The following is a 105,532-nucleotide window of genomic DNA, read 5'->3' on the forward strand; positions in this document are numbered from 1 at the left end:
AGGGCCTGATCAGTCCTGACGGATGCAGGTGGACGAACCGCATGGCAGACTGGCCTAAAATGCCGCTCACTCAGAATGGTCTCGTCGCCTGAGCCCAGCCGCCGGAAGCGGGATATTGGTGCAGCCGTGAAAGAGCGGCGACCGAATGTGAGGTTGATCTGCTCGGCTAACGAGCAGAGTCATGCAGTCGGGCTCAACCTGGATCCCACAATTTGAAAGGGCATCGATATGACAAGCTAGTCCCACTTGACCGGCGCTTCCCCATGTGAGTCTGCCATGGCCGCCCTCATTAAGGAATTTGCAGAACCTTCAGCACTCTACCAGCCAAACCTTTAGGGGACGATTGACTTTGCACCCTCCTCGCATGCGATCGGTGATCGACAGCCTCAGGCAGCGGCCTGGAGACCACAGGGGCAAACCTTCGTTTGATAGCCTCCCCAGCAGGCCGTGCGTATGGTGAAAATTTCCTCGCGAGATTTGATATGGGTCACGAAGTTCCATTGTTGCCGCTGGCTATCAGTGTCCTGGGGGTCGCCGGGATTGTAGTATGGCATGTGCAAGGCCCGTCCCGCCCAACTGCCCGGCTCATCGTGCAGATCGCGTTCTTTGCGGTGATGACAACGGTTCTAGCCTACGCTCATGCCTTTCCGTTCCATTACGACCCTGGCAGCCTCGACGGGGCGAACGCGCTGCTTGTTTCGGCGAAGATCCTCTGGTGGGTCCATTTGTCCTGGGCCGTAATCGGTTTCGTGCGGATCTACATCGTCCTCGATCATCGTCCGCGAGAGGCGAGGCTGATCCAGGACCTGATCGTGGCCGTCGTGTACCTCGGCGTGTTGCTTTCGATCCTGGCCTTCGTCTTTGGCGTCCCGATCGGAACGTTAATGGCGACGTCCGGGGTCATCGCCATCATCCTCGGACTGGCGTTGCAAAACACCCTCGGTGACGTGTTCTCGGGCATCGCACTAACGCTCGGTCGTCCGTACGTGATCGGTGACTGGATCGAGTTGAGCGACGGTACCGAGGGAAGGGTGGTGGCCAGCAACTGGCGCTCGACCTACCTGCTTACCGGCGCTCACAATGTCGTCGTCCTGCCAAACAGCGTTCTCGCCAAATTGGGCCTTACCAATGTCAGCCAGCCGGACGAGAACCATCAAATCACGCTGCGGGTGAGGGTGGCTCCGACGCGGATGCCTCGAACAATCATGGAGGTGATGCGCACAGTGCTCGACAGCAGCAACGTGATCGTGAAGCAACCCCGTTCGAACGTCGTGCTCGTCGGTATCGACGCCAGCGCAGTCACCACCGAATTGCAGTTCCGCGTCACGAGCCCGGCGCAGCGCGGCGAGGCCCGTAGCGAAGTCATCGATCTCGTTTATCGTCACTGCAGGGCCAACGGCTTGCAGCTGGCGATGCCGCTGGAAAGCTCGGTGTTTGCGGGGACCAACGCTCGACTTGAGGAGCAGCCTACGACCCCAACAGCGCTCGGCCTTATCGAGGCCATCCCCGTCTTCTCTTTCTTGAGCAGTGACGAGCGCGTCGCTCTCGCAACCTCCGCAACCCGACGAATATTTGCCCCCGGCACCGAAATCGTCCGGGAGGGCGAGGCACTCGCGACACTCATGATTGTGCAGGCAGGCATCGTGGCAATGAAGAAGGACAACGACGAAATCGCCAGGTTGGCACCCGGAGATTTTTTCGGCGAACAGGGATCGCTTGCCGGTATGGAGGAAAACCACACGCTGCAAGCTGTCACGCGCGTCATCGTGTACGAGATCGACAAGGACGCCTTTGCTCCGCTGCTGCGGGACCGGCCGGAGCTTGCCGAAGACCTGGCCGCGAACCTGGCTCACAGGGAGCGGATAGGAGAGAGATCGACGACGCTGTCGATCCAGCATGAGCGTCGGCGTCTGGACCTGCTCAACAGAATAAGATCGATGTTCCAGATACATCGGAACCATGTGAGCACCTGACTTAATCGGTTCGCTCACCATCTTGGGAAGCTGAATCCATTGACAGGACGGCGTCATTGGATGCGAATGCTGCATGACCTGACATAGTCTTTCGGTGCGATTGTTGCTCTCGGCGCAACGATCGGGAGGCCCTTATGCCTGAAACTGCCAGTTCCAAGCACCCGCTCGCCACGGTTCACATCATCGACGATGACGCTCACTTGCGGGCGTCGCTTCTCAATTTCTTCGACTCGATAGGACAGCGGGCGGCTGCGTTCGAGAGTGCCATCGATTTCCTCGAGCACGCCGATCTGACGTTGCCCGGCTGCATCCTCCTCGACATTAGAATGCCTGGGATGACAGGCTTAGAGCTTCAGGAAAAACTGACAGGTCTCGGTCACCCGCTTCCCATCATTTTCATGACGGGAAACGCCAGCGTTGCGACAAGCGTATCCGCCATGAAGGCCGGCGCTTTCGACTACCTATTGAAACCGTTCAGCTCGGAAAGTCTGATCAAGGCAACGAAACTCGCTTTGGATCGGAACGCCGAACTGCGCGGCAAATATGCGTCGTTGCTTCATGCCCGAGACAGCATTGCCAGCCTGACGCCGCGGGAAGCGGAAGTGTTCGGATTCGTGTCCAAGGGTCTGATGAACAAGCAGATCGCCTACGAGATGGGAATAAGCGAGATCATGGTCAAACTGCACCGCGGTCGGATGATGAAGAAGCTTGACGCCCGGTCTGTCGCAGATCTCGTACGCATCTTCGATGAGGTCCATCCGCAAGGTTCGGAGTGACGTTCAGGTGACACGGCTAACCTTCGTATAGCTATCCATCCGATGCGGCCATCGCCTACGATCTGCGCGTAATCAATCATCTCGAGAAGGAGATAACCATGCGAACGCTGGCAATCGGTTTGCTATGCGCGGCTATGATCGCGGTTCCCGCCGCGGCTGCGGATCAATCGCACAATGCCAATGTCACCGTGGTGTTCGACCACAAGCTTCCGAACGTCCCCGGCAAGAGCATGCGCGGCGTTCTGGTCGAGTATGGCCCCGGTGGCTACAACCCCTCGCACATGCACCCCAGGAGCGCCTTCATCTATGCAACCGTTATCGAGGGCGCAATCAAAAGCCAGGTCAACGGTGGCGAGGTGAAGGTCTACAAGACTGGTGAAAACTGGATGGAAGTCCCCGGCGACCATCACCAGGTGAGCGCCAATGCCAGCGAAACCGAGCCTGCGAAGCTTCTCGCAGTCTTTGTAGTCGACACCGATGAAACCAAGCTGGTGTATCCCGACAACTGAGGTTGTCGCTGCCATGCGGGGGGCCACGGCAGGCCTCCGCCGCTACCCGATTACGAAAACCGGATGATCCGCGAAGGATCACGAAGCGAAAGGTCGAAAACATGAAAATCGTCATCATCGGAGGCTCGGGCCTCATCGGAACGAAAGTTGCCGCTCTCCTGAGAAACCAGGGACATGACGTCGTGCAGGCCTCTCCGTCCACCGGAGTAAACACTTTGACGGGCGAGGGGCTTTCCGGCGCACTTGCCGGTGCAGCGGTGGTGATCGATCTGGCCAACTCGCCTTCATTCGCGCCCGCTGACGTGCTTTCGTTCTTCAAACAATCGACCTCAAATCTCATCAACGCAGAAAAGGCGACGGGTGTTCTCCATCACGTCGCGCTTTCCATCGTCGGCATCGAGAGATCACCCGACAACGGCTACTTCCCCGGGAAGGTCGCTCAGGAAGACATTGTCAAGAAGGGCGGCGTTCCCTACACGATCGTCAGGTCGACGCAGTTCATGGAATTCCTGGGCGGCATCGCCGACAGCGCAACGGTCGACAAGACCGTCCACGCTTCACCTGGAGCGTTCCAGCCTATCGCGGCAGATGATGTCGCCGGCTTCGTCGCGGAGGCTGCGACCGGTACTGCGGCAAACCAGACGATCGAGATCGCAGGTCCGGACAAGAAGCCGATGAGCGACTTCCTGACCGGCTATCTTGCCGCCACTCATGACGCTCGGACCGTCGTGGTCGACAAGGAAGCCAGGTATTTCGGCTCACTCGTCGACGACCAATCCCTGGTCCCGCTGGGCACCGCCAAGCTCGGACGGCTGGACGTCAAGACCTGGTTCGCGCAGCGCGCGAAAGCTGCTGCTGAGTTTGAATAGCTAGGGACGGGGCGCGGAAGACCGCGCCTCGGCCTTAGGCGGACATGCGACCTTAATACGATTTACCTGCCGAACGCGAACGCGTACATTTGCCGCTCTCACTCGTAGACCGGCGGCATGGCAATCGTTTCATGATCAATATCTCAAACCCGTCTGCGGCGCGCGACCCAGCGGCCCTCGTTGTCGGCGTCATTGCCGCCCAGGTGATCGGCGGACTGTTCGCTCAAATGTCGCCGTTTGTTATTGCCGGGTTGATGGACGGTTTGTCGCTGTCAGAGCGCGACGCGGGCATTGTCACCTCCGTGGAACTTCTTGCGCTCGCTTTCACCGCGATCTCGATCGCCCCCGTTTTGCCCCGGTTCTCCTACCGGCGTGTCTGCATTGCGGCTGTAGGGTTGACGTTGCTGGCTCAAGGAGCTTCGATCATTGCTGGCGGATGGACCGCCTTGATTTTGTTGCGGAGCATGGCAGGCGTCGGAGAAGGAGCGCTTTATGCGATGTCACTAAGCATCGTCGCCTCCCACTGCCGCAATCCCGAAAAGGTTTTCGGTTTCTTCCAACTGGTCTGGGCCCTTGGAAGTGTCCCACTCTTCAGCATCGGTGGCGAACTGACAGCCGCATTTGCGCATCGGGGTGTCTTTGCGTTGTTGGGCGCAGTTACCCTCGCACTTGCTCCGCTGCTTCTCCTTGTTCCGGATACCCGGCCGTTCAAGGAAGAGGAAGCTGCCTCGGATGCTGAGACCATTTCACCCCTGGTCGGCACATTGCTCTTAGCCGCTATCCTCCTCTTCGTTGCAATGTCCGCCGCTCTTTACGCTTTCAGCGCTCCCTTGGGCGAGCGTGCAGGAATGGAGACCACCGCAGTCGGATACACGTTGACCATCGCCTCGTTCGTCGGTCTCATCGGCGCGGTAGCGGCCACGGCGCTGAACGTTCGCTTGGGAAGGGCGATGCCCATTTCCGCGTTCTGTCTCGGCTATGCGCTTATCGCTTTGGTGCTGTGCCTTTTGCAAAATTCCACAGCTTATGTGATCGCCCTTGTGGGATCGGTTATCCTTTACTACTTCTCGATGCCCTACCTCTTCGGCCTTGCCGCGGCTATCGACCGTAGCGGGCGTTGGGCAGCAGCGGCGGGATCAGCCTACTTGTTGGGTTTTGCAGCCGGTCCTGTCTTGGGCGGCTTTGTGATCGCGGCGAGCGGCTATACAAGCCTTGGTGCGGTTTGCGTCGCGATGACGGCTGTCGCCTGGATTCTTGCGATGATCGTCATCAGCCGAGCCGCCTTGAGGCCCGGACGACAGATCTTCTTCCATCGAAAGGGTGAAGGCAACGGTCGCGCCCCTGGCGTCGTTGTTGGTCATCCGGAATTCGCCTCCATGGGACTCCACGATCGAACGACAGATCGCGAGCCCCATCCCCATGCCATCCTTTTTGGTCGTGAAGAAGGGCTCGAAGACACGCTCGATGTCGCTAAACCCGCTCCCGGCGTCTCGAACCTCAATTCGCACAGCTCCGGACCCATCGCGACATGAGCGGATGTCCAGTGAACGCGCGCCATCCTCCGTCTTATCCATCGCCTGGATACCGTTCCGCATGAGGTTCATCAGAACCTGTTGTATCTGTACGCGATCAAGGGCGATCATCGGAGGATTCGGATCCAGATCCGTTGTGATCCGAACGGCGTTCGCGCCAACTTCGTCGGCCATGAGGCGGCAGACTTCCTCTATGATGAGGTTTGCGTTTTCAAGCGTTCGAGGTTGCGAAATGTGTTGGAACAGGGCGCGGATCCGCCGGACGACATCCCCTGCGGATACCGCCGCCGTCGTGATGCGTTCGGCAGCGAGCTTTGCCCGCTCCACGTTCGGAGGATCGACGCAAAGCCAGCGAGTGCAGGCGTCTGAATCGGCCGCAATCGCCGCCAAAGGCTGATTGACCTCGTGTGCGATAGAGGCGGACAGCTCGGCCAGGTTTGCAGCTTGCGTCGCATGGGCAAGCTTCGCGGCCGAGCGCCGCAAGGCGTCTTCCGCTTGCACCTGATCATGAATCTCGTGGCAGAGGCCGAACCACGTGACGATGTCCCCATCCTTGTCGCGCATCGGCTCAGCGCGGCCCGACATCCACCTGTACATGCCGTCGGCCCGAAGGAGTCGATACCTCATGGCGAAGCTTTCGCCCGTCAGCAGGCAACGCCCCAACTCATTCCCTACGGGTGCCGCGTCGTCCGGATGGAAGATTGTATCCATCACGGTCTCGAGAGTTGTCTGGTCCAAGACTTCCAGACCGAGAAAGTCAGCCATGCGCTTGTTCACCAGTGTGGTAGTCCCGTCTGGTGTAAGTCGCCACAAGTTGCTCGGGACCATATCGACCAGCAATGACAGCTCGGCCGTCCGATTGCGCAGATCCTCCTCGGCGCGCCTCTGCTCTTCGATGTCGATCGTCTGCCCAAACCATGCATTGATAAAACCTCGGCCATCGTACGACGGTCTGCCCGATGCTCGAAACCAACGATATTCGCCATCGTCCCGACGCAGGCGGTGCTCGCTGTCGAAGTGCGCCCCCGTCTCTAGGCTATGCGCCCAATTCGCTGCAACGCTCTCATAATCGTCGGGATGAATATATCGTCGCCATCCGAATTGGTCTCCTCGCACGAAGAATGCGACCGCATCAAGTGTCGTGCCGAAGTATGCTTGCATGCTCTGGTTCATATAGGTGAACCTGCCAAGCGGATCAGCAGACCAAAGATGCGCCGGTATGTTCTCAGCGAGCTGCGCCGTCAAATCTGAGGTGCCGCCGCCGGAGTCCGTTGAGGTGGACATTGTCCTCGTTCGCGCCTGTCTACTCGACATACGATCCTCCGCGTTGTCGACTACTCCATCCACCGTTGCTGGTTTGCTGGCAGATTCCCTCCGGCCCCGCTCACGATTCTACACAATTAAGGGCGCACTGGATGCGGAGTTTATAGCCCCTCTGGTAAGAAGTGCAGCCCCAAAACTTTATGGGGGAGTGAAACTCAGTCACCATCAAACCTGTGACTTGGGGTAGACGTCGATTTAAGCTGCTCGCTTCAGACGACCGGCAGCGACACGTTGCGCGCGTCCCGAAGCCGAACTTGCTCTCGAGACGGAAGCTTCCTCCGGCTTCATTGGCGAAGCGGCTCACGATTGTCAGGCCAAGTCCGCCCAGTCCTGTCGTCTTAGTCGTGAAAACGGCTCGGTTGCGCGACGAATCATACCGTGCGGCATCCCATCGGCCTCGATCTGAAAAAGCGACGCCGCCACGTCGAACTTCTCTAACAATCGTCTTCTCCGCTGATTTTCGGCCGAACACTTCCGTGCTTCTCGACCGGTCTGTCTGCACCACCCAGTCGGCCATTCGGCGCACGCGCGCCCCGGAAGCCACCTGTCCGCCCGCGGTCTAGGTACGGCGGGAGAGAATGGCGAGCAAGTAAACTTACGTTTGGATTACGGCCGCGCTCATCGGACTGTATCCTCCCTCGGCAGCCCCAGACGGTTCGTGACCCCAGCGATCCTATAAGACCAGCTCGGAAGGACAAACCGATGGATTCCAAGGTGAGAGACAACCCTGAAATGCATCGGTTTGAACGCCAGATACATGCAGGAATGTTGGCCGCGGCATACTATGAGGTGGACGGCGAACGACTTGTCTTCGTCCACGTCGAGACTCCGGAATTCGAGGGGCAGGGCATCGGTGCCGCCCTCATCAAAGGCGTCTTCGATAATCTCCGGGAAAGAGGCCAAAAGGCCGTGATCTGGTGCTCGTTCATGCAGAACTTCCTGCAGACGCACCCGGAATTCAATGACGTCGTGGACCCCATTTTCGGTCAGGCGCATCCATCAATATTAGTGGAAGCGATCCTAGCAAGGCCGCCCGGTTCTTGAATCGTGCCCCGTCACGTTCATCGAACAACAAAGGAACGGTCCGATGAAGCTCTACTACTCTCCTGTGGCATGCAGCCTGGCAGACCACATCGCGTTGAGGGAAGCCGATGTCGATTTCGAGATTGAGGGCGTCGACTTCGCAACGAACCTGACAGCAGGCGGGCGCGATTTCGGTACCGTCACCCCAAAAGGATACGTGCCGGCCCTGGAACTGGAAACCGGAGAGATCCTGACGGATTACACCGCCATTGGACCGCGGCGCGTCACTCCTTTTTCGGAGTTGGTCGGGTGATGAACAGTTCCGCTGTCGCTGCCGCTGCACGCATGCATGGGTCAGGCGCTGGAGAGCAAGTAAACCAAGGTTTATCATCACTCGGCCTGGCGTTCGTGATAATTAGACCCCAGCGGCGGCACCCACTTGGCATCGACGTCATTCCGCCCCTCATAGGAGAGTGCGCCGCAAGCGAGTGGAGGATCGATCATGGAAAAGCTAGATACGAAACAGGATTTGTCCGCCGAACCTATTGTCTATGTCATCGATGATGACAAGCACATGCGAGACGCTCTTCTCGACCTCTTCATGGTAACGAACAGGCGGGCTTCCGCTTACTCCAGTGGACCTGAGTTCATGAGCACGGCCGATACGACCGCCCCTGGCTGTATCGTTGTCGACCTTCGAATGCCCGGAGGCACCGGCCTCGATGTCCAGAGCCAGTTGATCTCGCTCGGAAGTAAGATGCCGGTCATTTTCCTGACGGCCCATGCCGACGTTCCCGCCAGCGTCAGGGCAATGAAAGCCGGCGCTACCGATTTCCTCACCAAACCGTTCGTTACGCGGGATCTGCTCGACGCTGTAGATCACGCCATTCGCCTGGACGGCGAGAGACGCAAAGTTGAAACCGAACGCGAGCAGATTCGGACGCTGGTCGATACGCTGACCCCGCGAGAGCAGGAAGTGATGTTCGGCGTCGTCAGCGGGCTTATGAACAAGCAGGTCGCCTATCAGCTCGGGATCAGCGAAATGACCGTGAAGCTACATCGAATGAGCGTGATGCGCAAAATGCAGAGCCGTTCCCTTGCCGATCTGGTTCGCAAGGCCGAAAAACTGCAAAGGAACTGAGGGAAGCCCGCAAAGCGCGGGCTGAACCGAATGGCGCGGAGGATGCATGAAGCACCCTCCGCATTATTTTTATACGGCAATGAATCTCAGCAGATCGAGATTGATGATATCCGCATGGGTCGTCACCATCCCGTGCGGCAGTCCCTTGTAGATCTTCAGTGTCGCGTTCTTCAGAAGTTTGGCGGAGAGAGGGGCGGAATCTTCAATCGGGACGACCTGATCGTCATCACCATGGAGAACGAGAGTCGGAACCTCGATCGTTTTCAGATCTTCCGTAAAGTCGGTTTCCGAGAAAGCCTTGATACCCAGGTAGTGAGCGTTTGCCGCGCCCATCATGCCTTGTCTCACCCAATTCTGGATAATCGGCTCAGAGGCAACGGTGGCGGGCCGATTGAAACCGTAGAAAGGCCCGCTGGCTACGTCGTAATAGAACTGGGCTCTGTTCGACGCCAGCGCAGCACGGTATCCGTCGAATGCCTCGGTCGGAAGTCCGCCTGGATTGTCTGGTGTCTTCACCATGATGGGCGGTACTGCGCCGATGAGTACCAGCTTCAGAACGCGGCCTTTGCCATAGCGGGCGACATAGCGGGTAGCTTCGCCACCGCCCGTCGAATGACCGATATGAACAGCGTTCCGCAAGTCCAGATGTTCCACGACGGCGGCAACATCGGCAGCGTAATGATCCATATCATGGCCGCCGCCGACCTGTTCCGATCGGCCGTGTCCGCGACGATCGTGAGCGATAACACGGTAGCCTTTTCCCAGAAAGAAGAGCATCTGGGCGTCCCAGTCGTCGCCGCTGAGGGGCCACCCGTGATGGAACACGATCGGCTGCGCCTCCTTCGGCCCCCAGTCCTTGTAGAAGATGCGGGTGCCGTCGATCGATGTCACGTAGCCATGCCCGGCCTTTTCGGATGTCGTGGTTATTGAATTGACGTTCATTCCGAACTCCTATTGCTAAGTCTTGTTCCAGTGCTGAAACACCGGCCCGCAACGCTAGCATCTCCACGTTGGCGCAAAAGCTATACGTACGTTTGATCGGTGACAGCCGTCTCGATGCCCCCTTGCGATCCCATCGTTTCCTGTCCTGGACCTGTCGAAGGATGCCCGCGGTCGATGGCCTTCCGTTGCGGAAGGAACTTGTGCGTCGTCAGCCAATCGTGTGCCTACGTTGGACTGAAGCGCGGCGCGGGCGTAAAACATGTCGAGCGATCACAGCGAAGCTCCGGATGGAGAGCAACCGATGACGCCTGATACTGTCACAGCTGGCAATTCGCCTATCGAGGCCGCAAAGACCGTTGAAAACTTGACCGGCGTCGGTTGGGCATTCGATGCGAGCGGCAGGTGGATTTACCTCTCACCTGCCTTACAAGCCGCTCTAGGCAAGACGCCAGACGAGTTGAACGCTTGGTGGAGCGAGGGAGAGGTCGCCTGGAAGCAACTGCTCTATCCCGATGACTATGAACGCGTTGCCGGAGAATGGCGTCACTCCATTCATTCCGGACAACCCTTCGACAGTGAGTTTCGTATCCGACGCCGGGCCGGGTACGGTTGGGTTCGAAGCTCCGGAAGGGCTGTCCGAGATGGCACCGGCGACATTCTCGGATGGTATGGCACGTCGATCGACATCGACAGCTTCCGGGCAACCGTTGATACGTTGCACGACCGGGAGCTTGAACTTTCGCAACTCGTCGACACGGTTCCCGGCCACTTGTGGCGTCTGACACCTGAGGGCGAGCCGATCTTCTTCAACCGGAGAATGATCGACTATCTCGGCCGAAACGTCGCAGACATCGAAAGCCCCGGTCTGAGCCGACTGGACGCCATGATCGAGATGGCAATTCATCCCGACGACGCGGCTGAATTCGGAAGCACTCTGAATCAAAGCCTTGTCACGGGAGAAAGCTTCTTCATGAGATACCGCCTGCGTCGTTTTGACGGGGTTTACAGATGGATGTCCAGCCGAGCGGAATCCATGCGGGACCGCGACGGCCGCATCGTCCAGTGGTACGGCCTCTGTCACGACGTGAACGACCAGGTTCGTACAGAGGAAGCTCTCAAGCGATCCGAATGGCACTTGCAACGACTGATCGACGCGCTGCCGGTAAACATCTGCAGTTGGACGCCTGAAGGAGCACTCTCCTACGTCAGCAAGCGATTTCTGGAACAAGCAGGATTGACGAAGACGGACTTCGCTGAGTTCGCCAAAGCGGCATTGGATTTGATCCATCCCGACGATGTCGAGCAAGTGAGAGATCAGGCAATTCGGTGCATTCGGTCAGGCGAAGCATTTTCTATGAAATATCGTCGACGCGGAAAGGATGGCTTATTTCGGTGGACTGACGATCGGTTCGAGCCGCTGCGCGATGCCGATGATGCGATAGTGGAATGGTATGGCCTATCCATCGATGTCGATGACGAGATGCGAACTCAACAGTCGTTGCGTGATAGTGAGCATTCGCTCCATCAACTCGTCGAGACGCTGCCGGCGTTGATCTACTGCCTAGCGCCTGACGGTGCGCCGATCTATCGTAGTCACAAGCTGAGCGAGTATCTGGGATTCGAAATCGAAGATAAGGACGAGATCGGCAAGCACCGCCTGGATGTGACCCTGGACGCCATTATCCATCCGGACGAGCTAGCCGCCGTCAAACACAAATACAGTCAGTCGCTCCCGACCGGCGAGCCGTACGCGATGAGGCATCGATTGCGCCGGTTCGACGGCGAGTACCGATGGATGGAGACGCGGGCCTTGGCGATGCGCAATGCCGACGGCGATATCGTGCAGTGGAACGGCGTATGTATCGACATAGACGATTGGCTTCGCGCACAAGAAGAGCTCAGGGTCGCACAAAGAAATCTCGCAAAGGCCAGCGAAGCGGCGAGCCTAGCCGAACTCACCGCATCGATCGCGCACGAAATTGGCCAGCCTCTGGCGGCCATGGTATCGAGTTCAGATGCCTGCCAGCAATGGCTCAGCGGCGACCCTCCAAACGTAGAACGGGCACAGAAAGCGCTCGAACGCGTCGTTCGCAGCGCAAATACCGCAACAGAGGTGGTCGGTCGCATCCGTGCCCTTTTCAAGCATACCCCGGAGGCGCGCCGAACACAGGCGCTTGACGCTGTGGCGGTGGAGGCCCGCGATCTGATGGCTGAAGAAGCCACGCGACGGGGCGTACGGATGGAATGCCGAATTGAGCAAGATCTTCCGCCGTTGTTCTTCGATCCTATCCAAATACAACAGGTCTTCGTCAATCTCATCCGGAATGCATTGGAAGCAATGGACCTTGCTGCAGATCGCGGGATGCTCCAGTTGAGCGTACGACGCGACAGCAAGCGGGTTTACACGGAAATATCCGACACCGGGCCGGGCGTGGAAGATCCAGAGCAAATATTCGAACCATTCTACACCACAAAGGGGCAGGGGATGGGGATGGGTCTGGCAATATGCCGATCAATCGTCGAAGCGCACGGCGGCAGGCTCTGGGTGGAGAGGAATGATCCGACCGGAGCGAAGTTCATCTTTGATTTGCCGGTCGAGGGCCAAGAAGCTTAAGGATCCGTCGTGCAGATTACGCCGCCCACATTTGAAGCTTCGTACATGCGCTAGATCTCAATAGCGGTTTCGATCGCCCTTCGAAGTTCCGCGCCAGCAAAAGGCTTGAACAAGCAGATTCCTGCCCGCTTCGCTTCGTTGATCAGCGCCTCTTGCGCATGGCCTGTCATGAATACGACGGGTATCGCGATATTTCGCCGCTTCAGTTCCTTATAAAGGTCGATGCCGCTCATGCCTGGCATTGAAATGTCGAGAAGAAGACATCGCATTTCGGGGATCCGGGACGATTCCAGAAAATCGGCTGCAGACGCGAATGTCACGACGGAATAACCAGACACTTCGAGCAGATCGAGCAATGATTCCCGAACCACTGCGTCGTCGTCTACGATGGCAACCAGCATATGAAGCATTTCCATGTGATGTAGTGCTTCTTTGCTCTATTGGAGGCATCCTCACCGGCCAAAGCGCACTTGCCGAACCAAGCGCAGTAGTCGGGCCGAGACCGCGCCTTCGATCACTACGTTCAAGAGGAACGATCATCGACCTATGGGAGCATTCGCGTCAATCCAAACCTAAGTATGCTATCGGCCGTTTCGGAAGCGCTCGAGGCGTCTGAAGAAGTGTGATTGAGCGAAATCGCCGAATCTATGGAATATTGGAAACGCCGCTACCCGAAGCTCCGCGTTGAACTTCAGTTCGTTCGGTGCCAAGCCATACTCCCGCCTGGAGCTTCCCGGAGCGGAGGGCGCGTAACCTACGCGTCGCATCAAAGCCTCACGCGTATTCCTGTGAAACCATGTTCCTGGAAAGCCAATCGTGGAAGGTCAGGTCTCCCGAAGCGGCTGCCGATGTGGGAAGGAGGCCATCTTTTGGTAGAGAGACGCCGAAATACCGAACTTCATGATCGAGTTCCACAGGCCGCGGGTCATCAGTGGCGGTGACGAGCTCGCGGGCCATTTCAGGCAAATGAAGGCGTTCAGGTCCGGCTATCTCAACGATCGCGTTGGCGGGCTTTCCGGCCGCCAGACGAGCAACTGAAGTTGCTGCTTCGTCTGCGGCAATCGGTTGGACAAGGATCGAAGCCAGACGCAAGACTCCATCCACCGCGCTGGCGTTTACAATTCCGTCGAAGAACTCGAAGAACTGAGTAGAGCGTACGATCGTGAACGACAATCCGGACGCGCGGACGAGGTTCTCTTGGACTAGTTTCGCACGGAAATAATCATTCTCGACCAAGCGATCAGTGCCCACGACGGAGAGCGCCAGATAATGGCTCACCCCCGACGTTCTGGCAGCAGCGAGCATGTTGGCCCCGGCTTTCCTGAAGAAATCGAATGCGTCGCTTTCTCCGAAAGATCCAGAGTTCGTGACATCGATCAGCGCATCCGCTCCGGCGAGTGCTCTCTCAAGGCCTACCCCGGTATAGGCGTCGATGCCGTTGCTGGTCGAAGCTTTCACGACGTCGATTCCTTCTCTCTCGAGGACGGAAACAATCTTGGTACCCATCAGGCCGCTTGCGCCGATAACCGCGATCTTCATCTCACGCTCCATTGCAGGTGCCGCCAAAGACGCTATCGCGTCCAATCGGACGCGCGTCGAGCAGGCGGGGCAAGCTTCGGATTTACGGCAAGCGAGGTCAATGCAAACCAAGGTTTGGGATGTTAGCGACGCTTCGAACGGCTAACTCAACCGCCGTGAGCTGTGTCAACCGGACACGATGGAGACGATGAACGCAGGGATTTTTCCGGTTTCATCCTGCGGCCAACGAAGCGGCAGCCGAGCGTCCCACCCATCCGGCTTGCATTTGCAGGGCAAGGACCGACCGCCGATGTCGGTCCTCGCCTATTTTTCGGACTAGGTTTCACGAACCACCTGCCGCCGCAACCGGGGGCGCTCATCGACCTCCACGTCAGTTTCCAGCACATAGCCCACGCCTCGAACCGTCTTGATCAGCACAGGACTCGCATGATCCTTTTCGATCTTGCGACGCAATCGCAGGATCAAGGGGTCCAGACTGCGGTCGAAGATTTCCTCGGAATGAACGCGGCTCGTGGACAGGAGCTGCTTGCGACTGAGCACCTGTCTTGGCGCATTGAGGAACGCGATCAACAGGTTGAATTCAGCGGTGGTCAATTTCACATCGCTTCCGTCCAACCGAATCAAGCAACGCTGCCGAACAGATAGCTTGTAGTCATCAAAGCGATAACCGCGTCGATCGCGTGCCAGCAGCGGCGACGTCCTATCGCGCATCGCCACAGTCAGCCTAGCCATGAATTCGCGGTACTCGAAGGGCTTAACGAGATAGTCTACAGCGCCAGCCTCCAATCCTCGAACCTTGTTGTCTTCATCAGTCAAGTCGACGCTAGTAACGATGATCGGTGTATGGGTCAGCGAAGCCAGGTTTCGCACCGTGGCGAGAGCCTCCGATGAATTAACTTCTACAACCATCGCATCCGCGATTTCCATCGCGACCAACCTTCGGAGCTCGCGTTCTTCTGAGACCAGGCTAACTCTGATCGAGTTTGCGGCGAGGACGTCCGCTATCTTCGTCCGGGTCGTCATGTCGTGATCCAGAACAAGGACGTGTTTTCTGGCTGCCCCAGCGTTCATCAAGGAGTACCGTTGGGATCAGCAAGGCATTTGAGAGGCGTTCAACCGCAACGCGTGAACACCGATCGGAGCATCGAAGCCGGAGACCCTTTGCGGACCGAGGTAGTCGGTTTGATCAAAGCATGCGGCTGCTTGTACGAAATCTCCGGAGAGCAGGACTGGACGATTTAGTGTTTTGGTGAGCGCCTCGAGTTTGAAGGCCAGATTCACCGCGGATCCGATCACGGTGAAATCGAGACGCTTTTTGGAACCGATGTTCCCGTACATCACTTCACCGAGGTGGATGCCGGTGCCAAAGCGGACCACTTCGGCAGTTCGTCGCAAGCAGGACGCGCTTTGATATCCTTCCTGCACCGCCGCGAGCAGATGCTGGCAGGCATCCGCGCCATCCATTGGAAATACCGCCAGGAGGCCGTCTCCGATGAATTTCAGGATCTCGCCGCCGTGACGTTCAATCGGCTCCGCGACGACATCGAAGTACCTGTTTAAGATTTCGATCAGTTCGTCACGCGGAAGACTGTCAGACAGACGAGTGAAGTTTCGCAGATCGCAGATCAGGATTGCTGCAATGATCGTCTCTCGACTGCCACGCGTTATCGCGCCGTGCAATATCTCGTCGGAGGCGTGCGCACCCACGTAAGTCTCCAACAGCGTTCGAGCCAGTTGGTCCTTTACCCGTATTTCGGTGACGAGCGAGTACCACGGCATCAGCGTGTCGAGGAGCGCCAATTCCTGATCCGAAAAACCATCGGGACGATCGGTAGCGAAGGTAATGAGGTGGCGGCGACCCTGCGTGTGATCGAGGGGCCAAGCCACGTAGTCGGTATGGCCCTCGTGCTTCAGCTCCTCGTATACGGCAAAGATATGCGGGCCGTTGATCTGGAGCTTCTGGCGAACACGCTTTCCGCTATCGATCGCCACCCGAAATGGGCTGCGTAGAAATACGTCGGTTGCCTCGACGTCATAGGCGATCGTCTGAACGCTGGCATCGGACTGGCCGCGCATCCACGTCATCCGCGTTCCCAGCCACTGCGGATGGTGGACCCGAAGATGCAGCGTCGCTCTGCTAAGAGGAATCCCACATGCGACGATGCGGGCACAGAGCTCCGCGAAGACCTTCTCCCCCCGCGGCTGGTACCGAACCCCGGCCGCGAGCCAGTCCAGAATCTGCACCCGAAATCTAAGGTCTAGTTCGACACCCATGGTCTCCAGCATTTACGCCGAGGCTATTGTAGCGGTAGATATACGAGCGTTCTAGTTGACACGGCACATCATAATCGCACCCGCAACAAGGGACTTTGAAGCCGGTGCTGCCCCCGAGCGACACGGTACGCGCACCAACTTCTCGAAGTAGGGCAGAACTCAGGATCGGATCGCGTTCACTGCCTTGTTGTCACACGAGCGCCATCCCACCATCGACGTGGAGCTCGACGCCATTTACGAAGCTTGCTGCATCAGAGGCGAGAAACAGAGCGGCTTTTGCCAGCTCGTCGGGGCGACCCAAACGGCCGGCTGGTATTGCTTTCGATAGTTGGTCGATCATCTCCGGCCGATTTTCTTCCGACACGCCTAGTTTGGCTAGAATCTCAGTTTCTACGGGCCCCGGACTGAGGACGTTCACGCGGATCTTTCTGGCCTTGAACTCGAGAGCCCAGTTGCGAGCGAACGCTGCGATCGCCGCCTTCGTACCTGCATACAACGTGTGATTTGGAAGTATCTTCGTCGCCGCGAGCGAACTTGTCAGGATAATGGTACCCCCGGTCCGAATAAGCGGCGAGATGGCCTGAACGCCGAAGAATACGCCGCGGGTGTTAATCGCAAAGTGTTGGTCGTACTCGTCCTCCGTGACTTCGTCGGACGGCAAGAGATTGATCACTCCGGCGTTCGCCATGTAGATATCAAGTGCGCCAAGACGCCGGCGGATGTCTTCTGCAAGGTCGTGATGATGGCTCCTGCTCGCTACGTCGCCGACGACGCCAATGGCTCCATTGCCAATATCCTTGGCTGCCTGATCGACGACATCCTTCCTTCTCCCTGTAATGATGACTTGAGCGCCTTCTTGGGCGAAGAGCATGGCAGTCGCTTTGCCGATGCCACTATTGCCGCCGGTAATGACCGCGACCTTATCTTTGAGACTAGGCATTTTCGTTCTCCATGTTGACAGGGCGAACGTATGCTGCTGCCTGAATGGATTTTAGCCGTGTCGTCGGCACATAACTTTTTCCTCGGAGGTTCAGGTGACCCATCTGCTGAATGAGATGTCGGGATTGATCGCGTTCGTGCGCACGGTCGAAGTTGGATCGTTCAGTGCGGCTGCTCGGGATCTGAAAACATCACCCTCCGCCATTTCGAAGAGCGTCGGTCGGTTGGAAAAGCTGGTCGGATCCCGTCTTTTTCTCAGGTCGACACGCGCCCTTACACTGACCCCCGACGGGCAGATGCTGTTCGAGCGGATCGGTCCACTGCTGCGCGAACTCGATGCATCGGACGATGGGCTGTCAAGTAGCAGCGGACTAACCGGACGATTGCGATTCAGTATGCCCGTCGAAATGTCAGGGCTGTTTCTCGGGGCGATCTTCACCAAGTTTGCCGAGGAATACCCTGACCTAACGCTGGACATCGGGTTGACAGACAGGTTCGTCGACATCATCCGGGACGATTACGATGTCGTCTTCAGGGTCGGGGAGGTCGTGCAACCCGATCTGGTTGTTCGGCATCTCGCGGATCTCGACATGGTTCTGGTTGCAGCTCCGTCGCTTCTGTCGAAATGGGGCGTGCCGAGGATAATCGATGACTTTCAGAGCATGCCCTTTGCGCGGTACTCCGTTGGCAGCCGAACGGCGCACATCGCCTTTGCCGACGGGTCCAAGATCCTCCCAACCGGGCGAATAGACTGCGACAGCGGCATCGCTCTACATTCGGCAGCGCGGCACGGTCTCGGAGTAGCCTTGCTCTTGCGTTGTGTGGTGGCAGACGACTTGCATTCGGGAATATTGATCGATGTGACACCCGCGGGCGCGCTCAAGCCGATGCGCTTCTGTGCTGTTCACGCGCTTGGTCGGACCGTGCCGTCACGTGTCAAGCTGCTTTCCGATTTCGTAGCGCTTGAGGCCCAGAAACTCTCGATTCGTGCTCGGTCACCTGGAGATTCCGCTGCGGCGAGGGATTGACGCTGCGCGACAATCACAGCCCCACCAAGTGGTTACGTGATCCCATCCAGATTAGGCCGACTGGCGACATCTTACTGACCAGAATTTGTACATAAACTTTGGTCACTTGCCACTGACCAGAGTTTATATATAATCTTTGGACATTGGAGAGCCGATGCCCGACCCGACGTCAGACACCCTAGATCGGATCTATTCCAGGATCGCTGCTAGCGCGCCTTCTGGCGTATGGTTCCGTGGTGACTTTCTCGATCTGGCAAGTCCGAACGCGGTAGAAAAGGCACTCCAACGCCTGACAAATCGAGGGGATATACGCCGGCCACACCGAGGTTTGTACGACAAACCCACGGTCAGCAAGCTGACTGGCAAGATGGTCTTCCCACCTCGCGCTTCCTTTGTCGATGCAATCGCCCGCCGCGATAAACTGCGCATTCTCGTGGACGGAATGACTGCGGCCAATGACCTGGGTCTGACAACGGCGGTTCCAGCGCGGTCTACGGTTCACGCCGATACATACCCTCGCACCATCGAGATCGACGCGAGCGCCGGCGATCCGAAGGCCGGCCAACGCGTGATCTATACGCTCGACTTCAAACGAATCTCGGCGAAGGCCGCGTTCTGGGCGGGTAGGCCAGCCATGCGCATCGTTCAGGCGCTGTCCTGGTTGCGTGATGATCGAAGTAGCCTGGAGCCCGCTATCAACGGGATCATCCAAAGGCTGAGAAACAGCCCGCATCGGGAGGCAATTTCCGACGATCTGCGTTCAAACGTCGACGCTCTTCCAGCATGGATGTACTCAACGGTGCAAGAGATGACAAAAGGGCTATCGGCGGATCGCAGCCCGCAAAAGACCGAAGAAGAGGGCTATGCAGGAAACGTTCATTGAGATTCTCCGATCGCCGATGCCGTCTTCCAAAGCCCTGAACCCGGCAAACTCCGTCCCGTCGATTGCCGCCTGTCTAATTTTGGCTATGGCCTATCATTAATTTGGCCCTTATGGGGCGGAGGTGCGTTTCAGTCTCGTTCCGTGGGAGCGGTATATTGTCGTTTCTACTTTAAGAAGCACGTCGCGATTTATGCATCTTATAATTGTTAAAATGGCATAAGCTGAATTATGGAACTGGCGTTGGGCCCCTGTTACCGCATGAGCGGTAATCTCGGCGCGGAAGCGGTGATTGTAGCGCACATCGCCGATGGAGGAAGCGGCATCGTAGATCATGCACTTTCATAGCCCACCAACCATTCCTTGAAGTAACCCCGTTGTATGATTTCAAAGGGTTGTTGCGCGGCTCCACCTTATCGCCCAACCCCGAAGTAGGATCATCGATCGTCACTACGCTGCAATTGCAAAGTAGGCTGTTGACCTTACGCGTCTTCAAAGACGCTCTTTGCGCAAACGAGACTGACCAAATTCAGACGATGGTCTCCCCACCGTCGACGACGAGGATTTGCCCGGTGATGTAGGACGAGCGGTCCGAAACAAGGAAGAGAATGGGCTCGGCGATCTCGGAGACGTTCGCCCAGCGCCCAAGCGGCACTTTCTCGGTGATGTAGGCCTCGATCGCGCCGCGCCCGCCCATCTGGGCAATGAACGGTTCGTTGAACGGCGTATCAACCCAGCCCGGGCAGAGCGCGTTGACGCGGACGCCGTGTTTGGCGTAGTCGCCGGCCATTTGCCGGGTCATTGCAATGACGGCATGTTTCGTCGTCGTGTAGGCGATCATCTCGCGATCGTAGAGGACGCCTGACGAGGAGGAGGTGTTGAGGATGACACCGCGGCCGACCTTCTTCATCAGCGGCATGACGAAGCGCGCCGCCATAAAGTGCGCCCGAACATTCAGGCTCCACGACCTGTCGAACCCCGCGACCGCTACCTGTTCGAGATCGCCCGCCACCTGGGCGCCGGCGTGATTGTGGAGGATGTCGATGCGGCCGTGACGTTCGGCGACCGAGGCGATGCCGGCTTCGAGTGCTGCGTCGTCGGTGACGTCGAGAACGAGGCTTTCGGCCTTGCCGCCGGCGGCTTGGATCCGACCAACGGTTTCGGCGGCATTGCCGGCACTGAGATCAGTCACCACGACGAACGCGCCTTCCCCGGCCATGAGCAGCGCGCCGGCCTGGCCGATGCCCGACCCGGCTCCAGTGACGATCGCGACGCGATTTTCAAGAATCATGGTGTTTCCCGTTCAGTTTGGTGTTTTTTCGCGCATCAAGAAGCGCGCGATGAGGATCAGTCCCAGCGATGCGGTGAGCACCATGGTGGCGATGGCGTTGATCTCCGGCGTCACGCCACGGCGGATCGAGGCAAAGACGTAGATCGGCAATGTCGTATTCGATCCAGCGACGAAGAACGCGATGATGAAATCGTCGAAGGAGAAGGTGAAAGCGAGCAGGAAACCCGCCAGGATCGACGGCAGGATTTGCGGCAGCACGATTTGGCGGAAGGTCGTCAGCGGCGTCGCGTAGAGATCACTCGACGCTTCGACGATATCGCGCCCGAGGCCGGCGATACGCGCTTTCACGATCATCCTCACCAGCGCCATGGTGAAAAGTCCGTGGGCGGCGATGATAGAGCCGTAGCCGAGCGACAGCTTCGGCGGTTGGTCGCCTGGCCAGATCGCCGCCAGCAGTGGATTGATGAAGCCGAAGACTTCAACGAGAGCGACGAGCGTGGCGATGCCGATCACAACGCCCGGAACGACGATTGCGGCGGCAAACAGGCCATCGAACACGGCCCGCGTCCTGGCGCCGAGCCGCTCCATGCCGAGCGCAGCCATGGTGCCGAAGATGGCCGCGAGCGCAGCGCTGGTAAGCGCGATGACAAGGCTGTTGCGAAGAGCTTCCATGAGGAAGGTGTTGGACAGCGCCTTGCCATACCATTGCGTGGAAAAGCCTGTGAAATCCGAGGCGTTGCGGCCCGCATTGAACGAAAACAGCACCACCAGCGCAATCGGCGTGTAGAGAAAGAGATAGACTGCCGTAACAAGCCCACGCATCAAACAAGATCCACCTGGCGGGTCCCCGCGACGCGCCACGCAACGCGCATGGCGACGAGAAGCACGATAACGACGACGACAACGAGGGTGACGGCGATCGCGGAGCCGAACGGCCAGTTGCGCGATTGCAGGAAGAGGTCGACCAGCGCGTTGCCGATGAAGAAAACCTTGCCGCCGCCCAGCAGCTGCGGGATCAGATACTCGCCGAGCAGCAGGATGGTGACCAGCGCCACGCCCGTCATCACACCCGGCAGCGACAGCGGCAGCGTTATGCCGAAGAAGGTCGAGAGCGGCTTGGCGCCGAGGTCCGCAGAGGCTTCCAGCAATCGGCGGTCCAGCTTCTCCAGGCTGACATAGATCGGCATGATCATCAGCGGCAGATAGCCATAGACGATGCCGAGGAGAACTGCGCCCGGCGTGTTGAGAAGACGCACGTTCTCGATACCGATAAACTCCAGCAGATGCGGGATGCCGCGCGCACCGAGAATATACATCCAGGCATACGTGCGAACGAGCAAACTGGTCCAGAACGGCACCACGACAAGAGACACCAGCAATAGCCGATGCTGCGGACTCGCCTTCACCGCCAGATAATAGGCGACCGGATAGGCCACCAAGAGGCAGACAAAGGCCCCGATCGGCGCAAGCACCAGCGTATTCTTGAAAGCCGCCGCACGGGATCCAAGATTGGCGAATTGGGCAAAGGTAAATGCCGCCTGATAACCGCCCTCCGGCGCCCGCTCGCCAAAGGCGAAGACAACGATGGCGATGAACGGCAAGACCAGGAACACGAACAGCCATGCGCTCGCCGGCGCGACGAGCGCCGCAGTGATTAGTCGCTTTCTGGTGTCCGGTGACACGGCCATTCTGAACGTTCGCTGTTTGGAGTCTACGAGGCGGCTTGCCTCTTCCCGGACCCGGGGAGAGGCATTGCATGAGGGCAGGGTCACGCCGACTTGAACCGCGCCATCAGCTCGGCACGACCCGGATCGGTCAGGGTTACGGCGGCGCCGAATTCCAGCGGCGTCAGCGACGCCTCATCCGGATAGACGATCTTGTTCGAGGTGACCTCCTTCGGCAGCAATGAAATGACGCGGCTGTCGGTGGCCGGCGCGCCGTTGGCGATATGCTCCTTCCCTGCGTTCGCAGGATCCATCAGGTAGTTGAGGAGAGCGTAGCCGGCCGCCTTGTTCGGAGCGTCCTTCGGGATCGCGTAGTAGTCGGTCCAGATTTCGCCACCGTCCGTTCCGAGCACGTAGGCAAGCTCAGGCATGTCGCGGTTGAGCTGCGCGCCGTCATTCGTCCAGCACATCGTCATCCACGCGTCCGTGGCGCGCATGGCCGGCTGATAGTCGGAGTTGATGGCGAAGAGATGCGGCTTCACCTTGATCAGCAGCTCTTCGGCCTTCGCCAGTTCCTCAGGCTTGATCGAATTGAAACCGTAGCCCAGCGAAACCAGCGCGCTGCCGATTGTGGTCAGCTGATAATCATGCACCATGGCGCGGCTGTCGGCTTCGGTCTGGGCAATCTCGAAGAAGTCCTTCCAGCTCGAAAGCTTCGTCTTGATCTTCGAAGTATTGACGGAAAAGCCGGTCGTGCCCCAGTTCTTCGGCACGGCATAGGTCTTGCCGTCGATCTGGCCTTCCTTGGTGAAGCGGGGGTTTTCAGTCGACTGGCTGAAATTCGGAATCTTTGAAAGATCCAGCTCTTCGATCAGGCCGAGCTTTTGGTGGGTTGAAATCGTGTAGTTCGTTGGCACGAATAGCGACCAGCCGGAAGCACCCGCCTGCAGCTTTGCCAGCATTTCCTCGTTCGAGCCGAAAACGTTGACTTCCACGGCAACGCCCGTTGCCGCCTTGAAGTTCTCGAAGGTCGCCGGGTCATGATAGTTCGGCCAGGTCGCAATCGACATCTGCGTACCAAGTTCGCCGGCGGCGTAGGCCGGTGTCGACAGCGCCCCGGGAAAGCGCGACATCACGGCGGTCGCAAGACCGAGGCCGGTGACGCCGAGGAAGTGACGGCGGCCGACGGAGCCGCGCTTCAGGCGCATGAACTCGTCCATGAAGCCTTCGGCGGAAATGGGGAGATTATCCTTATAGTCCTTGCTCATGATGCTGTTCCCTTGTTTTGATTTTATGCTGCACTTGATGCTGGAAAGACGTGGGCTGCGAGCGGGTCGAAACCGAGGAAAACCGCCTCGCCCGGCTCGACCAGGTCGCTCTCGTTCATGCTGCGCCGGTCGGCCGTGACCAGGAAGTCGCCGAGCCCCGGAACCGTCACCGCATATTCCGCAGAAGAACCGAGGAAGATGCGATGGGTGACAGTGCCCTTGAAGCTGGCAAAGCCGGGCGCCTGAGCCCGTGTCAGGCGGATAGATTCCGGGCGGATCGCGACGATCGTTTCGCCGGGCGAAACGGGACTCCCAGCAGCGATTGCGGAACCGTCCGCAAGACGCAGGGTCGCGCCATCCGCCTCCATCGTTGCATTCACCCGATTGGTCTTGCCGACGAAATCGGCCACGAACAGATCGGCCGGGCGGTCATAGACCTCCTGTGGTGAACCTAGCTGGCGAATGCGCCCTGCGCTCATCACGCAGACGATATCTGCCATCGAGAGCGCTTCCTCCTGATCATGTGTGACCAGAACAAAGGTAATGCCGAGTTCACGTTGCAGTGTCTGCAGTTCGATCTGCATGGCCGAGCGCAGCTTCTTGTCGAGCGCAGCCAGCGGCTCGTCGAGCAGCAGCACTGACGGGCGATTGACGATCGCGCGTGCTAGCGCCACCCGCTGCTGCTGCCCGCCGGACATCTCGTGGATGCGGCGCTTGGCGAAGCCGCCGAGGCGCACCATTTCGAGCGCTTCCGTGACGCGCCGGTCGATTTCGGTCGCCGCAAGCTTGGGCCGCATCTGCTTCAGCCCATAGGCAACATTCTGCCGGACGTCGAAATGCGGAAACAGCGCATAGTGCTGGAAGACCATATTCACCGGTCGCCGGTAGGCCGGTACGCCGTTCATCTCGCGCCCGTCGATCAGCACCGTGCCTTCGCTTGGCTGCTCGAAGCCGCCGATCATGCGCAGGCAAGTGGTCTTGCCGCAGCCGGAAGGGCCGAGCAACGCCAGAAAGGCGCCCTTCGGCACATTGAGGTTGATGTCCGTTACGGCGGTCACAGCGCCATAGTTCTTGGTGACCGAACGGAATTCGATATCGTTCGTCGAAGCGGATGCCACGTCTGTTCCCTGCGGTTGGTTTGGATTGGGCAGTCTAGCGCTGCCTTTTGCCACCGTCGTTAAGGAAAGACTAAGCTCGGCCCTCCCTCACGGTATATACCCCGAGAGAGGTATTTTAGCCATCGAGCCTTCGTGGAAGGTATATACACGGGGAGCGCAGATTTCCGCGCAAGGCGATCAGGAGGTCCCGGGAATGAGCACTGACTTGGAGGCGCTATTTCAGGCCTTCAACGCCACCGTCGGCCGTCCGGCGATGGGCGACGCAGAATTCGGCGAGACCTTTCGACAGATGATGGCGGCACTCGTGCGCTTCGACTATGTCGTTGTTTTCGCCTATCGCGGCAAGGAGCGGCCGATCGATCTCTACAGCACCTTCGACCCGAAGGAGCACATCATTTTTGTGACGCTCTATCAGGCCGGACCGTACCTGCTCGACCCGTTCTACCACACTGCCCACGAGCGCCGCGCAGGCGTGTTTCGCATGCGGGAACTTGCACCCGACAGGTTCTTTTCAAGCGAGTACTATCGTACCTACTACGTCCAGACGGGGCTGGCGGAGGAAATCGGCTTTTTTGTCACTGCCGATGACGACATCACTATTGTTCTCTCGCTGATGCGCCGGGAAAAGACCGGCCCCTTCCCGTCTCCAGATTTCGCTCTTTTGAAGAAAGCGGAACCGCTGATCGCAAGCATGGTCCGGTATTACTGGGCAGGGCTTGGATCCCGCTTCGATGCGCAACTGCATTCACGAGGTCGCGGTGGCCGCAGGCGCGACGCTGGTGAAGGGTCCCTGCAGCCCGCCGAAGCCGTGTGGCGAGATCTCAATCTCACCAACCGCGAGACCGCGATTGTGGACCTTGTCCTTCAAGGACACTCTTCCGAGTCGATCGGCCTGAGGCTCAACATCTCGACCGGCACGGTCAAGGTCCATCGCCGCAACGTCTACCGGAAGCTCGGAATATCATCACAGACGCAATTGCTCGCCATATACCTTAGAAATCTTTCCTGAGGCGCGGGGGAACCAACGCGCTAGCTTCGTGGAGGCGGTGCTGTGGATCGTTCGTTTGAATGCCAGGGTTGGCTCCACTGTCGGTTGCGAAATTCCTGCTGACCGATAAGCTATCAAGTCCTCAATGGTTACTAAATGCAGCCCATGTCGCTCAGCGAACGTTTCAAGATCTAGTAGACGCGCCATCGTGCCATCATCGTTGGCAACTTCACAGATGACGCCTGACGTAGAAAGACCTGCGAGCTTGGCTAAGTCCACGGCCGCTTCGGTACTCGCGGTACGATTGACGGCGATAAGCATTGATGGAGGATCCATCGACACAGCAATGACCGCAGTCGCGGCCATCCCGCTCGGTCTTCCGCTGGCATCTCGCGACGTGATGATCGTGACGCCGGCTGCCAGACCGCGCATCGCTCCCTTGAGTTGTTGGTCTAGATTGGGGGCCGCAGCGTTGACTAACCAAAATCGACCTGCACCGCTGAACGATCCATACACAAATGCTCATGATTGCCCGAGATTGAAAGGCGTGATTTTACTCGGTAACTGTATGACCGGAAGCAAAGCATCCGAGTGCTGCGCAGTGCCCAGAAAGACCGCCTTTAAACCGGTTTTCGCCTCAACCAGCCTCCTGAGATCAATATGCAGTTCAAACGCAATGAAATTCACGAGCTGTCGATTTTTATCACGATCGTCCAGTATCGTAGCTTCAGGAAAGCGGCAGATCACTTGGATGTCACGGCTTCCGCCCTTAGCCACAGCATGAAGGCCCTTGAGCAACGACTTGGCGTTCGCCTGCTTAATCGCACCAGCCGCAGCGTTGCGCCGACTGCCGCCGGCAAAGCCCTTGCCGAGAAGATTTCTGCCGGACTCGAGCTGATAAGCTCCGGACTGGAGGACCTGAGCGAGCATTATCAGGGGGCCGCTGGCAGCATTCGCATTAATGTCCTGAAAGATGCTGCTGTTATGCTTTTGAGGCCGGCAATTCCGGTCTTCCAGCGGCGCTTCCCGAATGTCGAGCTCGAGGTCGCCGTGGACGATCAGTTTGTCGATGTTACAGCGGGAGGCTTTGACGCCGGCATCCGATACAGCGGCACCGTACCGGAAGATATGATCGCAGTTCCTCTCACTGGCCCTCTGAAATGGGTTGCGGTTGCGGCCCCGGACTATCTTAAGATCCATGGTCGCCCGGTGATGCCGGAAGACCTCCACTCCCATCACTGCATCCGTATCCGGACAGGCCGCGGGCAGATCTACAAGTGGGAGTTCGAACGCGGCGACGAGCGGCACGAGGTCGACGTCCCCGGGGCGCTGATTTCCGGAGAAACCGATCTTGCCATCAATGCTGCCCTGGAAGGTGTCGGGATATCCTATTGCCTGGAAAGACTCGCGAGCCCCTACGTTTCGGCAGGACACCTTGAGGTGGTTCTCCCAAAATGGGCTTCGATGGGCCCGCCACTATCAATGTACTATTCCAGCAGACGACAGCTTCCCTTCGGGGTCGAGGCCTTGATCAAGGTCGTTCGAAATCTCAACGGACTCTAGGGCTATTTCTGATCGATGAATCAGAGTCATCGGTTCAATGATTTCTAATCCATTGATTCATTGCTTCCCAGCATCGAACCTTCACGTGCCCTGACTTCAACGCGGGGCGTTGTTTCAGAAGAGGCGAACAATCGAATGAGCAAGCGAATCGTATTCACCGGTGGAAGCGGCAAGGCCGGCCGCCATGCCGTTCCATATCTGGTGAACAAGGGACACAAGGTCCGCAACCTCGACCTCGTTCCATTGGACTGCCCCGGCGTGCAGACGCTATTCACGGATCTGACCGATAGCGGTCAGACTTTCAACGCTCTGTCGATGCACTTCAGCGGTGAGGATCTGCAAACGGAAGGCGGACCGGCGCCGGTTGATGCCGTCGTGCATTTCGCAGCGATTCCGAGCCTCTTGCTCAAGCCCGACAACCAAACCTTCATGGTCAATGCACTCTCCACCTATAACGTCATCGAAGCTGCGGTGAAGCTTGGCATCCCAAAGGTGATCATCGCGTCGAGCGAAACGACTTATGGCGTCTGTTTTGCGGAGGGCGACAAGGATTTCCACTCATTCCCGCTCGAAGAAGACTATGACATCGACCCGATGGACAGCTACGGTCTATCCAAGGTCGTGAACGAGAAGACGGCCCGCGCGTTTGCGATGCGCAGCGGGATCGACATCTACGCTTTGCGGATCGCCAACGTCATCGAACCGCATGAATACGACCGTTTTCCCGGTTTTCTCGCCGATCCGGCATCGCGCAAGCGGAACGCCTGGAGTTATATTGATGCTCGCGATCTGGGGCAGATCGTTGACCTTTGCCTACAAGTCGACGGTCTTGGATTTCAGGTTTTCAACGCCGTCAACGACACTATCACCGCGACGGAACCGACGCGTGATTTCCTCGGCAGATGGGCGCCGAATACGCCCATCGTTCGAGAACTCGGCGAATTCGAAGCGCCTCTCTCGAACCGGAAGATTCGCGAGGTTCTCGGTTTCAAGGAAGAACACACCTGGAGGAAATACGTGTCCAGCCTGTGACGTCGCAACCGGGTATCGCCAGCACTGACAATCATCACCTCGGAGGAAAAATCATGAAAACCGTGAGACTTGGTAAAACCGGCCTTGAAGTCAGCCGCATCTGCTTCGGCTGCATGTCGTTCGGCAAGCAGACGGACGAGCGCCCCTGGGTTCTCGGGCTCGACGAAGCACGGCCGATGTTCAAGCGCGCCTGGGATGCCGGTGTCAATTTCTTCGATACGGCCAATGTCTACGCGCAGGGTTCCAGCGAAGAGATAACCGGCGTCCTGCTCAAGGAACTGGCGCCCCGCCAGGAGATCGTGCTCGCAACCAAGGTATTCGGCCGCATGCGTCCCGGCCCGAACGGCCAGGGCCTGTCCCGCGCCGCGATCCTTGCCGAGATCGACAACAGCCTGCGCCGCCTCGGCACTGACTATGTCGACCTCTACCAGATCCATCGTTTCGACCCGTTCACTCCGGTCGAAGAAACAATGGAGGCACTGAACGACGTCGTGCGCGCCGGCAAGGCCCGGTATATCGGGGCATCCTCCATGTGGGCCTGGCAGTTTTCCAAGCTCCAACATGTCGCCGAGGTCAGCGGCTGGACAAAATTCGTCTCGATGCAGAATCAGGTGAGCCTCACCTATCGCGAGGAAGAACGCGAAATGCTGCCGCTCTGCGCCGATCGTGGCATCGCCGTATTGCCGTGGAGCCCGCTCGGCGGCGGCAAGCTGACACGTCCCTGGGGCACCGAGACTAAGCGCGCCACCACTGACCGCTACAATAAGAGCATGTATGAGAAGACTGGCGACCGGGACATTGTCGACGCAGTCGAAACCGTCGCCAAGGCGCGGAACACTTCTATGGCGCAGGTCGCAATGGCCTGGGTTCTCAAGAAGCCGGTCGTGACCTCACCGATCGTCGGCGTTAGCAAGATGAACCATCTCGAGGACGCAATCGCCGCAGTCGACCTCGAACTCACCGCTGTGGAAATCGAACAGCTCGAAGCCGCTTACAAACCGTTGCACGTAAGCGGTTTCTGAGCAGAGCCGAAACAAACCAAGGGGCTTGCAAACGATGATCACCGCAGCAGATAGGCTATTTCCGGCTTCGCTTACTCGGCATTGAATGCACCGGTGCCGGTAGGGCCGCATAACCACGGAGATTTCACGCGCCACTGTATGATCTTGGCTTGAAGGAATTGCGCGAATACAGAAGCGAAACGACCTGCCCGGGCGATTTCGATTCCTTCTGGGAGACAACCCTTTCCGAAACGCGTCAGTTTTCGTTGGACGCCAGCTTCATGAGGTCCGGGCATGACGTCACAGTGTTCAATCGCACCCGTGCAAAGGCCGACGAAATCGTGGCACTCGGAGCAAGGGCTGCGGCTACCGTGGCCGAGGCTTGTCAAGGCGAGGCCGTCATGACGATGCTGGCTGGCGAGCCTTGCGATCGATCAGGGACTTAGGAAAAAGCTTGTCGACCATGAGTCTGTTCCGAACTCAGAACCTGTCCAACTTAAAGTGAGTGAATGGCCATATTTAATCAAACACCTCAGCTTCGTGTTCAATATACAGAGCTCAAGAGCGTATTCTCCTCGCCATGAAACTCAATGGCAAAGAACCAGTCGCAGCTCGCCTTGAGGGGGTTCGAACCGACAACCCGGGATAAGTGCAGCAGGCATAACAGAGATTTATGGAACAGTTTGGGATACAAAATCTGTTGATCCGGCTTGAACTCCTGCACTTTATCGTATCGCAAAAAGGCAGCGGCGCGCACGCAAATTGATGCTTTTCGCATGCCGCATAATTCCCTAGTCACTGAGAGAAACTCAAGCAAGGGAACGCAAGGCAATGGCGACGCCATTCTATTGGAACGAGCTCAACACCTATGACTTTGCCGGGCTCTCGGCCGATACAACCATTGCCATTCTTCCAATCGCCTCGACCGAACAACACGGGCCGCATCTGCCGATCGCGACCGATGTGGCGATCGCAAACGGAATGCTTGCGGAGCTTCGCCGCCAGCGGCCTGATGATCTCGATATACTGGTGCTACCCACACAGGAAATCGGCAAGGCCAACGAGCATATCTATGGACCGGGAACACTCTCGCTTTCTGCCGAACTGTTGATTCCCATTTGGACAGCACTCGGCGCCAAAGTTGCCGAAGCCGGGGTCCGCAAAATGGTGATCGTCAATTCGCACGGGGGCAATGTCGACATCATGAGCATCGTCGCGCGAGAGCTGCGCGTGCGCTACCAGATGGCGGTCATCTCGACCCAATGGGGCCGTTTCGGAAATCCGGACGGCATGATCAGCGACCACGAATCCCGATATGGCATCCACGGCGGTGAGGTCGAAACGTCCTTGATGCTGCATTTCAGGCCGGATCTCGTCCGCATGGACAGGGCACAGAACTTCGCATCCAAGGCTGAATGGATGCGCGAGCAGTCGAAATACATTCAGCCGCTGCCGCCGCATTCGCTGGCCTGGATCGCGCATGATCTCAATCCCCACGGTGTCGTGGGCGACGCATCGCGCGGCACGGTGGAGAAAGGGGAAGCGATCTGCCGCCATCAGGTGCGGGGTTTCATCGACCTTCTCTGCGATCTGAAGCGCTATCCGCTCACCAATCTCTACTCACGCTAGATCTCAGGCTGCCGATGGCCTGTCCGGAGCAATGTGTCCCTTGGCCTGCAATTCTTGAACAAGGCCGGCAAGCTCGGCCAGCAGATATTCGACAAACAGGCTGGTTGCCGAATCGAGTGGCGCGCGGGCGCGGGCGAAGAGCTTCATCGGCTGGTGCCTGCCATGAGGCTCGGCAATCGGCCGGAAGACAAGTTCGCCGGCGCGGCACTCGGTGATGACGTCGAGCGGATTGAGCAAGGTCAGCCCGGCCCCGCATTTGACGAGCTTCTTCAACATCTCAGACGCATTGCTTTCGAGAACGGGCTCTACCGAAACATCCAGCCGCGCAAGCGCCAGGTTGATGACGTCACGAAGGCTGGTGCCCGTCTGCGCGAGCACCAATCGTTCCTGCACGATGTCGCCCAGGCTGATCGGACCGTGCCCGATAAGGCGATGTCCGGACGGCAGCACGACGCCGATCGGGATATCGAAGTTGCCGAGCGTACGAATTCCTGGTGTCGCCGGAATGTTGAAGCCGAGGCCGATATCGACGTCGCCCGAGAGCACCGGATTGACGGTCGTCGTGCCTGCATCGTTTCGGATCTGGAAATAGACGCGCGGATGCTCCGACTGGAACCGTGCGATGATTTCCGCTAGCGGTCCTGACGCGAGGCCGACGGTCGTCACCAATCTCACCTTGCCAGCCTGCTGCATCTTCAGACTCCTGATCCGGCCCTCCAGCCGGTCGTAGTTCTTCAGAACCTCCCGAATATGCTCGATGCAGAGCTCGCCGGCCGCCGTTAGGCGCAGCCCCCGTGGCAAGCGTTCAAAGAGCGGCGCCCCGATTTCCGCCTCGAGTGCCAGAATCTGCCGGTTGATCGCAGATGACGCAACGTTCAAGCGCGCCGCGGCTTTGCGGATAGAACCAGTGCGGGCGATCTCGTTGATGTAAAGCAGCTTCCTGGAATGCAGCATCCGACCCCTCGTTGCATCATTTTTGAGCGCTACGCACAAATTAGGCACAGGCTCGCTGTGAGATGCCAAAAAGGCATCGTTGCGCACGAATTTTGATGCTTTTCAAACAGCAACGCAATCGCTCAAATGAAGAAAATCGGGCGCCGAAGAGCGCACCGAACGGCCTAAAAAGGGGAACGCCGATCATGTCCAACGCACTGAAGAACTTGGCATCTGCCGCCGCTTTGGCACTGGGGTGCACTGTTGCGCTCGCAGCTCCCGGTTACGCGCTCGACAAGGTGAGCTACGGTACCAATTGGCTCGCGCAAGCCGAGCATGGCGGTTTCTATCAGGCAGTCGCCGACGGCACCTACACAAAGCTCGGACTTGACGTGACCATCGTGCAGGGCGGCCCGAACGCGGCAAACAGCGCATTGCTGATCTCCGGCAAGATCGACTTCTATATGGGCGGCCCGCAGGGCGAACTGTCGGCGGTCGAGCAGGGTATTCCGCTCGTAGACGTCGCGGCGATCTTCCAGAAGGACCCGCAGGTTCTGATCGCCCACCCCGACGCTGGCGTCGAGACGTTCGAGGACCTTGCCAAGCTGAAGACCCTGTTTCTCGGCAAGGACGGCTATCTGACCTACTTCGAGTGGATGAAGGCGAACTACAAGGGCTTCAAGGACGAGCAATACAAGCCATACAACTTCAACCCCGGCCCGTTCCTCGCCGACAAGGAGTCGGGGCAGCAGGGCTACCTCACCTCCGAACCCTATGAGATCCAGAAGCAGACCGGCTGGGAGCCGAAAGTATTTCTGCTCGCCGACAACGGCTACTCCCCCTACTCCACGATGATCACCACGACGCAGTCGATGATCGACACTAAGTCGGACGTCGTGCAGCGCTTTATCGATGCTTCGATCGAGGGCTGGTACAACTATCTCTACGGCGACAACACCAAGGCCAACGAGCTGATCAAGAAAGACAATCCGGAGATGACGGATGGCCAGATCGCCTATTCGATCGCCAAGATGAAGGAGTACGGCATTGTCGAATCCGGCGAAGCCCTCGACAAGGGGATCGGCTGCATCACCGACGAGCACTACAAGAAGTTCTTCGCCGAGATGGTCGGCATCAAGGTTCTCAAGGCCGACACGGACTATACCAAGGCCTACACCACGAAGTACGTCTGCAAAGGCGTCGGCATGGCCCTGAAAAAGTGAGGCACACCAAATTGGTTTGCCGCTCCTGGCGGTAGCCGGCCCATGATGAAAAGAGACAGGCGATGCCTCTAGCCTCAGTTCAGATCCCGGCAAATACGGACGCGCGCAAGAGACCGCTCGTTTCGATGCAATCGGTCTCGAAGGTCTTCTCCAGCGGCACGGTCGCCTTGTCGGGCATGTCATTGACGGTCGAAAGCGGCGAATTCATCAGCCTGCTCGGACCTTCCGGGTGCGGTAAATCGACGGCACTGCGCATTATTGCCGGCCTCGGCGATATTTCTTCCGGGACGATCGACTGGCCAAGTTCCCGCATCAACTCGAGGGGTCTGCCGGAAGGCGATATCGGCTTCGTGTTTCAGGAACCGACACTGATGCCGTGGAAGAATGTCTTCGGCAATGTTCATCTTCCGCTGAAGCTCCGCGGCATGTCGAAGGCTGCGGCGCGTGAGGAGATCATGAGGGCCTTGACGACTGTCGGCCTGCAGGACTTTGCCGAAGCCTATCCGCGCGAGCTCTCCGGCGGCATGAAGATGCGCGTATCCATTGCGCGCGCATTGGTCACCAAGCCGAAGCTGTTGCTGATGGACGAGCCGTTTGCGGCCCTCGACGAGATCACCCGCCAGAAACTGAATGACGACGTCCTGCGCCTCTGGAAGGCGACAGGCATTACAGTGATTTTCGTCACTCACTCGGTGTTCGAGTCTGCCTATCTCTCGAACCGCATCGTCGTCATGAAGGCTCGCCCGGGACGAGTCCATGCCGACCTGCCGCTTGTCACCAGCCTCGAGCGGGACGCCTATTACCGCGCGTCCGAAGAATATCGCCAGGCTTGCGAGACCGTGTCGCGCTCGCTGATCGGCGCCATCAATGCCGCAAAGGAGAATACATGAGCACGGATATTGCCGATGCGCCGGCGGCATCGTTGTCAAATCCGATGACGGCAAAGCGGCGCGACATTGTGCTGCGGATTGCGGTGCCGTTCGCCACCGTCGCAGCCCTGGTTGTCGTTTGGGGGCTGTACGTCAAGCTTTCCGGCGTGGCGCCCTATATTCTGCCCGGCCCCGGCGCGGTGGCCTCCGCCTTCGTCAGCGACTGGGGAACGCTCGCGCCCGCGCTCTGGGTAACAACCAAAATCACCTTCATGTCGCTGCTACTGGCGCTTGTCGGCGGGGTCGGCTTTGCCATCTTCCTTGTGCAGTCGCGGTGGATCGAGATCGCGTTTTATCCGCTGGCGGTCATCCTGCAGGTCACGCCCATTGTCGCGATCTCGCCACTGATCCTTATCTATGCACCGTCGACACAGGTGGCGCTGCTCATCTGCGCCTTTCTCGTCGCGTTCTTCCCGATCCTCTCCAACATGGTGCAGGGCTTGAAGAGCGTTGATCACAATCTGATCAACCTCTTCGAACTCTATGGCGCCTCGCGCTGGCAGACACTGCTGTATCTCAAGCTGCCGGCGGCGCAGCCCTATTTCATGACCGGCCTGCGCATCGGTGGGGGCTTGGCGCTGATTGCCGCCGTCGTTGCCGAGTTTGCTGCGGGTTCGGCCGGTGCGGGCTCCGGCCTCGCCTTCAGACTTCTGGAAGCGCAGTACCGCATGAACATCCCTCGCCTCTTCGCCGCCCTGCTGATGCTCTCGCTGCTGGGGGTGGCGATCTTCGTGATCACCTCTTTCATTTCCTGGCTCAGCCTGCATCGCTGGCATGAGAGCAGCCTCAAGCGGGAAAACTGATGACGTACTCCTTCATGTCACCTCCGAACGCCGGTCGCTTCGTGCTGAGCAATGCGACGCTGCCCGTCGTTGCCGTCGAAGGTTTCACTGCGCCGGCAAAGGAAGGCCTCGTGCGTGCTGATATCGTCATCGAAGACGGTCTTTTCTCCGCGGTCCTGCCCGCCGGAAGTGCCCCGCAGGAATTGGCGAAATCCGACCTGCGCGAAGGGATGGTCTGGCCATGCTTTGCCGATGTCCACACGCACCTGGACAAGGGACATATCTGGGGACGCAGCAGCAATCCGGACGGAACTTTCATGGGTGCCCTGCAGGCGGTCGGCGCCGATCGCGAAGCGCATTGGTCGGCCGATGATGTGCGCAAGCGCATGGAGTTCTCCCTGCGGTCGGCCTATGCGCACGGCACGAGCCTGATCCGCACGCATCTGGACGCGGCCTCCCCCCAACATCGCATTTCCTTCGACGTCTTTTCCGAGGTGAGGCAATCCTGGAGGGACAAGATCGCGCTGCAGGCCGTCGCCCTCTTCCCAATGGACGACATGGTGGATGAGGCGTATTTCGCCGATCTCGTCGCCGTCGTCCGCAATGCGGGCGGTCTGATCGGTGGCGTCACCAAGATGGGGCCGAACCTCGCATGGCAGCTCGATACGCTCTTTCATGCGGCGGCGGAGAACGGTCTCGACGTCGATCTTCATGTCGACGAGACAGATGACCCCGGCGCGGAGACTTTGAAGGCGATCGCCGAGGCCGTTCTGCGGAACCGCTTTGCCGGCACGGTGACGGCCGGCCACTGCTGCTCGCTTGCAAGGCAGGACGATGGAGTAGCCGAGCGCACCGTGGAACTGGTCGCTAAAGCCGGCATCTCGATCATCTCGCTGCCGATGTGCAATGCCTATCTGCAGGATCGCTATCCCAACCGCACACCGCGCTGGCGGGGCGTGACGCTGTTTAAGGAGCTCGCGGCTGCCGGTGTCGCAACGGCAGTCGCATCCGACAATACACGCGATCCATTCTACGCCTACGGCGACCTCGATGCGGTCGAGGTGTTCCGCGAAGCCGTGCGCATTCTTCACCTCGACCATCCGCTCGATACGGCCGCGCGTGTCGTAACCACCTCGCCCGCAGACATTGCCGGACGCCACGATCTCAGCCGCATCGGTGCCGGCAGGCCCGCCGATCTCGTCCTCTTCAGTGCGCGTGGCTGGAGCGAATTTCTTTCCCGTCCGCAGTCTGACCGCGTCGTTCTTCGCCGCGGCAAGGTGATCGACCGCAGCCTGCCGGACTACCGTGAACTCGATAGCGTCGTTGGAGCCTGACATGCCGGACTACCAGAAGATCAAGAAAGAACTCGAAGGCATTGCGGTCGAGGACAATCCGGCGCTCGTGCGTCAGAAGAGCCGCGACTTCTATTGGTATTCTCCGATCCTGAAGGCGCAGCTCGATGGCGTGACCGCCGATCTCGTTGTGACGCCCAAGAACGAAGCCGAGGTGATCCAAACCCTTAAGATCGCCTTCGCGCATGGTGTTCCGGTGACGCCGCGAGGCGCCGGAACCGGCAATTACGGCCAGGCCATGCCGCTCTCCGGCGGGATCGTGCTCAACCTTGCCGCCATGGATAAGATCAAGGAAATCCATCCTGGTCGAGTGATCTGCGAGCCCGGCATCGTGATCGCTCAACTCGACAAGCAGACCAAAGCCCATTCAGGCCAGGAGCTTCGCTTCCATCCGTCGACGGCACAAACGGCAACGATCGGCGGCTTCATTGCCGGCGGTTCGGGCGGCGTCGGGTCGATCACCTGGGGAGGACTTCGCGATATCGGTAACATCATCCGGCTGCGTGTCGTCACCATGGAGGCCGAACCGCGGGTGCTTGATCTCACCGGCTGGGATCTGCAGAAGGTCAGCCACGCTTATGGCACCAACGGCATCATCACCGAAATCGAAATGCCGCTTGCGCCGGCCTATGACTGGGTGGATGTGGTGGTGGGCTACGGTGATTTCATGGCGGCCGTGCGCTATTCAGACGCACTGGCAAAATGCAACGGCATACTCGTCAAGGAGATCGCGCCGATCGCCGCGCCCATTCCGCACGAATACTTTACCCGCCACAAACCCTATATTCGCCAGGGCCAGTCGGTTGTGGTGCTGATGATCGCGCCGCACTCGATGGATGCGTTCGCCGCCTTCACCGCGGCTCAGAAGGGCGAGATCATTTTCCGCTCCGACAAGGTCGAGAGCATGAAGGGCATTCCCCACGCCTATGAGCTTGCCTGGAACCATACGACGCTACGCGCGCTAAAGGTCGACCCAACCTTTACATACTTGCAGGTCCAATATCCCGGACCGGACCATGTGGCGAAGGTCGCCAGGATGGTCGAAATCTTCGGCGACGAAGTGCCCGGCCATCTCGAATTCATCAAGTTCGACGGCCAGATCCAATGCTCGGGTCTCCCGCTGGTGCGTTACACGACCGAGGAGCGGCTGGGGGAGATCATCAAGATCCATCAGGACCATGGCTGCCCGATCTTCAATCCGCATCGCTACACGCTGGAAGAAGGCGGCATGAAGCAGACGGACAAGGTTCAGCTTGCCTTCAAGCGTGAGACCGATCCGCGAGGACTGCTCAATCCCGGCAAAATGATTGCCTGGGAGAATCCGAACTTCGACTTCTCGTCGGGTAAGAATTACCTGTTCCCCGGACTTGCCGCTGTGATGGAGGCCACATGAGAGTGCTCGTCCTTCACTCGCATCCGGTGGAGTCGAGCTATGGCAACGCGCTCTACCGGCAAACGTTGGAAAGCTTGAAGACGGCGGGACACGAGGTCGATGACTGCAATCTCTACGCGGAGAACTTCGATCCCGTGCTCTCCCGCCGCGACCGAATGGTCTACCACGACTATCCCCAGAATACGGAGCAGGTGAAGGACTATGTCGATCGGCTGAAGCGAGCGGAGGGCCTAGTGATCGTCACGCCGGTCTGGAACTTCGGCTTCCCAGCAATCTTGAAAGGCTATTTCGACCGCGTCTGGCTACCCGGCGTTTCCTTCGAGCTCGTCAACGGCAAGGTGGAGTCTCGACTGCGCCACATCCGCAAGCTCGGTGCGGTGCTGACCTACGGCGCAACACCTTTCCGGGCCTTCGTTGCCGGCAATCCGCCGAAAAAGATCGTTAAGCGGGTGCTGCGTGCGCAGATCAATCCGGTACGACCGGTGACCTTTCTGGCGCATTACGACATGAACAACTGCACCGACGAGACGCTGGCCGCCTTTCTCGGCAAGGTGAAGGCGACAATGGAGCGGTTCTGATACCACACCCCCCACTGCGCGGGACAAACCGCGGCTTAAGGTCCGGCGTTTCCCGATCAAGCCACCTTGGCTGCGGTTACCTCGACTTCGACCAGAAACTCCGGCCGTGTAAACCCGCCGACGACAATGAGCGTCGAGACAGGTTTGGGGTCAAGCGTATAGCGATCGCGCACCGCCATATAGGCCGGGAAATCTTCTCTCTTTGTGACAAAGCCAGAGATGCGTATGACGTCCGCAAAGGTCATGCCAGCCTCTTCGAGGATCGCATCGATCGCCTTGAAGCAAAGTTCTGTCTGAGCAGTCACATCATTCGGGATCACATCATCAACGCCGATCCCGAGCTGACCCGATGTGACGAGAAGCGACGCACCTGGGGGCACCAGCAACCCATGATTGTAGTTCCCGAATGGCTTGCGGACAGAGGGCGGATTGAATGCGCTTTTCATAAAACATCCATGTGAAACAAGGGGTTGCAGTCCGAGAAATACTTAGGAATCAATTTCTTTTGGTCGACGCAAAGACGATGCTGGCATCGCTAACGATCGCAACATGCGAATAAGCCGCGTGGCCGGCTGCCGCTGCCTCCCCCCGCATGATCGCCGTCACGATGACGTCGTGTTCATCATAGGATCGGGCAAGGCGCCCCGGCAACCTGAACTGTGCGCGACGGAACGGCGCCAATCGTGCACGGGTCTGCGTCACCAGCTCGAATATGTGATCGTTGTGAGCCCCGCGATAGAGGCGCGTATGAAATTCGGTATTGTGAGCGGCATAGTCTTCATCGGCACCCGCATGCACGAGTTTGGCCGATGCCCGGTGCGCGAGCTCTAGGGAACGCCGCTCCTCGACTGTCATGCGTTCGGCCGACAGGCGCGCGCAGATGGCTTCCAGTTCTGACATCGCCTCGAACATCGAGTGGAGATAGCCTTCCGTTACATTTGCAACGACGGCGCTTCGGTTCGGCTCGCGATCAACCAGCCCCATGGCGCCGAGTTCGCGCAGCGCTTCCCGGACCGGTGTCCGGGAAACGTCGAAGCGGGTGGCCAGCGAGATTTCATCCATTTTTTCACCGGGAGCGAGAACCCCGGTTACGATCATGTCGGCTATGGCGCGCACCATCTGCTCGACGGTGGTGCCCGCCCTTATTACTTGCCTGCGCTTAATCTGTGACACGGGGGAGTTCTGCATTTGTCGACTGTATACAGATGCAACTATCGCGAAAAAAAGTCAATTATGTTGCATTTCTAAGATATTAAATCGTGGCGCGGAATGGCCGTAAGGCGGCCAGCTTACGGATTCAGCACTGCAATTAATCATAGGTTATTTTTTGTTCATCATCATTTGAAAACTGCATACAGTTTGCACACGTCAAGACATATTTGTAAATTTTTCCCTTTGTAATTAGTTGCTTATGGCTTGGCACGGCCATTGCATACAGTTTCTTGCAACGTTTTTTCGAACCGGCACTCGCCGCAAGGAGCATTCCGATGACCAAACTCCTTTCCATGAACCGTCGCCATTTCTTGCAAGCATCCGCTGCCGGCGCACTCACCCTGGCGCCCGGCCTGCTGCCGGGCCGTGCCCTTGCCCAGAACGCGCTGACGGTCGGCTTCATCTATGTCGGACCCAAGGACGACTACGGCTACAACCAGGCGCATGCCGAAGGTGCGGTCGCCCTGAAGGCGTTGCCGGGCGTGACGATCGTCGAGGAGGAAAATGTGCCGGAGACGGTCGATGTCCAGAAGACCATGGAGTCGATGATCAACCTCGACGGTGCGACGCTGATCTTCCCGACGTCGTTCGGTTATTTCGACCCGCATATGCTGGCGATGGCCGCAAAGTACCCGGACATTCAGTTCCGCCACTGCGGCGGGCTCTGGCAGGAAGGCAAGAACCCTACGAACACGGGTTCGTACTTCGGCTACATTTTCCAGGGCCAGTATCTGAACGGTGTGGCGGCCGGCTACACCTCGAAGAGCAAGAAAATCGGTTTCGTCGCCGCCAAGCCCATTCCGCAGGTGCTGCAGAACATCAATGCCTTCCTCCTTGGCGCGCGCTCGGTCGATCCGTCGATCACCTGCCAGGTCATCTTCACCGGCGAGTGGTCGCTGGCCGTCAAGGAGGCTGAGGCCACCAACGCGCTGATCGACCAGGGCGCGGATGTGATTACCTGCCATGTCGACAGCCCGAAGGTAGTCGTCGAAACGGCTGCCGGTCGCGGCGCTTTCGTCTGTGGATACCATGCAAACCAGGGCCCGTTGGCACCTGAGAAGTACCTGACCGGCGCCGAATGGGCGTGGGGCAACGTCTACACTGATTTCGTCAAGAAGGCGCAGGCTGGCGAAAAGCTCGGCAACTTCGTGCGCGGCGGCCTCAAAGACGGCTTCGTCAAGATGAGCCCACTTGGGCCCGCCGTGCCGGCGGAAGGACGTACGAAGTTCGACGCCACGTTAGCCGAGATGATGACCGGCAAGTTCTCCGTCTTCAAGGGGCCGATCAAGGACAACAAGGGCAACGTCGTCGTCGCGGCCGACAAGAGCTATGCCGAAGATGCCATCGAGCTCGAGAGCATGGGCTACCTCGTGGAAGGCGTCGTCGGATCCACGGCTTAAGCCTGAGGGAGAAGCGTCATGACAGTCGAGGCGAACACTTCCGCAATATCTATCGCGTCCGAACGATCGTCCGTGCTCAGACCCATCCTCGAATGGCTGGCACGGCGGGCGGAACCGATTGTCATCAGTTTCGGCGCGATCCTCTTCGGGCTGGCGCTCTTCTCCATCTTCATCCTGGTGATAGGCAAATCGCCGGCTAACTTGTTCCAACTGATGTACACGGGCGGCTTCGGCAGCTGGTTCTCGATCCAGAACAGCCTTAGCCGGGCGGCCCCGCTTCTGCTGACGGCTCTATGCGTTGCGCTTCCGGCCCGCCTCGGCCTCGTCATCATTGGTGGCGAGGGTGCGGTCGTGCTGGGCGGCGTCGCGGCCGCGGCTATTGCGCTGCCCTTCGTCGGCACGCTGCCTCCCCTCCTCGTCCTGCTTCTGATGGCTGCGGCAGCCATGATCGCCGGCGGCATTTGGATCGGCCTTGCGGGCTTCCTGCGACACTATCGCGGCGTCAACGAAACGATCTCCTCGCTGCTGCTCGCCTATATCGCCATCGCTCTGATGAACCAGTTCGTCGAAGGACCGCTGCGCGATCCGGCGAGCCTGAACAAACCCTCCACGTCTCCCCTGCCCGCCGAATACATGCTCGGCAAAATGCCCGGAATGGACGTGCATTGGGGGCTCGCGATCGGCGTCATCGCCTGCATCGCTTCCTGGGTGTTGATCGAGGTGACGAGCTACGGCTTCGCCGCGCGTATCGCCGGCGGCAACGTTCGCGCCGCACAGATCCAGGGGTTGCCTGTCGGCCGCCTGATCGTCGGTTTCACGGCGATCGCCGGCAGCTTTGCCGGCCTTGCCGGAATGATCGAGGTTGCCGCCGTCCAGGGCAGTGCCAATGCCTCGCTTGCAGCGGGCTATGGCTATACGGGCATCCTCGTCGCCTTCCTGGCGCGGCACAATCCGCTGGCGATCATACCGGTCGCCATCCTGCTTGGCGGCATCGATGCGTCGGGCGGCCTGATCCAGCGCCGCATGGCATTGCCTGATGCGACCGTACTGGTGCTGCAGGGCACGCTCTTCGTCGTCATCCTCTTCTGCGAGACGTTCTACGGTCGCTTCAAGATCTTCAATCCAGACCTCTGGAAAAGGAGCGCATGATGGAAGCGACCGGCATCGGCATCTGGGGCGTACCCCTCGCCATCTTCGCGGGCGCGATCCGCGTCTCGACACCCTTCATCTTCGTCAGCCTCGGCGAGACCATTACTGAGCGCTCTGGCCGCATCAATCTCGGCCTGGAAGGGACCCTGGTCTTCGGCGCGATGACCGCCTATGCGATCGCTGTCCTCAGCGGTTCGCCCTGGCTTGGCGTGCTGGCGGCAATGGCGACCGGCGCCGTCTTCGGGCTGGTACACGGCTGGATCTGCAAGTGGCCGAAGGTCAACGACATCGCGATCGGCATCGCCATGATGCAGTTCGGACTGGGGCTCGCCTTCTTCCTTGGCAAACCCTTCATCCAGCCGGCAGCGCCGCACCTGCCGTCGATCCCGTTCGGCGCCTGGTCCAATCTTCCGCAACTTCAGGCGGCCCTGAACATCAACGTGCTTTTCATTCTGGGCGGCATACTTGCGCTCTTTTTGAGGTGGGCGTTCAAAAACACACGGATCGGACTTGTGTTGCGCGTCGTTGGCGACAGCACCGATGCGGCACGTGCGATGGGGATCGACCCAGACCGCGTGCGTCTGCTCGCCACCGCCATCGGCGGATCGCTTGCCGCGGTCGGCGGAGCCTATCTCTCGCTCTATTACCCGGGCTCATGGAACGAAGGCATCTCCTCCGGACAGGGCCTGATGGCGGTGGCGCTGGTGATCTTCGCGCGCTGGAACCCAATCGGCTGCTTCCTGGCGGCGCTTCTCTTCGGCGGCGCCGGTGCTCTGGGCCCTGCCCTTCAATCGGTCGGCGTCACACAGGGCTACTATCTGTTCTACGCGGCCCCGTACGTGCTGACGCTTGTCATTCTGATTGCCACCTCCTCGCCCACCCGTTCGCTTGCCGGAGCGCCCGGCGCATTGTCGCTCACGAAATGAAGGATCTACCATGAATGGTCTCGGCGGCCTCAACAAGTCCGAACATGGCGTCGGCATCGGTCTCGTCCAACTGCAGCTTCCGGTTACGGTGACAAAGGACGACCTTGCGCGACAGACGCAGGCGATCGTCGATCTAGTCGCCAAGGCGCGGCGCAACCAGGCGGGTATGGATCTCGTCGTTTTCCCGGAGTATGCGCTGCATGGCCTGTCGATGGCTATCAATCCGGAGATCATGTGCACGCTCGATGGGCCAGAGGTGGCTGCCTTCAAGAAGGCCTGCCGCGACAACCGCATCTGGGGCTGCTTCTCCATCATGGAGTACAATCCTGACGGGATGCCGTACAATTCCGGCATCGTCATCGACAATGCCGGCGAGTTGAAGCTTTACTATCGCAAGATGCATCCCTGGGTTCCGGTCGAGCCCTGGGAGCCTGGCAATAGCGGCATTCCCGTCATCGACGGCCCTCGGGGTGCGAAACTGGCGCTCATCATCTGCCATGACGGCATGTTCCCGGAAATGGCGCGCGAATGCGCCTACAAGGGCGCCGAGATCATGATCCGGACGGCAGGCTATACGGCCCCGATCCGCGAGAGCTGGAAGTTCACCAACCAGTCAAACGCCTTCTGCAATCTCATGGTCACCGCCAACGTCTGCATGTGCGGCACGGACGGCACCTTTGATTCCATGGGCGAAGGCATGATCTGCAATTTCGACGGCACGATCATCGCCCACGGCACGTCCGGCCGCCCGAACGAGATCATCACCGCCGAGGTGCGTCCGGACCTAGTGCGAGAGGCACGGCGCAACTGGGGCGTGGAGAACAACATCTACCAGTTCGGCCACCGCGGCTACGTCGCTGTCGCCGGCGGCGCGGGTGATGCCCCTTACACCTACATGCACGACCTCATCGCCGGCCAGTACCGACTGCCCTGGGAGGATGAAGTCACGGTCACCGATGGCACGTCTTGCGGCTTCGACAAACCGGCAAGGCGCTATGGGGAAACATTCAAACTTGCAGGGGAATAGGAGAAGACGATGGACGCATTGGTCGAAACCAAGGGACACTATATCAATGCCGATCCCTATGCCTGGCCCTACAACGGTGCATTAAGGCCCGATAACACGGCGCTCATCATCATCGACATGCAGACCGACTTCTGCGGTCCAGGCGGTTATGTCGATCACATGGGCTACGACCTGTCACTGGTGCGCGCGCCGATCGAGCCGATCAAAGGAGTGCTCTCGGCCATGCGCGCCAAGGGATACCACATCATCCACACCCGGGAAGGCCACCGGCCGGATCTCGCCGATTTGCCCGCGAACAAACGCTGGCGCTCGCAGCGTATCAACGCCGGCATCGGCGACGCCGGCCCCTGCGGCCGCATCCTCGTCCGTGGCGAACCCGGCTGGGATATCATCGACGAACTGAAGCCGATCGAGGGCGAGACCATCATCGACAAGCCCGGCAAGGGTTCCTTCTGCGCGACGGACCTGGAACTCATCCTCAACCAGAAGCGTATCGAGAACATCATTCTGACGGGCATCACCACTGATGTCTGCGTCCACACGACGATGCGTGAGGCGAATGACCGCGGCTTCGAGTGCCTGCTGCTCGAGGACTGCTGTGGCGCCACGGACTACGGCAACCACCTCGCCGCCATCAAGATGGTGAAGATGCAGGGCGGCGTTTTCGGATCGGTGTCCAATTCGGCTACTCTGATCGAGGCGCTTCCCTGATGCCCTCCTTGCGTGCTCATGTCTTTCGCGTCCCGGCAGATGGCCCGGACGATGTATCCCGCGTCGAGGCATTGTTTGCCGACCGCATTGACGCCGGCAATGTGGTCGCCGTGCTCGGTAAGACCGAGGGCAACGGCTGCGTCAACGATTTCACCCGCGGCTACGCGACACAGAGCTTCGAGCGGCTTTTCGGCGAACACAACGTCGAAGGCGTTTCGATCATCATGTCCGGTGGCACGGAGGGTGCCCTTTCCCCGCACTGGACCGTGTTTGCGCGAGAGCAGGTTAATGAGCCCGGAGAAGGAGCGCTCGCGATCGGAGTGGCGCGGACCCCTGCCCTACCGCCTGAACATCTCGGCCGGCGCGAACAGGTCCGCATGGTCGCGGCTGCGGTGACTGCCGCGATCCGGGATGCGGGCATCGAGGATGTTGCAGACGTTCATTTCGTGCAGATCAAATGCCCGCTGCTTACCTCGCAACGAATTACGGACGCGGAAGCAGCGGGCAAGACGACCGCGACGCGCGACACTTTGAAATCGATGGCGTTATCACGCGGCGCCTCCGCCCTCGGCGTCGCCGTGGCGCTCGGCGAGCTCGAGATCGACGCAATTCTCGACAGTGACATATGCAGCCGCTTCGACCTCTATTCTCGGTGTGCCTCCGCTTCCGCCGGCGTCGAACTCCTCGATCATGAAATCATCGTGCTGGGCATGAGCGCGAAATGGTCGGGGCCACTTGCCATCGACCATGCTGTCATGCAGGACGCAATCGACACGCGATCCGTTCGCGCCGCCTGGGACCGCCTGCCGGCTGACGGCAAGCTGGCGGCGGTACTGGCCAAAGCAGAGCCTGACCATCGGGTCAGGTCGGCCGAAGACGCCATACCATGCTGAACGATTCCGATATCGCCGGCACGCGTCACGCCCGCGCCTTCGTAGGCGGCGTGCTTGCTGGCATCTTCGGCATGACCGACTTGTACGTCTCGGGCGGAGCTGAACATCAGGGGCCACCGGGCGGCGGGCCGGTCGCAATCATCGTCGAAAAGGAGATCTGAAGTGAGCATCGTACGCGACACGCCTCTTCCCCAGACCGGCAAAGCCGTCGGCATCCAAACGATCGACATGACCATGCGGTTCGGCAGCTTCACGGCGCTCGATCATGTATCGATCGACATCCCGGCCGGCACCTTTCACGCGCTTCTCGGCGAGAACGGTGCGGGCAAATCGACACTCGTCAAATGCATCATGGGCTTCTACCACCAGACCTCCGGCTCGCTTTCAGTTGATGGCCATGAGGTGACGGTCGCCTCGCCCAAGGATGCCGCGACCTATGGTCTTGGCATGGTCTACCAGCATTTCACGCTGGTGCCATCGCTGACAGGTGCCGAGAATCTGGTCATAAGCCGCGCAGCAGTGCCGACGGTGATCAACTGGGCCAAGGAGCGCAAGGATCTTGCCGCCTTCATGGAGCGGATGCCGTTCAAGATTTCGCTCGATCGCCCCGTCAGCGAACTCGCGGCCGGCGAAAAGCAGAAGCTGGAAATCGTCAAGCAACTCTACCTCGGCCGTAGCTTCCTCGTGCTCGACGAGCCGACATCTGTGCTGACGCCGGCCGAGGCGGACGAAATGCTCGGGCTCGTGCGCGGCATGACACAGCGCGGCGAGTTGACCGTGCTGATGATCTCGCACAAGTTCCATGAGGTTACAAAATTCGCTGACGCCGTCTCGATCCTGCGGCGCGGCAAGCTGGTCGGCGGCGGCAAGGTTGACGAATTGTCGACCGCGAAGATGGCTTCCATGATGATCGGCGACGTCAAGCTCGCCGAACTCGACACGCGTGTGCCGGTATCCGAAATGGCGAAACCCGTTCTCAAGGTGGAGAAGGTCAAGGCGCCTGACCGCTCCGGGATGAAGACGATCGAGATCGAGAGCCTGATGGTTCGCTCCGGCGAGATCGTCGGCATCGCCGGCATATCAGGCAACGGCCAGAAGGAGCTGACGGAGATCCTTGCTGGTCAGCGGCCGACGGAGGCAGGCAGCGTGCTGGTAAACGGCGGTGCCTACGGCGCAACGCGGCTGGAAACGCGCAGGAACAATGTGCGGTTCATACCCGAGGAACCCCTGCAGAATGCCTGCGCACCGCGCATGACCGTGAGCGAGAACCTGGCCTTCCGTACGTTCGATCTGAAGCAGGATGGCAAGGAAGCGATCTGGCTCAACAAGGGCAAGATGAAGAAGCGTGCGACGGACCTGATCGCCGATTTCAAGGTCAAGACCGCCTCCTCTGCATCGCCGATTGCCGCACTCTCCGGCGGCAACGTGCAGCGGGCGGTTCTGGCGCGCGAGCTGACCGGAGAGGTCGATCTTCTGATCGTTTCCAACCCGTGCTTCGGCCTCGACTTCTCGGCCGTGGCGGAAATTCGCGCCCGCATCATGAGAGCGCGCAACGCCGGCGCAGCGGTGCTGCTGCTGTCTGAAGACCTCGACGAGTTGCTGGAGATGTCGGACCGCATCATGGTCATTTCGGAAGGCAAGCTCGTCTATGAAACCGCAGCGCGAGCGGCCGACATTTCCGTCATCGGCGCGCATATGGCAGGGCATCACTGATGATGGTTGAGATCAAGGCGCAACCTTTTGCGTTTCCAACAAGACCCGACCAGCTGGCGCTCATCGTGATCGATATGCAGCGCGATTTTGCCGAGCCCGGCGGCTTCGGCGCGAGCCTCGGCAACGATGTCAGCCGGGTCGCGAAGATCGTCCCGGACGTCAAGCGACTGCTTCAAGGGTTTCGCGATGCCGGGCTGCCGGTCATTCACACGATGGAGTGCCACAAGCCTGATCTTTCCGATCTCCCCCCTGCCAAGCGCGATCGCGGCAAGCCGAGCCTCAGGATCGGCGACGACGGACCGATGGGCCGGATCTTGATTGCCGGCGAGGCCGGCACGGCGATCCTGCCCGAGCTTGCCCCGATCGACGGCGAGATCGTGGTCGAGAAGCCGGGAAAAGGTGCGTTTTATGCGACCGAACTCGGCGACGTCCTGAAAGCGAAGGGCATCAGCCAGCTCGTCTTTGCGGGTGTCACCACCGAAGTCTGCGTACAGACGACAATGCGAGAAGCCAATGATCGCGGATATGAGTGCCTTCTCGCCGAAGAGGCAACCGAGAGCTATTTTCCCGAATTCAAGGAGGCCGCCATCGCCATGATCCGTGCCCAGGGCGCGATCGTCGGTTGGACGGCGCATGTGGACGACATATTGGAGGTGATCGGCCATGCCTGAGACAACGCGTGAATTGTTGACTCCGGGCGCCTGGAAAGACCTGACATTCGGTCCATTTCGAGAGGATGTCACAATCCACTGGATCCGTCCCTTCGAAGGCGACCAGCCGGGTGTCGCCCTCTTGAAATACGAGGCTGGCGCCTCGGTGCCGCGGCATCGCCATGAAGGTCTCGAGACCATCCTGGTTTTGGAAGGCATTCAATCCGATGAAGCCGGCGATTACGGCCGCGGCAGTTACATCGTCAATGCACCAGGCTCGGAACACTCCGTCTGGAGCGACACCGGCTGCGTCGTGCTGATCCAGTGGGATCGGCCCGTGAACATCCTGGAAGAGGAAATAGCATGACCGGCGCACTGGCCTTCGATATCGCATCGCTGCACGAATTCTACGCTGGCGGCCGAACCATTCACGAGGTTGTCGACCGCGTCTTCGCACGCATCGCCGAGGTAAACGATACGGGTATTTTCCTGCATCTTTCAGACCGGCAGGTACTGCTTGCCGAAGCGCAGGCACTCGGCCCGTTCGACGCGGAAGCCAAGCCGCTGTGGGGCATTCCTTTCGCCGTGAAAGACAATATCGATGTCGCCGGCATGCCGACGACGGCAGCGTGCCCAGACTATTCCTATATGCCCACAGCGGACGCGGCGGTCGTTCGCTTGTTGAAACAGGCGGGCGCGCTCGTCATCGGCAAAACCAATCTTGACCAGTTCGCGACGGGTCTTGTCGGCGTCCGTTCCCCCTACCCGATCCCCCGCAACGCGATCGACGCCAACCTCGTTCCCGGCGGCTCCAGCTCCGGCTCGGCGGTCGCCACCGCACAGGGGATCGTCAGCTTCGCGCTCGGAACGGATACGGCAGGTTCCGGCAGGATCCCGGCAGGGCTGAACAATATCGTGGGTCTCAAGCCGAGCGTCGGCGCGCTCTCTACCGCCGGCGTGGTTCCGGCCTGCCGCACGCTTGATTGTGTGTCCGTCTTCGCGCTGACGGTCGATGATGCATGGCGCGTGTTCGGCATCGCTGCGCGGTACGATGCGACCGATGCCTATTCGAAAGATATTCCAGCCACAGGCTACGGCCCTCTGCCGCCTGCCCTAACGATCGGCGTCCCGGCAAAGACCGACCGCCAATTCTTTGGCGATACCGTTATGGAGGCTGCCTATGAAAACGCGCTTGCGATGCTGGCAAAGATCGGCCACCGCATTGTCGAGGTTCCATTCGGCGATTTCTATGACGTTGCCAATCTGCTCTACGAGGGCGCCTGGGTGGCGGAACGCTATGCCACTGTGAAGGATTTCTTCGATACCAGCGAAACGAGCTTCCATCCCGTCACGCGCAGGATCTACGGTGCTGCCAAGACGCTGAGCGCCGCCGATGCCTTCAACGGTTTCTACGCGTTGCAGGCGCTGAAACAGAAGGTGCAGCCAATCATCGCCTCGGTCGATCTCTTCTGCGTGCCGACTGCGCCGAGCCACTATACGCTGGCCGATCTGGTCGCCGAGCCGATCCGCGAGAATTCGCGGCTCGGGACCTATACCAATTTCGTCAATCTGCTTGACATGTGCGGTATTGCGGTGCCAACCGGCAAGCGAGCCGACGGTCTGCCCGCAAGCGTTACCCTATTGGCACCGTCGGGCCAGGATGGGTTGACGGCAGCGCTTGCACGCGACGTTCACCAAGCCGCCGGCGTAACGATGGGGGCTACCGACTGGTCACTTCCGACTGCTGCGACGCCCACCGCGGTGACCGAGGATGAGATGATTGACCTCGTCGTTGTCGGCGCGCACCTCTCCGGCATGCAATTGAACGTGCAGTTGCGCGATCTTAACGCGCAGTTTTCGCGAGAAGCCCAAACATCCGATGCCTATCGTCTCTACGCCCTCGCCGGCCAAATGCCGGCGAAACCAGGGATGATCCGCGTCGAGCCGGGTAAAGGAGGAAACATCGATGTGGAGGTCTGGCGGCTGACGCCTGCCGCCTTCGGGCGGTTCGTCGCCGCGATCCCTTCGCCGCTCGGGATTGGTACGATCGACCTATCCGACGGCACGTTCGTCAAAGGTTTCCTAGTGGAGCGTGCAGCGATCGCCGGGGCAACTGATATCACCGAATTTGGCGGCTGGCGCAGCTATATTTCCGCGCAGACGAACCAGAGGGCGCAAGGCACCGGTTAACGTAGCCTACTATCGAAGGTGCCCGCGTCAGGGTGAGGTTGCGCGAATATGACCGTCGCGAAAGACTGATCTTATCAGCTTCCAAGAGCGGCGCGCTCGGCGCCCGTCCTCGCGATCCGGCAACGCAGCCGAAATGGCTTCGCACCGCGACCCGTCGCTACCGCCCATCCCCTCGCGAAATCAGATCATTGTGGTTTTGGGTCGGGATCTACCTCGTCGAGAAGGGCGCCGTGCTGGAGACCACCAGGCGCTCTGGGGTGCGCCGAGAAAAGTTTCACTCTTTCGCACCGTTGACAGTCGAGTCGGGCCGAACAAGGGCTATCGTTGATGAACCATGTTACATTCCAACTAAGGCGATGGTGATTTCTCACATTCACCCGAGAGATTGTTGCGGTAGTTGCGCCCCTTCCAGCCCTCTAGAATTCCGGGCTTCGGGGGGCAGTGTCGTGACCGAAACCATTGTGCGACAGCTGATTTTTACGTTGAGCGTTGCGCGAGAAATAGCGTCGCGGGAAAGTCCAGACTACGACCTCGTTCTACTTCTCATCCAGCAAGCCCTCCAAGTGGCCAAGGACGAGGCGTCGCGCCACGGGATTATGATCGATTTCGATGACGTATCTGAACGAGAGCATTGAGAGCGTACGGTTGAAGCCAATTCGCCTTGAGCCCCACCGTACGCCCATTGATCCTGGAGGGGCTGGGGTCGGCTCCAAAATCAATGCGACGAGAATTAAGGGCCTTTAGTTAATTTAGTATGTGCGTATATACGGCTCAACCCGTCATTCACCATCATCCTATCGTAATAGTCGTCGGCCGTCCGAGAGGCTTGCCGAGCGGTAGACTCAAATCCCCGATGCGGCAGCAGCTGCTCTCGCACCTCTTGCCGCGGTTTGGTGTCTAGGCCGGTCTCACCTGGCCAGGTAGGTCTCCAGCGATGTTTCGGTTGAAGAACTTGCGTTCCGCCCGAGCGTCGTGACAGAAGGCGTTGTTTGTCGACCGCGTCAAGGTGCACTGCCGCCTATCAGAGTGTAGCGGCTTCGCAGAATTGCGTTCGTTCGGAAAGAGTTTAGCATTCGTTGCGAACTTGGTTTTCAGCTCGGGAATCGGATGGACTACGACCTCGAGTTGGCAATTATCCAGCGCTTCGACACGCACTATGACTTGCGCGCGCAGCCTTCGGCCTTCGTCGAGAGTTTCTTGGATCGTACGTAGAGGCGAAGGCATGGACGCTCCCGCCCGAGCTGCGATAGGGATGGAGCTGGTCTGACGATACCTGCCGCTGCTTGGCAAACGGGCCGCCGTGCCGCGTCAATTGTGCGGACATCATTGAATCTCTTGCTAAAATGTCTTCACAAGCTGGTACTCATTCGCTTCCCAGGCTCGGAGTTCGCCGGCTTCGCAAGTGTAATTCTCGTCCGTTTCGGCTAGTCCGACGCCAATCCCGTCAATGTTCGGATCGTCGAATGTCACGTAGATCTCTGACTTGCGGATTTTTCGCTCCTGAAAGTCCTTCAGTATGTAAGCGAGACATTGAACGTTCTGCCTCGTGTTGCCGCGCTGAATGTGGCTCTCAATTTTGCGATCAATCTTCGAGAGCGGAAGCGTGTCCGCCCGAGCTGCTTCTGATACAGGCAGCGCCGGCAAGGCTAGAATGAAGATCCTCATCAAACGCAATTTCATCATCTCAGAGTCCCTCGTCAGCTAGCAATAAGTGGCATTATGGATATCTGCTTTGATGGCCGCATTCCGGGCCCTTTCGAGCGGACTGCGTAGGTTCTAATCGCGAGCGTACCGGCTTGGCGGCTCCTCAACGGTAGGCCGGTGTCTGGTATGGTCAGACCCTGCTTCGTCCATCGAATGGTAGTCCTCTTCGACGCATTTTCTCAACGATGGTCGCACTTTTGGAAGTTTGATCTGAAGGTTTGGTCGCTGTCCGATCGGCTCATCTCGTAGTCTGAACTCGGCGCATTTGACATCAAGAGATTATTATCTGATCCTCGGCTTGCTCATGCCAGTGGCAGACAGAACGCACGCTCAAATACTGGTCGCAGGTGAGCGGCCATCAGGGTAGAGCCGCCCAGCGCCGAAACCGGAGGATCGAATGAGCGATCATGTATACAAAAAGGTGGAACTTATCGGCAGTTCAAAAGTATCGGTCACAGAGGCTATTGAGACGGCAATCGCGCGGGCCTCGAAGACGATGCGAAATCTCGATTGGTTCGAAGTTGATCAAATTCGAGGTCACATCAAAGATGGCGCGGTAGAACACTACCAAGTGGTGATGAAGGTCGGATTTCGAATTGACGACTGATCGTTGATTTCCGGCGAGAACTGACCCTGCCTTGGAGTGAACCCTAAACTGATACAGTCTCTGGGCCAGCGTTGCGCACGGACGATCCGCTGCGAACTCGCCCAGTCCTCATTGCGCTTCGCGTCATAACACGCATGCGCTTGCCGTCCGGTCTTCCTGTGCCCCCAGATGACGGACGCCAGTGGTGCCATCACCGGCACCACCTGAGAAGTCGCCGTCTACCGCAATGCAGATGCCAGCGCTGGCAGCACGACGTCCTTCCCCTCCCCTTCGAGTGCGGTAAGCGTGGCCAGCCTCAGTTTCGATCCGAACGGCCAACCGACCTCTACAACCAACACCGACATCGTCGATCCCGTTACCGCCAAGACGATCACGAGGGACTATTCGGGTTTCACTCAGCTCTCATTGGACTTCGCCGCAACAGAAGCACGATCAGCTCCGTCGACATCGGCACGGATGGCGTCGTTACGGTCCTATTCGAACGGCACGACAAAGCCGCTTAATCAGATACGGCTCGCAACTGTTGCCAGCCCTGACAATCTCACATTGTTGAGCGGCAACGTATACAGCGCCAACGGCGCCTCTGGCGTGACGGTCACCGGCTTTGCGCAATCGAATGGCCTTGGCTCCATCCACTACGATTCCTTGCGCGTTCTCAGTGGGTCCGAGAATCGAAATGCTGACCCATGAGTACGGGCGCCGATTCAAGAGGGAGATCGCATCCCAACCGAACGCGATCTCTACGAAAGTTCAAGCCGCTCTCTCGGATAACGTCATCGCGGTTCTATAGGCTATCAAGTCTTCGATCGTAACTAGATGGAGGCGATGGCGCTCGGCAAACGCCTCAAGTTCCGGTAATCGCGCCATCGTACCGTCGTCGTTGGCCACTTCGCAGATTACGCCCGATGGAAACAGACCAGCAAGCTTGGCGAGATCAACCGCAGCTTCGGTATGGCCCGGACGGGAAAGAACCCCATTAGAATGAGCTCGAAGCGGGAAGATATGCCCCGGCCGCGCAAAGTCCTCTGGACGTGAGCCACCACTGACGAGCGCTTGAACGGTTGCGGCACGGTCGGCGGCAGATATCCCGGTCGTCGTTTCCGGAATGTAGTCCACGGAAACGGTGAAGGCGGTCTTGAGCACTTCGGTATTGCGCGGCACCATCAGAGGAATATCGAGCTCATCGAGCCTTTCACCTTCCATCGCGACGCAGATGAGGCCACGTGCGTGGTTCATCATGAACGCGATCGCCTGCGGAGTAATTGCCTCCGACGCAATCACGAGATCACCTTCGTTTTCCCGGTCACGGTCATCGACAACGACCACAATTTCGCCGCGCGCAATCGCGGCCACCGCATCGTCAATTTTGGAAATCGTCACTTTCTTGCCTTTCAAGGGTTAGCCGTTGCGAGCGGCGTGCATGGCCTGTCAAAGCCACCATTTTCCCTTGGGCGAACAAGCATCCAATTCCGCTCATAGAGCGGAGTCGTCTGCATTGCTCTCTTCCATCCGGACTGTAACCGTCGGCTCCGGCATCTCACCGGATCTGCTGACCCTCCGTTATCCACGAAGGCGCTCGCGGGCTCCGAGTTGCCTCGATACCGCCGGTGGGGAGTTGCACCCCGCCCTGAGAACACCAATAACATAGGGGATCGATGCGTTGTTTTGCAAGAGGCTTCCAGCCGCCGAGCGATCGAGATTCTGACTCTCCCTGGTGAACGCACCGTTCCCCATTGTTGAATAAAGCTACGACATGATCAGGCCGCCATCGACATTGATCGTCTGGCCGGTAATGTAGGCAGCATCGTCGCTGGCGAGGAAGGTGACGAGACCGGCGACGTCCTCGCCCGATCCGGCCCGCTTCATCGGAATGCCTTCGACCCATTCCTTCATGAGTTCCCCGGGGCCATAGTTGCCGAGGAGCTTTCCCCAGGCCTGATCGTTGTAGGCCCACATGTCCGTCTCGATGATGCCAGGGCAGAAGGCGTTGACGGTGATATTTTCGGTTGCGACCTCCTTGGCGAGGCTCTGGGTGATCCCGACGACGCCCATCTTCGATGCGGCGTAGTGTGGCGTATAGATGAAGCCGTCGCGCGCTTGGCCGGAGGCGGTGTTGATGATGCGGCCGCCGCGTCCATGCTTACGCATGCGCAGAATTGCTTCTTGTGCGCACAAGAACACGCCCTTCGTGTTGACCGCCATGACTGTGTCCCACTCGCCTTCCGTCATGTCTTCGATGCGGGCGATGGTGATGACGCCGGCGTTCTGGATGGACACGTCGACGGTGCCGAAAGCCTTCTCCGCCGCGTCATAGAGTGCCTTTACGCTAGTTTTGCTAGTGACGTCTCCGACGAACGAGACAGCATTGCCGCCATCCGCCTTGATCTGCTCGGCGACTGCATGGACCGACTCTTCATTGGCGGAGACCACTAGATTGGCCCCTTCCCTGGCGAAGCGCTTGGCGATCCCAGCACCGATGCCGCGGCTGCCTCCGGTGATGACGACGGTCTTGTTTTCGAAGCGTTTCATACTCTCTTCCTTTCGCGGTGCCTGACGATATCGGGCGGCCGCAAAGCAGCCCAAGCACGTCACGCCGACTTTCAAGCGGCTGCAGATATGATCCCAGCGAACTCTGTCGCCTTCAGCGATGCGCCTCCGACCAAGGCTCCATCCACGTTTGCCGCCCCGAAGATGTCGGCGGCATTCGAGGCCTTCACAGAGCCACCGTAAAGAATCCTTACGTTGCGCCCATCTTCGCCCAGCCGTTCTTCGAGCATCTGCCTTATCGACGAATGGATCTCCTCGATCTGCTCTATGGTCGGAACCAGGCCGGTTCCGATCGACCAGACCGGTTCGTATGCAATGACCATGTTCGAACTGGACGCACCCGCTGGAACTGAAGCGCGTAGCTGTCCGCCAACGACTTCGATCGCCTTTCCGTCACCGCGTTCACTACGGGTCTCGCCGACACAGATGATTGCGGTCAGTCCGGCCGTGTGCGCTGCAGTGACCTTGGTCGCGACCACGGCATCGGTCTCGTGATGGAATACGCGACGTTCGGAATGACCTAGAATTACGAAGCGCGCGCCCGCATCGACGAGCATCTCCGCCGACACGTCTCCAGTGTGGGCGCCCGAAATCTGCGGGTGGCAGTCCTGGGCGCCAATAGCGACGGTCGAATCCTTTGCTCGTTCGGCGGCCTTTTCTATCAGCGTGAAGGGCGGGCAGACGACGATATCGTACGCCGCCTCGCCCGTGAGCCCCTTCAGCGCCTCGATCTCAGCCAGGGAGGAGGCGAGACCGTACATTTTCCAGTTGCCAGCAACCAACTTTCTCATCACATCACCAGCAGCAAAAGCCGCCGTCGACAAGCAGATCAATGCCTGTCACAAAGCTTGCCGCATTCGACAGCAGGAACACGGCCGGACCGACCATTTCGTCGACCGTTGCCATACGCTGCATTGGCGTCTGCTCTTCGAAGAGTTTGGTCTGATGGATCATTTCGGGACGCGTGTTCATCGGTGTCGCGGTGTATCCGGGCGAGATTGTGTTGACGCGGATGCCGCGGTCGACCCATTCCATCGCCAAGGATTTCGACATGTGGATCACGCCGGCCTTGGAGGCGTTGTAATGCGCCTGGCTCAGTCCCCGATTGACGATCACACCGGACATGGAGGCGATGTTGACGATGGACCCGCCTCCGTTCTTCAACATGGCGCGAGCCTCGGCCTGGCAAGAAAGGAAGACCCCTTTCAGGTTGATGTCCATCAACGTCTGATATTGTTCCTCCTCCATCTCCTCGGCGGGGTTCGCGTTGGCGATACCTGCGGCGTTGACTGCAAGTGTCAGTGCACCGAGTTCCGCCTCAATGCGGGCCACCGCATCTCCAAGGGAAGACTTGCTCGTGACGTCGGCGGCGATCTGGATAGATCGGCGGCCAGCGGCCCGAATGTGCTCAGCGGTATTGGCCAACCCGTCGTCGGTTCGACGGTCGAGCAGCGCGACGTCGGCGCCGCACTGTGCGAGGCCGATGGCAATGCGCTGCCCAATCCCGCTGCCGGCGCCGGTCACGATTGCGACCTGGCCGCTGAGATCGAAAAGCTTCGGGACGTTCAGAGTGATGTCGGACACAGCTCTTCCTTTCTCTGTCTGTTAGATTGTCGCTAGCTCCATGACTGAGACGTCATTTGCCTCGTCACGATTGAGAATGCCTGCCTGCTTGCCCTGGGCAAGCACGAGAATGCGATTGGACACGCCGAGAACTTCCTCGAGGTCGGAGCTCACGACGATGACCGCGACGCCCCGTTTCGCAAGATTGACGATGATGTCGTAGATGCCCGCTCGGGCCCCGACGTCGATGCCTCTCGTGGGTTCGTCGAGCACAACGACCTTGGGATCGCGCATAAGCCATTTCGCGATCACGACCTTCTGCTGGTTGCCGCCGGACAGGTCCGAGGCATACTGCTCGGCGGGACCCTTTACGCCGAACTTGGCGACCGCCTTTTCCGCGAACGAACGCTTGACGCGCGGCGTGATCCAACGCCCACCCAGCTTGTCGAGGTTGGCGTAGATGATGTTCTCGCCGATCCGATGGCCGACTACCAGGCCCTGGTCCTTTCGGTCTTCAGGAACCATTACGATCCCTTTGGCGATCGCATCCGCAGGATCGCGCAGCCTAAGTTCTTCGCCTTCCAGCCTGATCGAGCCTGCGCTGATCGGATCCGCTCCCGAAATGGCGCGGACAAGTTCCGTGCGGCCGGCGCCGACCAGTCCGGCGATTCCAAGGATTTCTCCTCCCTTGACGTCGAAGGTTACGTCGCGGAACGAATTGTCCGGAGAACTCAGCCCGGACACCTGAAGTACTGGCCGATCGGTCGGAACCGGCAGCGTCGGGAACAAGCGGTCGAGCGAGCGTCCGACCATGCTCTCGACGATGGTTCGCACGGGTGTCGCGCTGTCGGCGAATTCCTGCACGCGCTCCCCGTCACGAAGTACGACGATCCGATCGGTGATCTTTTTGATCTCCTCCATGCGGTGGGAGATATAGATGATGCCGACGCCCTCCGACCGAAGCTTCCTAACCTGTTCGAAGAGAGCTTCCGTCTCCGCGCCACCAAGTGCTGCCGTCGGCTCGTCGAGGATCAGGAGCTTCGCATTGAGAGCCAACGCCTTCGCGATCTCGATGAGCTGTTGATTTGCGGTCGAAAGCCCTGCGACTTTCCGCGTTGCCGGTATGTGAAGGTTCAGGCGAGCGAGCTGCTCCTGGGCGCGACGAACCATCTGGGCACGGTCGACGACACCGTTCTTCATGGGCCAACGTCCGATGAAGACATTCTCCGCGATGGAGAGCTGCGGCAGAAGCTGCAGCTCCTGATGGATCAGGACGACGCCCTTGTCGATCGCCTCTCTTGGGGTGGCTGGGGCATAGGGCTGCCCCAGCCATGTCATCGACCCTTCGGACGGCGTGCGTGACCCGGCGATGATGCCGGAAAGCGTTGACTTGCCTGCTCCGTTCTCACCGAGAAGTGCAACTACTTCGCCCGGATAGACGTCCAAGCTGACATTCTTCAGAACCTGGAGCGGTCCATACCACTTCGATATGCCCTTCAGGGAAAGAACCGGATCAGTCACGGCAACCTCCTCGAGACCTTGACTATTATTACGGGTGGCTGGCGATGAAGCCTGCGACGTTTTCCTTAGTCGTCAGCGTGGCGTCCATAAGCTGCACCGGAGGCACCTTCTCTCCGGCGACGAGCTTGGCGGCGTTTGCCACCGCATCGCGGCCCATCTTCTGCGTCTGCTGTGTCGCAGTCACGTCGAAGACGCCCTTACTCAGAGCTTCGAGTGCCGCGGTGTCACCGTCGAAGCCGCCAACCACGATCTTCTGGGAAGGATTGGCGACCTTGATGGCCTGCGCGGCGCCAAGTGCGAGCGCGTCGGCCTGCGCGAACACGATCGAGACGTCCGGATTTGCCTGGAGCATGTTCTGCATGATCTGGAAGCCCTCGTCCTGGCTCCAGATGTTCGAGTACTGCTCGGCAACAACCTTTACATCAGGATTTGCCTTGAGGGACTCGGCACATCCCTTGGAGCGGTCCACCTCGGGCGTCGTGCCCTTCTGACCATGGATGATGACCATTTTGCCCTTGCCACCGGCTTGCTTCAGAATGTAGTCGCAGACGGCCTTGGCGGACGCTACGGAATCCGTTGCAAGGAAGGTGTCGCCCGGTGCGCCGTCGGCGTTGCGGTCGACGTTCACCACCGGAACGCCGGCACTCTTGGCAAGTTTGACCGGGACGGTCGCAGCGGCGGCTCCCGCCGGAATGTAGATCAGTGCATCGATGTTCTGGGTCAGAAGGTCCTGGATCTGGTTGACCTGCGTCGGTCCGTCGCCCTTCGCGTCGACGGTGACGACTTCGATACCACGCTTTTTGGCTTCGTCTTCAACCGACTGCTTGATCTGATTGAAGAAGTTTGCCTGAAGGTTGGCAACGGCGAGGCCGACTTTCTTCAGCTCGGCCGCGTGTACAGGTCCGAGCGTGAGACCAAGTAGTGCGGCAGACGCGAGCATGGTGCGCGCAATTTTCATTGTATTTTCCTCCGTTGTTTGATGGGACCCTCGGGTAATACCTCCCCCTCGGGGTATTGATCCGCTCCAACCCTTTGGGGCGGAATTCCAGGGCTCCGCCGATCTGGCGGCCCCTTCGTCAGGCGCGACGCCGACGAATAGTCTCCGCGCCGACCGCAAGTACGATGACGATTCCGATGATCACCTGCTGAAGGAACGGCGAGACATTGAGAAGGTTGAGACCGTTACGAAGGACACCGATGATAAGGACACCGATGAGCGTCCCTCCGATACCCCCGGCGCCGCCGGAGAGCGAAGTGCCGCCGATAACGACCGCAGCGATTGTATCTAGCTCATAGCCGAAACCACTGGACGGCTGGACCGAGTCAAGGCGGGCGGCGAGCACGATGCCTGCGAGTCCTGCAAGGACCGCACTCGCCACGTAAACGCTAATCGTCACGAGCTTGACGTTGATACCCGCGAGGCGGGCGACCTCCGGATTTCCACCCACTGCGTAGAGCATACGACCTTCGGAACGGAAATGCAGGAAAAGCCAGGCCACGAGGACGACGGCAAGCATCAGGAAGACAGTGGCCGTCAAAACACCGAAATGGCGGTCGATTGCTAGCATCATGAACCAGTCGGGGAATCCTACGATCTGCTGACCATCCGTGATCATGTTCGCGACGCCGCGAGCTGCGGACATCATGGCCAGAGTGGCGATGAACGCCGGAACCTTGAACTGCGTCACGAGCAGGCCGACGATCAGCCCCGAAATGCCGGAGGCGATCAGGCCTAAAGCGATCCCGACGGCAAGTGGAAGGCCGGCGATGTTGGCGGTCCAACCCATCACCATCATAGCGAGCGCAAGCACCGAACCGACCGAGAGATCGATGCCGCCGATTAGGATGACGAAGGTCATTCCAACCGCCATGATGCCAAGGACGGTGATCTGATCGAGGATGTTGAGGCCGTTTCGAACTGAGAGGAACGCGTCTGTGCTGAAGCTTAGGAAGACGCAAAGCGCAAGCAGCCCCACGAGTGGACCGGTAGCTCCCTTGACCTTGCTAAGCCAGGTGCCGGCCGAAAGCCTCTGTTCATTGATATCGAGCGCCACCATCGTTCCTCCCTGGGTCTAGGTTGGTAGTCAATATTTGTTCAGGGCAGAATAATTATTCACACCTGCTGGAAAATTCATTAACAAGTTGCTTTATGGCTGTCAACAAGATTTGTCCGTGCCTTCCTGGCACGATGTTTGCCTGAGGGGGTTGACTAAACGCGTTCTTGTGCAAAAATATTGACGACTGAATATTTATGCATGAGAGGAACCCATGGATACGACAGAACTCGAGCGCCTCGCTCGCGAGATCCGATTGCGCGATCTTCAGGCAGTCTTCGAAGCAGGTGCCGGCCATATCGGCGGGGAGATGTCGGTCATCGATATCCTGACGGCTCTTTATTTCCGCGTGCTGAACATTTGGCCGGACCAGCCGAAGCACCCCGCTCGGGACAGGTTCGTTCTTTCCAAGGGGCATACGGCGTGCGCCCTCTACGTGACGCTCGCAAAGCGCGGTTTCATTCCGGAAGAGGAGATTTCCACCTTCCTGCGGCCGCACTCGAGACTGAACGGACATCCCAACTGCAACAAGGTTCCAGGTGTCGAAACGAACACCGGCCCGCTCGGCCATGGTCTGCCGGTTTCGGTGGGCATGGCGAAGGCCGCCAAGCTCTCCGGCGCAAAGTATCATACCTACGTTGTCACCGGCGACGGAGAGATGCAGGAAGGTTCCAACTGGGAGGCGATCATGGCCGCGGCCCAATTCAAGCTGGATAACTTGACGCTGGTCATCGACCACAACAGGTTCCAGCAGGGCGCCGCTCTGGCCGACACCAACGATCTCGCGCCGCTCCGTCCGAAGCTCGAAGCCTTCGACTGGGAAGTCACCGAGATCAACGGAAACAAAATGAGCGAGGTCGTGCCGGCCCTCGAACACCGGGGATCGCGACCGCATTGCATCGTGGCCCATACCAATAAGGGTCATGGAATCTCGTTCATGCAGGACCGCGTCGACTGGCACCACAAGGTCCCGAGCAAGGAACAGTACGAAATCGCATTGGCAGAACTGTCGGAGGCACTGTGATGAACGCGCCAGTAAACGCACCCAAGCTCTACGATTGCCGCGACGCCTTCGCAGCGACGCTCGAGCGCCTGGCAGCCGAGAACGAAACGATCGTCGCGGTGTGCAATGACTCCGTAGGCTCCTCCAAGCTCGGTGGCTTCAAGTCGAAGTTTCCGGAGCGCCTGGTAAATGTCGGCATCGCGGAACAGAACCTGGTCGGCGTTGGAGCAGGCCTCGCCAACGGCGGGCGCCTTCCATACGTGTGCGGCGCCTCTCCCTTTCTAACCGGACGATCGCTGGAGCAGATCAAGGCCGACATTTCCTACTCGAATGCGAACGTCAAGCTCGTGGGCATTTCCTCTGGTATGGCCTATGGCGAGCTGGGGCCGACCCATCATTCGATCGAAGACTTCGCCTGGACTCGCGTCCTGCCCAATCTTCCTGTGATCGCGCCCTGCGACCGCATCGAAACCGCCGCGGCCGTCGAGTGGGCGGCGACCTACCCCGGGCCATGCTTCCTGCGCCTGTCGCGCGTGGGCGTGCCCGACCTTCTTCCGGAAGGGCACACGTTCGAGCTTGGCAAGGCAAATCTCCTGCGCGACGGTTCAAACGTCACGCTCATTGCCAACGGCACTTTGACTCATCGCATGGTGAAAGCGGCCGAAATCCTTGCAGAACGTGGCATCAGCGCCAGGGTGCTCAACCTCGCAACGGTTCGCCCGATCGATGAGGAGGCCATCATTGCCGCGGCGAAGGAAACGGGCGCAATCGTCACGGCCGAAGAGCATTCGATCTTTGGCGGGCTTGGTTCTGCGGTTGCCGAAGTGGTGGTCGACAATGCTCCGGTCCCAATGAAGCGTCTGGGTGTTCCCGGCATCTACGCTCCGACCGGATCGGCGGAGTTCCTACTCGACGAGTTCGGCATGGCACCGTCGGCGATCGCCGATGCCGCGCAGTCGCTGATCAAGCGCAAGTAAACTGGTAGCACCTAATCAAGCCGGGGCGCACTCCGCCGTCCCGGCCGTATGATCTGGGAGGATACGATGCGGGCTATTCTGGCGATCGACCAGGGCACGACCAATTCCAAGGCAGTTCTCGTTTGCGAAAAGGGAGAAGTCGTCGCCAGAGGCTCGGCCCCTGTCGGCATCTCCTATCCGAAGCCAGGTTGGGTCGAACAAGACCCGCGCCGGCTCTACGCCTCCGTCTGCGAAGCAATCGACACCTGCTTGAAGGCCGTACCCGATGTGACGATCGAGGCCGTGGCGATTTCCAATCAGCGCGAATCGGTCACCGCCTGGGACGCCGACACGGGAGAAGCACTGGGCCCGGTGCTGAGCTGGCAGTGCAGACGCACGGCGGCCGATTGCGCGCGTCTACTTGCCGAAGGTCGTCTTGACCGTGTGCAGGCGCTCACCGGCCTCCCCTTGGACCCAATGTTCCCCGGTTCGAAATTCCGATGGCTGCTCGACCGTATGCCGGCAGGCCGATCGGTCCGGCTTGGAACGATCGACAGTTGGCTCGTGCATTGCCTGACCGGCGGGAGCCGGCACGCCTGCGATGCCTCGAACGCCGCCAGAAGCCAGCTGTTCGACCTCCAGGAGCAGAGATGGAGTGAGGAACTCGGAGAGATTTTCGGCGTCGATACCGCACTCCTCCCGGAGGTTCTCGACAGCTCTGCGGATTTCGGTGTGACACAGGGACTTCCGGGCGTACCGGACGGCACACCTATCAGGGCCGCGATCGGCGATAGCCATGCCGCCCTGTTCGGTCATGGAGCATTCAAACCGGGCGATGGCAAGGTAACCTTCGGAACGGGCTCCTCGGTGATGACGACGCTTCCTCGGTTCATCGCCCCGCGCAACGGCGTCACGACTACGGTCGCATGGCGCATCGGTGGAAAGCCGACTTTCGCCTTCGAAGGCAACATTCTCGTTTCCGCCGCAAGCCTCCCCTGGATGGCGGGCATTCTCGGCCTGCCTGACGTTGCCGCCCTCGTCGATCTCGCGGCGACCGCCGAACCGGGAGGACCAGGCTTCGTGCCCGCCTTCGTAGGACTGGGCGCACCCTACTGGAACTCCGACGCACGCGCCCTCTTCTCGCAGATCAACTTCAGCACGACGCGTGCTCAAATGGCGCGCTGCGTGACGGACTCGATCGCCTTCCAGGTCCACGACGTGATCGCTGCCATGCGCGCCCAGAGCGGCGGCGAACTCGGCGCCCTTTATGTCGACGGTGGACCAAGCCAGAACCGCTTCCTCATGCAGTGCGTCTCGAACCTTGTCGAACACGCCGTCATCCAATGCGAGGCGCCCGAGGCGTCGGCACTGGGTGCCGCATATCTGGCGGGACTGTCACTCGGCCTGTGGAGCGATCTCGGGGTCATCGCGGGATTGCCCCGAAGCAAGCAGATCATTGCCCCGGAACGCGTGGATCGAGAAGCACTTCTGAATATCTGGAATGATGCTCTCGCCCGCTCGACGTCGTGCCAAACACCGGCTAAAGGTGAATAAAAATTCACACCGGGATCAGCGATGTCTCGCCTAAACGAACTCCGCCTCATTTCAAGAGTCGCCCAGATGTATCACATCGAGGGACGGCGACAGGCGGAGATCGCACAGCATCTTCGGCTGTCGCAGGCAACAGTCTCCCGGATGCTGAAGCGCGCTGAGGCGGAGGATATCGTCCGGACGAGCGTCATCCCTCCTGCTGGCACCTACAGCGAACTCGAGGCGGGCCTCCGTGAGAGGTACGGCCTGCCCGAGGCAGTTGTTGTGGAGTGTACGGAAGACCGTGACGGAGCCATCATGGCCCGGATCGGCGAAGCGGCAGCTCATCTCCTGGAGGTCACGCTTGCCCCCGGAGAGATCATCGGGGTTTCGAGTTGGAGTCAAACCATCTTCAAGATGGTGGAAAACATCCACCCTCAGAAGAGCGCGCAGGCGAAGTACGTCGTTCAGACCCTCGGCGGCATGGGCGATCCGTCGGTCCAGACCCACGCGACACAACTTACTACACGGCTTGCGCGGCTGACCGGTGCGGAGCCCAAACTTCTTCCTGTGCAAGGAGTGACCACCTCGCGAGAGGCCAAGCTCCTCATGCAGTCCGATCCATTTGTCAGAGAGACGATGGACTTGTTTGGCAGTATCACGCTTGCGATTGTAGGCGTCGGAGCAGTCGAACCCTCAGAACTTCTCGCACGGTCGGGCAACATCTTTTCGTCGCGGGAGCTTGCTGATCTCGCGGATGCAGGTGCCGTCGGCGACATCTCGCTCCGTTTCTTCGACAAAAACGGCAAAGCGGTCAGGACGCCCTTGGACGAGCGTGTTATCGGCATCCCGCTTGAGGATCTTGCGCGGGTCGATCGTGTCATTGCTTTGGCTGGCGGCTTGAAAAAGACCGCCGCTATCGCAGGCGCTCTGCGACTTGGGGTCATAGGTATGTTGGTGACTGACAAGTTCACCGCCCAGCGATTGATCGATCTGTAGAAACGCTCTCCAGGCAACACCGAGCCCACCTAAAGCCGAAGCACAGACTGCACGCCTTGCCAGCGGCCGAGTGCCAGCCCGAAATAGGCCGGCCGCCCGGGCCGACGATGTCGGTTCCAGATGCCAGGGCCTTGAAGACATCGTGCCCGCGCCGAACACCACTGTCGAAGATGATTGGACCCTTGCGATCCAACAGCGCTCCGCGAGCGCCATGCGCACGTCGACGTCATCCCGGTACCTAGAGGCCATGCATTGGACCGCGCCGATGTGGATGCGGGTGGCGAGCGTTGTCGCTGCCAAGCACGGCCTCTAAGTGAGGAAATACCGGCACAGGTCGAGTGCCATCAAATCGATGGTCGGATACTCGAGTGCTCAACCCATGGCGAGCAGTATTTGCGCGGCGCACCTGGGTTTGACTAGCGTGTTCGGCTCGCGCCGTAACGCTTTGCTTTATGGGCGGCGTACCAAGTGGATACCTGCCAGCGTGCAACGGACCGATCCGCTCGCTTTTTCGATCGTCGGAATATTAAGGGCGACGGGCTTGACGCTTTCCTCGATCACGGCAAGCTGATCCTGGTCGAGCGAGGCAAGCGCCGTGGTCGAAAGCGCCAGGATACGACCATCCTTTCCTTGAAGCTCAAGGGCGTTGCCGGCAAAGCGCGAAATCTGCTCGTTGGTCAGCGCAACGATGCTCCGGCCGGAACGCTCCAGTCTGGTGACGATCTCGTGTCGTCTGGCAGGATCGGTCATCATCTCCAGCCCGATCATGGCGAAATCGGTGGCGATGCACATCAGGACATTGGTGTGATAGACAGAGACGCCGGTTTCGTCGCGGGCGTCGAACACCATCGGCTCGTAATTGAAATGGGTCGAGAAGCGTTCGAGCGCGATCCGATCAGTGCGGTCGGAGCGCACCGCGTAGGCGACCCGGTCGATGTGGTCGAGGACCATGGCACCGGTGCCCTCGAGAAAGAGCCCGTCGGGTTCAAGGCCCGAATAGTCGATGACCTCCTGCACCCGATAGAGGGCCTTCAGCATTTCGATGACGTCGCTGCGCCGTTCGCGGCGGCGGCTGGCGGCCTTCATCGGATAGATCGCGACGTGACCGCCGGCATGGGTGGAGAACCAGTTGTTGGGAAAGACCGAATCCGGTGTCTGCCGGCCGGTATCCTCGAAGAGATGCACCTCGACGCCGTGACGTCCGAGCGTGTCGGCTGCCTCAGTTATTTCACCATACGCGACGGACGACAGATCCTCCCTCATATCCTGACTGGTCTGAAAATGGTTGTCGGCCGCCGTTTCCGTATTCACGGTAAAATGGTGCGGACGCACCATGACGACCGCGCAGGGCGCCTGGATGGAATAGACTGAATGTCGCGGCATCGTCTTGCTCCTATACCTGCCTTGCCCGCTGCAGCATGCCGAAGAGATCACGCGGATCGTCGGGGTCGGCGATGATGTCGAGGTCCTGGTAGAGCCCCGTGCCCTTGAGCCTGTCGCGGACGTAGCGGAGCGCGGAAAAATCCTCGATCGCGAAACCGACGCTGTCGAACAGGGTGATCTGGCTGATATCGCGCCGCCCCTGCGCCTGGCCGGTGATGACCTTCCACAATTCCGTAACAGGGTAGTCCGGTTCCATCTGCTGGATCTCGCCCTCGATGCGCGTCTGCGGCGGATATTCGACGAAGGTGTCGGCGCGCAGCAGGATATCGCGATGCAACTCGGTCTTGCCGGGGCAGTCGCCGCCGATAGCGTTGATGTGGACGCCGGCGCCAATCATGTTGTCGGTGAGGATCGTCGCATATTGCTTGTCGGCGGTGCAGGTGGTGATGATGTCGGCGCCTTCGATTGCGGATTGCGACGAGGTGCAGGCGGTGACCGTCAATCCGGCGCCCGACAGGTTGCGCACCATCTTTGCCGTCGCCAGCGGATCGATATCGTAGAGCCGGATGTGATCGATGCCGAAGACGGCCTTCATGGCAAGCACTTGGAATTCTGCCTGCGCGCCGTTGCCGATCATCGCCATGGTGCGCGCGCCCTTTGGGGCCAGATGCCGTGCCGCCATGGCCGAGGTGGCGGCAGTGCGAAGCGCTGTCAGCAGCGTCATTTCAGTCAGCAGCACCGGATAGCCGGTCGAGACTTCCGCCAGGAGGCCGAAGGCGGTGACGGTCTGCAGGCCCTGGGCCATGTTCTTCGGATGGCCGTTCACATATTTGAAGCTATAGATCTCGCCATCCGAGGTCGGCATCAGCTCGATCACGCCCTCGCGGGAATGGGACGCGACCCGCGGTGTCTTGTCGAAGAGCTCCCATCGGCGGAAATCCGCCTCGATGACGTCGGTGAGTTCGGCCAGCAAGGTTTCCAGCCCGATATGGTGGACGAGCCGCATCATGTTCTCGACGCTGACGAAAGGTACCAAGGCTTTTTCCGATGGAAGGGGTGACGGCATCACGAATTCCTCTTGCGCTGAGCTGATAGAGGGAGGTTAGCGTTCCCAGGTGTTGGCTGAAAGCACAAAACTGTGTTAGTTCCGGCAGTCGATCGTGCAATTTGTTCAATCGGCTTGTATAAATTTATCAGCCTGGGGCGAGACACATGGATGTCGCGAAATATTCGCCGGATGATCTCGACCGCCGCATCATCGGCCATCTTCGCGCTGACGGACGGGCGTCGTTGACCAAGCTTTCGCATGCGCTCGGCGTTGCGCGCGGGACCGTGCAGAATAGACTGGACCGTTTGATCGAGACGGGGACGCTGCTCGGATTTACCGTGCGGGTGAGAGAAGACTACGATCTGAGCGCGGTGCATGCGGTGATGATGATCGAGGTGGTCGGCAGGTCGACGACGCAGGTGATTCGCAAGCTGCGCGGTCTGACCGAGATTTCCGCGCTGCACACGACCAACGGCAATTGGGATCTCGTCGCTAATATCCGGGCGGCGAGCCTTGCGGATTTCGACCGCGTTCTGCGCGAAGTGCGCATGATCGATGGCGTTGCCAACAGCGAAACGAGCCTTCTGCTGAGCAGCGTTTGACAAGCAGAGCTGATCGGCGGCACGATCTAAGATATCGGCAACTCGCCGGCCGCGCCGCGACGGCGGCGGTGGATGTTAAATTCGGCCCTCTGGATCACTGAAGCTTTGACAACTTCAGCTTTCCCGGCCAAGGCCGAATGGAATAACCTCCTGAAGCTCACAGCTAGAAGGCGGATTGTCGCACTGCTTCAATGCATGATTGCCAGTGCTTCCAGGAAGAAGTCCTCGCCTCCGAAATTGCCGGATTTCAGTGCAAGAAGCATGTCGCCCTGCCTATTGCCCACGGTCCGCAACACCGGCACGCCCGGGGCAATTTCGGGCCCGATCTGGAAGGCCGGAATGGCAAGCCTGTCCACGGTCGCACCGGAGGTCTCTCCGCCCGCGACCACCAGACGACGTACACCTCGTGCCACCAGTTCGGCGGCGATGGTCGCGGTCGCTGTTTCGATCGCGTGACCTGATGCTTCCCGCCCGTATTGCGATTGCAGACGGGAAACAACGTCGGGCGTGCTGCTTGCGGCAATAATGACCGGAGACGCGGAAATACGCTCGCCGGCCCAGGAAATAGCCTCGGCGATCGCATCCGGACCGGCGAGCAGCCTTTCCGGATCTAGCCTTAGAATGGGCATCGACCGTTCGGCAACGTCGAGTTGGCGAAGCGTGGCCTTGGAGCAACTGCCGGAGACGATTGCGGAAAGACCACCGACCGGCCGAATCGCGTCAGCGGCGGCTGCGGTCGCGGAAGATACCCGCCCTGAGCGCGTGAGGGCGCGGGCGAGACCAAGGCCTAGGCCCGATGCGCCGGTTGAGACAGGTGCCTGCAGCGCCACCTGCCCGAGCGTTTCAAGATCGTGTTCGAAGATTGCGTCCGCGATCGCGGCAGTTGCGCCCTCTGCACGTAGAGCCTCGAGCCGCGCCTTTACCGCACCGGCTCCAGCCGAAACAGTCGCCAGATCGACAAGACCGACCGTACCGCGGGACTGCCGGGCCATAACGCGCACCAGATTGGCGTCATGCATCGGATTGAGGGGGTGATCCTTGAGCGGGCTTTCGTTCAGCGGGTGTCCGCCGACGAAAAGGTGGCCGAGATAGACGGTGCGCCCGGTTTCCGGAAAGGCCGGTGTGACCAACACCACGTCATTGCCCGCCGCCTTGCTCAGCGCATCGGTGACCGGACCGATATTGCCAGCATCGGTGGAATCGAACGTCGAGCAGATCTTATAAAGCACATGGGCTGCCCCGCGCTCGCGCAGCCATCTTTCAGCCTGCGTCGCTGCAGCCACAGCCTCCACGGCTGCGACAGAGCGGATCTTTAAGGAGACGACGATCGCGTCCACATCCGGCAGTGCCAGAGACGGATCGGGAATGCCGACGGTCTGCGCCGTGCTGAGGCCGTTCTTCGTCAGCGTATTGGCGAGATCGGATGCACCCGTGTAGTCATCGGCGATCGACCCGAGCAAGATTGGCATCAGCTCCTCCGTGCAAAAGGTTTGAACCAGTCGAGACCGTCAGGCGTGCGGTCCCGCGGGATGTATTCGCAGCCGACGAAACCACGGTAATCGAGCCGGTCGATTTCCCCGAACAAATAGGGATAATTGAGCTCTTCCCCGTCGGGCTCGTTGCGTGACGGTACGCTGGCGACCTGGATATGGCCGGTGATCGGCAGCAGGCGTCGCAGCGCCATGGCCACGTCGCCATGCAGGATCTGGCGGTGATAGACGTCGAACTGAAGTTTCAGGTTTGGCAGGCCGAGGTCGGCGATGAGCCGCTCGGCGGCGCCGAAATGATTGAGGAAGTATCCCGGCATGTTTCGTCCGTTGATGGGCTCGATCAACAGATCGATCCCTTTCTCGGCGAGCCGCGCCGCAGTGTAGGCGACCGAACGCCGATAGCACGATGCTGCCTCGGCATCAGAGGGGTCGGCAAGCCCCGCCATCAAATGCAGCCGCTTTACGCCGGTCGCCGTCGCATAGGTCAGTGCTCGTTCCACGTCGGACTTCAATTCGTCGAAGCGCCCAGGAAGAGCTGCGATACCACGCTCGCCCGCTGCCCAATCACCAGGCGGCAGATTGAACAGTGCCTGCTGCAGCTTGTTGCGGGTTAGCCGTTCGGCAATTGCCTCCGGCGAGGCTTCATAGGGAAAAAGATACTCAACGGCTGCAAATCCGGCATCCGCTGCAGCATCGAAGCGATCGAGGAACGACCACTCGTTGAACATCATCGTCAGGTTGGCGGCGAAAGTGGGCATACCTACAGTCCTTTATCGCGACCCTTTGGCTGCGCCGGGCAATTTCGCCCCCGAGAGCTGGGCGTAGAGCCGGGCGAGAGATGAATCGTCATCGCGCCCCATGCCGGCGCCGGAAGCGGCAAGGTACATCTGCAACGCGGCCGCGACGAGCGGCACAGGATAGCGTTCCGAACGGGCCATGTCCTGAACGATGCCGAGATCCTTGACGAAAATCTCGACGGCGCTGAGTGGCGTATAATCTCCCGCCAGCACATGCGGGATCCGGTTTTCAAACATCCACGAATTGCCGGCGGACGCCGTGATCACCTCGTAGACCTTGTCGAGATCGAGCCCTTGCTTGGCAGCGAAGGCAATCGCTTCGCAGGCGGCTGCTATGTGTACGCCGGCAAGGAGCTGGTTGATCATCTTGAAGGCTGCGCCTGTGCCAGCCGCATCGCCAAGTTCGTAGACCTTGGCGGCCATAGCCTCGAGGGCCGGTTGAGCCGCTTCGAAGGCCGCCCTGGAGCCGGACGCCATGATCGTTAGCTGGCCGCTCGACGCTTTCGCCGCGCCGCCGGAAATTGGCGCGTCGAGGTAGTGTAAACCGAGGGACTCCACCTGTTGTGCCAGATCTCGCGCGACGGCTGGGTCCATCGTCGCCGACGAAATGAATACTGACCCGGGTTTCATCACGCTTGCGACACCCCCGGCACCAAACAACAGGGCCTCGGTCTGCGCGCCGTTTACGACGACTGAAACGATGATATCTGCGCCCCGAACCGCGTCGCCGGGCGAGGTCGCGCCACGGCCACCGTCCGCCACGAAACGATCGATGGCGGCAGGTGCGATGTCGTAGCCGACGACGTCGAGGCCCGCGCGCTTCATCGAGCGGGCCATGCCAGCCCCCATCGAGCCGAGGCCGATCACTGCAGCCACCGTCTGCCCCAAATCTTCAAAGTCCGATGCCATCACGATATCTCCAGCTTATCGAAAGGTTAGCAGGCTGGACCCTCCGGCTGTAGTCCTCCGGAGGGTGGCAGCTTGAAAGTTTTAGCGATTGACGGTTTTTGCGGGCACGCTCAGCACGGCCAGCGAGCCGACGACGAGAGTTGCGGCCAAGAAATACATGCCTGCGCTGTTGTTGCCGGTGAAGTCTTTCAGATAGCCCACCAGAAACGGTCCGAGAAACCCGGCGAGATTGCCGACCGAATTGATCCAGGCGATGCCAGCTGCAGCACCTGTACCGGCCAGAAAGGCCGTCGGAAGGGACCAGAAGAGGGGTGCGCAACTGATGGCGCCTGCGGCGGCCAGCGAGAGGCAGGCAATGGCCACTGTCGTGCTTGTTGCCGTCGTTGCCGCGACAAAGCCGCCGGCTGCCATGAGGGCGGGCAGGACAAGATGCCATCGCCGTTCGCGCAGCCTGTCGGAGGAGCGCCCGAGCGCCAGCATGACAACGAATGTGCAGATATATGGAATTGCGGAAATCAAGCCGATATTCAGGTTTCCGGTCACACCGGTTCCTTTCACGATCGTTGGCATCCAGAAAGTCAGACCGTATTGTCCTAGTACGAAGCAGAAATAGATGAGGCACATCAGCCAGACTCTGGGGTCGGTCAGTGTTGCGGCTACGCTATGCGGGCTCGATGCCTTGGCCCGATTCTCCGCTTCGATATTTGCTACGAGGATATTCTTTTCGTCTTCGCTTAGCCACGTCGCGTCCCCGATCTTATCGTCAAGGTAGAAGAAGGTCACGATGCCGAAAACGATAGCCGGTATGGCTTCGATCAGAAACATCCATTGCCAACCGGAAAGGCCATGCGTCCCGTGGAAGCCGTCCATGAGCAGACCAGAAAGCGGATTGCCGAATATAGCCGAGATCGGGATGGCGGACATAAAGGTGGTGACGACCTTGGCGCGGCGGTGCGCCGGGTACCAGGATGTCAGATAGAGGATGATCCCTGGAAAAAATCCAGCCTCAGCTATGCCCAGCAGGAAGCGCAGGACATAGAATACCGTTTCCGACGAGGTGAACACGAAGGCGGCGGAGATCACGCCCCAGGTTATCATGATGCGGGCGATCCATACGCGAGCGCCGACTTTGTTCATGATAACGTTGCTGGGCACTTCAAATAGAAAATACCCGACGAAGAAAATACCTGCACCGATGCCATAGGCCGCTTCCGAGAGACCGAGCTCACTCGACATCTGCAGCTTCGCGAAGCCGACATTGACGCGGTCGAGATAGGCGACCACGTAGCACAGCATCAAAAACGGGACGATTCTCCAGAATACCTTTCCATAGGCGTGGTCTTCCAACGCCTGAGCGGGGTACACGCCACTGACTGGCGCCTGCGTTTGCAGCGTCATGATTTTCCTCCAAGGGTTACCGCAAATCTCCTTCCGCGGTGCGACCACCAAAAATGGCAGCGCTGCCATTCTGTTTAGTTTATTTTGGCAGCGCTGCCAACAGAAAACTGGCAGCGCTGCCAAAAAAAACTTGCTTGTTGGAGTGAGTGGGGTGAGAAATGTTGACATGGATGGTCATCGCCGCCACTGAGGCAGCCGCCAGAGTTGGATTCAAGTATGACTGTGGAATTCAAACATCAGCCAACGGTAACACTTGCCGAGGTCGCAGACGCGGCCGGCGTCGGCGAGAGCACGGTGTCGCGCGTGCTGCGCAACTATGGTTCGTTTTCCGAAAAGACGCGGGACCGGGTCATGGCTGCGGTTGAGCGGCTGGGCTATGTGCCGAACCGGATCGCCGGAACGCTGGCCTCCACTGGTTCGCGTCTTGTTGCGTTCGTCATTCCATCGCTTTCCAACATCGTCTTCCCCGATGTACTGCGGGGGGCCAGCGCCATTCTTGAGGAAAGCGGGTATCAGGCCGTTTTCTCCGTCACAGACTATGATTCGCAGAGGGAGGAAGCACTGGCCGCCGCGATGCTCGCCTGGCGACCGGCAGCAGTCATGCTCGCGGGATACGAGCATACTGACGGCACCCTCAAGATATTGCGCGCGAGCGGTTGCCGGATCGTCGAACTGCTTGATCTCGACGGTGCTGCGCTGGATCTGGCGGTCGGTTTTTCCAACCTTGCCGCGGGCCGCGTCAGCGCCGAGTTTTTGTTAAGGCGGGGCTATCGCCGGATCGGTTATGTCGGTCACGACCTGAACCGTGACACCCGCGCCGGTAAACGGTTTTCCGGCTTTTGCGCAACGCTAGGCGCGGGCGATGCGCCCCTGGCCGACCGCGAAATTCTCGCGGGGGCATCATCCGTGGAGAACGGTAGGCTGGGGCTGGAGCGGTTGCTCGCCCGCACCCCCGATCTTGATGCAGTTTATTTCTCGAACGACGATATGGCGCTCGGCGGTTACTTTCACTGCTTGGCGCGCGGAATTTCCATTCCCTCGCAGCTTGCCATTTTCGGCTACAATGGCCTCGACATCGGTCGGGCAATGCCGCAACCGCTATCGACCATCCGTACGCCGCGCGTTGCCACAGGAAAGATCGCCGCACAGCTTGTCGTCACAAATGCGCCCCCCCAGGTCGTCGATCTCGGTTTCGAACTGATCGAAGGGGCAACCGCCTAATACTGGAGGAACTGTCATGTCCGACGCGCGCCTGCGTGAGGAAATCTGCCGCTACGGCCGCTCGCTGTTCGAGCGCGGACTGACGCCCGGTTCGTCGGGCAATATATCGCTGCGGCTGGAGGACGGCGGTTGGCTGGTCACCCCAACCAACGCCTCACTCGGCTTCCTCGACCCGGGCCGCATCTCAAAGCTAGACGCCGAAGGCCGGCTCCTGTCCGGCGACAAGCCGACCAAGGAAATTCCGCTTCACACTGCCCTCTACGACACGCGCGGCAGCGCCCGTGCCATCGTCCATCTTCACTCCACCCACGCGGTGGCACTGACCATGCTGCCTGAGATCGATCCGCGCGCCGCCCTGCCCCCGATGACGCCCTACTATCTGATGCGCGCTGGGGAGACCGCGCTGGTGCCCTATTATCGTCCCGGCGATCCGGCGGTGGCCGACGCGATCCGCGGGCTGGCGGGAAAATATTCGTCGGTGCTTCTGGCCAATCACGGACCGGTCGTCGCCGGCGACAGCCTGGAGGCGGCGGTTTTCGCCACCGAGGAGCTGGAGGAGACGGCGAAGCTCTATCTGCTGCTACGCAACCTCAACCCCCGTTATCTCAGCCCGGCGCAGGTAAATGATCTCACCAAGACCTTCGGCCTCGACCTTCCGTCTCGTCACGACCACGACCACGATTGAGTGCGGCACTGCCCGCGCAACGGACCTTCATTCCTTCATCGCACCGGTCATGGATGACACGTAATAGTCGACGAAGAAGGAATTAGGATCACCACCGGCAGCAAGCAGAACAGCGCGCTCGCCATCAGTGCTCCCGTTCGAACACGTCGCCGCGGACCCGTTCCCTCAGCACCCCCACCGGTACGGTCGCATCTTCCCAAGACTGCATGAAAGTCAGCGCATAGATCACCGCATTTTTCGCAAAGACGCGATCCTTGGTCTGTACGCAAGGGATTCTCTCTTTTGGACGAGGTTTCGAAGGCTGCGAAAGGTGTGCTTGCGGCCCTTCCGTTGGCCGCGACCGCGCTGGTGCCCGTTATCGGAAAGATCCCTGGCGCCCAGTAGATTGAGACCGCGTCCACCTACTTCAAATCAGGTGGTGACAAGCCTCCATCTCCTCCGAAAGCGCTGTGTGGCTTTGGCCGTGGAACTTTACTCTGAGCCACGGGTTATTCAGACGCAGCGCTTCAAAAGTGCGCTGTGGGACCAAGCATCGCCCTATGCAGGTCCGCAAATTGCCCGGCGCCGATCCCCGTCCCGTCGGGCTTTTGCTTTTTCGAGGAACCCCTTCGTCCTTCACCAGTTTCTCTCCGTCATCAACGGAGAAACGCGATATGGCCAACGACGAATTGAACGCCGGCTTCACTGGAACGCCCGCAGAAGAACCTACAGGCATCAGGAAAGCCACCAAGGCTGCGACCGATGCCGTGGTCCGGGAGACAACTGCGGTCGCAACGGGTGCCGCCGATCATCCGCACACAGCTACGACTCTCGTGTTGACGATCGGAGCCTTGGCATTCGGTCTTGGGTACCTGATGGGCCGCTCCGCGGCGGCCAACGATTACAGCTATTGGCGCTAAGGAACTATTCTCGGATTTGTGAGTTTCGGTGACGCAACGCACTCTGACAGGTCGTTGTGCGCTGGCTCCCTGGCCCTCAAGGCGCCAGCATAAGAAGGCCCGGACGCTCCCAGTGCCGGGCCTTTTATTTGAAATGCTTAGTGCTTCCCGCCGGTTTTCCATCCGACTTAATCCATCTAAATCATCCCGTAGGACCGAGGTCCCAGACGGCAAGGGCGATGAGCCGCGGCGTGACGCGCGGCTGGAGGCCAAAGTATGACCGCGAAGCACGACCGCCATTTACCGCCTCTCCGCAGGAACATCTACGAGCGGTGTGCGTTGATTCTTTTACCCGCAGTTTTGGCGCGGGCAACGTGAGGGAGGTTATCATGAAAGTCAGCAACTGCATGACCACAGACGTTCAGATCGCCAATCCGGAGCAGACATTACAAGATGTCGCCCTGATGATGGGACGTCTCGATGCCGGCGTTCTCCCGGTGAGTGAGAACGACAGGCTGGTCGGCATGATCACCGATCGCGACATCGCGATTCGTGGCGTGGCAGAGGGCAAGGGCCCCGAGGCAAAGGTTCGCGATGTGATGAGTGTCAAGGTTAGATACTGCTTCGATGATGAAGATGTTGAAGACGTGCTTCACAACATGGGTGATCTTCAGATACGGCGCTTGCCAGTACTGAACCGAGACAAGCGCCTCGTCGGCATCATCTCGCTTGGCGACCTCGCTACGAAGGGCGAGGCCACTGGAACCGGTAAGGCACTGAGCGGCATCTCACAACGCGGCGGCGAACATTCGCAGACAGCGCATTGACGGTCGGCGGTACCCATCAGCAAACGCAAACACCAGTAAGCTGCCGCCTGTTCACCTCAAGCGCCTGGCGCCGTTGCACCCAACGGCACTAGGCGCAATATCCACGTGTACCACTACAGCTGCGCAAGGAAGGTTTGCGCTGAGCGATACAAACCACGATCGAGATCAAGCCGGGCTCGGGCAGGCGCCACCTGGGTCGGGGCAAGCGCCACCTGGGGAGGTCCGATAGATGACCGCAAGGGTGCCTGTGACAAGAATGGCCAACGGCCCGCCAGAGACCGCCGATACCGCGGGCAAGGTCGAGCAGATCGAGGTAATGACCGCTAACGCCGCTTGAATTGTTTGGTTTAAACAAAATTTAAACTATTTAAAAAACAACACATCATTTTTTAATAAATGCTATCAATTATTAAAATTGTGTTATGATCGGTTATTGCCGCCAATCGGGTTGGCTCTTAATCGATAGATCGGAATTCTCGTGGAAAAATTTCCTTGGCTGAAACCCGCTTTAACCGGCGCAATATGTGGAGCAATTGCTCTTGCCATCGTCGGCTTCTCTTGGGGCGGTTGGGTTACGGGCAACAGGGCAAAGAGGTCAGCCGATGTCGAACGGACATCTGCCATCGCCGCCGCCTTGACGCCCTATTGCCTCGAGCGGGCAAAAACTGACCCCGCCTCCGCCCAGATCATGGCAGAGCTAAAGGCCGCTGGAACATACGGCCGCTCAGACATCGTCAAGAAAGCCGGTTGGGCGACACCGCTTGGCAGCACAGAGCCTAATGCAGATCTTGCCCAGGCGTGTCAGATCGCGCTTGGCACTGCGGGCTGATCCTTCGCGGCGGTGCGCACTTGCCACCGCTCCGCCTCAAACTCGAAGGACTTTCGAAGGCATCGGCTGGCACCAATTGCTCCGTTGCCTATTCGTTTGCATTGTGTGCGAACGGCGCACGCTTCGTCATCCACTGATCTTGATCAGGGCATCACTGGTGGAGAGTTACAACCCCTCGCCCCGACCGAAAGGAGAGGACAATATGTCTTCCGCCACGCCCGTTAAACACCTGACGTCCGTCGACCTGCAGTTTCTTCAGAAGATACTCACCGACGCGGAATACACCGGCAAAGTCTCAAGCACCACGCCAAGGGACGTAGCCGCGAAACTGTTGGTGAAGCTGTTTCAACAAGGTGTGAAGGACCCTGCTATCCTATCCGCTGAGCTTAGAAAGCACTTCGGCTATTTGCCCGGCCCAGCCCTGTTAAGCAAACCAATCAACAAAAACCGCCACGCTATTCAGGGCATTGTAACAACCCGACTCCCGCCGATAAAAGAAGCAGGTGGCGTCCGCACGTCGCAAGCTGCGGCGCCTGAGGAGCTGGTCTCTTCGGAAAAAGATCGATTACAGGCCGATCTCACGCGAACGCGGAAATATCTGACAGATGATGCCCTCAATGTCGCAACGCAAGAGGCTCGGATCGCAGGTGCGTCGCTTCGCGGTGAACCGACGTCACTGGCTCAGCAGGAACTTGCCGGGTATATTGCTCGGCAACGCTATCACCGCTTCGAATTGAGCTTAGTTGAGGCGCGCATCAAAGCAGGCTAAAGTCCGCTCCAGGTGATGCCAGACGATGGCAAAGCGGAGCCAACCCTGATCCGTGTCGCCAGATATTTCATCAGGGCGGCACGGTGCTAAAATTGAAAGGCTCCGCGACGCGCCGGACACGCTACAAAACGACCGAACGGCTTGACTTGGCGGCGACCAAGGTTCAGCCGCCTCTCCACACGGCAACTGGCTGAAAACTCAAGCCGCCCACCTTACCCAAGTCCCTCCCGCACTTTGCGGAACGCCGACGTATCGCTGATGGATGGCGGCACGATTCGAGAGAAAACAGGGAGTGAACATGCCCAGGGACAATATCGCCAATCCGGCCTCTTCCGCCAAACGGATGCTTCTCAACGCCAATGAGAAGCGCCCCGCGGCAAGCCCCTCGGCCCAGGAACTGGTCACGCAGACTTCCGCCGCGCGCGCCGCACTGGAAGCTAAAACGCTCGATGCTGCGGGCGGCGATGAACAATCGCCAGCGCTAGCGCCTGACTGCATCGAAGGAGAGAAAAATGCCGCGCCAGGGTGCGAGCTCCCGACCATGGAAGAGCTCGAGGTGGCGCGGGACAACCTTAGCAAAAAGATCGCCGCCGAAGGAGCCGACAGAAAAGACTGAGATCGGCCGCAAATTCGCCTCGGCGAGAGCGCATGCGGGAACCGGAACGGCAGGCGCAGCGCTATACTTTGGTTGGCGCCTGGATCAGATCCTGATGGAAACGATGGTTGCCCAGATCCTCCGTCAGCGCCCCACCAGCCTTTCCGCCCCTCCGGCGGGCTCCCCCGCATCAGCGACCTATCATCAGAATCTTCGGCGCAGAAATCATCCTGCCGACCTGCGGTCACTTACCGGCCTACGCGAATCTTCATGTGGCTCTGGTCCTTAGGCATGAGCAATCATCAAGATGGTGAACGCACGAATATGGGGAGCCGTTCCGCTCACCGGTGTTTGCACGTTGATGCTGTCGAAATCGACTTGCCGCCAACGGGTCCTGTCAAGTCAACGGCTTCGGTGGCATCATAGGTGAAGGGAAAGCTGAGGGCCGTGCGTGTCTATCTCAACGAGGGGAATTTGCGCTGATGATCAAGGCGGATCCCCAATTCAACGCGCAGCTCGGACGACGAACGGCGGTGTCGATCAACGCGATGCAGGTCCAAAAACGCGTGAATTAAGCGACGCGACCCGGTTGCGGAATGAGATCCAGACTGCATCTCAAAAGTGTCTGATCGAAACTGTCGCAAGGGCACGTCAGCCGAAGCTAACCGTAAGCCAACCGCCTCTCAGCATTCAGCTCCTGAGGTTTCACAGCGACCGCAGCCACGGCTTCTGGTCATTCGCCCCGGCGCCCCAGCGGATAGCCGGGATCGTCATAAAGCATGCGGATCTGCCTATCGTCGAAACGCGCCTCGTCCACTTCCAGCACAGACCCGCGCAGCTGCCGTTCTGACATTTCCTCGATGGCGAAGCGTACAGCTTCTGCCGCGGTTTCAAACCGCCTGTAACGGGGGGCACTGACGCCACGGAGTTTCGTGCCAGCGTAAAGTCCGGCTTCGGTCATGTAGTTGAATTCAACCATTTTCATGATCCTTATGCGCTCGCAATACAATCGAATGCGCGGATATGAGGAGGATCAAGGTACCACAGGCAAAGAAGTGTGTCCCTATTGTCTTGACGGGGCCTGTGGCTTCATGCGTCTGAGAACGCCTCCGGTCGTGACATTGCCGATCAGCAGGTTTGAAACCGTTCTGCGCGGACACCGAGCGCAGGGAGCCGCAGCCGAGACGGATCTGAAACCGAAGAGCGTAAACGATTTTACAGACGCTGTTCTTCGCCCCTACGAAAAGGAGACCCTCTTGCAAGAAGGTGCCCGCGATTTTGCAGACCGGATACATGAGATGGTAACAATTAACGCTCGGCAGCGAGAACATTGTGGTCGCGGTGTCGTGGATCACCCGCAACATAGGCTATCAAGGCAGAATATAGCATTAAACATCCCAAGACCGAGCAGTTGGCCCGCACCCCTTGCCGAGCGCACGGGAGAGACCATTGCGATCGCCACCAGCCGCGCACTGGAAGAACGACTGCGTCGCTGGGTACCGAGGCTCGCAGGGCCGCCTTGCTGGAGGGTATGGCCGCCAGCCGCCGACGCGGAGTGCCTTGCCCATCCTGGATGACCGCTCCGCTGATGAGATCATCGGCTAAGACGAGAACGGGCTGCCGAACTAATCCACCTCGATACTTCCGCCATCGTCGCCGTCGAGCGGGATTATGCTGACCAAGCGCGGCGCCTCGCCGGTTCGTCCTTTCACGTCCGATAACGGTGTCGTTTTCCAGTGAGACACAAAACGATTTCGACTTCGGCGGAAATTTCGTTCAACTGATAGGCCTCTCAGGAGGAGTTCACGGTTCCCAGTATGGTGACGCAATGGCTCGCACTATGCCTGCCAGGGCAACCATGCCCGGATCATCGTGCTTCGTGCTTTGCTCCGACCACATGCGGGCGCGGCCGACCCTGCAGGGCTTTCCTTTGAACTCCCAGATTGCGTGTTTGGCCGCTTCATCTGCGGCCCGCGCAATCTCGTCCTGCGTGGTCGGCCCTTCGATAGCCGTCGCTACAGCATGCAAACCGTCGATGATTGTCTTGTCATCCAGCCGCGAACGACCGAGCGCCAGCATCTCGTCCCGGGCTGTTTTCAGCAACGCCGACAGTTCGACGAGCGGGAGTTCTGAACGACTTCCGCAATATCTGCTCATCGAAAACAACGCCGCGCTAATAAGGGTTCCAAGACTTGAACCGGTGCTCTCCGCCGCAGCCAATGCCATAGCTGCAAATGTGTCTCCAAAGTTCTCCTTATCCAAGTCCGCAGCTTCGATCGTCGATAGTAAGCGTGCGAGCATCGTGCCAGTGTCACCATCACCCAGGCGACTGTCGGCTGCGTTAAGCTCGGCTTCCATCCTTCGTGCCGCGATCGCACTACGGTTTGCGGCGATGATTATGTCTTGGCAGGTTAGAGATATCATTGAATGCTCCAGAATGGTGAGCAGGTGGGCGCCGAAAACAGAGGTTCGATCTCATCGTCGATGAAGCAGACGCTGATCGACATGCCGGCCATCTCCATCGATGTGGCGAAAGACCCGACGAACGATCGCACAATCGAGATGTCGTTTGTTGTTAGCACCTCGTGAGCACGTCGATAGGCGATAAAGAGCTCGTCTACTGGCGTGGCACCGAGATTGTTGACCATCAAGACGACTTTGTTGCCATCGCTTTCTGGCAAGCGGTCTTCCAGAATCCTCTCAACCATCTCCCCTACCAACGCATCGACTGGCGCCATTGGTCTTCGCCAAATTCCTGGTTCACCGTGGATGCCGATCCCCAATTCGACATCACCGTCGCTGATATCGACAAGCGGTTCATCTGCGGATGGCAGCCTGCATCCGGCCCACGCAAGGCCTATCGAATGTGTCCGCTCGATGGTCTTTTGTGCGATCCGTGTAACCTCCTCCAGCGGGGCTCCGCCTTCCGCAGCAGCGCCTGCGGTCTTGAAGGCAAGGGTAATTCCGGCCACGCCACGGCGCTTGTGGCGCTCATGCGGTCCCGCGCTCGCGATATCGTCAATCCCAAGGACAGTGCGCACCTGCTCCACCCGGGTCATCTTCGATGCCATGTCGAAGTTCATCCGGTCGCCACCATAATTGCCGTATAGAAGCAGAACGCCGGCCCCTGCATCCGCCATATCGATAGCGTCGAGGCATGATTGCAACGTCGGTCCCTCAAAGACGTTGCCAACCGCGCAGGCATCCAGCAGCCCCGGACCGACGTAGCCGCAGAACAAGGGTAGATGGCCAGAGCCGCCGCCCGTTACGATTCCAACCTTACCCTTCCTGACGCCAGCACGGCGAACGATAGTGCGGCCAGTCTTGCCCGCCCGAACGAGGTCGGGATAGGCAAATGTCAAACCCGAAAGGCTGTCATCGACGTAGGTCGAAGGGCTATTCATCAACTTCTTCAACAGAGTCTCCTTAGGTGCTCAGATGGGCTGCGCCAACAGTTCGCTTGGCCCAGCAATGTGCCTTGATGACTTCACACCGTGTGCAAGCCGGCGTTCGACGAACCTGACGGCAAGCGAGGCCGGCCATGCCATTGCGAAATACAGACCCGCCGTCAGCGCAAACACGTGTAGCGGCAGAAAACTCTCCGACATGATCGCTCGCGAGGTCAGCGTCAGCTCGGGCACCGCAATCAGCGCGCAGATCGAACTGTCTTTCAGCAGCGAGATAAGGTTGACCAGCAAGGGCGCGAGCATATGCCGGATCGCTTGGGGCAGCAGGATAAGACGGAACGTCTGGGCGGGCGTCAGGCCGGCGGCGAGCGCCGCCTCACGCTGCCCTGGTGGGATCGCGTTCAAACCCGCTCTGAAGACCTCGGACAGATATGCGCCGTAGACGAGTGCCAGTCCGAGAGATCCTGCAGCAAAGGCCGACAGGACAATACCTGTACCTGGCAAGCCGAAGTAGATCAGATAAAGAATGACGAGGATAGGAACGCCGCGTGCCGCGATGACATAGGTTCCAGCGGCAGCCCGAACGACAGCAGAATGGCGCGACCGGAGATATTGGAGGACCAGCCCGAGTGCAAGGGCGAGACCGAATCCAGCACATGTCAGCGCAAGACTCACCCCCAAAGCGTCGATTAGTCTTGGGCCCCAATCTACGAGATTGGCAAGGATTGTCTGAAGGAAACCCATATCAATACTCCATCCGACGCTCAACCAGGATGAAGGCCTGGCCAACAACGAAGGTTAGTGCGAGATAGAGAACTGCTGCGGCGCCATAGACCCAAGCGGTCGCGAAGGTCTCGTTTACGATCTGGCGTGCATTGAACATCACTTCGGGTGCGGCGATCGCGGCAACAAGAGATGTGTCCTTCACGAGACCGATGGCGTAATTGCCAAGCGGCGGCAGTGCGAGGCGCAAGCCTTGGGGCAGAATCACCAGGCGGAAGGCATCCAGGGGTCTCAGGCCGATTGCCGCGGCAGCTTCGTTCTGTCCTTTCGGAACCGACCGGAAGCCAGCCTTAAATATGTCAATGACGACGGCGCCGCCGATCAGCCCAAGGCCTATGACAGCGACGGTCATCGATGACAGGCGCACGCCGACCGCCGCCAGTCCAAAATAGAGGAGGAATAGGAACGTCAGGCCAGGCACATTTCTCAGTGCCTCGACATAGAATCGAATGAGGAAGCATATCGCACGATTGACAGTGAGGTGCTCGATCGTCGCAAGCGTCAAACCGATCAGGAGCGCCACGGCAAGCGCACCAACGCTGACTTCGACCGTGACGATTGCTCCGATGAGCAGCGCGTCCATTATTCGGTACAGCAACACCTCGTTCATGAGGACGCTCCCCGCGTGGACAGACTGGACAGAAATTGCCTGAGCCTGGGCTCCTGAGGCCGATCGAGAATCCGGCGGGCCGGACCCTCTTCGACGATGCGACCACCGTCCATAAACAGGATCCGGTCGGCGACCTCGCGTGCAAAGGCGATCTCATGGGTGACGAGCACCATCGATCGCCCTTCGCTGGCGAGTTCCTTAATGACATTCAACACCTCCCCGACAAGTTCGGGGTCAAGTGCTGAGGTAGGTTCGTCGAAAAGCAGAAGCTTTGGACGTTGCGCGAGTGCGCGGGCAATCGCGACTCTTTGTTGTTGCCCGCCAGAGAGCCGCGAGGGCATTTCGCCTGCCTTGTGGCCGAGATGAACCTTGGCGAGCAGTTCCTCAGCAAGCTCTGTTGCCGCGGCAGCCGGAAGGCCGCGCACTTTTCTGGGTTGAAGAGCAACGTTCGCCCTGACATTCAGATGCGGCCAGAGGTGGAAGTGTTGAAACACCATGCCTATGTCAGCGCGCTGCGGTGCCAGTTGCGCATCGGTCATCCGCCGGCCATTGGGTTGTTGACCGATCAGTCGACCGTCGATCCGGATCTCGCCACTCGTCGGAGGATCGAGAAAGTTGATTGCCCTGAGACAAGTTGATTTCCCGGATCCGCTAGGACCGATCAGGGCTATGCGCTCTCCGCGCCGAAGGGAGAACGAAACATTTTTGAGTACAGCCAACTGGCCATAGGATTTGTTGAGCTTGTCGACCGTCAAGAGTATGTCGCCAGGCATGGGTGCCTCCACGGGAAAGAAGGGTGCGACCGGCGCGCCGGTCGCAGGGACCAATTATTGTCCGCACACGGGCGGTTTCCAGTCGGCTGGTCGATCGACACCAGCGCGGAAGTTTTGCGCCGACGGCGTGTAATTCGCCTTGCTAACGTTGCCGTATCTGCTGCCAATGGCCTTGACCTCGCAGGCGGTCCAGAGCTTGCGGATCTCTGCACTGATTGCGTCGGCAAGTGTCTTGTTTTCCTTGGAGAGGCCGAAAACGTACTGGCGTCCGACGCCGGTCAGCAGGGGGAAATCCGACTTGTTGTCGGTGAAAGGTAGATTGGCGAGGCCCCAGGCGGGGTTCTTCGAAAGCGCATAATCGATGACGGGTGGATCGCCGACGAGGGCCTGAATGCGCCCCGCAACAAGATCGCGCAATGCGGCATCCGAGCTGTCATAAAGCGACAGTTCAAGACCGGGGATGCGCCGCAACTCCGGCAGAAACGAAAAGCCGGTCATTGAACCGACCGTCTTGCCTTCGAGGTTTGCGAGCGTATGCCAGTTGTTCTCCGTCTTCGACGTGATGCCGTTCTGGAAGTAACCGGTGGGGTCGGTGAGCGAGAGCGTGTTCGCCCGCTGCTCGGTCCAGGCGACGTTGCCGCCAATGATATCGACGCGGCCAGTTTGGACAGCGGCAATTGCCCCCGACCATTCCATCGGGACGGGCTTGACGGTAAGGCCAAGGCGATCGGCGGCGATTTGCAGTATCTCACCGTCATATCCCACGAGCTTGCCATCGCGGGCAACAAGTCCCGGCATGTCGCCGGTTATCGCGACCGACAGCATCCTTGGTTCGACAAGCTTGTAGGCAGCATTATCCGTCGCACTCGCCGGTGGGGCGCTGAGCGCCACCAGGAGTGCCAAAGCGCCAGCAGTCATTCCGGTCATCGTTAAAGTCTGCATGATCGTTGTTCCCTTTCCTTGTTTTGAGGTCGATCAGGTTTGACCGGCAGCAGCACGTGCTGCCGGATTGGTTGGCCGCCTGATGAAGCGGCTCATGGAGAGGCCTTCGAGTGAGGTTGGAGAACCGCCTTCGAGACACAGCTCCGCGAGTACTGCGCCGACCGCTGGCCCCAGCTGGAAACCGTGCCCGGAGAATCCGAAAGCGTGAAAGAGGTTGGATGTGGTCGGGCTTGATCCCACCACTGGCAGTCCGTCAGACATACGCCCCTCAATCCCAGTCCAACTGCGAACCAACAGGACGTTGGCGAGGGCTGGAACCATCTCGATCGCTGCCTTTGCCGCTTCCATCGTGACATCAGCAAGCGGTCGGGCGCGCAGAGCGTCACGATCGGCGACACCGAGTCCTGAACCGAAGATTACGCTACCGTGTCCTCTCGCCTGCCTGATATACATGCCGCCGCCGCAGATACCGAGGTTCGGGCCGACTAGCGGTGCTATCGGTTCGGTGACACACATGTTTGGCGCCATCACATCTTCGCGCACGTTGTCTCCGAACCATTCTGCGACGCGCGCCCCCCATGCGCCTGCGGTGTTGACCAGCCGGCGCGCATGAACGGGCGTGGCGTCGCCAGCAACGATGAGTTCAAAACCCGTGTGCGAGACCGCAGCGCGTTCGATCGTGCATCCCTCACGGATCACGGCGCCAAAACACTTTGCGGTGCGCGCGAAAGCGGGCGCGACAAGCCGGGGATTGGCCTGACCGTCTTCGGCACAAAGCGAGCCGCCGACAAATCCGTCGCCGAGATAGGGGTAGCGGTGGCGCAAGTCCGCACGTTCGAGAACATCGAGCGTCAGGCCATGCTGGCGGGCGATCTCTTGATGGGCAACCAACTCAGCCATGTCAGTGTCGCTGCGCGCAAGCTTCAGATGGCCTGTGACAGCAAACTCGCAGTCGCTTCCGACAAGTTCGGCGAGCCTTCCCCAAATTTTCCGGCTACGTTGGGCCAGCGGCAATTCAGCGGGGTGACGACCTTGCTGGCGTACGCCGCCGTAATTGACGCCGCTGGCCTGCGCGCCGCAGCGCCCCCGTTCGAGCAGAACGACGGAGGCTCCCTTCCGACGAGCGTGTAGCGCGGCCGAACAGCCGGCAAGTCCGCCACCGATGATGGCCACATCAAAGACCGTCATGGGCGCCTCCCGCGAGGGTTGAAAGCATGAGCGGTTTAATCGGCGCCTGTCCACGCAAGCGGCCGACCTCACTGATATGGACGGATCCTTTGGCGGCTATCAGTTCGGCAGCGGCCAGGCCACAGATGCGCCCTTGGCAACGACCCATGCCGAGACGCGTGAACGCCTTGATGCGATTGATGTCGCACTCTGCCGATGCCGCGACGGCATCGCGTAAAGTGTGAGCTGTCAAACCCTCGCAACGGCAGATTACGGTCTCGTTTGGAAGATCGGCCGCCAGCTGCCGGGGAAACGGGAAGACTACGTTGAGAGACCGTCGAAAACGATCCATTCGCTCGATACCGCGGCGCAATCGCGCGGCGCGCGACGCATCCGCCCGTCCGGCATCTGCCAAAATTGCCATAGCTGCAAGCTCACCTGTCATGGCCGCGACTTCGCTGCCACGGATCGCTAGCCCGTCGCCGGCGAGATAAATGCCCTCAACGGAACTGCGCCCGTCCCCGTCTGTCACAGGAAGCCACTGACGGTGCTGTTCGTCGAAGCGAAAATCGACCCCGAGCAGATCGGCAAGCTGCGTTTCCGCCGTCAGCCCAAAGCCAATGGCGAGCGCGTCGCAGGACAAGGTGGTCTCAGTCTTTGACTGACGATAGAGCAAGCCGGCGACACGACCGTCTGAGGCTTTGAGGACCTCGAGTGGTTCGACGCCTGTTTTGATGGGAACGCCGTGTGTGCGAAGCCAGGCCATGTAATACAGGCCTTTGGCAAACATCCGTCCGCCGGCCATCAATCCTGGAAGAGCGGATACGTGTCGCAACGGCCTGCCGGATTCGAGGACGGCCACGACCCGCGCCCCGGCTCGCGCGTACTGGTATGCCACTAGGTAAAGGAGCGGCCCGCTGCCCATAAAGATGACGTCGTGGCCTATTGTCGAGGCTTGAGCCTTCAGGGCGATCTGCGCCCCACCCAGCGTGAAGACTCCTGGCGCCGTCCACCCCTTGATCGGCACGATTCGATCCATTGCGCCGGTCGCAACAATCAGTCGTCCCCATGGCTGTCGCATCACCTCGTTTCTGCGGGCCAGGTGAAGAACCCGAGGCTCGACACCCCAGATCAAGGTTTCGGCATGATAGGCAATCGAAGGTAAAATTGCTGCGAACTGGTCGCGCATCCTGCATGCGCGACCAGCATCGAATCCGTAGAGATCCCGGTCGCTTCGCCGCAGCGGAGCCGGCGGACTGCGGAAAATCTGGCCCCCCGGAAACATTCCTTCGTCGATCAGAACAGGCTTGTGGCCGGCCGCTACGAGCGTGCGGGCAGCGCTTACACCTGCCGGGCCGGCACCGACGATGACGATAGGATCCCCGCCGCTCATGCCCTTTCCTCCGGCGCGACGGTTGATAGCGACATGCCCGCTTCGACGAGGCTGGTGCAGGCGCGGATACGTTCGCCCGAGGTCTTCCACAGCCAGCAATCTTGGCAGGCTCCCATGAAACAGAAGCCAGCCCTGCGTTCGTGGTGGAACTCAAAGTTGCGGACGTGCCCGAGCTCGGTGTTGAGCGCAATAAGTACCGTTTCGCCGGCGCGCGCCACGACGGATTGGCCATCGACAGTGAGTTCGATGACGGGCGAAGCAATTGCGCCCAGCCTCTTGAAGCTTGTTTCTCGGCATTTTCGCAAGGTCATGCCTCTTCCTCCCATTGTCAGTTCGACCCTAGTAATCCATAATATGGATGTCAATTAGGAATCAAATCCACAATAGTCCATCTCTAGCCACAGCTGTTCGAAAGTTTGAAACCACCTGAGGTAGTATCGAAAGGAAGTCTGCCTTGCCGAACGCAATATCCGAGCTCGCCGCCTTTTGCGGCTCAATTGAAACCGTAGGCGAAACGACCTTAAAGGCCGCCCGCAGAACGGTTCTTGACACGATCGGGGCCGCTGCCAGCGGTGCGACAACGCCCGGAGGTCGCGCCTCCTTTAAAGCTGCGAGCGCCATCTGGGGCGCCGGGGCGTCATCGATCTGGTTCTCCAGGGCGCTACTCACGCCAGCCGGTGCCACCTTCGTCAACGCCACGTATGGGGCGAGCCTCGACCTTGACGACGGTCACCGTGCCGCTGCCGGACATCCGGCCGCTGCCATCGTTCCAGCAGTGCTAGCCATTGTCGGCTGCCACGCTGTTTCGGGTCGCCGGTTGCTGACGGCCATTGCCATCGGATATGAGATTGCGGTTCGTGCCGCGGCCTCCCGTGGCATCAATAGCCTGCGCACCACCGACACGGGGCTCTGGTGCGGTTATGGCGCGGCTGCCGCCGCCGGCTGGCTCATGGCGTTTCCTCTTCCGGTGATTGCGCATGCGATGGCGATCGCTGGTCAGACTGCGACTGGTCAGTTTGCCACGGGCTGGACGCGTGTCGGCCACACGGTAAAGGAAGGAATTCCCTGGGCGGCAGCAAACGGTATTCAGGCAGCATATCTCGCTGCCGCCGGCCATAGGGGCCCGCTCGATCTGCTTGACGAGGAACCTGTCTACAACAGGACGCGGCTGCTTGCGGGGCTCGGAGACGCATGGGCTATCGAACAGGCCTATTTCAAGCGCTATAGCTGCTGCCGCTGGGCGCATGCGGCGATCGAGGCAGCGGTGCTTCTACAGGACGACCGCAAGCTATCCGCCCGCGCAATCGAGGGGATCGTCGTTGAAATCTTCGACAGAGCGCTCACCCTGCCGAACCAGGTTATACCCGCCTCGAACGAGGCTGCGCAGTACAGCATTCCCTTCTGCATCGCCGTGGCGCTTCTACACGGGCAGACCGCGCTGTTGCCGCTCGAGGATCGCCACCTCGCAGACCCCGATGTCATAGCACTCGCTTCGCGGGTACGGCTGGAAGCCAGCCCACGATATGTCGGCGCTTTTCCAGCAACGACCCCTGCGAGGGTTACCATCTCGGCAGGCGGCGAGATTTTTTCGCTTGAGGTCACCTACCCCAAGGGAGAGCCCGGCAATCCGATTAGTGATGCAGAGCTTGGGGAGAAGTTCGCCACGCTGACATCACGGCTGCCCATGTCTTCGCTCCAGGCGCGCTCCATTTCCGATGCGGTCAGCGCACTCATGGACGGGACGGTAACGACTTCGCTCCTCGACGCCCTTTGCAACGCCTCATAGTCATTCTACAAAGCTGCCATTTGATATACGAATCCGCCAAACCGGCAGACGGATGAGGTTGAAATGGCAAGGGACGAGGTCGCGGTAACGGGAACACAGCTGCTCGACAGAGCGGTCGCGATCTTGAAATTCCTCGGCGATATCGGACAGAACGGCGCGACGATGGCGATGATTGGCGATGCGCTTGGCCTGAAGCAGCCGACCGCGCATCGCATCATTACTGCGCTGGAGCGCCACGGTCTGGTCGATCGCGAACGCGAAACGAAGCGCTATCGCCTGGGGCTCGCGCTTTTTGCCATGGGCGCTGCCGCTGCCGATGGGACGGGATTGCGCGTGCTCGCTCGCCCTGCCCTGATGCGGCTTTCGGCGGCGACCGGAGATTCCGTATTTCTGATGGCGCGGGCTGGCTTCAACACGGTCTGCGTCGATCGTCAGCAGGGCTCTTACATCATTGACAGCTTGACCGGTCATATCGGGGGACAGATTCCGATGGGCGTCGGCCCTGCAAGCCAGGCGATCCTCGCCTTCCTGCCGTCAGCGGAGGCCGCAGTGATCGTTGCGACCAATGCGCCTCATTATAAACAGTACGCACCGCTGACCGAACGAAAGGTCAAGGACGCTTTGGCGGCTGTCAGACAGAACGGCTACGCTGTCGATCACGGAGAACTTGTGGCAGGCATATCGGCGATCGCCGTGCCTATCCTGCCACCCGGTCGTGACGCTGTGGCGGCAATCGCCATCAACCTGACAAGCGCCCGTTTGACGGAGGAGCGGCTCCCAACCCTGGTCAACATGCTGCAGAGTGAAGTCCGCCAGATCGAGGCAAGCCTTAATCCGCTTGACGAGCCACGTTTGGGATCGGCTGCCGCCGCCATGGTTTCGCCGCGGAGATGATAGACCCCTGTCTGCATTCATCACGGGCGCGCTGACGTCACGATTGAACTCACCTCCCCCACGTAAAGGCCGGCATAACGAAATCAGGCAGCCGCTCGTGGTCGGAGCACAGGCGAGCAAGCCTACCCCAGAGCACGTCGCCAGTCTTGGGATTGACGAGTTGGTCATGATGGATTCCGGTCAGCACCAGGGCCGCATCTATTCCGGCTCTGCGCGCTCCAACAATGTCGGTTTCAAGCCCGTCGCCAATCGCCAGAACATGGTCTCGGGCAAGCCCAAGGACTGCGAGGGCCCGGTCGTAAGCCGGTAGGCGCGGCTTTCCGTAATAGAGAACGGCTCCCCCAAGACGCTCGTAGTGCGCGGCGATCGTACCTGCGCAATCGATGCGCGTCGTGCCGATCATGACAGCGTGGTCGGGATTGGCGCAGACCATGACAAGTCCTCTCGCCTGCGCGTTCCCAAGGACCCGCTCAGCGTCCTCAAGCGCCTTGTTCCCACTTACTCCGGTACACAACAGGAAGTCGGCCTGATCAACCCCTTCTGCGCGTTCTCGCCCGGATCCATCAAAAAGGCCGGACAATTCAGATGGGCCGATATGGAAAAAGCGGCGTCCAAGATTTCGGTTAGCGTCGTTCGACAAAGCCTCGAAGGCAAGTTCACCGGACGTGACCAGGCCGCCGTATAGGTCTGGTGTGAAACCCATTTGAGCGAGACGGGCGGCAACGTCCTCGCGCCGCCGAGGCGAGTTGGACAGGAGACACGCAGCAATCTCACCTCTATGAAGCATGCGTAGAGCGTCGATGGCCCCGTCAAGAGGATTGAGGCCGTCATGCACCGTACCGAAAAGGTCGAGAATGATGCCCCGGTAACGCGAAGCGATATCCCGAAGGTTTGTAAGGACCCATGGCCGGCCAGTCATGGCGGACACCTCCGTTGGCGATCTGCATCTCGCCGCCATCGCGTCAGAATGTGACCGATGGCGGTCGTAACGATGATCGCGCCGCCGAACACGCTTGGTAGTCCCGGCCGTTGGTCGAACGTTAGCCAGACCCATAGCGGCGAAAGAGGGACTTCGACGAGTGAGAACAGCGCTACCTCGGCGCTGGGCAGCAATTGTGCTCCCTTGCTGTAAAGCACCAGGCCGAGCACCATCTGGATGAGCGAAAAGCAAGCGAGAAGGAGTGCATCGTCAAGATCAATGCTTATGCTGGGTGCGAAACAGAGCGCAACAATTGCGGCAATCACATTGGATACCGCGATAATCCAAAGAACTGATCGGCCCCGGTCAGCGCGCAACGCCACCGTCATGAACGCGATCGATATTGTCATTAGAAGCGCCAGCAGGTTGCCCAACTGACTGGAGCTTCCGCCCGGAGAACCGGTGAAGATAACTGCGGCGCCGACAAGTGCTGCGCCTGAAAAGAAGACTGTCGGGCGCGCCGGTCTCTCACGAAGCGTGAGGGCAGACGCGATGGCGGCGAGGACGGGAAGCGATGCATGGATCATCGCAACATTGGCAACCGATGTCAGTTGCAATGCGGGGATGAAGGTGACCATTCCGAATGCCGAGCAGCCGGTAGCGACAAACCACGATCGTCTCAACAGGCGTGGATGAAATCCGGCGTCACCGCGCATCAAGGCCGCACCGCCGACCGCGATCGCGCCAAAGAAGCTGCGCCAGAAGAGAATTGTCCAGACGTCGAGTGTCACGAGGAGACCCATAAACAATCCAGCGGTGCTCCAAAGCATGGCTGCCCCGAGGATGTAGAACGTTCCCAGGTGCTGAACCTTCATGCGCTTGCTCCGATGGACGGTTCCTGGCTGAGGAGCGCGTAGTGACGGGGACAACTTGATCCGAGCCGAACCAGTAGCTCTTGTGGGATTGTACGGGCTGCCTTTGCCATGGCTTCGACAGACAAACGAGGGCCCAGAAACTCGACAGCCCGCCCCGGCATGCACAAAGCCAGGGGAACATCGCTGAGATCTATCGCGACATATTCCATGGCGACGCGGCCAACGACAGGAACCATGTATGAGCCGATCGCGGCGGCGATGGCGTTTCCCCCCGACCAAGGCAGGCCGACCGCGTAGCCCAGGGCGACGATACCGATACGCATGGAATGTGCGGCGCGAAAACTCGCGGCATATCCAACCGCCTCGCCACGCTGGACGGTCCTGACATCGGCAAGGCGCGCAAACAGTTGCACAACGGGCAGAAGAGGATTTGGCTCTACGCCTGCATTGTTTAATCCAAAGAGCGCGGACCCTGCTCGAATAAGATCGAAATGGAAGCTCTGATCGAGCCAGACAGCAGCCGAGGCAGCCAGGCTGCGCCTTCGTGGATCGAGCACTTGGCACATTGCTACGAAGCGGTCTCGTTGCAGACGGTTTGTGGGGTCATTGCGGACATCAGCGCATGCGAGGTGGCTGATCACGAGATCAGGCGGGCGTTGCGAGATGTGCACCAGGGCCCGTGCCTCGGTGAATGTAAGGCCGAAGCGTGAAAAGCCGGTATCGACATTGATGACGAATTCAGGAAGTTGACGGGACGCAACGAGCGCGTCTGCCAGAGAATGGCAAACGGGGGTCAAGCGGTGGCTGAGACACGTTTCCAATTCGCTCTCTTTGACCCCTGAGAGGATATAGATATGAGCCAGGTTTGCGAGCGTTCGGCGAACCTGGACCGCCTCGCGAAGGTCAGCGACAAAAATGCTTTTGCAGCCCGCTGCGACGAGGGTTGGAACGATCAGGTCGATTCCCAAGCCATAGGCGTCGTTCTTGACCACAGCAGCGACTTCCGTGTCCGGCCGGACCAGCGATCTTAGACGGTGAAAGTTTGCTCCGATTGCTGACACGTCGATTCGCAGTTCTGCTGGCATGGACGGGATCCGGGGCGTTCGCATGGACGACAACCTAAAGAAACAATAAATTATCGTTGCAATCTAAGGTAAAATGCTCCAGATTGCTATCTAGAAATGTGGTGGCTCAATAATTCGTCTTTTGGTTGCTGTCAAACTTGGAGGAGATCGCAATGACTGCGAGTAGGAAAACACCCCATATTCTCATTATCGGCAGCGGTGTGCTGGGTGGCGATGTTCTTGATTTTCTGCTTCAGAGCGGGCGGGACTACGCCTTGACTGTCGGCGTGAGAAGACCCGAAACCGCGTTGCTGCGGGTCAATCTCGCGCGCTATACGGCGATGAATCTCGGTCGAGAGCCGCACGTCGATATGATGCCTCTCGATTTGATGAACATCGAGCAGACAGCCGAGCGCCTGGACAAGGTCAAGCCTGACATCATTTTCAATGCGGCCACGTTACATAGTTGGTGGGTTATCACCAAACTACCTCCTGAGGCATATAAGTCTCTGGACATGGCGCGTGGGGGCGTGTGGACGCCCATGCACCAGGTCCTCGTGCGTCGCCTGATGAAGGCAGTGCGACTGGCTGACAGCCCCGCAGTCGTCGTCAATGCTTCCTATCCTGATGTCGTCAATGCGTCGCTTGCCGCAGAAGGGCTGTCCCCTGCGGTTGGCATCGGCAACATCGCAAATGCGGTCCCGGGTATTCGCCTTGCCGCAGCTTACATGCTCAGGCGCGATCCAGCAGCGATCGACATCCGCTTCTTTGCCCATCACTATCTGAGCTACCGAATGCCAAGCACCGGCGGAACGGACGGTGCTCCCTACCATCTGACAATTTATGCTGATGGCGCCGAAGTCCCCGCGGCCGAGATTGATCACAACGTTCTGTTTTCTCATGTCGCCGGGCGGTTCCGGCGGGTCAAAGGGCTTGCCGGGCAGTCCGTCACCGCATCCTCTGCGACCGCGATGCTCCATGCGGTCGCCTCTCGTTCCGGCCAGGTTGTTCATGGGCCTGGGCCGCTCGGTCTTGTCGGCGGCTATCCGATCCGTGTGTCGCCGACGGGTTTTCTCGTCGATCTGCCGGCCGGTCTGACGCTTGACGAGGCAATCGACATCAACCGGCGCTGCCAGCGCTACGACGGTATCGAGAGTGTCGATGATGACGGCACTGTTCGCATGACGGAGGCGTCGTCGAAGATCATGAGGGAGGTGATCGGCTACGACTGCCGTCCGTATCGGCCGGATGAATGCGAGGAACGAGCCGAAGAGCTTGCATCGCGCTTTGCCGAATATGCTCGTCGATCGGGCGTCAACGATCTTTCCGTGGCCTAGGCCGCCGCGGTCCATGCGGTGTCGAAGGCGTGAAAATCGCCCCGGTCCGGCCGTCCGAGGCAAATCGATGCGCGTCGCCTCCTGCATTCGAAGATGACGGAAAATGCCGTCTGTGTCGGTTCTCGCGGGGACGCGGTCTTGCATATCGCGTCTGGCGCACCATTGGTGTCCGACAGAAGGCGGCAGATACCAGCGACGTCACTGATACAATGGAGCTTGGCAGCTCGAAGCCGCTCTCGGCTAGAGGGATAGATACGTGCCGCTGTTTCTATGTCCTCCATGATCGCAACCGACGACGTGAGAGGATGATTTGTATGAACGATTGGGCTTCCCGTGAGGGCAACAGGGCCGATTGATGGTGAAATCTCCACACCGTCCACCTGGGCCGAGGCGTCTGCGAGGAGGTAGCAGCGTCCGGACATGTGGCTGACCCGTCGAAGTGTCGCCAGCGCACCGGCAGTGTGCCGCTCTTTAAGGATCAGGCGTCTGACCACGAGGCTCGGCATTCCGTGGGCGGCAGCATCAAGCATGAGATCGTTCGTCACGAACGCCAAGCCGGCACGATTCATTCCGACCCAGCCGAGCGTGCCGGGGGACGTCACCATGATCAGGCCGCCATCGTCATCGTCAATGCCATCGTGGACGAGAAGAACGAGCTCCTCTTCCGTGCCAGGAAGCGCGTCCCAGTTTTGCGCCAAGACCGCGCCAGCCCCTGTAGCGCATGCCACCGTAGTGCAGCCGTTGGCAACCGCACCATCGAAGAACTCGAAACCGGAAAGGAGATAGATATCAAGCGGAGCCAATCCACTTCCGTCAGCGATGCCTTTGAGCTCCGCGACAATGGTAGGCGCCATACCCTCAAGCAGCCGCCAGGAGTTGGCCGCGCGCCGCTCCGCGCGCAGCCAGGCCCGATCCGCCGTCGATCGCCTGAGGCGCAGGAACGACGTTTGGATCGATGTGGACAATGCAACGCCGTGTTGCTTTCCGCGGGCGTAGGCATCGCCGCGCAGATGGAGAATCGGAATTTTACCAGAACTCATAGCGTGGCCCATTTTTGAAGATATATCCACAATATGGATTCTCGATTTTTCCGAGTCTACGCGTGTACAAGCTGTCGGTGTGCGAAAGTTGACTGCTACTACGGGTCGATGCTCGGCGTGCGTTCACGTCACGAGGAGGCAAGGCATGGCACTTGGAATTGCAGTCGGAATTGACCTCTGTGCTGTCATCGGGACCGCACGTCATGACATCTCCATCGGCACCGCGATTGGTATCGCGATCGGTGCAGCCGTTGGCGCTTTGCGTCACTCGATTTAGCCAACTCAAATAAGCAAGCGCGGCGAGGAGCCAGCGTACCTCGCTCTGCTCTCCGCATGATCGCCTGTCGCCGCCGCGCCACCAGGTTATGGAATGGAACAGGAAACTCGAGCAGGAGTTACATACTCATGCAGCTCGAAGAGGAGAAGGTTTTCCCATGAACAACATTGTTTGGCTTGTCGGCGCAATCGTTATCGTTCTCGCAATTTTGAGCTTCTTCGGTCTACGCTGATCCGTCGGGGCAACGAATCCCAAGCTGGTCTCCAATCGTCCGGCTAATCTACTGGTCGCGCGTCCGTCGCAGGAGGATGCGCAGGCGATGCTAAGTCCCTAAGATTTCAGGGAGCGCGTCTTATTTTATTGCAAGCTAAAATAGACTTTAGTAGCATCTTCACGTCAGGGGAGGATTTCATGCAGCAAGTAGAGCTTGAAGGCGCCGATTCCATCATGGCAACCAGGGTCTGGAGCGTGCCGGAATTTTGCGCTCGCCACCGGTTGGACAATAATGAGGAAGCGAGGCTGATCGTGCTGTTCGGCCCGTTCGCGACGGCAGCTGAGCTCATGCACAACATGACACGTGCGCCAAAGTTCAGGTAAAAGGTTCCACATTGATCGCTCACGCGGGCTCGGTTGCATACGAAGCTTCGCACCGAAAAGGGTAATCCGGCGCTTTGGCTTGGGTCCAGTCCCCGATCAATTGACCCTATACCCACCAAAAAACAAGGCGGGTCTGGGCTGCGCAATCATTTATGATGCCACGCGGTTTTTCGACTTTATCCGCCGGTTGGACAGTTATAGACGTCTCTCGTCGAGGTCACGGCTCAGCCCATCATGCCCGCCGTGCCCGAGGAGATGCGTCGCCGAACGCCAGGCATGATAGGCGATCCGGTCGAGCCGACGGGCAGCGTCGATCCGCGCAAGGGCATCCGCGGCGGTCAGCTCTCCCGGCGCGACGGAGGCAAGGGTGGTGGCGCGATGATCTCGCTGCAGGGCTTCGAGCTCCGTTGCCGCGCTCTTGAGCTCGGCGAGCGCCGCGGCAACCTCCGACGAAACGTTCCAGCCGATGGGAGCCGCCTGCGCGCTGAGGGCGCATTCCGAGGTGATCGAGCCACCGACCGCCTGTGCCGCATGCATGGCTTGTGTGCACAGCGCGGTGGCACGAGGATCATGAGCGAAGTCGGCCGGCTGTCCTTCGAGCCTGCCCTCCTCCATGACTTCCACGAGGCGGGAGGCGTGATCGAGCGCGTGTAGCGTGCCCGTCATGCGGAGCCGCTCGGCCTCCGTCTCGGGCGGCTCCTTCAATTCGGACAGGAAATCCCGCACCTCCTCGAGCGTGGCGGCGGCCGCAGTGCTCTGTGCCGCTGGGCCGGCTCCGCCCGAAAGTGCTGCAGAAACCGAGGCGGCGGTTGTCGCGAGGACGTCTGCCACGACACGCCGGGCGGTCTCGACCGCGACTACCGGACTGGCGAGTGCGCTTGGATCGAGCGCGCGCTGAAGCGCCGTCTGCTTGGCGGGCAGGAGCCACTCCACGACGCGGGTGAACCACTGCGTCGCCGGCAGGAGTACAGCGACCCCTACGATGTTATAAGCCGTGTGGTAGGCGGCAAGGAGCGTCATTCCGTCGACCGACGCAGACAAGACTTTCATCAGCGCCGCCGTGAACGGAAAGGCGGCGATGGCGATAAGCGCGGCTATGACCTTGAACAGCACATAAGCAAGTGCGAGGCGCTTGGCCGTCGCGCTGGCGCCGATGGCCGCCAATGCGGAGCTCGTTGCCGTCCCGATATTCTGGCCGATGATCAGAGCCGCACCCTGCTCCAGGCTCACCGCCCCGGCGTAGAAGGCCGAGATGGTAACGGCGATGGCGGCCGTAGAGGACTGCATGACCGCGGTCATGGCAAGGCCAACAACGATGAGGCTCATGAGACCGACCGAGCCTTCGACCCAGCCAACTCCCGCTACGCCGAGCACTGCGGGCAGGTCAGACGGATGCAGGCTCTGCGCAAGACCTCCCATGCCTTGCTGGAGGGTGGTCAGCCCGTAGAGAACCAGCGCGAAGCCTGCGAGCGCACCGCCCGCCGCCGCGATACGCCCGCCCGCCAGCAACTTGGCTAGCGCGCCAAGGAAGATCAAAGGCAGCGCATAGGCCGAAAGCGAGACGCGCACGCCTATCAGTGCCACGAGCCAGCCCGTGCCCGTCGTGCCGATGTTGGCGCCGAAAACGAGACCGAGTCCTTGCGGAAAGGTCAGAAGGCCGGCGCTGACGAGACCGATCGTCGTCATCGTTACAGCGCTCGACGACTGCACGAGCAGTGTGACGATGGCGCCCCAGAAGGCACCTGAGAGCGGCGTGGCCGCGGCCTTGCCGAGGGCGGTGCGCAGGGCGGATCCCGCCAACGCCTTCAGGCCGTCGGTCATGACGGTCATGCCGAGCAGGAAGAGCCCGACGCCGCCGAGTATGGCAATTGCTGTCGACATACACGTCTCTTTCGGTCTGCGCTTCGGCCTTGAGCGCGTTGGAGTTGTACTGCTAGCGGACCTAAGGCGATAGTCTATTCATGGCAATGACGTACTCTGGGTCGGTGAGCTGCGAATAGTGATGCTCAGCGGTCCGAGTACCTGGAATTGGCGCCAGCGTCGATTCCGCACTCCGATTCCTGCAGTGGCGGCCTGCTCGTATCGTGCGTTGTGCTCCATGGGGACGTACTGAATCGGCAGCTTTCGCTGGCTAGTCAACCCGACACGGTCGGCGCAGTCAATTGCGTCCACCTCGAGTGGGGGTTGAACCGCAGACCCGGCAGACGTGGTGTGCTCAGGAGACCGTTCCAGACGAGGTGCCGGCTATTGGCTGAAAATGCTCCAGCCGGCTCGACATGCCCTGGTCAGCGATAATTTCGCTTCCGCTCAGCGCGGCCGCCTTGTTCGAAGGCAGAAAGGCCACCAAATTTCCGACATCCTCGACGGTGTTATAGGTTCCCGTTGCGTGCGCTTTCAGGAAGTGCGCCGCCAGGCCAGGGGTTTCGGCCTCCAGAGGCCTGTTTGGTGTTCACTGCCCCTTACGGGGTGCCATATGCCGGAGTATGGCAAGCGAGCAAAATCATGATCTTGCAGATGTGTGAGACAGAGCGACAGCTCGCCTAATCACTATGCTTTTTGCCTGTTATGTCTCACGCTGAACGCATGCGACGACCATGAATTCACTTGCTACCGACCTATATCAGCGTATCGTTCGCGGGGTTGGCCCCATTGTTTTTCCCGGGCAGAGCCGATTGGGAGATCACAAGTGCTCTTGCCATGACAGGAGCCATTTGATGAACTTTCTCACCGAGGTCGACCTCACTGACGAACAACTTGATACGGTGACGTCTACCATCCAGGCATGGTGCGCGAGCCAGCGTGTTGATCCCTAGGGGGTTTCAGCCCGTGCAGCTGCAGCTCTTGCCCTCGAACTGCTTTCAACACACCCTTCGGTAACATCGGAAGAGTTGCTTGGTTTACTCTCGAACCGACTTTCTGGCGCCGGGAGCAAGTAGCATGGAACTCCTAGCCATTACGACGGTTCACCGAGTGGATCGCCAAGTAAGATTTCCTTCCCTCATGCCACACGCTGGCTAACTGCGCGGTCCACCATTTAGCCCATCACTCCAATTTCGAATCGGAGAGCCTGTGTCGGCACCTGGGTGGATCGCCGTAATCGTTGAGCGCAACCAAGCGTTCCACATTATCGGATCCGCAGAAGACGCCCTTGATCTACTGTTTACGAATTGGCCGGTCGTTAGTGGCACCGCCTTCGTGTTAGCCATGGAGACGTGCGCTGGCACAGCGACGGGCGCGGTGACCGAAGGAGAGGCCCAGTCGGCATTTCTTGCAGCGGCCCGTGATGCGAAGGTGGTCTGCAGGATCGCTTAGTACCGACGCCGAGCCGCTTGGCAGTACCTTCGATCGCCGGGAAACGGTGTGGCCAGTCATGGCCGCTTCGGGTGAGAACCGGGACATTGCCGTCGTTGAGGAGACCGCGATGCATACCCGTCGCATTTGATCTCGCAAATCCAATCTCGATTGGCGCACGCGGCGCAAGAAGAGCAAGGCATGGCGTCTATGCGAGCCGGCATTGGATCAAGGGGAAGGAAGGGTCACGCGGCTTTTGGGCGCGCGAACGCAGCTCCTGGGTGTCAGCCTGAAGCGGCTGAGAACGTGGCGGTCTCGCACTAGCTGGCCTTCTTCATCTTGGCCATATCGTCGGGCAGGATATGCATGCCTGCCTCATGGGCGGCATCGACAAATGCAGCGCGAGCGGTTTCGCCGTCGACATAAAACTCTATGGCCTCGATCGATCGCATGAGCGCCCTATGGTATTTGGCGCCGCCGCGATGATGCCATTTGCCGCTTAAAAGCATGCCGGCGAGTTGTTGGACGGTCTCTGCCTTTCGATACCGTCCGATGCCATCGATCTCGACTTGCATAGGCTTGATGAAAACAGGAAGATCGGCGTCCATTTCGAAACTCCTTGACATCTCGCGGATTAGTAAAGTGCCAAGTGATTCGTTTGTCTAGGCAGGACAAAATAAATAGGAGTCCGCGGAACAAACCTTCTCGCACGGAGTTTCTGCACCGCGTTGAGAACGTAACTCCTCTCGATGTCCACACAATCCCTTAAGCCCCGCGCTCTCCGCGGGGCATTTTTTTGCAACCTTGTGGAACAAATCAGCGATATTGACGTTTATATTCTCGCATTGCTTGCATTTAAGGCCGCGTCTGTTTCATTGCAAAAGGGTTCTTGGAAGATGGAATCCGCACACTTCGACAGCTTTCGCTATGGATTGGCGGCCCTTCTCATGCGCCGTCCACACCTCCGTCCCTATGCCCATATTGCACACCGGTGGACCGAAGACATCGAGAACTATGGCGACGCAGTCAGGTTCCGCGAGAAGTTGCGTGCTGAGGATGGCGACAAGATGCTCCTGGAGGAATGCGAGCGACTCTGCATCGAGCTCGAGGACGAGGTGCAGTCCTATTTTGCTGCTTCGGGCCTCGACCTGCCGTGACGAATTCTCTCCCCAACCCATCGCCATGACAGTACGATGGCACTTATGCCAACGGCGCTGACTCATGGAACGACTTTAGGTAAACCCTCCTTCAGCCCGCCTGAAGTCTCACTGGTGTCCTGTCGCCAAGGCAGGATGCGTTGAGGGGCCAGGCTCTCGACAGCTTTGCGATGCTTACGCGGCTCTGAACCTTCTCCTCGATGCTCGACTAGGACTTTGGACCGACTGGCGCGCTCCCATGATTGGAGTAGTCTCATGGTGTCCTGATCTTTGATAGGCAGGATAGAAAGGGAAGCCCCTCGCCAACCCATCCTGGGGCTTCCCTTTGCAGGCTTGGGCCGAACCTCAAGGCAGGCTTTGACTCTATCGTCTCAACGTAATGTTCGCTCTCCTATCGGGCGATGAGAGCGATCACAATGTGGCGGATGACGTCGGCAAATGCGACACCCAGCGCCATGCTTCCGATCCCAATAACCTCGGCAGCCATGTCGCGTGCCTCGCGTCATCGACACCCGCAACCAGCCCCTTCGATGCCTGAAACTTTCGGATCACGGTCTGCTTCAGGCCCGGCACGACCGGCGCCAGCGCCGAATGCTCGCGGCGATCGTCGAAGCCGTTCTTGCCGCCGTTGATCTTCTTGGTGGTGGTCTCGATAGCTGGCATAGCGATTGAGGTTGTGGCTATCCTCCCAGAGCGGTACAAATCCCTCCCATAGATCGGTGTTGACCAGATCCGGACTGGTTTATTACCCCGAATTTTTCACCGAAAGGTAGGCAATCTACGTCTAATGGACGAAGTGCCAACAATGAGCGGTTGTGGTTTTATGAAGCCGACCGAGATGCGGTCAGTTTCTCTTGTAACGCGTTAGGAAGCTCGCCCGCCCCGGCGGGCTTCTTGCTGTCATGGCCTGATGGAAGCGAGGAAGGTCAAGATGAAGCCCCCCTGCAACGAATGACGGCTACACCCACGGCCGTCGGGCCTGCCGCGGATAGGCACAGGAAGGTGATACGGTGGTAGTGTTGTTCGATGCGAGCGGAACCGCGCGGGACGGCAAACCGTACACGAACACCTATGCGTGGTTCCTTGATCTCCAGGACGGGAAGATCGTGGACGCATCTGCGTTCTTCGACAGCATTTCCTTCAATGACTTGTGGAGCAGACTCCCGGCTTCAGCGGCCCAGTAAATCGCGCGCGCGGACCCGATCTCAATCTCGTCGATGGGCGCGATGGCGTGAAGTCATCGCCGACTCTTCAAGGCGTTTGCCACCATCGCTAGCACTAAGGCGCTGGTGTCTGCAGCATAATTTCCTCTCCATGGCAGATGCGGATTAAGTTACAAGGACGGCCGCGCCATTTAGACGACCTGCTCGCAGATTTGCCAGTGCATCGTTGGCCTGCGCCAAGGGATAAGGGGTTGTGACCGTTCGAATGTTAGCTGCTCGTACGACCTCCAGGAACTCGTGAGCATCAGTCCGGGTAAGATTAGCCACCGACACAACTCGTCGCTCCCCCCACAGTAGGCGATAGGGCATGGCAGGAATATCGCTCATGTGGATGCCGCCGCAGACAACCGTACCGCCTTTCCGAACGGCAGCCAGTGCCTTGGGTACCAGCTCGCCCGCGGGAGCAAAAAGGATGGCGGCGTCGAGCGGTTTCGGCGGAACTTGGTCAGACGATCCCGCCCATACCGCTCCCATTTCCAATGCAAAGCGCTTTCCTTCGTCGTCTCCCGGCCGGACGAACGCATAGACCTCCTGCTGTTTCCAGAGGCAGACTTGCGCCAAGATATGAGCGGCGGCACCGAAACCATATAGCCCGATGGTTTTCCCGTCACCCGCCATCGTCAGTGATCGCCAGCCGATTAAACCCGCACAAAGAAGCGGCGCAGTAGCAATCGGATCCAAGCTCTCCGGCAAAACGAACGCGTAATTTGCATCGGCGGCAACATGTGTCGCAAACCCGCCGTCGAGGGTATAACCCGTGAAACGCGGAGCGTCGCAGAGATTTTCTTTTCCACCGCAGCAAAACGAGCAACTGCCGCAGGTGTGACCAAGCCACGGCACGCCAACCCTTCGACCTAGCAACGTTTCTGGCGCGCCGGATCCTAGCGCGACGACGATCCCTACGATCTCATGGCCAAGTATCAGGGGAAGCTTTGGATCTGGAAGATCGCCATCGAACACGTGGAGGTCTGTCCGGCAGACGCCGCAAGCTTCAACCCTGATCAAGACCTGTCCCGCTGACGGCGACGGATCCGGCAGTTCGACAAGGCGCAGAGGCGTCCGAACTCTGTCAAGCATCATCGCCCTCACGTCAGCCTCCATTTATCGAAAGGTAACTCTAATCAGCAACACACCGAACGCACCTGCCTTGACCTGGATCAAAGACTCCTGCCCTACCTCGCGATAGAAATGGAGCATCGGCTTCACTGAATTCCATGCGCTTGCGACGACGAGGAGGAAGGCAAAATAGACCATATCGCAACCCGTACCCTCAACGCCAATCCTAACCTCATTCCCAGTTGCTCCCTTGCTCCAAGCAATGCGAGGACAAGGGACGTGGATATTCTGCTTGATCGGTCAGATGACGACCACTGGGTCGTGACCATGATCTCGTTACGGGCGCAAAACTGGGCCGCCCACGAACTTTGCTGCGCGCTTCGCCCTTGCTTCGCCGGAAGCATGCGTCTTGACATAATGAGCGCAGACCGGCTGCTGAAGAACGCGCGAAAACAAGGATTCAAGACAGAGTTCGTGGGCCTTTGTGGCAAGGACATCTACTAGCGACCAGGTCTCCTAACCGGTTCCGACCGTCGGCTATGCGTCGTGCTCCAGGTCGGCGCACAACTGGCCATACTCTGCCACCAACTGACCGTGCTCGGAAGTCCGCATCTGTCGCGAAATCTAACGGCTTCGCTGTAGGATTCGCAAAACTCCGTCACCCAATATTCCTCTCCTTGAAAATACGGAGAGCCGGACAGCGCATGGAGTGACGCCCAAACATAAGCGAAGGCGTCAATACTATTGAGCATTGCACAAACCAGTGTTCGAGTTTGAATGATATAGAGTGCAAGCACGGTTTCCAGCCACGTTTTCGGTGTTCGCCCCTGAGACAACCGAACGTCACCCAGACAGGTGGACCAACGTCTCATCGGCCGCTTGCACGATATTTCTTCTTTGCCCTCACCAACAAACATTGACTAACGTCAAAGACAATACGCAGGGCGGCGATAAGCTGACATCCACCCAACAGGAAAAGGCGTATCACGTTTCGGAACGTCACTACGGCTCGTTTCAGCGCTCCTTCCGGCCTCCCGACGCCATCGAGGCTGACAAAGTCAGCGCGGTTTTCGCGAAGGGCGTTCTCAAAGTGACGCTTCCCAAGAGCCCCACTTCGAAGCGGAATGATCGCTAGATCGAGATCAAGGCCGGCTGACCTCGGCACAGGTGTGTGCGCCCGAGCACCCGCCACCATTGCTGCAGGCCGATGACTGCAGCAGGCGAAATTTGAGACTGAACCTACGGACGAACGGAGGACAAAATGAACGGACCGCGCTGGCAAGCCCATTGATAACAGCAGCGGGAGTTTTAGTATTTCTTGCTCCCTGGCTTGTAGCAGCCACGTCCATCGAGCCGGCCATCAGTTCGCCCGCCTCTTGGACGATTGAGCGCAGTCATCATGGGCGGCGTGGTCGTCGTCGTCGCCGCGTTATCCGCGTTTGCGGGATCCGGCACCGGAAGAGCTTGGGAGAAGGACGATGGTTGTCCAGATGTCGCGCACTGCAGAAGCGTTGCTCTCAGGAGCGGGTTGCTGCGGGATGGAGTGGACAGTAGGAGGTAGGAAAATGGGATTGAAAGTTCTCGCAAAGGCCGAATGGGCGACTTACTTCTCGCATCTCCACGAAGCCGTGCAAAGCAAGGAGATCAAAATCGAAGTCGTGGGCGCGACCGTTGGCGATCAGATCCTTGTGAAGTCCAGCCCTCTGCTGGGGGCGACGTACGAACCCAAGGAGGACATGCTCGAGCTTTCGGTCAAGGGCATGACGCATGTCGTCGAAAGGCCGCGGAAAATCACGGTTCAGGATGAGGAAGGAGAGGTCGTCGCGATCGAAGTGATCGATTTCGCCGAGCGGCAGCAGATCCTGACGTTCACCTAGCGTAGATGAGGCTCGGCGAGATGATGAACGTCAACGACGGCGCATCCTGCCTATTCTTCAGCTTATCGGCTACAAGATCGCTAATCCGACGACAGTGAGGACTAAAAGGTCGATTTTATGGTCGGTTTATGCATTCCTCGCAGATGCCGTATTCCATCGAATTATCCTCCGACAATGCAACCTGCTTTCTGCAGCATAGGCAGGTGACCGATTCCCGACGACGCTTCGGGCATCGGGGCGGAGGAATGATTTCCATTTTGAGGCTGCAGTCGCGAAACCCCTTTGCGCTTTCCATTTTCGCCACTCCTCATCCACGTTACCCTAGAAATGGTAACTGCGAATGATCGAATCTAGATCTAGGCTTTGCCACCTTCCCAATCTCTGTCTTCGTTACTCCGATTCTACCTGTGTGCTCTCCCGCCACCGCACCTGGTGCCCGAGCTTCCTCGGTTCCTGGCCCTAAATCCTTTTGCGTGAGCATTCATCGCCGTGTGTTGGGTTCAGGGCGCGCCCCTCCCCTGCCGGGCCGCCCCCCTGGCGTGGGTGATGATGTCTGTGCGACGCAAGTGACAAGTCACTCATGTGATCCTCGCCGCGCAAGCTGGACGGACCTTCGGCGCTGAGCGCGTATCGGCGGCTGGGTGATAATCCGTCGACGGTGCGCAACACCGCAACGCTGGTGAGCTCGAGGTATGCGGGAGTTGCCGCTGGCGTCATGCAGGACGAGGTTCCTCGCAATGGACGAGTTCGCGGTCGATCCACAACGCAGCGCAGGCTGGGTAAATTACAGGCGCTCGGACCATCCCCCGCCGGCGAACGGGTGATGAGCTCGTCAAGACCGCGAGCTGCTTCCTCCTCCGGGCGCAACTGGGTACCTGGAGCATTTTTGGTGGCAGAAGGGATTCCTGTTTTTTGTAAATCATGAGATTCTTCCTTCATGACGAAGCGCCGCCTTCCCATGATCGAGCATGCCGACACGCTGTCGCTGAAGGCGTTGCGAGAGCTGGTGACAGGTCTGGTAGAGCGGGCTGATCGGGCAGACATCCGGATCGAGAGGCTCGAGGCCGAAAACCAAAAGCTTCGTGACGAGAACGACCAGCTCAGGATCGAGAACACACGGCTGAAGGTCGACAACCAGCTTCTGCGTGACGAAATTGCGCGGCTGAAGAACC

103 protein-coding genes, 6 pseudogenes and 1 riboswitch are annotated in these 105,532 nt (G+C 59.3%); of the genes and pseudogenes, 59 read left to right on the forward strand and 50 right to left on the reverse strand.

Features of this window, described 5'->3' with window-relative positions; all coding sequences use genetic code 11:
• Positions 1 to 482: 482 nt before the first annotated feature.
• The 5 genes and pseudogenes from BSG20_RS22775 to BSG20_RS22795 all read left to right on the forward strand — a co-directional run.
• Positions 483 to 1,973, forward strand: a complete 1,491-nt coding sequence (locus BSG20_RS22775) for a mechanosensitive ion channel family protein (protein ID WP_072378874.1) — start codon at positions 483 to 485, stop codon at positions 1,971 to 1,973.
• Between the two features lie 134 nt (positions 1,974 to 2,107).
• Positions 2,108 to 2,749: a response regulator transcription factor gene (locus tag BSG20_RS22780; RefSeq protein ID WP_072378872.1), complete on the forward strand. Its 642-nt coding sequence runs from the start codon at positions 2,108 to 2,110 to the stop codon at positions 2,747 to 2,749.
• A 98-nt stretch (positions 2,750 to 2,847) separates the two neighbouring features.
• Positions 2,848 to 3,258, forward strand: a complete 411-nt coding sequence (locus BSG20_RS22785) for a cupin domain-containing protein (protein ID WP_072378870.1) — start codon at positions 2,848 to 2,850, stop codon at positions 3,256 to 3,258.
• Positions 3,259 to 3,359: 101 nt separating this feature from the next.
• On the forward strand, positions 3,360 to 4,127 hold the full coding sequence (locus BSG20_RS22790) for an SDR family oxidoreductase (RefSeq protein WP_072378868.1): 768 nt from the start codon (positions 3,360 to 3,362) through the stop codon (positions 4,125 to 4,127).
• A 254-nt stretch (positions 4,128 to 4,381) separates the two neighbouring features.
• Positions 4,382 to 5,149 (forward strand): annotated as a pseudogene (locus tag BSG20_RS22795) (MFS transporter); the annotation flags it as partial.
• 114 nt (positions 5,150 to 5,263) lie between these two features.
• On the opposite strand, the gene BSG20_RS22800 reads toward BSG20_RS22795, so the two are convergent.
• On the reverse strand, positions 5,264 to 6,973 hold the full coding sequence (locus BSG20_RS22800; protein ID WP_342030076.1) for a PAS domain-containing sensor histidine kinase: 1,710 nt from the start codon (positions 6,971 to 6,973) through the stop codon (positions 5,264 to 5,266).
• A 741-nt stretch (positions 6,974 to 7,714) separates the two neighbouring features.
• On the opposite strand from BSG20_RS22800, the gene BSG20_RS22805 reads away from it, so the two are divergent.
• The 3 genes from BSG20_RS22805 to BSG20_RS22815 all read left to right on the forward strand — a co-directional run bounded on the left by BSG20_RS22805 (position 7,715) and on the right by BSG20_RS22815 (position 9,146).
• Positions 7,715 to 8,026, forward strand: a complete 312-nt coding sequence (locus BSG20_RS22805) for a GNAT family N-acetyltransferase (RefSeq protein WP_280142204.1) — start codon at positions 7,715 to 7,717, stop codon at positions 8,024 to 8,026.
• A 43-nt stretch (positions 8,027 to 8,069) separates the two neighbouring features.
• Positions 8,070 to 8,318 carry a thioredoxin domain-containing protein gene (locus tag BSG20_RS22810; RefSeq protein WP_072378860.1) on the forward strand — a complete coding sequence of 83 codons (249 nt, stop codon included), beginning with the start codon at positions 8,070 to 8,072 and terminating at the stop codon, positions 8,316 to 8,318.
• A 189-nt stretch (positions 8,319 to 8,507) separates the two neighbouring features.
• On the forward strand, positions 8,508 to 9,146 hold the full coding sequence (locus BSG20_RS22815) for a response regulator transcription factor (protein ID WP_072378858.1): 639 nt from the start codon (positions 8,508 to 8,510) through the stop codon (positions 9,144 to 9,146).
• A 69-nt stretch (positions 9,147 to 9,215) separates the two neighbouring features.
• On the opposite strand, the gene BSG20_RS22820 is transcribed toward BSG20_RS22815, so the two are convergent.
• Positions 9,216 to 10,088, reverse strand: a complete 873-nt coding sequence (locus BSG20_RS22820) for an alpha/beta fold hydrolase (protein ID WP_072378856.1) — start codon at positions 10,086 to 10,088, stop codon at positions 9,216 to 9,218.
• Between the two features lie 301 nt (positions 10,089 to 10,389).
• Here BSG20_RS22820 and BSG20_RS22825 point away from each other — a divergent pair, with 301 nt between their 5' ends.
• Positions 10,390 to 12,702, forward strand: a complete 2,313-nt coding sequence (locus BSG20_RS22825) for a PAS domain-containing sensor histidine kinase (protein ID WP_072378854.1) — start codon at positions 10,390 to 10,392, stop codon at positions 12,700 to 12,702.
• A 50-nt stretch (positions 12,703 to 12,752) separates the two neighbouring features.
• Here the strand turns inward: BSG20_RS22825 and BSG20_RS22830 are convergent, their stop codons facing one another.
• The 5 genes from BSG20_RS22830 to BSG20_RS22850 form a co-directional block, all read right to left on the reverse strand.
• Positions 12,753 to 13,103, reverse strand: coding sequence for a response regulator transcription factor (locus tag BSG20_RS22830; protein ID WP_083539976.1), 351 nt, complete (start codon positions 13,101 to 13,103; stop codon positions 12,753 to 12,755).
• A gap of 373 nt (positions 13,104 to 13,476) precedes the next feature.
• Positions 13,477 to 14,241, reverse strand: a complete 765-nt coding sequence (locus tag BSG20_RS22835; protein WP_072378851.1) for an SDR family oxidoreductase — start codon at positions 14,239 to 14,241, stop codon at positions 13,477 to 13,479.
• A 315-nt stretch (positions 14,242 to 14,556) separates the two neighbouring features.
• On the reverse strand, positions 14,557 to 15,312 hold the full coding sequence (locus BSG20_RS22840) for a winged helix-turn-helix domain-containing protein (protein ID WP_072378849.1): 756 nt from the start codon (positions 15,310 to 15,312) through the stop codon (positions 14,557 to 14,559).
• 18 nt (positions 15,313 to 15,330) lie between these two features.
• Positions 15,331 to 16,515, reverse strand: a complete 1,185-nt coding sequence (locus tag BSG20_RS22845) for an adenylate/guanylate cyclase domain-containing protein (protein WP_244541391.1) — start codon at positions 16,513 to 16,515, stop codon at positions 15,331 to 15,333.
• 190 nt (positions 16,516 to 16,705) lie between these two features.
• Positions 16,706 to 17,455, reverse strand: coding sequence for an SDR family NAD(P)-dependent oxidoreductase (locus BSG20_RS22850; RefSeq protein WP_072378845.1), 750 nt, complete (start codon positions 17,453 to 17,455; stop codon positions 16,706 to 16,708).
• A 94-nt stretch (positions 17,456 to 17,549) separates the two neighbouring features.
• Between BSG20_RS22850 and BSG20_RS22855 the strand changes: the two genes are divergently transcribed.
• Entirely contained in the window at positions 17,550 to 18,482 is a 933-nt protein-coding gene (locus BSG20_RS22855) for a LysR family transcriptional regulator (protein ID WP_072378843.1), read from the forward strand.
• A 154-nt stretch (positions 18,483 to 18,636) separates the two neighbouring features.
• Positions 18,637 to 19,365, forward strand: coding sequence for a DUF6088 family protein (locus BSG20_RS22860; RefSeq protein WP_072378841.1), 729 nt, complete (start codon positions 18,637 to 18,639; stop codon positions 19,363 to 19,365).
• A gap of 526 nt (positions 19,366 to 19,891) precedes the next feature.
• Here the strand turns inward: BSG20_RS22860 and BSG20_RS22865 are convergent.
• The 5 genes from BSG20_RS22865 to BSG20_RS22885 form a co-directional block, all read right to left on the reverse strand.
• Complete coding sequence (locus BSG20_RS22865; RefSeq protein ID WP_072378839.1) at positions 19,892 to 20,653, reverse strand: SDR family NAD(P)-dependent oxidoreductase; 762 nt, start codon at positions 20,651 to 20,653, stop codon at positions 19,892 to 19,894.
• 12 nt (positions 20,654 to 20,665) lie between these two features.
• Positions 20,666 to 21,475, reverse strand: coding sequence for an ABC transporter permease (locus BSG20_RS22870; RefSeq protein ID WP_072378837.1), 810 nt, complete (start codon positions 21,473 to 21,475; stop codon positions 20,666 to 20,668).
• A complete protein-coding gene (locus BSG20_RS22875) occupies positions 21,475 to 22,341 on the reverse strand; it encodes an ABC transporter permease (protein ID WP_072378836.1) in 867 nt (288 codons plus the stop codon). Before BSG20_RS22875 ends, BSG20_RS22870 begins: the two co-directional genes overlap by 1 nt.
• Positions 22,342 to 22,421: 80 nt before the next feature.
• Complete coding sequence (locus BSG20_RS22880) at positions 22,422 to 23,585, reverse strand: ABC transporter substrate-binding protein (protein WP_072378835.1); 1,164 nt, start codon at positions 23,583 to 23,585, stop codon at positions 22,422 to 22,424.
• A gap of 23 nt (positions 23,586 to 23,608) precedes the next feature.
• Complete coding sequence (locus BSG20_RS22885; protein ID WP_072378833.1) at positions 23,609 to 24,703, reverse strand: ABC transporter ATP-binding protein; 1,095 nt, start codon at positions 24,701 to 24,703, stop codon at positions 23,609 to 23,611.
• Between the two features lie 193 nt (positions 24,704 to 24,896).
• Between BSG20_RS22885 and BSG20_RS22890 the strand changes: the two genes are divergently transcribed.
• Positions 24,897 to 25,712, forward strand: a complete 816-nt coding sequence (locus BSG20_RS22890; protein WP_072378831.1) for a helix-turn-helix domain-containing protein — start codon at positions 24,897 to 24,899, stop codon at positions 25,710 to 25,712.
• Here the strand turns inward: BSG20_RS22890 and BSG20_RS37645 are convergent.
• Positions 25,668 to 26,123 carry a 3,4-dihydroxy-2-butanone-4-phosphate synthase gene (locus BSG20_RS37645; protein ID WP_083539975.1) on the reverse strand — a complete coding sequence of 152 codons (456 nt, stop codon included), beginning with the start codon at positions 26,121 to 26,123 and terminating at the stop codon, positions 25,668 to 25,670. The two genes, BSG20_RS22890 and BSG20_RS37645, sit on opposite strands and share 45 nt — an antisense overlap.
• A 228-nt stretch (positions 26,124 to 26,351) precedes the next feature.
• Between BSG20_RS37645 and BSG20_RS22900 the strand changes: the two genes are divergently transcribed.
• The 5 genes from BSG20_RS22900 (at position 26,352) to BSG20_RS22925 (ending at position 30,916) form a co-directional block, all read left to right on the forward strand.
• Positions 26,352 to 27,254, forward strand: coding sequence for a LysR family transcriptional regulator (locus BSG20_RS22900; protein ID WP_072378829.1), 903 nt, complete (start codon positions 26,352 to 26,354; stop codon positions 27,252 to 27,254).
• A 135-nt stretch (positions 27,255 to 27,389) separates the two neighbouring features.
• Positions 27,390 to 28,286 carry an NAD-dependent epimerase/dehydratase family protein gene (locus tag BSG20_RS22905; RefSeq protein WP_072378827.1) on the forward strand — a complete coding sequence of 299 codons (897 nt, stop codon included), beginning with the start codon at positions 27,390 to 27,392 and terminating at the stop codon, positions 28,284 to 28,286.
• A 53-nt stretch (positions 28,287 to 28,339) separates the two neighbouring features.
• Positions 28,340 to 29,308 carry an aldo/keto reductase gene (locus BSG20_RS22910; protein ID WP_072378825.1) on the forward strand — a complete coding sequence of 323 codons (969 nt, stop codon included), beginning with the start codon at positions 28,340 to 28,342 and terminating at the stop codon, positions 29,306 to 29,308.
• 134 nt (positions 29,309 to 29,442) lie between these two features.
• Positions 29,443 to 29,733 (forward strand): acetylxylan esterase, encoded by a 291-nt coding sequence (locus BSG20_RS38440; protein WP_083539974.1) that lies wholly within the window; start codon positions 29,443 to 29,445, stop codon positions 29,731 to 29,733.
• A 385-nt stretch (positions 29,734 to 30,118) separates the two neighbouring features.
• Positions 30,119 to 30,916: a creatininase family protein gene (locus BSG20_RS22925; RefSeq protein WP_072378819.1), complete on the forward strand. Its 798-nt coding sequence runs from the start codon at positions 30,119 to 30,121 to the stop codon at positions 30,914 to 30,916.
• Positions 30,917 to 30,919: 3 nt separating this feature from the next.
• Here the strand turns inward: BSG20_RS22925 and BSG20_RS22930 are convergent, their stop codons facing one another.
• Entirely contained in the window at positions 30,920 to 31,870 is a 951-nt protein-coding gene (locus BSG20_RS22930; protein ID WP_072378817.1) for a LysR family transcriptional regulator, read from the reverse strand.
• Between the two features lie 185 nt (positions 31,871 to 32,055).
• On the opposite strand from BSG20_RS22930, the gene BSG20_RS22935 reads away from it, so the two are divergent.
• From BSG20_RS22935 to BSG20_RS22960, 6 genes are all read left to right on the forward strand, one after another.
• Entirely contained in the window at positions 32,056 to 33,072 is a 1,017-nt protein-coding gene (locus tag BSG20_RS22935; protein WP_072378894.1) for an ABC transporter substrate-binding protein, read from the forward strand.
• A 62-nt stretch (positions 33,073 to 33,134) separates the two neighbouring features.
• Positions 33,135 to 33,962 carry an ABC transporter ATP-binding protein gene (locus BSG20_RS22940; RefSeq protein ID WP_072378815.1) on the forward strand — a complete coding sequence of 276 codons (828 nt, stop codon included), beginning with the start codon at positions 33,135 to 33,137 and terminating at the stop codon, positions 33,960 to 33,962.
• Positions 33,959 to 34,804, forward strand: coding sequence for an ABC transporter permease (locus BSG20_RS22945; protein WP_072378813.1), 846 nt, complete (start codon positions 33,959 to 33,961; stop codon positions 34,802 to 34,804). The genes BSG20_RS22940 and BSG20_RS22945 overlap by 4 nt, the downstream gene beginning before the upstream one ends.
• Complete coding sequence (locus BSG20_RS22950) at positions 34,804 to 36,117, forward strand: cytosine deaminase (protein WP_072378811.1); 1,314 nt, start codon at positions 34,804 to 34,806, stop codon at positions 36,115 to 36,117. The genes BSG20_RS22945 and BSG20_RS22950 overlap by 1 nt, the downstream gene beginning before the upstream one ends.
• A 1-nt stretch (position 36,118) precedes the next feature.
• Positions 36,119 to 37,528: an FAD-binding oxidoreductase gene (locus tag BSG20_RS22955; RefSeq protein WP_072378809.1), complete on the forward strand. Its 1,410-nt coding sequence runs from the start codon at positions 36,119 to 36,121 to the stop codon at positions 37,526 to 37,528.
• Complete coding sequence (locus BSG20_RS22960; protein ID WP_072378807.1) at positions 37,525 to 38,106, forward strand: NAD(P)H-dependent oxidoreductase; 582 nt, start codon at positions 37,525 to 37,527, stop codon at positions 38,104 to 38,106. The genes BSG20_RS22955 and BSG20_RS22960 overlap by 4 nt, the downstream gene beginning before the upstream one ends.
• Positions 38,107 to 38,162: 56 nt before the next feature.
• Here the strand turns inward: BSG20_RS22960 and BSG20_RS22965 are convergent, their stop codons facing one another.
• Together BSG20_RS22965 and BSG20_RS22970 are read right to left on the reverse strand one after the other, a co-directional pair.
• Positions 38,163 to 38,552 (reverse strand): RidA family protein, encoded by a 390-nt coding sequence (locus BSG20_RS22965; RefSeq protein WP_072378805.1) that lies wholly within the window; start codon positions 38,550 to 38,552, stop codon positions 38,163 to 38,165.
• Between the two features lie 49 nt (positions 38,553 to 38,601).
• A complete protein-coding gene (locus BSG20_RS22970; RefSeq protein ID WP_072378803.1) occupies positions 38,602 to 39,279 on the reverse strand; it encodes a GntR family transcriptional regulator in 678 nt (225 codons plus the stop codon).
• Between the two features lie 314 nt (positions 39,280 to 39,593).
• Between BSG20_RS22970 and BSG20_RS22975 the strand changes: the two genes are divergently transcribed.
• From BSG20_RS22975 to BSG20_RS23025, 11 genes and pseudogenes are all read left to right on the forward strand, one after another.
• Entirely contained in the window at positions 39,594 to 40,718 is a 1,125-nt protein-coding gene (locus tag BSG20_RS22975) for a BMP family ABC transporter substrate-binding protein (RefSeq protein ID WP_072378801.1), read from the forward strand.
• Between the two features lie 18 nt (positions 40,719 to 40,736).
• A complete protein-coding gene (locus BSG20_RS22980) occupies positions 40,737 to 41,867 on the forward strand; it encodes an ABC transporter permease (protein ID WP_072378799.1) in 1,131 nt (376 codons plus the stop codon).
• On the forward strand, positions 41,867 to 42,793 hold the full coding sequence (locus BSG20_RS22985) for an ABC transporter permease (RefSeq protein ID WP_072378892.1): 927 nt from the start codon (positions 41,867 to 41,869) through the stop codon (positions 42,791 to 42,793). Before BSG20_RS22980 ends, BSG20_RS22985 begins: the two co-directional genes overlap by 1 nt.
• A 10-nt stretch (positions 42,794 to 42,803) precedes the next feature.
• On the forward strand, positions 42,804 to 43,820 hold the full coding sequence (locus BSG20_RS22990; RefSeq protein ID WP_072378797.1) for a formamidase: 1,017 nt from the start codon (positions 42,804 to 42,806) through the stop codon (positions 43,818 to 43,820).
• 9 nt (positions 43,821 to 43,829) lie between these two features.
• Positions 43,830 to 44,531, forward strand: coding sequence for a biuret amidohydrolase (gene biuH, locus BSG20_RS22995; RefSeq protein WP_072378795.1), 702 nt, complete (start codon positions 43,830 to 43,832; stop codon positions 44,529 to 44,531).
• Positions 44,531 to 45,585 (forward strand): annotated as a pseudogene (gene atzD / locus BSG20_RS23000) (cyanuric acid amidohydrolase). The gene biuH and the pseudogene atzD overlap by 1 nt, the downstream one beginning before the upstream one ends.
• 1 nt (position 45,586) lies before the next feature.
• The gene (locus BSG20_RS23005) at positions 45,587 to 47,137 is read left to right on the forward strand and encodes an ABC transporter ATP-binding protein (protein WP_072378793.1); all 1,551 of its coding nucleotides are present in this window, start codon (positions 45,587 to 45,589) and stop codon (positions 47,135 to 47,137) included.
• A gap of 2 nt (positions 47,138 to 47,139) precedes the next feature.
• Positions 47,140 to 47,808: a cysteine hydrolase family protein gene (locus tag BSG20_RS23010; protein WP_072378890.1), complete on the forward strand. Its 669-nt coding sequence runs from the start codon at positions 47,140 to 47,142 to the stop codon at positions 47,806 to 47,808.
• Positions 47,801 to 48,154: a cupin domain-containing protein gene (locus BSG20_RS23015; RefSeq protein WP_072378791.1), complete on the forward strand. Its 354-nt coding sequence runs from the start codon at positions 47,801 to 47,803 to the stop codon at positions 48,152 to 48,154. The genes BSG20_RS23010 and BSG20_RS23015 overlap by 8 nt, the downstream gene beginning before the upstream one ends.
• Entirely contained in the window at positions 48,151 to 49,977 is a 1,827-nt protein-coding gene (gene atzF, locus BSG20_RS23020) for an allophanate hydrolase (RefSeq protein WP_072378789.1), read from the forward strand. Before BSG20_RS23015 ends, atzF begins: the two co-directional genes overlap by 4 nt.
• A gap of 446 nt (positions 49,978 to 50,423) precedes the next feature.
• Positions 50,424 to 50,612, forward strand: coding sequence for a hypothetical protein (locus BSG20_RS23025; protein WP_072378888.1), 189 nt, complete (start codon positions 50,424 to 50,426; stop codon positions 50,610 to 50,612).
• A gap of 703 nt (positions 50,613 to 51,315) precedes the next feature.
• Here BSG20_RS23025 and BSG20_RS23030 read toward each other — a convergent pair.
• Positions 51,316 to 51,660, reverse strand: coding sequence for a hypothetical protein (locus BSG20_RS23030; protein WP_072378787.1), 345 nt, complete (start codon positions 51,658 to 51,660; stop codon positions 51,316 to 51,318).
• 418 nt (positions 51,661 to 52,078) lie between these two features.
• On the opposite strand from BSG20_RS23030, the gene BSG20_RS23035 reads away from it, so the two are divergent.
• The gene (locus BSG20_RS23035) at positions 52,079 to 52,288 is read left to right on the forward strand and encodes a dodecin (protein WP_024315603.1); all 210 of its coding nucleotides are present in this window, start codon (positions 52,079 to 52,081) and stop codon (positions 52,286 to 52,288) included.
• A gap of 171 nt (positions 52,289 to 52,459) precedes the next feature.
• Positions 52,460 to 52,936, forward strand: a pseudogene (locus BSG20_RS23040) (flagellar hook protein FlgE); the annotation flags it as partial.
• Between the two features lie 102 nt (positions 52,937 to 53,038).
• On the opposite strand, the gene ribB reads toward BSG20_RS23040, so the two are convergent.
• From ribB to BSG20_RS23075, 7 genes are all read right to left on the reverse strand, one after another.
• Positions 53,039 to 53,668, reverse strand: coding sequence for a 3,4-dihydroxy-2-butanone-4-phosphate synthase (gene ribB / locus BSG20_RS23045; protein ID WP_072378783.1), 630 nt, complete (start codon positions 53,666 to 53,668; stop codon positions 53,039 to 53,041).
• Between the two features lie 113 nt (positions 53,669 to 53,781).
• Positions 53,782 to 53,927, reverse strand: a riboswitch (FMN riboswitch).
• Positions 53,928 to 54,034: 107 nt separating this feature from the next.
• Complete coding sequence (locus tag BSG20_RS23050; RefSeq protein ID WP_072378781.1) at positions 54,035 to 54,817, reverse strand: glucose 1-dehydrogenase; 783 nt, start codon at positions 54,815 to 54,817, stop codon at positions 54,035 to 54,037.
• Between the two features lie 71 nt (positions 54,818 to 54,888).
• Entirely contained in the window at positions 54,889 to 55,626 is a 738-nt protein-coding gene (gene tpiA / locus BSG20_RS23055) for a triose-phosphate isomerase (protein ID WP_072378779.1), read from the reverse strand.
• A gap of 4 nt (positions 55,627 to 55,630) precedes the next feature.
• A complete protein-coding gene (locus BSG20_RS23060) occupies positions 55,631 to 56,419 on the reverse strand; it encodes an SDR family oxidoreductase (protein ID WP_072378777.1) in 789 nt (262 codons plus the stop codon).
• A 21-nt stretch (positions 56,420 to 56,440) separates the two neighbouring features.
• Positions 56,441 to 57,919 (reverse strand): sugar ABC transporter ATP-binding protein, encoded by a 1,479-nt coding sequence (locus BSG20_RS23065; RefSeq protein WP_072378775.1) that lies wholly within the window; start codon positions 57,917 to 57,919, stop codon positions 56,441 to 56,443.
• A 28-nt stretch (positions 57,920 to 57,947) separates the two neighbouring features.
• Positions 57,948 to 58,877 (reverse strand): sugar ABC transporter substrate-binding protein, encoded by a 930-nt coding sequence (locus BSG20_RS23070; RefSeq protein WP_072378773.1) that lies wholly within the window; start codon positions 58,875 to 58,877, stop codon positions 57,948 to 57,950.
• 118 nt (positions 58,878 to 58,995) lie between these two features.
• On the reverse strand, positions 58,996 to 59,976 hold the full coding sequence (locus tag BSG20_RS23075; protein ID WP_072378771.1) for an ABC transporter permease: 981 nt from the start codon (positions 59,974 to 59,976) through the stop codon (positions 58,996 to 58,998).
• A gap of 211 nt (positions 59,977 to 60,187) precedes the next feature.
• On the opposite strand from BSG20_RS23075, the gene BSG20_RS23080 reads away from it, so the two are divergent.
• From BSG20_RS23080 to BSG20_RS23095, 4 genes are all read left to right on the forward strand, one after another.
• Positions 60,188 to 60,997: a transketolase gene (locus BSG20_RS23080; protein ID WP_072378769.1), complete on the forward strand. Its 810-nt coding sequence runs from the start codon at positions 60,188 to 60,190 to the stop codon at positions 60,995 to 60,997.
• The gene (locus tag BSG20_RS23085; protein ID WP_072378767.1) at positions 60,997 to 61,953 is read left to right on the forward strand and encodes a transketolase family protein; all 957 of its coding nucleotides are present in this window, start codon (positions 60,997 to 60,999) and stop codon (positions 61,951 to 61,953) included. Before BSG20_RS23080 ends, BSG20_RS23085 begins: the two co-directional genes overlap by 1 nt.
• Positions 61,954 to 62,019: 66 nt before the next feature.
• On the forward strand, positions 62,020 to 63,486 hold the full coding sequence (locus tag BSG20_RS23090; protein WP_072378765.1) for an FGGY family carbohydrate kinase: 1,467 nt from the start codon (positions 62,020 to 62,022) through the stop codon (positions 63,484 to 63,486).
• Between the two features lie 21 nt (positions 63,487 to 63,507).
• Complete coding sequence (locus BSG20_RS23095; protein ID WP_072378763.1) at positions 63,508 to 64,461, forward strand: sugar-binding transcriptional regulator; 954 nt, start codon at positions 63,508 to 63,510, stop codon at positions 64,459 to 64,461.
• On the opposite strand, the gene BSG20_RS38895 is transcribed toward BSG20_RS23095, so the two are convergent.
• The 3 genes from BSG20_RS38895 to BSG20_RS23110 all read right to left on the reverse strand — a co-directional run bounded on the left by BSG20_RS38895 (position 64,433) and on the right by BSG20_RS23110 (position 66,910).
• On the reverse strand, positions 64,433 to 64,654 hold the full coding sequence (locus tag BSG20_RS38895) for an alpha-hydroxy-acid oxidizing protein (protein ID WP_244541390.1): 222 nt from the start codon (positions 64,652 to 64,654) through the stop codon (positions 64,433 to 64,435). The genes BSG20_RS23095 and BSG20_RS38895 overlap by 29 nt on opposite strands.
• A gap of 257 nt (positions 64,655 to 64,911) precedes the next feature.
• Complete coding sequence (gene ctlX, locus BSG20_RS23105; protein ID WP_072378761.1) at positions 64,912 to 65,844, reverse strand: citrulline utilization hydrolase CtlX; 933 nt, start codon at positions 65,842 to 65,844, stop codon at positions 64,912 to 64,914.
• Positions 65,845 to 65,854: 10 nt separating this feature from the next.
• Positions 65,855 to 66,910, reverse strand: a complete 1,056-nt coding sequence (locus BSG20_RS23110; RefSeq protein WP_072378759.1) for an ornithine cyclodeaminase — start codon at positions 66,908 to 66,910, stop codon at positions 65,855 to 65,857.
• A gap of 146 nt (positions 66,911 to 67,056) precedes the next feature.
• On the opposite strand from BSG20_RS23110, the gene BSG20_RS23115 reads away from it, so the two are divergent.
• Complete coding sequence (locus BSG20_RS23115; protein ID WP_072378757.1) at positions 67,057 to 67,494, forward strand: Lrp/AsnC family transcriptional regulator; 438 nt, start codon at positions 67,057 to 67,059, stop codon at positions 67,492 to 67,494.
• Positions 67,495 to 67,682: 188 nt separating this feature from the next.
• Here BSG20_RS23115 and otnK read toward each other — a convergent pair whose 3' ends face one another.
• From otnK to BSG20_RS23135, 4 genes are all read right to left on the reverse strand, one after another.
• Positions 67,683 to 68,963, reverse strand: coding sequence for a 3-oxo-tetronate kinase (gene otnK, locus BSG20_RS23120; RefSeq protein ID WP_072378755.1), 1,281 nt, complete (start codon positions 68,961 to 68,963; stop codon positions 67,683 to 67,685).
• Positions 68,963 to 69,742, reverse strand: a complete 780-nt coding sequence (otnI, locus tag BSG20_RS23125) for a 2-oxo-tetronate isomerase (protein WP_072378754.1) — start codon at positions 69,740 to 69,742, stop codon at positions 68,963 to 68,965. Before otnI ends, otnK begins: the two co-directional genes overlap by 1 nt.
• A 12-nt stretch (positions 69,743 to 69,754) precedes the next feature.
• Complete coding sequence (gene ltnD, locus BSG20_RS23130; RefSeq protein ID WP_072378752.1) at positions 69,755 to 70,690, reverse strand: L-threonate dehydrogenase; 936 nt, start codon at positions 70,688 to 70,690, stop codon at positions 69,755 to 69,757.
• An 81-nt stretch (positions 70,691 to 70,771) separates the two neighbouring features.
• A complete protein-coding gene (locus tag BSG20_RS23135) occupies positions 70,772 to 72,088 on the reverse strand; it encodes an MFS transporter (protein ID WP_072378750.1) in 1,317 nt (438 codons plus the stop codon).
• A gap of 222 nt (positions 72,089 to 72,310) precedes the next feature.
• Here BSG20_RS23135 and BSG20_RS23140 point away from each other — a divergent pair, with 222 nt between their 5' ends.
• Both BSG20_RS23140 and otnC read left to right on the forward strand, forming a co-directional pair.
• Entirely contained in the window at positions 72,311 to 73,309 is a 999-nt protein-coding gene (locus BSG20_RS23140) for a LacI family DNA-binding transcriptional regulator (protein ID WP_072378886.1), read from the forward strand.
• A 16-nt stretch (positions 73,310 to 73,325) separates the two neighbouring features.
• Positions 73,326 to 73,994 (forward strand): 3-oxo-tetronate 4-phosphate decarboxylase, encoded by a 669-nt coding sequence (gene otnC, locus BSG20_RS23145; protein WP_072378748.1) that lies wholly within the window; start codon positions 73,326 to 73,328, stop codon positions 73,992 to 73,994.
• Positions 73,995 to 74,021: 27 nt separating this feature from the next.
• Here otnC and BSG20_RS23150 read toward each other — a convergent pair.
• Positions 74,022 to 74,229: pseudogene (locus BSG20_RS23150) on the reverse strand (carbohydrate ABC transporter permease); the annotation flags it as partial.
• Between the two features lie 418 nt (positions 74,230 to 74,647).
• Here BSG20_RS23150 and BSG20_RS23155 point away from each other — a divergent pair.
• The 5 genes from BSG20_RS23155 (at position 74,648) to BSG20_RS23175 (ending at position 77,913) form a co-directional block, all read left to right on the forward strand.
• The gene (locus BSG20_RS23155; RefSeq protein ID WP_072378747.1) at positions 74,648 to 74,893 is read left to right on the forward strand and encodes a hypothetical protein; all 246 of its coding nucleotides are present in this window, start codon (positions 74,648 to 74,650) and stop codon (positions 74,891 to 74,893) included.
• A 368-nt stretch (positions 74,894 to 75,261) separates the two neighbouring features.
• Entirely contained in the window at positions 75,262 to 75,699 is a 438-nt protein-coding gene (locus BSG20_RS23160; protein WP_072378744.1) for a CBS domain-containing protein, read from the forward strand.
• Positions 75,700 to 76,177: 478 nt separating this feature from the next.
• Positions 76,178 to 76,528, forward strand: a complete 351-nt coding sequence (locus BSG20_RS23165) for a hypothetical protein (protein WP_072378743.1) — start codon at positions 76,178 to 76,180, stop codon at positions 76,526 to 76,528.
• 202 nt (positions 76,529 to 76,730) lie between these two features.
• Positions 76,731 to 77,297 (forward strand): hypothetical protein, encoded by a 567-nt coding sequence (locus BSG20_RS36595; RefSeq protein ID WP_072378742.1) that lies wholly within the window; start codon positions 76,731 to 76,733, stop codon positions 77,295 to 77,297.
• A gap of 262 nt (positions 77,298 to 77,559) precedes the next feature.
• Entirely contained in the window at positions 77,560 to 77,913 is a 354-nt protein-coding gene (locus tag BSG20_RS23175) for a hypothetical protein (RefSeq protein WP_143147517.1), read from the forward strand.
• Positions 77,914 to 78,625: 712 nt separating this feature from the next.
• Here BSG20_RS23175 and BSG20_RS23180 read toward each other — a convergent pair.
• The 10 genes from BSG20_RS23180 to BSG20_RS23235 form a co-directional block, all read right to left on the reverse strand.
• Positions 78,626 to 78,871: a hypothetical protein gene (locus BSG20_RS23180; RefSeq protein WP_072378733.1), complete on the reverse strand. Its 246-nt coding sequence runs from the start codon at positions 78,869 to 78,871 to the stop codon at positions 78,626 to 78,628.
• 824 nt (positions 78,872 to 79,695) lie between these two features.
• Positions 79,696 to 80,250 carry a dihydroxyacetone kinase subunit L gene (locus BSG20_RS23195; RefSeq protein ID WP_167371590.1) on the reverse strand — a complete coding sequence of 185 codons (555 nt, stop codon included), beginning with the start codon at positions 80,248 to 80,250 and terminating at the stop codon, positions 79,696 to 79,698.
• Positions 80,251 to 80,312: 62 nt separating this feature from the next.
• On the reverse strand, positions 80,313 to 81,308 hold the full coding sequence (locus BSG20_RS23200; RefSeq protein ID WP_072378730.1) for a dihydroxyacetone kinase subunit DhaK: 996 nt from the start codon (positions 81,306 to 81,308) through the stop codon (positions 80,313 to 80,315).
• 18 nt (positions 81,309 to 81,326) lie between these two features.
• Positions 81,327 to 82,043 carry an amino acid ABC transporter permease gene (locus BSG20_RS23205; protein WP_072378729.1) on the reverse strand — a complete coding sequence of 239 codons (717 nt, stop codon included), beginning with the start codon at positions 82,041 to 82,043 and terminating at the stop codon, positions 81,327 to 81,329.
• Between the two features lies 1 nt (position 82,044).
• On the reverse strand, positions 82,045 to 82,692 hold the full coding sequence (locus BSG20_RS23210; RefSeq protein ID WP_072378728.1) for an amino acid ABC transporter permease: 648 nt from the start codon (positions 82,690 to 82,692) through the stop codon (positions 82,045 to 82,047).
• Positions 82,689 to 83,465: an amino acid ABC transporter ATP-binding protein gene (locus BSG20_RS23215; protein ID WP_072378884.1), complete on the reverse strand. Its 777-nt coding sequence runs from the start codon at positions 83,463 to 83,465 to the stop codon at positions 82,689 to 82,691. The genes BSG20_RS23210 and BSG20_RS23215 overlap by 4 nt, the downstream gene beginning before the upstream one ends.
• Positions 83,466 to 83,519: 54 nt before the next feature.
• Complete coding sequence (locus BSG20_RS23220) at positions 83,520 to 84,407, reverse strand: substrate-binding periplasmic protein (RefSeq protein WP_072378727.1); 888 nt, start codon at positions 84,405 to 84,407, stop codon at positions 83,520 to 83,522.
• 33 nt (positions 84,408 to 84,440) lie between these two features.
• Positions 84,441 to 85,595, reverse strand: coding sequence for an NAD(P)/FAD-dependent oxidoreductase (locus BSG20_RS23225; RefSeq protein WP_072378726.1), 1,155 nt, complete (start codon positions 85,593 to 85,595; stop codon positions 84,441 to 84,443).
• Positions 85,582 to 86,967, reverse strand: a complete 1,386-nt coding sequence (locus tag BSG20_RS23230) for an FAD/NAD(P)-dependent oxidoreductase (protein ID WP_072378725.1) — start codon at positions 86,965 to 86,967, stop codon at positions 85,582 to 85,584. The genes BSG20_RS23225 and BSG20_RS23230 overlap by 14 nt, the downstream gene beginning before the upstream one ends.
• Positions 86,964 to 87,278, reverse strand: coding sequence for a (2Fe-2S)-binding protein (locus tag BSG20_RS23235; protein ID WP_072378723.1), 315 nt, complete (start codon positions 87,276 to 87,278; stop codon positions 86,964 to 86,966). Before BSG20_RS23235 ends, BSG20_RS23230 begins: the two co-directional genes overlap by 4 nt.
• A gap of 143 nt (positions 87,279 to 87,421) precedes the next feature.
• On the opposite strand from BSG20_RS23235, the gene BSG20_RS23240 reads away from it, so the two are divergent.
• Positions 87,422 to 88,753, forward strand: a complete 1,332-nt coding sequence (locus BSG20_RS23240; RefSeq protein ID WP_093041390.1) for an MmgE/PrpD family protein — start codon at positions 87,422 to 87,424, stop codon at positions 88,751 to 88,753.
• A 63-nt stretch (positions 88,754 to 88,816) separates the two neighbouring features.
• On the forward strand, positions 88,817 to 89,647 hold the full coding sequence (locus tag BSG20_RS23245) for an IclR family transcriptional regulator (protein ID WP_072378721.1): 831 nt from the start codon (positions 88,817 to 88,819) through the stop codon (positions 89,645 to 89,647).
• Positions 89,648 to 89,696: 49 nt separating this feature from the next.
• On the opposite strand, the gene BSG20_RS23250 is transcribed toward BSG20_RS23245, so the two are convergent.
• The 3 genes from BSG20_RS23250 to alr are packed head-to-tail and all read right to left on the reverse strand — an operon-like array spanning position 89,697 to position 92,526.
• Positions 89,697 to 90,566: a TIGR01459 family HAD-type hydrolase gene (locus BSG20_RS23250; protein ID WP_072378719.1), complete on the reverse strand. Its 870-nt coding sequence runs from the start codon at positions 90,564 to 90,566 to the stop codon at positions 89,697 to 89,699.
• Positions 90,563 to 91,441: a DMT family transporter gene (locus BSG20_RS23255; RefSeq protein WP_072378716.1), complete on the reverse strand. Its 879-nt coding sequence runs from the start codon at positions 91,439 to 91,441 to the stop codon at positions 90,563 to 90,565. The genes BSG20_RS23250 and BSG20_RS23255 overlap by 4 nt, the downstream gene beginning before the upstream one ends.
• A complete protein-coding gene (gene alr / locus BSG20_RS23260) occupies positions 91,438 to 92,526 on the reverse strand; it encodes an alanine racemase (protein WP_083539972.1) in 1,089 nt (362 codons plus the stop codon). Before alr ends, BSG20_RS23255 begins: the two co-directional genes overlap by 4 nt.
• Positions 92,527 to 92,678: 152 nt before the next feature.
• On the opposite strand from alr, the gene BSG20_RS23265 reads away from it, so the two are divergent.
• Positions 92,679 to 93,842: a Rossmann-fold NAD(P)-binding domain-containing protein gene (locus BSG20_RS23265; protein ID WP_072378713.1), complete on the forward strand. Its 1,164-nt coding sequence runs from the start codon at positions 92,679 to 92,681 to the stop codon at positions 93,840 to 93,842.
• Here the strand turns inward: BSG20_RS23265 and BSG20_RS23270 are convergent.
• Positions 93,839 to 94,882, reverse strand: coding sequence for a C45 family autoproteolytic acyltransferase/hydrolase (locus tag BSG20_RS23270; RefSeq protein WP_072378880.1), 1,044 nt, complete (start codon positions 94,880 to 94,882; stop codon positions 93,839 to 93,841). The two genes, BSG20_RS23265 and BSG20_RS23270, sit on opposite strands and share 4 nt — an antisense overlap.
• 145 nt (positions 94,883 to 95,027) lie before the next feature.
• Here BSG20_RS23270 and BSG20_RS38445 point away from each other — a divergent pair, with 145 nt between their 5' ends.
• Both BSG20_RS38445 and BSG20_RS23275 read left to right on the forward strand, forming a co-directional pair.
• A complete protein-coding gene (locus BSG20_RS38445; RefSeq protein ID WP_280142203.1) occupies positions 95,028 to 95,159 on the forward strand; it encodes a glycine zipper domain-containing protein in 132 nt (43 codons plus the stop codon).
• 411 nt (positions 95,160 to 95,570) lie between these two features.
• Entirely contained in the window at positions 95,571 to 95,756 is a 186-nt protein-coding gene (locus BSG20_RS23275; protein ID WP_072378711.1) for a hypothetical protein, read from the forward strand.
• A gap of 195 nt (positions 95,757 to 95,951) precedes the next feature.
• Here BSG20_RS23275 and BSG20_RS23280 read toward each other — a convergent pair whose 3' ends face one another.
• On the reverse strand, positions 95,952 to 97,637 hold the full coding sequence (locus BSG20_RS23280; RefSeq protein ID WP_072378709.1) for a Na/Pi cotransporter family protein: 1,686 nt from the start codon (positions 97,635 to 97,637) through the stop codon (positions 95,952 to 95,954).
• A gap of 1,188 nt (positions 97,638 to 98,825) precedes the next feature.
• Here BSG20_RS23280 and BSG20_RS23285 point away from each other — a divergent pair.
• Positions 98,826 to 99,068 carry a DUF982 domain-containing protein gene (locus BSG20_RS23285; protein WP_072378707.1) on the forward strand — a complete coding sequence of 81 codons (243 nt, stop codon included), beginning with the start codon at positions 98,826 to 98,828 and terminating at the stop codon, positions 99,066 to 99,068.
• Positions 99,069 to 99,367: 299 nt separating this feature from the next.
• On the opposite strand, the gene BSG20_RS23290 is transcribed toward BSG20_RS23285, so the two are convergent.
• The gene (locus BSG20_RS23290; protein WP_072378705.1) at positions 99,368 to 99,655 is read right to left on the reverse strand and encodes a DUF982 domain-containing protein; all 288 of its coding nucleotides are present in this window, start codon (positions 99,653 to 99,655) and stop codon (positions 99,368 to 99,370) included.
• A 288-nt stretch (positions 99,656 to 99,943) separates the two neighbouring features.
• Here BSG20_RS23290 and BSG20_RS23295 point away from each other — a divergent pair, with 288 nt between their 5' ends.
• A complete protein-coding gene (locus BSG20_RS23295; RefSeq protein ID WP_072378878.1) occupies positions 99,944 to 100,204 on the forward strand; it encodes a hypothetical protein in 261 nt (86 codons plus the stop codon).
• Positions 100,205 to 100,615: 411 nt separating this feature from the next.
• On the opposite strand, the gene BSG20_RS36600 is transcribed toward BSG20_RS23295, so the two are convergent.
• Complete coding sequence (locus BSG20_RS36600; protein WP_083539971.1) at positions 100,616 to 100,867, reverse strand: hypothetical protein; 252 nt, start codon at positions 100,865 to 100,867, stop codon at positions 100,616 to 100,618.
• 335 nt (positions 100,868 to 101,202) lie between these two features.
• On the opposite strand from BSG20_RS36600, the pseudogene BSG20_RS37665 reads away from it, so the two are divergent.
• A pseudogene (locus tag BSG20_RS37665) lies at positions 101,203 to 101,388 on the forward strand (nuclear transport factor 2 family protein); the annotation flags it as partial.
• A 144-nt stretch (positions 101,389 to 101,532) separates the two neighbouring features.
• Here BSG20_RS37665 and BSG20_RS23310 read toward each other — a convergent pair.
• Positions 101,533 to 102,516, reverse strand: coding sequence for a zinc-dependent alcohol dehydrogenase family protein (locus tag BSG20_RS23310; RefSeq protein ID WP_072378876.1), 984 nt, complete (start codon positions 102,514 to 102,516; stop codon positions 101,533 to 101,535).
• Between the two features lie 883 nt (positions 102,517 to 103,399).
• On the opposite strand from BSG20_RS23310, the gene BSG20_RS23320 reads away from it, so the two are divergent.
• The 3 genes and pseudogenes from BSG20_RS23320 to BSG20_RS23330 form a co-directional block, all read left to right on the forward strand.
• Entirely contained in the window at positions 103,400 to 103,618 is a 219-nt protein-coding gene (locus tag BSG20_RS23320) for an Hsp20/alpha crystallin family protein (RefSeq protein WP_244551819.1), read from the forward strand.
• A gap of 430 nt (positions 103,619 to 104,048) precedes the next feature.
• Positions 104,049 to 104,360, forward strand: coding sequence for a DUF5335 family protein (locus BSG20_RS23325; protein ID WP_072378697.1), 312 nt, complete (start codon positions 104,049 to 104,051; stop codon positions 104,358 to 104,360).
• Positions 104,361 to 105,297: 937 nt separating this feature from the next.
• A pseudogene (locus BSG20_RS23330) lies at positions 105,298 to 105,532 on the forward strand (IS66 family transposase); the annotation flags it as partial.

Origin of the sequence: Rhizobium tibeticum, from assembly GCF_900110205.1 — a bacterium.
GTDB classification, from domain to species: Bacteria; Pseudomonadota; Alphaproteobacteria; order Rhizobiales; family Rhizobiaceae; genus Rhizobium; species Rhizobium tibeticum.

Excerpts from the sequence above, each read along its gene's own strand:
- BSG20_RS22775 (WP_072378874.1), top strand. The coding sequence starts at position 483 with ATGGGTCACGAAGTTCCATTGTTGCCGCTGGCTATCAGTGTCCTGGGG.
- BSG20_RS22780 (WP_072378872.1), top strand. The coding sequence starts at position 2,108 with ATGCCTGAAACTGCCAGTTCCAAGCACCCGCTCGCCACGGTTCACATC.
- BSG20_RS22785 (WP_072378870.1), top strand. The coding sequence starts at position 2,848 with ATGCGAACGCTGGCAATCGGTTTGCTATGCGCGGCTATGATCGCGGTT.
- BSG20_RS22790 (WP_072378868.1), top strand. The coding sequence starts at position 3,360 with ATGAAAATCGTCATCATCGGAGGCTCGGGCCTCATCGGAACGAAAGTT.
- BSG20_RS22800 (WP_342030076.1), bottom strand. The coding sequence starts at position 6,973 with ATGTCGAGTAGACAGGCGCGAACGAGGACAATGTCCACCTCAACGGAC.
- BSG20_RS22805 (WP_280142204.1), top strand. The coding sequence starts at position 7,715 with ATGCATCGGTTTGAACGCCAGATACATGCAGGAATGTTGGCCGCGGCA.
- BSG20_RS22810 (WP_072378860.1), top strand. The coding sequence starts at position 8,070 with ATGAAGCTCTACTACTCTCCTGTGGCATGCAGCCTGGCAGACCACATC.
- BSG20_RS22815 (WP_072378858.1), top strand. The coding sequence starts at position 8,508 with ATGGAAAAGCTAGATACGAAACAGGATTTGTCCGCCGAACCTATTGTC.
- BSG20_RS22820 (WP_072378856.1), bottom strand. The coding sequence starts at position 10,088 with ATGAACGTCAATTCAATAACCACGACATCCGAAAAGGCCGGGCATGGC.
- BSG20_RS22825 (WP_072378854.1), top strand. The coding sequence starts at position 10,390 with ATGACGCCTGATACTGTCACAGCTGGCAATTCGCCTATCGAGGCCGCA.
- BSG20_RS22830 (WP_083539976.1), bottom strand. The coding sequence starts at position 13,103 with ATGCTGGTTGCCATCGTAGACGACGACGCAGTGGTTCGGGAATCATTG.
- BSG20_RS22835 (WP_072378851.1), bottom strand. The coding sequence starts at position 14,241 with ATGAAGATCGCGGTTATCGGCGCAAGCGGCCTGATGGGTACCAAGATT.
- BSG20_RS22840 (WP_072378849.1), bottom strand. The coding sequence starts at position 15,312 with ATGAACGCTGGGGCAGCCAGAAAACACGTCCTTGTTCTGGATCACGAC.
- BSG20_RS22845 (WP_244541391.1), bottom strand. The coding sequence starts at position 16,515 with ATGGGTGTCGAACTAGACCTTAGATTTCGGGTGCAGATTCTGGACTGG.
- BSG20_RS22850 (WP_072378845.1), bottom strand. The coding sequence starts at position 17,455 with ATGCCTAGTCTCAAAGATAAGGTCGCGGTCATTACCGGCGGCAATAGT.
- BSG20_RS22860 (WP_072378841.1), top strand. The coding sequence starts at position 18,637 with ATGCCCGACCCGACGTCAGACACCCTAGATCGGATCTATTCCAGGATC.
- BSG20_RS22865 (WP_072378839.1), bottom strand. The coding sequence starts at position 20,653 with ATGATTCTTGAAAATCGCGTCGCGATCGTCACTGGAGCCGGGTCGGGC.
- BSG20_RS22870 (WP_072378837.1), bottom strand. The coding sequence starts at position 21,475 with ATGCGTGGGCTTGTTACGGCAGTCTATCTCTTTCTCTACACGCCGATT.
- BSG20_RS22875 (WP_072378836.1), bottom strand. The coding sequence starts at position 22,341 with ATGGCCGTGTCACCGGACACCAGAAAGCGACTAATCACTGCGGCGCTC.
- BSG20_RS22880 (WP_072378835.1), bottom strand. The coding sequence starts at position 23,585 with ATGAGCAAGGACTATAAGGATAATCTCCCCATTTCCGCCGAAGGCTTC.
- BSG20_RS22890 (WP_072378831.1), top strand. The coding sequence starts at position 24,897 with ATGAGCACTGACTTGGAGGCGCTATTTCAGGCCTTCAACGCCACCGTC.
- BSG20_RS37645 (WP_083539975.1), bottom strand. The coding sequence starts at position 26,123 with ATGCGCGGTCTGGCAGCCGGCGTCACGATCATCACGTCGCGAGATGCC.
- BSG20_RS22900 (WP_072378829.1), top strand. The coding sequence starts at position 26,352 with ATGCAGTTCAAACGCAATGAAATTCACGAGCTGTCGATTTTTATCACG.
- BSG20_RS22905 (WP_072378827.1), top strand. The coding sequence starts at position 27,390 with ATGAGCAAGCGAATCGTATTCACCGGTGGAAGCGGCAAGGCCGGCCGC.
- BSG20_RS22910 (WP_072378825.1), top strand. The coding sequence starts at position 28,340 with ATGAAAACCGTGAGACTTGGTAAAACCGGCCTTGAAGTCAGCCGCATC.
- BSG20_RS22925 (WP_072378819.1), top strand. The coding sequence starts at position 30,119 with ATGGCGACGCCATTCTATTGGAACGAGCTCAACACCTATGACTTTGCC.
- BSG20_RS22930 (WP_072378817.1), bottom strand. The coding sequence starts at position 31,870 with ATGCTGCATTCCAGGAAGCTGCTTTACATCAACGAGATCGCCCGCACT.
- BSG20_RS22935 (WP_072378894.1), top strand. The coding sequence starts at position 32,056 with ATGTCCAACGCACTGAAGAACTTGGCATCTGCCGCCGCTTTGGCACTG.
- BSG20_RS22940 (WP_072378815.1), top strand. The coding sequence starts at position 33,135 with ATGCCTCTAGCCTCAGTTCAGATCCCGGCAAATACGGACGCGCGCAAG.
- BSG20_RS22945 (WP_072378813.1), top strand. The coding sequence starts at position 33,959 with ATGAGCACGGATATTGCCGATGCGCCGGCGGCATCGTTGTCAAATCCG.
- BSG20_RS22950 (WP_072378811.1), top strand. The coding sequence starts at position 34,804 with ATGACGTACTCCTTCATGTCACCTCCGAACGCCGGTCGCTTCGTGCTG.
- BSG20_RS22955 (WP_072378809.1), top strand. The coding sequence starts at position 36,119 with ATGCCGGACTACCAGAAGATCAAGAAAGAACTCGAAGGCATTGCGGTC.
- BSG20_RS22960 (WP_072378807.1), top strand. The coding sequence starts at position 37,525 with ATGAGAGTGCTCGTCCTTCACTCGCATCCGGTGGAGTCGAGCTATGGC.
- BSG20_RS22965 (WP_072378805.1), bottom strand. The coding sequence starts at position 38,552 with ATGAAAAGCGCATTCAATCCGCCCTCTGTCCGCAAGCCATTCGGGAAC.
- BSG20_RS22975 (WP_072378801.1), top strand. The coding sequence starts at position 39,594 with ATGACCAAACTCCTTTCCATGAACCGTCGCCATTTCTTGCAAGCATCC.
- BSG20_RS22980 (WP_072378799.1), top strand. The coding sequence starts at position 40,737 with ATGACAGTCGAGGCGAACACTTCCGCAATATCTATCGCGTCCGAACGA.
- BSG20_RS22985 (WP_072378892.1), top strand. The coding sequence starts at position 41,867 with ATGGAAGCGACCGGCATCGGCATCTGGGGCGTACCCCTCGCCATCTTC.
- BSG20_RS22990 (WP_072378797.1), top strand. The coding sequence starts at position 42,804 with ATGAATGGTCTCGGCGGCCTCAACAAGTCCGAACATGGCGTCGGCATC.
- biuH (WP_072378795.1), top strand. The coding sequence starts at position 43,830 with ATGGACGCATTGGTCGAAACCAAGGGACACTATATCAATGCCGATCCC.
- BSG20_RS23010 (WP_072378890.1), top strand. The coding sequence starts at position 47,140 with ATGGTTGAGATCAAGGCGCAACCTTTTGCGTTTCCAACAAGACCCGAC.
- BSG20_RS23015 (WP_072378791.1), top strand. The coding sequence starts at position 47,801 with ATGCCTGAGACAACGCGTGAATTGTTGACTCCGGGCGCCTGGAAAGAC.
- atzF (WP_072378789.1), top strand. The coding sequence starts at position 48,151 with ATGACCGGCGCACTGGCCTTCGATATCGCATCGCTGCACGAATTCTAC.
- BSG20_RS23030 (WP_072378787.1), bottom strand. The coding sequence starts at position 51,660 with ATGATGAAATTGCGTTTGATGAGGATCTTCATTCTAGCCTTGCCGGCG.
- BSG20_RS23035 (WP_024315603.1), top strand. The coding sequence starts at position 52,079 with ATGAGCGATCATGTATACAAAAAGGTGGAACTTATCGGCAGTTCAAAA.
- BSG20_RS23050 (WP_072378781.1), bottom strand. The coding sequence starts at position 54,817 with ATGAAACGCTTCGAAAACAAGACCGTCGTCATCACCGGAGGCAGCCGC.
- tpiA (WP_072378779.1), bottom strand. The coding sequence starts at position 55,626 with ATGAGAAAGTTGGTTGCTGGCAACTGGAAAATGTACGGTCTCGCCTCC.
- BSG20_RS23070 (WP_072378773.1), bottom strand. The coding sequence starts at position 58,877 with ATGAAAATTGCGCGCACCATGCTCGCGTCTGCCGCACTACTTGGTCTC.
- BSG20_RS23075 (WP_072378771.1), bottom strand. The coding sequence starts at position 59,976 with ATGGTGGCGCTCGATATCAATGAACAGAGGCTTTCGGCCGGCACCTGG.
- BSG20_RS23080 (WP_072378769.1), top strand. The coding sequence starts at position 60,188 with ATGGATACGACAGAACTCGAGCGCCTCGCTCGCGAGATCCGATTGCGC.
- BSG20_RS23085 (WP_072378767.1), top strand. The coding sequence starts at position 60,997 with ATGAACGCGCCAGTAAACGCACCCAAGCTCTACGATTGCCGCGACGCC.
- BSG20_RS23090 (WP_072378765.1), top strand. The coding sequence starts at position 62,020 with ATGCGGGCTATTCTGGCGATCGACCAGGGCACGACCAATTCCAAGGCA.
- BSG20_RS23095 (WP_072378763.1), top strand. The coding sequence starts at position 63,508 with ATGTCTCGCCTAAACGAACTCCGCCTCATTTCAAGAGTCGCCCAGATG.
- ctlX (WP_072378761.1), bottom strand. The coding sequence starts at position 65,844 with ATGCCGCGACATTCAGTCTATTCCATCCAGGCGCCCTGCGCGGTCGTC.
- BSG20_RS23110 (WP_072378759.1), bottom strand. The coding sequence starts at position 66,910 with ATGCCGTCACCCCTTCCATCGGAAAAAGCCTTGGTACCTTTCGTCAGC.
- BSG20_RS23115 (WP_072378757.1), top strand. The coding sequence starts at position 67,057 with ATGGATGTCGCGAAATATTCGCCGGATGATCTCGACCGCCGCATCATC.
- otnK (WP_072378755.1), bottom strand. The coding sequence starts at position 68,963 with ATGCCAATCTTGCTCGGGTCGATCGCCGATGACTACACGGGTGCATCC.
- otnI (WP_072378754.1), bottom strand. The coding sequence starts at position 69,742 with ATGCCCACTTTCGCCGCCAACCTGACGATGATGTTCAACGAGTGGTCG.
- ltnD (WP_072378752.1), bottom strand. The coding sequence starts at position 70,690 with ATGGCATCGGACTTTGAAGATTTGGGGCAGACGGTGGCTGCAGTGATC.
- BSG20_RS23135 (WP_072378750.1), bottom strand. The coding sequence starts at position 72,088 with ATGACGCTGCAAACGCAGGCGCCAGTCAGTGGCGTGTACCCCGCTCAG.
- otnC (WP_072378748.1), top strand. The coding sequence starts at position 73,326 with ATGTCCGACGCGCGCCTGCGTGAGGAAATCTGCCGCTACGGCCGCTCG.
- BSG20_RS23155 (WP_072378747.1), top strand. The coding sequence starts at position 74,648 with ATGGCCAACGACGAATTGAACGCCGGCTTCACTGGAACGCCCGCAGAA.
- BSG20_RS23160 (WP_072378744.1), top strand. The coding sequence starts at position 75,262 with ATGAAAGTCAGCAACTGCATGACCACAGACGTTCAGATCGCCAATCCG.
- BSG20_RS36595 (WP_072378742.1), top strand. The coding sequence starts at position 76,731 with ATGTCTTCCGCCACGCCCGTTAAACACCTGACGTCCGTCGACCTGCAG.
- BSG20_RS23175 (WP_143147517.1), top strand. The coding sequence starts at position 77,560 with ATGGCGGCACGATTCGAGAGAAAACAGGGAGTGAACATGCCCAGGGAC.
- BSG20_RS23180 (WP_072378733.1), bottom strand. The coding sequence starts at position 78,871 with ATGGTTGAATTCAACTACATGACCGAAGCCGGACTTTACGCTGGCACG.
- BSG20_RS23195 (WP_167371590.1), bottom strand. The coding sequence starts at position 80,250 with ATGGAAGCCGAGCTTAACGCAGCCGACAGTCGCCTGGGTGATGGTGAC.
- BSG20_RS23205 (WP_072378729.1), bottom strand. The coding sequence starts at position 82,043 with ATGGGTTTCCTTCAGACAATCCTTGCCAATCTCGTAGATTGGGGCCCA.
- BSG20_RS23210 (WP_072378728.1), bottom strand. The coding sequence starts at position 82,692 with ATGAACGAGGTGTTGCTGTACCGAATAATGGACGCGCTGCTCATCGGA.
- BSG20_RS23215 (WP_072378884.1), bottom strand. The coding sequence starts at position 83,465 with ATGCCTGGCGACATACTCTTGACGGTCGACAAGCTCAACAAATCCTAT.
- BSG20_RS23220 (WP_072378727.1), bottom strand. The coding sequence starts at position 84,407 with ATGCAGACTTTAACGATGACCGGAATGACTGCTGGCGCTTTGGCACTC.
- BSG20_RS23225 (WP_072378726.1), bottom strand. The coding sequence starts at position 85,595 with ATGACGGTCTTTGATGTGGCCATCATCGGTGGCGGACTTGCCGGCTGT.
- BSG20_RS23230 (WP_072378725.1), bottom strand. The coding sequence starts at position 86,967 with ATGAGCGGCGGGGATCCTATCGTCATCGTCGGTGCCGGCCCGGCAGGT.
- BSG20_RS23235 (WP_072378723.1), bottom strand. The coding sequence starts at position 87,278 with ATGACCTTGCGAAAATGCCGAGAAACAAGCTTCAAGAGGCTGGGCGCA.
- BSG20_RS23245 (WP_072378721.1), top strand. The coding sequence starts at position 88,817 with ATGGCAAGGGACGAGGTCGCGGTAACGGGAACACAGCTGCTCGACAGA.
- BSG20_RS23250 (WP_072378719.1), bottom strand. The coding sequence starts at position 90,566 with ATGACTGGCCGGCCATGGGTCCTTACAAACCTTCGGGATATCGCTTCG.
- BSG20_RS23255 (WP_072378716.1), bottom strand. The coding sequence starts at position 91,441 with ATGAAGGTTCAGCACCTGGGAACGTTCTACATCCTCGGGGCAGCCATG.
- alr (WP_083539972.1), bottom strand. The coding sequence starts at position 92,526 with ATGCCAGCAGAACTGCGAATCGACGTGTCAGCAATCGGAGCAAACTTT.
- BSG20_RS23265 (WP_072378713.1), top strand. The coding sequence starts at position 92,679 with ATGACTGCGAGTAGGAAAACACCCCATATTCTCATTATCGGCAGCGGT.
- BSG20_RS23270 (WP_072378880.1), bottom strand. The coding sequence starts at position 94,882 with ATGAGTTCTGGTAAAATTCCGATTCTCCATCTGCGCGGCGATGCCTAC.
- BSG20_RS38445 (WP_280142203.1), top strand. The coding sequence starts at position 95,028 with ATGGCACTTGGAATTGCAGTCGGAATTGACCTCTGTGCTGTCATCGGG.
- BSG20_RS23275 (WP_072378711.1), top strand. The coding sequence starts at position 95,571 with ATGCAGCAAGTAGAGCTTGAAGGCGCCGATTCCATCATGGCAACCAGG.
- BSG20_RS23280 (WP_072378709.1), bottom strand. The coding sequence starts at position 97,637 with ATGTCGACAGCAATTGCCATACTCGGCGGCGTCGGGCTCTTCCTGCTC.
- BSG20_RS23290 (WP_072378705.1), bottom strand. The coding sequence starts at position 99,655 with ATGGACGCCGATCTTCCTGTTTTCATCAAGCCTATGCAAGTCGAGATC.
- BSG20_RS23295 (WP_072378878.1), top strand. The coding sequence starts at position 99,944 with ATGGAATCCGCACACTTCGACAGCTTTCGCTATGGATTGGCGGCCCTT.
- BSG20_RS36600 (WP_083539971.1), bottom strand. The coding sequence starts at position 100,867 with ATGCCAGCTATCGAGACCACCACCAAGAAGATCAACGGCGGCAAGAAC.
- BSG20_RS23325 (WP_072378697.1), top strand. The coding sequence starts at position 104,049 with ATGGGATTGAAAGTTCTCGCAAAGGCCGAATGGGCGACTTACTTCTCG.